The 115,343-nt window shown below is 63.4% G+C and carries 91 protein-coding genes, 1 tRNA gene and 2 pseudogenes (2 of these 94 running past the window's edge); 68 read left to right on the forward strand and 26 right to left on the reverse strand.

Annotation, left to right across the window (positions count from 1 at the left end; translation table 11 throughout):
- On the reverse strand, positions 1-3,619 hold the 5' portion of the coding sequence (locus tag NZU74_01795; protein ID MCS6880041.1) for a DUF11 domain-containing protein. The gene continues 1,232 nt to the left of window position 1, outside the view; only the first 3,619 of its 4,851 coding nucleotides appear in the window; its start codon is at positions 3,617-3,619; the stop codon falls past the left edge of the window.
- A 438-nt stretch (positions 3,620-4,057) separates the two neighbouring features.
- Here NZU74_01795 and NZU74_01800 point away from each other — a divergent pair, with 438 nt between their 5' ends.
- Together NZU74_01800 and NZU74_01805 are read left to right on the forward strand one after the other, a co-directional pair.
- Positions 4,058-5,338 (forward strand): FAD-dependent oxidoreductase, encoded by a 1,281-nt coding sequence (locus tag NZU74_01800; protein MCS6880042.1) that lies wholly within the window; start codon positions 4,058-4,060, stop codon positions 5,336-5,338.
- A 68-nt stretch (positions 5,339-5,406) separates the two neighbouring features.
- Entirely contained in the window at positions 5,407-6,228 is an 822-nt protein-coding gene (locus NZU74_01805) for an RNA methyltransferase (GenBank protein MCS6880043.1), read from the forward strand.
- 90 nt (positions 6,229-6,318) lie between these two features.
- Here the strand turns inward: NZU74_01805 and NZU74_01810 are convergent, their stop codons facing one another.
- A complete protein-coding gene (locus NZU74_01810) occupies positions 6,319-8,652 on the reverse strand; it encodes an FAD-binding protein (GenBank protein ID MCS6880044.1) in 2,334 nt (777 codons plus the stop codon).
- A 768-nt stretch (positions 8,653-9,420) separates the two neighbouring features.
- On the opposite strand from NZU74_01810, the gene NZU74_01815 reads away from it, so the two are divergent.
- The 3 genes from NZU74_01815 to NZU74_01825 all read left to right on the forward strand — a co-directional run bounded on the left by NZU74_01815 (position 9,421) and on the right by NZU74_01825 (position 11,411).
- Positions 9,421-10,125, forward strand: coding sequence for a hypothetical protein (locus tag NZU74_01815; GenBank protein ID MCS6880045.1), 705 nt, complete (start codon positions 9,421-9,423; stop codon positions 10,123-10,125).
- Between the two features lie 25 nt (positions 10,126-10,150).
- Positions 10,151-10,612: a hypothetical protein gene (locus NZU74_01820; GenBank protein ID MCS6880046.1), complete on the forward strand. Its 462-nt coding sequence runs from the start codon at positions 10,151-10,153 to the stop codon at positions 10,610-10,612.
- A 124-nt stretch (positions 10,613-10,736) separates the two neighbouring features.
- Positions 10,737-11,411, forward strand: coding sequence for a hypothetical protein (locus NZU74_01825; GenBank protein MCS6880047.1), 675 nt, complete (start codon positions 10,737-10,739; stop codon positions 11,409-11,411).
- Here NZU74_01825 and NZU74_01830 read toward each other — a convergent pair.
- The 4 genes from NZU74_01830 to NZU74_01845 all read right to left on the reverse strand — a co-directional run bounded on the left by NZU74_01830 (position 11,408) and on the right by NZU74_01845 (position 17,607).
- Complete coding sequence (locus NZU74_01830; protein ID MCS6880048.1) at positions 11,408-12,688, reverse strand: DNA (cytosine-5-)-methyltransferase; 1,281 nt, start codon at positions 12,686-12,688, stop codon at positions 11,408-11,410. The genes NZU74_01825 and NZU74_01830 overlap by 4 nt on opposite strands.
- A 295-nt stretch (positions 12,689-12,983) precedes the next feature.
- Positions 12,984-14,540 (reverse strand): DUF853 domain-containing protein, encoded by a 1,557-nt coding sequence (locus tag NZU74_01835; protein ID MCS6880049.1) that lies wholly within the window; start codon positions 14,538-14,540, stop codon positions 12,984-12,986.
- A gap of 204 nt (positions 14,541-14,744) precedes the next feature.
- Complete coding sequence (locus tag NZU74_01840; GenBank protein ID MCS6880050.1) at positions 14,745-15,014, reverse strand: hypothetical protein; 270 nt, start codon at positions 15,012-15,014, stop codon at positions 14,745-14,747.
- Positions 15,015-15,111: 97 nt separating this feature from the next.
- The gene (locus NZU74_01845; GenBank protein ID MCS6880051.1) at positions 15,112-17,607 is read right to left on the reverse strand and encodes a DNA translocase FtsK; all 2,496 of its coding nucleotides are present in this window, start codon (positions 17,605-17,607) and stop codon (positions 15,112-15,114) included.
- A gap of 572 nt (positions 17,608-18,179) precedes the next feature.
- Between NZU74_01845 and NZU74_01850 the strand changes: the two genes are divergently transcribed.
- The 3 genes from NZU74_01850 to NZU74_01860 all read left to right on the forward strand — a co-directional run bounded on the left by NZU74_01850 (position 18,180) and on the right by NZU74_01860 (position 20,650).
- On the forward strand, positions 18,180-18,542 hold the full coding sequence (locus NZU74_01850) for a DUF2089 domain-containing protein (GenBank protein MCS6880052.1): 363 nt from the start codon (positions 18,180-18,182) through the stop codon (positions 18,540-18,542).
- 56 nt (positions 18,543-18,598) lie between these two features.
- Entirely contained in the window at positions 18,599-18,961 is a 363-nt protein-coding gene (locus NZU74_01855; GenBank protein MCS6880053.1) for a hypothetical protein, read from the forward strand.
- A gap of 81 nt (positions 18,962-19,042) precedes the next feature.
- Positions 19,043-20,650, forward strand: a complete 1,608-nt coding sequence (locus NZU74_01860) for a hypothetical protein (GenBank protein MCS6880054.1) — start codon at positions 19,043-19,045, stop codon at positions 20,648-20,650.
- Between the two features lie 187 nt (positions 20,651-20,837).
- On the opposite strand, the gene NZU74_01865 is transcribed toward NZU74_01860, so the two are convergent.
- The gene (locus tag NZU74_01865) at positions 20,838-22,181 is read right to left on the reverse strand and encodes an MFS transporter (protein MCS6880055.1); all 1,344 of its coding nucleotides are present in this window, start codon (positions 22,179-22,181) and stop codon (positions 20,838-20,840) included.
- A gap of 369 nt (positions 22,182-22,550) precedes the next feature.
- Here NZU74_01865 and NZU74_01870 point away from each other — a divergent pair, with 369 nt between their 5' ends.
- The 7 genes from NZU74_01870 (at position 22,551) to NZU74_01900 (ending at position 31,848) form a co-directional block, all read left to right on the forward strand.
- Positions 22,551-23,093, forward strand: a complete 543-nt coding sequence (locus NZU74_01870; protein ID MCS6880056.1) for a CvpA family protein — start codon at positions 22,551-22,553, stop codon at positions 23,091-23,093.
- Positions 23,094-23,157: 64 nt separating this feature from the next.
- Positions 23,158-25,611, forward strand: coding sequence for an endonuclease MutS2 (locus NZU74_01875; protein ID MCS6880057.1), 2,454 nt, complete (start codon positions 23,158-23,160; stop codon positions 25,609-25,611).
- 31 nt (positions 25,612-25,642) lie between these two features.
- Positions 25,643-26,242 (forward strand): LysM peptidoglycan-binding domain-containing protein, encoded by a 600-nt coding sequence (locus NZU74_01880; protein MCS6880058.1) that lies wholly within the window; start codon positions 25,643-25,645, stop codon positions 26,240-26,242.
- 197 nt (positions 26,243-26,439) lie between these two features.
- Positions 26,440-27,111 carry an alpha/beta hydrolase-fold protein gene (locus tag NZU74_01885; protein MCS6880059.1) on the forward strand — a complete coding sequence of 224 codons (672 nt, stop codon included), beginning with the start codon at positions 26,440-26,442 and terminating at the stop codon, positions 27,109-27,111.
- A 5-nt stretch (positions 27,112-27,116) separates the two neighbouring features.
- Positions 27,117-28,241, forward strand: coding sequence for a DegT/DnrJ/EryC1/StrS family aminotransferase (locus tag NZU74_01890; GenBank protein ID MCS6880060.1), 1,125 nt, complete (start codon positions 27,117-27,119; stop codon positions 28,239-28,241).
- An 82-nt stretch (positions 28,242-28,323) separates the two neighbouring features.
- Positions 28,324-29,037 (forward strand): protein DA1, encoded by a 714-nt coding sequence (locus NZU74_01895; GenBank protein MCS6880061.1) that lies wholly within the window; start codon positions 28,324-28,326, stop codon positions 29,035-29,037.
- A 153-nt stretch (positions 29,038-29,190) separates the two neighbouring features.
- Positions 29,191-31,848 carry a UvrD-helicase domain-containing protein gene (locus NZU74_01900; protein ID MCS6880062.1) on the forward strand — a complete coding sequence of 886 codons (2,658 nt, stop codon included), beginning with the start codon at positions 29,191-29,193 and terminating at the stop codon, positions 31,846-31,848.
- Between the two features lie 284 nt (positions 31,849-32,132).
- Here NZU74_01900 and NZU74_01905 read toward each other — a convergent pair whose 3' ends face one another.
- Entirely contained in the window at positions 32,133-32,924 is a 792-nt protein-coding gene (locus NZU74_01905) for an enoyl-CoA hydratase (protein MCS6880063.1), read from the reverse strand.
- A 371-nt stretch (positions 32,925-33,295) separates the two neighbouring features.
- Here NZU74_01905 and NZU74_01910 point away from each other — a divergent pair, with 371 nt between their 5' ends.
- Positions 33,296-34,393: a DUF3524 domain-containing protein gene (locus NZU74_01910; protein ID MCS6880064.1), complete on the forward strand. Its 1,098-nt coding sequence runs from the start codon at positions 33,296-33,298 to the stop codon at positions 34,391-34,393.
- A 387-nt stretch (positions 34,394-34,780) separates the two neighbouring features.
- Positions 34,781-37,957, forward strand: coding sequence for a S8 family serine peptidase (locus NZU74_01915; protein MCS6880065.1), 3,177 nt, complete (start codon positions 34,781-34,783; stop codon positions 37,955-37,957).
- Between the two features lie 114 nt (positions 37,958-38,071).
- Here the strand turns inward: NZU74_01915 and bcp are convergent, their stop codons facing one another.
- Positions 38,072-38,539, reverse strand: coding sequence for a thioredoxin-dependent thiol peroxidase (gene bcp, locus NZU74_01920; GenBank protein MCS6880066.1), 468 nt, complete (start codon positions 38,537-38,539; stop codon positions 38,072-38,074).
- 587 nt (positions 38,540-39,126) lie between these two features.
- Here bcp and NZU74_01925 point away from each other — a divergent pair.
- From NZU74_01925 to pufM, 30 genes are all read left to right on the forward strand, one after another.
- Positions 39,127-40,332, forward strand: a complete 1,206-nt coding sequence (locus NZU74_01925) for a class I SAM-dependent methyltransferase (GenBank protein MCS6880067.1) — start codon at positions 39,127-39,129, stop codon at positions 40,330-40,332.
- A gap of 209 nt (positions 40,333-40,541) precedes the next feature.
- Positions 40,542-41,738: a bifunctional glutamate N-acetyltransferase/amino-acid acetyltransferase ArgJ gene (argJ, locus tag NZU74_01930; protein ID MCS6880068.1), complete on the forward strand. Its 1,197-nt coding sequence runs from the start codon at positions 40,542-40,544 to the stop codon at positions 41,736-41,738.
- Positions 41,739-41,853: 115 nt separating this feature from the next.
- Positions 41,854-42,516: an LON peptidase substrate-binding domain-containing protein gene (locus NZU74_01935; protein MCS6880069.1), complete on the forward strand. Its 663-nt coding sequence runs from the start codon at positions 41,854-41,856 to the stop codon at positions 42,514-42,516.
- Positions 42,517-42,532: 16 nt separating this feature from the next.
- Positions 42,533-42,817: a DUF503 domain-containing protein gene (locus tag NZU74_01940; protein ID MCS6880070.1), complete on the forward strand. Its 285-nt coding sequence runs from the start codon at positions 42,533-42,535 to the stop codon at positions 42,815-42,817.
- A gap of 147 nt (positions 42,818-42,964) precedes the next feature.
- Positions 42,965-44,002, forward strand: a complete 1,038-nt coding sequence (locus tag NZU74_01945) for an ATP-binding protein (GenBank protein ID MCS6880071.1) — start codon at positions 42,965-42,967, stop codon at positions 44,000-44,002.
- Positions 44,003-44,178: 176 nt separating this feature from the next.
- Positions 44,179-45,429, forward strand: coding sequence for a right-handed parallel beta-helix repeat-containing protein (locus NZU74_01950; protein MCS6880072.1), 1,251 nt, complete (start codon positions 44,179-44,181; stop codon positions 45,427-45,429).
- Between the two features lie 205 nt (positions 45,430-45,634).
- On the forward strand, positions 45,635-47,638 hold the full coding sequence (locus tag NZU74_01955) for a hypothetical protein (protein MCS6880073.1): 2,004 nt from the start codon (positions 45,635-45,637) through the stop codon (positions 47,636-47,638).
- Positions 47,639-47,865: 227 nt separating this feature from the next.
- Positions 47,866-48,846 (forward strand): GDP-L-fucose synthase, encoded by a 981-nt coding sequence (locus NZU74_01960; protein MCS6880074.1) that lies wholly within the window; start codon positions 47,866-47,868, stop codon positions 48,844-48,846.
- Positions 48,847-49,081: 235 nt separating this feature from the next.
- Positions 49,082-50,458, forward strand: coding sequence for a hypothetical protein (locus tag NZU74_01965; GenBank protein ID MCS6880075.1), 1,377 nt, complete (start codon positions 49,082-49,084; stop codon positions 50,456-50,458).
- Positions 50,459-51,073: 615 nt separating this feature from the next.
- A complete protein-coding gene (locus tag NZU74_01970; protein ID MCS6880076.1) occupies positions 51,074-52,429 on the forward strand; it encodes a flippase in 1,356 nt (451 codons plus the stop codon).
- On the forward strand, positions 52,426-53,301 hold the full coding sequence (locus NZU74_01975; protein MCS6880077.1) for a hypothetical protein: 876 nt from the start codon (positions 52,426-52,428) through the stop codon (positions 53,299-53,301). Before NZU74_01970 ends, NZU74_01975 begins: the two co-directional genes overlap by 4 nt.
- A 10-nt stretch (positions 53,302-53,311) precedes the next feature.
- A complete protein-coding gene (locus NZU74_01980) occupies positions 53,312-54,163 on the forward strand; it encodes a methyltransferase, TIGR04325 family (GenBank protein ID MCS6880078.1) in 852 nt (283 codons plus the stop codon).
- A 260-nt stretch (positions 54,164-54,423) separates the two neighbouring features.
- Entirely contained in the window at positions 54,424-55,053 is a 630-nt protein-coding gene (locus NZU74_01985) for a class I SAM-dependent methyltransferase (GenBank protein MCS6880079.1), read from the forward strand.
- 111 nt (positions 55,054-55,164) lie between these two features.
- Positions 55,165-56,073: a hypothetical protein gene (locus NZU74_01990; protein MCS6880080.1), complete on the forward strand. Its 909-nt coding sequence runs from the start codon at positions 55,165-55,167 to the stop codon at positions 56,071-56,073.
- A gap of 41 nt (positions 56,074-56,114) precedes the next feature.
- Positions 56,115-57,029 (forward strand): glycosyltransferase, encoded by a 915-nt coding sequence (locus tag NZU74_01995; protein MCS6880081.1) that lies wholly within the window; start codon positions 56,115-56,117, stop codon positions 57,027-57,029.
- A 60-nt stretch (positions 57,030-57,089) separates the two neighbouring features.
- Positions 57,090-58,154, forward strand: coding sequence for a tetratricopeptide repeat protein (locus tag NZU74_02000; GenBank protein MCS6880082.1), 1,065 nt, complete (start codon positions 57,090-57,092; stop codon positions 58,152-58,154).
- Between the two features lie 160 nt (positions 58,155-58,314).
- On the forward strand, positions 58,315-59,763 hold the full coding sequence (locus NZU74_02005; protein MCS6880083.1) for a hypothetical protein: 1,449 nt from the start codon (positions 58,315-58,317) through the stop codon (positions 59,761-59,763).
- Positions 59,760-60,509 carry a methyltransferase domain-containing protein gene (locus tag NZU74_02010; GenBank protein ID MCS6880084.1) on the forward strand — a complete coding sequence of 250 codons (750 nt, stop codon included), beginning with the start codon at positions 59,760-59,762 and terminating at the stop codon, positions 60,507-60,509. Before NZU74_02005 ends, NZU74_02010 begins: the two co-directional genes overlap by 4 nt.
- A 117-nt stretch (positions 60,510-60,626) precedes the next feature.
- The gene (locus tag NZU74_02015) at positions 60,627-61,700 is read left to right on the forward strand and encodes a glycosyltransferase family 4 protein (protein ID MCS6880085.1); all 1,074 of its coding nucleotides are present in this window, start codon (positions 60,627-60,629) and stop codon (positions 61,698-61,700) included.
- A 110-nt stretch (positions 61,701-61,810) separates the two neighbouring features.
- Positions 61,811-62,674, forward strand: a complete 864-nt coding sequence (locus tag NZU74_02020; protein MCS6880086.1) for a class I SAM-dependent methyltransferase — start codon at positions 61,811-61,813, stop codon at positions 62,672-62,674.
- A 46-nt stretch (positions 62,675-62,720) separates the two neighbouring features.
- Positions 62,721-63,782, forward strand: coding sequence for an NAD-dependent epimerase/dehydratase family protein (locus tag NZU74_02025; protein ID MCS6880087.1), 1,062 nt, complete (start codon positions 62,721-62,723; stop codon positions 63,780-63,782).
- 17 nt (positions 63,783-63,799) lie between these two features.
- Positions 63,800-64,606 (forward strand): WecB/TagA/CpsF family glycosyltransferase, encoded by an 807-nt coding sequence (locus NZU74_02030; protein MCS6880088.1) that lies wholly within the window; start codon positions 63,800-63,802, stop codon positions 64,604-64,606.
- Between the two features lie 163 nt (positions 64,607-64,769).
- Positions 64,770-66,170, forward strand: a complete 1,401-nt coding sequence (locus tag NZU74_02035; GenBank protein ID MCS6880089.1) for a sugar transferase — start codon at positions 64,770-64,772, stop codon at positions 66,168-66,170.
- Positions 66,171-66,387: 217 nt separating this feature from the next.
- On the forward strand, positions 66,388-67,773 hold the full coding sequence (locus NZU74_02040; protein MCS6880090.1) for a glycosyltransferase family 39 protein: 1,386 nt from the start codon (positions 66,388-66,390) through the stop codon (positions 67,771-67,773).
- A 67-nt stretch (positions 67,774-67,840) separates the two neighbouring features.
- Entirely contained in the window at positions 67,841-69,199 is a 1,359-nt protein-coding gene (locus NZU74_02045) for a hypothetical protein (GenBank protein MCS6880091.1), read from the forward strand.
- Between the two features lie 195 nt (positions 69,200-69,394).
- A complete protein-coding gene (locus tag NZU74_02050) occupies positions 69,395-70,090 on the forward strand; it encodes a glycosyltransferase family 2 protein (GenBank protein ID MCS6880092.1) in 696 nt (231 codons plus the stop codon).
- A gap of 321 nt (positions 70,091-70,411) precedes the next feature.
- Positions 70,412-71,542, forward strand: a complete 1,131-nt coding sequence (locus NZU74_02055) for a hypothetical protein (protein ID MCS6880093.1) — start codon at positions 70,412-70,414, stop codon at positions 71,540-71,542.
- 492 nt (positions 71,543-72,034) lie between these two features.
- On the forward strand, positions 72,035-73,306 hold the full coding sequence (locus NZU74_02060) for a glycosyltransferase (GenBank protein ID MCS6880094.1): 1,272 nt from the start codon (positions 72,035-72,037) through the stop codon (positions 73,304-73,306).
- A 340-nt stretch (positions 73,307-73,646) separates the two neighbouring features.
- Positions 73,647-74,582 (forward strand): photosynthetic reaction center subunit L, encoded by a 936-nt coding sequence (locus NZU74_02065; protein ID MCS6880095.1) that lies wholly within the window; start codon positions 73,647-73,649, stop codon positions 74,580-74,582.
- A 65-nt stretch (positions 74,583-74,647) separates the two neighbouring features.
- Positions 74,648-75,568 carry a photosynthetic reaction center subunit M gene (gene pufM / locus NZU74_02070; protein MCS6880096.1) on the forward strand — a complete coding sequence of 307 codons (921 nt, stop codon included), beginning with the start codon at positions 74,648-74,650 and terminating at the stop codon, positions 75,566-75,568.
- Positions 75,569-75,917: 349 nt separating this feature from the next.
- Here the strand turns inward: pufM and NZU74_02075 are convergent, their stop codons facing one another.
- Positions 75,918-76,550, reverse strand: coding sequence for a hypothetical protein (locus NZU74_02075; GenBank protein MCS6880097.1), 633 nt, complete (start codon positions 76,548-76,550; stop codon positions 75,918-75,920).
- Between the two features lie 229 nt (positions 76,551-76,779).
- Between NZU74_02075 and NZU74_02080 the strand changes: the two genes are divergently transcribed.
- A tRNA-Gly gene (locus NZU74_02080) sits at positions 76,780-76,855 on the forward strand.
- Between the two features lie 282 nt (positions 76,856-77,137).
- Here NZU74_02080 and NZU74_02085 read toward each other — a convergent pair.
- Both NZU74_02085 and NZU74_02090 read right to left on the reverse strand, forming a co-directional pair.
- Positions 77,138-77,560: a universal stress protein gene (locus tag NZU74_02085; protein ID MCS6880098.1), complete on the reverse strand. Its 423-nt coding sequence runs from the start codon at positions 77,558-77,560 to the stop codon at positions 77,138-77,140.
- A gap of 127 nt (positions 77,561-77,687) precedes the next feature.
- Entirely contained in the window at positions 77,688-78,110 is a 423-nt protein-coding gene (locus NZU74_02090; GenBank protein ID MCS6880099.1) for a universal stress protein, read from the reverse strand.
- A 171-nt stretch (positions 78,111-78,281) separates the two neighbouring features.
- Here NZU74_02090 and NZU74_02095 point away from each other — a divergent pair, with 171 nt between their 5' ends.
- From NZU74_02095 to NZU74_02110, 4 genes are all read left to right on the forward strand, one after another.
- The gene (locus NZU74_02095; protein MCS6880100.1) at positions 78,282-79,544 is read left to right on the forward strand and encodes a glycosyltransferase family 4 protein; all 1,263 of its coding nucleotides are present in this window, start codon (positions 78,282-78,284) and stop codon (positions 79,542-79,544) included.
- 218 nt (positions 79,545-79,762) lie between these two features.
- A complete protein-coding gene (locus NZU74_02100; GenBank protein ID MCS6880101.1) occupies positions 79,763-80,704 on the forward strand; it encodes a prohibitin family protein in 942 nt (313 codons plus the stop codon).
- 186 nt (positions 80,705-80,890) lie between these two features.
- Positions 80,891-81,595, forward strand: a complete 705-nt coding sequence (locus NZU74_02105; GenBank protein MCS6880102.1) for a TIGR04283 family arsenosugar biosynthesis glycosyltransferase — start codon at positions 80,891-80,893, stop codon at positions 81,593-81,595.
- Between the two features lie 181 nt (positions 81,596-81,776).
- Positions 81,777-83,765 carry a glycosyl hydrolase gene (locus NZU74_02110; protein ID MCS6880103.1) on the forward strand — a complete coding sequence of 663 codons (1,989 nt, stop codon included), beginning with the start codon at positions 81,777-81,779 and terminating at the stop codon, positions 83,763-83,765.
- A 210-nt stretch (positions 83,766-83,975) separates the two neighbouring features.
- On the opposite strand, the gene NZU74_02115 is transcribed toward NZU74_02110, so the two are convergent.
- On the reverse strand, positions 83,976-85,472 hold the full coding sequence (locus NZU74_02115) for a biotin/lipoyl-binding protein (protein ID MCS6880104.1): 1,497 nt from the start codon (positions 85,470-85,472) through the stop codon (positions 83,976-83,978).
- Positions 85,473-86,023: 551 nt separating this feature from the next.
- Between NZU74_02115 and NZU74_02120 the strand changes: the two genes are divergently transcribed.
- Together NZU74_02120 and NZU74_02125 are read left to right on the forward strand one after the other, a co-directional pair.
- Positions 86,024-87,421, forward strand: coding sequence for a GH1 family beta-glucosidase (locus NZU74_02120; GenBank protein MCS6880105.1), 1,398 nt, complete (start codon positions 86,024-86,026; stop codon positions 87,419-87,421).
- A 7-nt stretch (positions 87,422-87,428) separates the two neighbouring features.
- Positions 87,429-88,391 (forward strand): hypothetical protein, encoded by a 963-nt coding sequence (locus NZU74_02125; GenBank protein MCS6880106.1) that lies wholly within the window; start codon positions 87,429-87,431, stop codon positions 88,389-88,391.
- On the opposite strand, the gene NZU74_02130 is transcribed toward NZU74_02125, so the two are convergent.
- The gene (locus NZU74_02130; protein ID MCS6880107.1) at positions 88,354-89,517 is read right to left on the reverse strand and encodes a galactosyldiacylglycerol synthase; all 1,164 of its coding nucleotides are present in this window, start codon (positions 89,515-89,517) and stop codon (positions 88,354-88,356) included. The genes NZU74_02125 and NZU74_02130 overlap by 38 nt on opposite strands.
- Before the next feature lie 293 nt (positions 89,518-89,810).
- Between NZU74_02130 and rbsK the strand changes: the two genes are divergently transcribed.
- Together rbsK and NZU74_02140 are read left to right on the forward strand one after the other, a co-directional pair.
- A complete protein-coding gene (gene rbsK / locus NZU74_02135; protein MCS6880108.1) occupies positions 89,811-90,725 on the forward strand; it encodes a ribokinase in 915 nt (304 codons plus the stop codon).
- Between the two features lie 204 nt (positions 90,726-90,929).
- Positions 90,930-93,017 (forward strand): ADP-ribosylglycohydrolase family protein, encoded by a 2,088-nt coding sequence (locus NZU74_02140; GenBank protein MCS6880109.1) that lies wholly within the window; start codon positions 90,930-90,932, stop codon positions 93,015-93,017.
- 294 nt (positions 93,018-93,311) lie between these two features.
- Here the strand turns inward: NZU74_02140 and NZU74_02145 are convergent.
- A pseudogene (locus NZU74_02145) lies at positions 93,312-93,443 on the reverse strand (tyrosine-type recombinase/integrase).
- Between the two features lie 211 nt (positions 93,444-93,654).
- Positions 93,655-93,816, reverse strand: a pseudogene (locus NZU74_02150) (phage integrase N-terminal SAM-like domain-containing protein).
- A gap of 416 nt (positions 93,817-94,232) precedes the next feature.
- Between NZU74_02150 and NZU74_02155 the strand changes: the two are divergent.
- The 3 genes from NZU74_02155 to NZU74_02165 all read left to right on the forward strand — a co-directional run bounded on the left by NZU74_02155 (position 94,233) and on the right by NZU74_02165 (position 98,849).
- Positions 94,233-96,383 carry a Piwi domain-containing protein gene (locus NZU74_02155; protein MCS6880110.1) on the forward strand — a complete coding sequence of 717 codons (2,151 nt, stop codon included), beginning with the start codon at positions 94,233-94,235 and terminating at the stop codon, positions 96,381-96,383.
- Between the two features lie 1,142 nt (positions 96,384-97,525).
- Positions 97,526-97,969 carry a hypothetical protein gene (locus NZU74_02160; GenBank protein MCS6880111.1) on the forward strand — a complete coding sequence of 148 codons (444 nt, stop codon included), beginning with the start codon at positions 97,526-97,528 and terminating at the stop codon, positions 97,967-97,969.
- A 688-nt stretch (positions 97,970-98,657) separates the two neighbouring features.
- Entirely contained in the window at positions 98,658-98,849 is a 192-nt protein-coding gene (locus NZU74_02165) for a hypothetical protein (GenBank protein ID MCS6880112.1), read from the forward strand.
- On the opposite strand, the gene NZU74_02170 is transcribed toward NZU74_02165, so the two are convergent.
- Genes NZU74_02170 through NZU74_02180 form a run of 3 tightly spaced genes read right to left on the reverse strand, consistent with a single transcriptional unit; the run spans position 98,846 to position 99,506 of the window.
- Entirely contained in the window at positions 98,846-98,983 is a 138-nt protein-coding gene (locus tag NZU74_02170) for a hypothetical protein (protein MCS6880113.1), read from the reverse strand. The two genes, NZU74_02165 and NZU74_02170, sit on opposite strands and share 4 nt — an antisense overlap.
- 49 nt (positions 98,984-99,032) lie before the next feature.
- Positions 99,033-99,374, reverse strand: a complete 342-nt coding sequence (locus NZU74_02175) for a hypothetical protein (protein ID MCS6880114.1) — start codon at positions 99,372-99,374, stop codon at positions 99,033-99,035.
- A 3-nt stretch (positions 99,375-99,377) separates the two neighbouring features.
- Positions 99,378-99,506, reverse strand: a complete 129-nt coding sequence (locus NZU74_02180; GenBank protein ID MCS6880115.1) for a hypothetical protein — start codon at positions 99,504-99,506, stop codon at positions 99,378-99,380.
- A gap of 184 nt (positions 99,507-99,690) precedes the next feature.
- Here NZU74_02180 and NZU74_02185 point away from each other — a divergent pair, with 184 nt between their 5' ends.
- The 3 genes from NZU74_02185 to NZU74_02195 all read left to right on the forward strand — a co-directional run bounded on the left by NZU74_02185 (position 99,691) and on the right by NZU74_02195 (position 101,076).
- Complete coding sequence (locus NZU74_02185; GenBank protein ID MCS6880116.1) at positions 99,691-100,173, forward strand: hypothetical protein; 483 nt, start codon at positions 99,691-99,693, stop codon at positions 100,171-100,173.
- 172 nt (positions 100,174-100,345) lie between these two features.
- A complete protein-coding gene (locus tag NZU74_02190) occupies positions 100,346-100,681 on the forward strand; it encodes a transposase (protein MCS6880117.1) in 336 nt (111 codons plus the stop codon).
- A gap of 86 nt (positions 100,682-100,767) precedes the next feature.
- On the forward strand, positions 100,768-101,076 hold the full coding sequence (locus NZU74_02195) for a YdeI/OmpD-associated family protein (GenBank protein MCS6880118.1): 309 nt from the start codon (positions 100,768-100,770) through the stop codon (positions 101,074-101,076).
- A gap of 257 nt (positions 101,077-101,333) precedes the next feature.
- Here the strand turns inward: NZU74_02195 and NZU74_02200 are convergent, their stop codons facing one another.
- Entirely contained in the window at positions 101,334-101,906 is a 573-nt protein-coding gene (locus tag NZU74_02200; protein MCS6880119.1) for a hypothetical protein, read from the reverse strand.
- Between the two features lie 416 nt (positions 101,907-102,322).
- On the opposite strand from NZU74_02200, the gene NZU74_02205 reads away from it, so the two are divergent.
- Together NZU74_02205 and NZU74_02210 are read left to right on the forward strand one after the other, a co-directional pair.
- Positions 102,323-104,092 carry a CAP domain-containing protein gene (locus NZU74_02205; protein MCS6880120.1) on the forward strand — a complete coding sequence of 590 codons (1,770 nt, stop codon included), beginning with the start codon at positions 102,323-102,325 and terminating at the stop codon, positions 104,090-104,092.
- A gap of 98 nt (positions 104,093-104,190) precedes the next feature.
- The gene (locus tag NZU74_02210; protein MCS6880121.1) at positions 104,191-104,409 is read left to right on the forward strand and encodes a hypothetical protein; all 219 of its coding nucleotides are present in this window, start codon (positions 104,191-104,193) and stop codon (positions 104,407-104,409) included.
- Positions 104,410-104,548: 139 nt separating this feature from the next.
- On the opposite strand, the gene NZU74_02215 is transcribed toward NZU74_02210, so the two are convergent.
- Together NZU74_02215 and NZU74_02220 are read right to left on the reverse strand one after the other, a co-directional pair.
- On the reverse strand, positions 104,549-105,742 hold the full coding sequence (locus NZU74_02215) for an acetate kinase (GenBank protein ID MCS6880122.1): 1,194 nt from the start codon (positions 105,740-105,742) through the stop codon (positions 104,549-104,551).
- 38 nt (positions 105,743-105,780) lie between these two features.
- Positions 105,781-106,758 carry a bifunctional enoyl-CoA hydratase/phosphate acetyltransferase gene (locus NZU74_02220; GenBank protein MCS6880123.1) on the reverse strand — a complete coding sequence of 326 codons (978 nt, stop codon included), beginning with the start codon at positions 106,756-106,758 and terminating at the stop codon, positions 105,781-105,783.
- A gap of 256 nt (positions 106,759-107,014) precedes the next feature.
- On the opposite strand from NZU74_02220, the gene NZU74_02225 reads away from it, so the two are divergent.
- The gene (locus tag NZU74_02225) at positions 107,015-108,211 is read left to right on the forward strand and encodes an aminotransferase class I/II-fold pyridoxal phosphate-dependent enzyme (protein MCS6880124.1); all 1,197 of its coding nucleotides are present in this window, start codon (positions 107,015-107,017) and stop codon (positions 108,209-108,211) included.
- A 141-nt stretch (positions 108,212-108,352) separates the two neighbouring features.
- Here NZU74_02225 and NZU74_02230 read toward each other — a convergent pair whose 3' ends face one another.
- The 3 genes from NZU74_02230 to NZU74_02240 form a co-directional block, all read right to left on the reverse strand.
- Complete coding sequence (locus NZU74_02230) at positions 108,353-109,396, reverse strand: hypothetical protein (GenBank protein MCS6880125.1); 1,044 nt, start codon at positions 109,394-109,396, stop codon at positions 108,353-108,355.
- 156 nt (positions 109,397-109,552) lie between these two features.
- Positions 109,553-110,815: a glycosyl hydrolase family 18 protein gene (locus NZU74_02235; protein ID MCS6880126.1), complete on the reverse strand. Its 1,263-nt coding sequence runs from the start codon at positions 110,813-110,815 to the stop codon at positions 109,553-109,555.
- A 2-nt stretch (positions 110,816-110,817) separates the two neighbouring features.
- Complete coding sequence (locus tag NZU74_02240; GenBank protein MCS6880127.1) at positions 110,818-111,219, reverse strand: metallopeptidase family protein; 402 nt, start codon at positions 111,217-111,219, stop codon at positions 110,818-110,820.
- A gap of 180 nt (positions 111,220-111,399) precedes the next feature.
- Between NZU74_02240 and NZU74_02245 the strand changes: the two genes are divergently transcribed.
- Complete coding sequence (locus tag NZU74_02245) at positions 111,400-112,530, forward strand: hypothetical protein (GenBank protein ID MCS6880128.1); 1,131 nt, start codon at positions 111,400-111,402, stop codon at positions 112,528-112,530.
- Here the strand turns inward: NZU74_02245 and NZU74_02250 are convergent.
- Positions 112,460-112,708, reverse strand: a complete 249-nt coding sequence (locus NZU74_02250; protein MCS6880129.1) for an NAD(P)H-dependent oxidoreductase subunit E — start codon at positions 112,706-112,708, stop codon at positions 112,460-112,462. The genes NZU74_02245 and NZU74_02250 overlap by 71 nt on opposite strands.
- A 454-nt stretch (positions 112,709-113,162) precedes the next feature.
- On the opposite strand from NZU74_02250, the gene NZU74_02255 reads away from it, so the two are divergent.
- Entirely contained in the window at positions 113,163-115,124 is a 1,962-nt protein-coding gene (locus NZU74_02255) for an alpha/beta fold hydrolase (GenBank protein ID MCS6880130.1), read from the forward strand.
- Positions 115,125-115,160: 36 nt separating this feature from the next.
- Positions 115,161-115,343 carry the 5' end (the start) of a 3-deoxy-7-phosphoheptulonate synthase gene (locus NZU74_02260; GenBank protein ID MCS6880131.1) on the forward strand. 891 nt of this gene lie beyond the right edge of the window, so only the first 183 of its 1,074 coding nucleotides appear in the window; its start codon is at positions 115,161-115,163; its stop codon lies beyond the right edge, outside the window.

Here is a 115,343-nt window from a genome sequence, read left to right on the forward strand (position 1 = left end):
CTCGATCAACACGCGCCGTAATCACCAGGGTCGCTGGCGTACCGATCTCGACGCGCCCGACCTCCCAGATGCCAGTAGCCGGCGTGTAACTGCCCTGGCTGGTCGTGTGGCGGAGATAGGTCAACCCCTCGGGCAGCCGCTCGGTTACACGGACGCCGGTCGCCACCGATGGGCCGCTGTTGATCAGTTCGATGGTAAAGGCGACCTCACTGCGGAGTGATGGGCGCGTCGTATTCGCTCGCTTGGTCAGCGATAGGTCGGCGCTCTGCGGATCGAGCGCCACGCTCGACTGGTCATCCTCCGTCGGATCGTTATTGCCGGGTCTGCTGTCTGGATCCGGCTGGTCAGATCGCGTGACCTCGGCCGTATTGACGATGCGGGCGAAACTCAGGACTCGTGCAGTGATGCGCAGAGTTGCCGCGCCGCCGGACGGCACGCTGCCCACGCTCCAGCGCCCTGAAGCAGGGTCGTAGGCGCCCTGACCGGCTTCGTGTCCGAGATACTCCAGACCCGCCGGCAGGCGATCGGTGACTTCGACGCCGGTGGCAGCGCTCGGGCCGTCGTTGCGCAAGAGCAGCGTATAGACGATCGTCTCACCAACGCGAGGTTGCCGATTGTCAACCGTCTTGACCAGAGAGAGATCGGCCAGATCGCCGGCAACCACCGCAAAGCCCTGGTCGTCCTCGGTTGGCACGTCGTTATTCGGCGTGCTGTCAGGATCGTACTGGTCGGAGGCGCTGACCTGGGCGACGTTGACGAACGGCCCCGTCCCCAGCACCGTCACCACCAGGGTCAACGTGGCGCGCCCGTTCGGGTCGAGCGCACCCACGTCCCAGCGACCGCTGTTCGGCTCGTAACTGCCCTGGCTGGGGGTGGCGGACACGAAGCTCAGGCCGATGGGCAGCCGGTCGCTCACCCGCACGCCAGTGGCCCGGTCAGGGCCGCGGTTGAGCACTTCGATGGTAAAGGTTGCGTTAGCGCCCACGTTCACACGCGGCGCATTGACCCGCTTGGTCAACTCCAGATCGGCCACGGTGGGCGGCAGGCGCACACTGGACTGGTCATCCTCGTTCGGGTCATTGTTGCCGGGGGTGCTGTCTGGGTCCGGCGTATCTGATGTACTCACCTGGGCCGTATTGGCGACCGGCTGGCCGTTCCAGAAGGCGGCGATGGTGAGCGAGGCAACTTCATCGCGGGCCATAGTTCCGACTGTCCAGACGCCAGAAGCGGGATCGTAACCGCCTTTGGTCGTAGACGCGCGCTCGAAGCGCAGCCCATCGGGCAGCCGGTCGCTGACGGTGACGCCGGTCGCCTGGCCCGGTCCGCGGTTCCGCAGAGTTATGGTAAACGTGACTACGCTGTTGGCCCGCAGCGGCGGCGGCGAAGCCAGGGTCTTATTCAGTTCGAGATCGGCTACGGTTGCAATCGGGGCAATGTTGGTGGCAGTATTGTTGCTCAGATCCGGGTCGGTATTGTCGTTCGGACGGCGCACCTGGGCGGTGTTGGAGAGTGTACCCGCAGCGTCGGGGTTGAGCCGTCCCACGATGGTGTAGGTTATCGCCGCGCCGGGGTTGAGATCCACCGTCGTTTCGATCAGATTTCCCGAGCCGGTCGTAGCGCCGCAACGACCCGTACCAGCAGTAACGGCGCAGGTCCAGGTAACGCCGGTAACCGCAGCGGGCACATCATCCCGGACGCGAGCGCCAGTGACCGGGCTGGGGCCATTGTTCCGCACCACGACGGTGTAGGTGACCGTTCCGCCCGGAGTAAGGGTGGGCGGACTCTGGCTTTTCTCGACCGAGAGATCAGCTTCAGCCAGCACCACCTGGCCGGTCAGCGTTACTGGCCGAGAGGGCAGATAGGTCCAGGTATCAATCAGGCGCCGGTCGCCGAAGCCCTGGGTCGTTGTACCGCCAGCGGGTGTTGTCCAGCGATGGGCGCCGGGAAGGCCGGGCGCCACCGAGGGCGTGCCCTGAAGCACGCGCCGGGCATCAATTGACGCGCCATAGCAGCGCGGATCGGCCACCTGGTCGCGCTCGGGCGGGGGTGGAGCATCGCCTGCCGCGCATGGGGAGAAGTCGTAGGCGCCGCTGCCGGTGTAGTTATACGCATCATTGTAGTACACCAGACTCGGATCGGGATCGCCTGCGGCAGCAGGCGGACGGACGCGCCGCAGACGATGACCATTCTGGTGGTTCTCGACATCAATAAAGGGGAAATGTACCTCGCCGCGGTTCACCTGCAACTGGGCGCTAAACGACAGTGGGCCGGCAGGAACCCTGGCGCCATTTCCATCAAGGCCATCCCAGTACACGCGATTGGTTCCATTGTCGGCGGGGCCGTTAATGGTGCGGTCGTTCGCATTGCCAAAGATCCCGTCGCGATTGAGGTCGAGAATTAATGTGTAAGACGTGCCGCCCGTGTTTTCGAAGATAAAGTAGCCGCCAAGCGGGTTGGTGCCGGCCTGACCGGGCGTGCCCTCCTCGCCGACGAAGGTCAAGTTCGCCGGTTGCGGCGGCGGTTGCGGAGTGGTGAGCAGCCAGGTCTCACCGCTCGCCGAGCGCGCCCTGGCCGGCATGGTGGGGTCCGGGCCGTTCAAGTCGAAGAAGATCTTGTGAGTAATATCGTTAGTTGCAAAGTTATCGGGCAACCGGGGGTTGTAGATGGTGTAACCCGGCGGGATGGTCTGTTCAAGGTTGCTGCCGGTGAGTTGCAGCGAGCGATAGATCGGCCGGCCGGCAAGGTCGGTGATGCCCTTGGCATTGGCGAAGAAGATGAATCCAAACGGGTCAATCCCATTCATATCCACCTGATAGCCATAGCCGTCAGAGGTCAGGATGTAGAACTGGCTGTACAGGCCCACATCGAGCGGATTGCCATTGCCGGCATTGCCGCCCATGTTCAGCGCCAGATAGTTGGCGAACACCCGGCCGGGGATCTCCGCGCCGGGCGCACCGCCGGGGCCGGGCGGCTGGCGAACGCTCACGTCCCAGGCAGCGATGGTGTAGTTCTGGCGATCAGCAACGCGACCGGCCCACTCCTCGGTGATCCGAATTGGCGGCGCCGGGTTGTTATTCGGGGGAGCATCGGGGTTCGCGCTGATAAAGTCGAACTCCCAGATTCCATCACCGGCGGCGGTTGTTTCGGCCGCGCTGACCACACAGGGCACGTACCCCCCCGCCGCCGGTTGGGGTCCGGCGAGTTCCTGGGCCAGGTTCTCAATCAGTCCGTAGCCTGGAATGCCGCTGGCGCGCTGGGTGCAGCGTCTGGCGTCAGGACGCGGCGGCCAGGTCCCCGGTGGATCGGTGGGCGCGCGAATGATCACGTCACCCTGGCCGAAGCCCATCACGCTGGAACCGATGAAGATTTCCTCGCCAGCGCGCACGAAGGCTTTAATGGTTGACTGTCGTGGAATGCCGGCGGTGGTCAGCGTGGCATGCCACTCCAGAAATGCCCGATAGCCCACCTGTTCCGCCGGGTCGTCGAACAGATTGCGACTGCCCTCGGCCTGGAGTGATCCGCCACCGGGCAGCGTCGCCAGGATCAGGCTGAGCAGGAAGAGCAGTCGAACGAGAACGGACGTGAGTGGTGAGGCATGACGGTTGATGCGAGGCAACATTATTCTCCTCGTTGCTACGGGCCATGAGCAAAACAGGCGTGACCGAGGCGCCACGCAGGGTGCAACGAGGGTGTGTAACGCGGCCCTCCGCTAGCTACTTCGTACTATTGCTAATGGTCATCGCATTGTACGTCAAACCATTCCACAATTCAAGTCGTTTGCTGGTAAAAATTACATTGTTTCCGATTTTTAAAATCGTTAATAATGTGGTAAAAACATTTACGATAGGTTTCAACGTTTGCGCGAAGCGGTAGCGCAACCTTTCCAGTGTCGCTCTACAACGGTTAGGCTACCCGTCACGCGCCGATGAACCCGAATTGCCACGCAGCGCCCTGTGGTATACTCCAGGCAATGCACGAGACTCCGTGGCGGCGCGCGGCGCCGCCCTGTCACGCCTGCGGCCATCACCGATGGAGGCGCGGGCGCACTTGATGCGATATGCACGTTCTGGTTATCGGCGCCGGTCTGGCCGGTCTTACCTGCGCGCGCACGCTGCTGCGCGCCGGGCATCAGGTCTCCGTCTTTGAGGCCGACGATGATGTGGGCGGGCGTGTGCGCTCCGACGCCCACGACGGCTTCATCTTCGACCGCGGCTTCCAGGTGCTTTTTACCGCCTATCCCGCCGCGCGTCGTCAGCTTAGCTATCCGGACCTTGATCTCCAACGGTTTGATCCCGGAGCTATCGTCTGCGAAGGCGGCCGCCGGGCCATCCTTACCGATCCGCTGCGTGACCACGATCCCGCCGCGGTCCTTAGCGCGGCCCTCAGCCTGGTCATCGGCCCTGCCGATAAGCTCCGCACTCTGTCCCTCGCCGCCGAATTCCGCGGTCGTAGCGTAGATGACCTCCTCGCCGGCCCTGACGAGCCGACCGAGGCCTTCCTGCGTGAACGAGGCTTCAGCCGCGTGGCCATTGAGCGCTTTTTCCGCCCGTTCTACGGAGGTATTTTTCTTGACCGCTCCCTCGCCACCAGCGCCAAGTGCTTTAAGTTCGACTTCAAGATGCTCAGCGATGGCGATACGGTGGTGCCGGCTCGCGGCATGGGGGCCATTAGCCGCCAGCTCGCTGCCGAGTTGCAGGCCGCCGGCTGCATCCGCCTGAATACCAGGGTCGCGGCGCTGATCAGCGAGGCGGAACGGGTTACCGGCGTCACGCTTGCCGATGGCAGCCGGGTGACGGGCGACGCGGTCGTGGTGGCCACGCCCGCCCCCGAAGCGGCCCGCCTGAGCGGCCTGCCCATGCCCGAAGGCTGCGTTGGCACGACCAACCTCTACTTCGCCGGTTCGCGCCAACTGTACCGGGGGAAGAAGCTGCTGCTCAATGCCGCCCCTGACGCGTTCGTGAACAACGCCGTGCTGATCAGCAACGTAGCGCCGAGCTATGCGCCCCCTGGTATGCATCTGCTCAGCGCGACCGTGCTCGGCGTGCCGCCCCTCGACGATGAAGAACTGTTCGCCCGCGCCCGAGCCGATCTGCGCTGTATGTTCGCTGGCGACCGCGCAGCCCTGCAGGCCCTCGAAAGCTACCGCCCCCTGCGGATCTACCGTATCCCCTACGCCCAGTTTGCCCAGCCGCCGGGCATACATCCCGGCCTGCCCGACAACCGCAGCGGGCGCCCCGGCCTCTTCTTCGCCGCCGAGTTCACCGAAGCCAGCAGCATCAATGCCGCCATAATCTCCGGCGAGAAGTGCGCCGCCGCATTGCTCGAAGCCGGCCCCTAGGGCCGGTTTGAGGGGCATGAGATGAACAGGGGTATAAAGAAACCAGGTTTCCCCATACTCAAACAACCATGATCACCAGCCTCGCCAACCCGACCATCAAGCGCCTCCGCGCCCTGCGACAGCGCAAGGCCCGCGAGGAGAGCGGGCTGTGCCTGGTCGAGGGCATTCGCCTGGTCGCCGAGGCGGTGCAGTGCGGCGCGGAGGTGGAGCATCTACTGGTCGCTCCTGCCCTGCTGACCAGTCCCTTCGCCCGCGAGCTGGTAGCCGCGCAGTCCGCCGCTGGCACTTCCGTCCTCGAATTGTCACCTGAGGTCTTCGCCAGCCTGGCGCAGAAGGAGGATCCCCAGGGGCTTGCGGCGGTGGTGCGCTGGCGCTTTACCGGCCTGACCGACCTGCCCCGCGACCGACGCCCCGGCCCGGTCGCGCTGCTCGAACCGGCCGATCCGGGCAATCTGGGGACGATCATCCGCACTGCCGACGCCGTGGGCGCCGCCGGGGTGATCATCCTCGGTCCGGGCGTAGACCCCTACGACCCCGCCGCCCTGCGAGCCAGCATGGGGGCCGTCTTCGCCCTGCCCCTCGTCCGCGCCTCCTGGGAGGAGTTCACTGCCTGGAAACGGGCCACCGGCCTGCCGCTGATCGGAACCTCCGACAGGGCGCCCACACACTTCCAGTCCATCGTTTACCCCCAGCCGGCGGTGCTGCTGATGGGCAGCGAACGCGAAGGGTTGTCTTCCGCCCACCAGGCCCTCTGCGATCTGATGGTCGCCATCCCTATGCGCGGGCGCAGCGACTCCCTCAACCTGGCCGTCGCCACCGGCGTGATGCTCTACGAACTGCTGCGGCAGTGTGAAGCGGACGGCGCGGCCACATGCGTTACTGTTGAATAAACTGCATACATGTCAGCGCCAGATCTCAGCGGTATTCCATAGGCCACAATCACCAATCCCAAAATCCAAAATCGAAAATCCAAAATCGTATCAGTCCGGCAACACCTTCCCCGGATTAAGCAGGCCCTGCGGGTCGAGCCAGGCTTTGATCTGCCGCTGGGCGGCCAGGGCGGTGGGACCGAGGGCCCGGGGCATGAAGGGTCGTTTCAGGATGCCGATGCCGTGCTCGCCCGACAGGGTGCCGCCCACCTCCAGCGCGGCGGCGAAGACCGCCTCGGCGGCGGGCCAGACCCTGGCGGTCTCGACGGGGTTCCGCGCGTCGAAGAGGATGTTGGGGTGCAGATTGCCGTCGCCGGCATGGCCGAAGATGGCAATCGGCAGGCCGCAGGCCGCCGAGATGGCCTTGATACGCTGTGCGCATTCGGCGATCCGCGGCAGGGGCACGCAGATGTCCTCGCCGAGGCGATTGGGGCGCACCCGCCCAAGGGCCACGGACACCGCGCGCCGGGCCTTCCACAGATGGGCCTCCTCAGCCGCGTCGCGGGCCAGGTGCACCTCCCGCGCGCCGCCGGCCCGCGCCAGGTCGGCCAGGCGCGCCGTGTCGGCCTCGACGTCCTCCGGCTCGCCATCAGCGAGCATCAGCAGCATGGCCCCCGTATCCGGGGGCAGGCCAACGGGCGCATATGCTTCCACCGCGGCCAGGGTGGTATCATCTAGCAACTCCAGGCCCGCCGGCACGATCCCGGCGGCCATAATCTGCTCGACGGTCGCGCAGGCCGCCTCCAGGCTGGCGAAGAGCGCCAACGCGGTGCGCCGGCTGCGCGGCAGGGGAAGTAGCCGCAGCGTCGCTCCGGCGATGATCCCCAGCGTGCCCTCTGAGCCGATCAGGAGCTGCGCCAGCCCGTTATCGGGACCCTGGCCGGTCAGACCGTCGCCCCAGCGAACGATGCGGCCATCGGCCAGCACAGCGGTGATGGCCAGGGCATAGTCGGCGGTCACACCGTACTTGACGCAGCGGGGGCCACCGGCGTTGCAGGCCAGGTTGCCGCCGATGGTCGAGACGCTCTGGCTCGACGGGTCGGGCGGGTAGAACAGGCCCACGGCCTCGGCGGCCCGCTGCACCTCGGCAGTGATCGCGCCGGCCTCCACGTGGACAACCTGCTGCTCCCGGTCAACGCGGATCTGCTGCATACGGTTCAGCCCGACCACCAGGGCGCCGGGTGTTGGCGTCGCGCCCCCGGCCAGGCCGCTGCTGGCCCCCCGCGCGACGACGGGCACGCCATGGGCCGCGGCCAGACGCACCAGTTCGGCCAGTTCCGCCGTGGAAGCGGGGAGAGCGACGGCCAGAGCGGGGCCGGCGGGCCGGGCGCTGGAGGCGTCGAATTCGTAGCAGGCCAGAGCCTCGGCGCTGGTGAGCAGGTAGCGCGGGCCGACCACGGCAGCGAGGGCGTCGAGGAAGGCTGCGCCGCGCGCCCCTGCGAGGACGGGCGCAGGCGCGGGTGACGCCAGCGGCTCATCTGGCGTGAAGCGCCAGACCGAGGTGGGCGGCGGCCCCTCCTCGGTTGCCGGGCTGCCACCGGCATCGGCAGCGCGGGCGCGCAACAGCGCGACGAACTGGGCCGCCTCACCGGGGTGAACCGCTGTCAGTCGCAGGCAGAGGCGGCCCACCCCGGCGTCGCCCCAGAGCGCCAGCGCGGCCCGGTAGCGACGCGCCAGGCGCCGGGCGGTCTCCACGAAGGCCGGCAGCGCGGCGCGAGGGAGGCTGATGGCCAGGTCGGCGCCCGCGGCGGCCAGACGCTCCCAGGGCGCCCAGGGGACAGGTTTGGCTACGCTCCGCGCCCCGGCAGCGACGGCCAGGCGCTCGATCAACGCGACCTGGCGCGCCAGCACGGGGGGCCGGCCCTCCAGTTCGGCCAGCAGGAGGCTCGCATCGCTGGCGTCGGCCACCGCCAGGGCGCTCAGAGCCAGGCCCTCGGCGAGCAGGCGCGCGGCCAGACGACAGGCGGCGGGAACATCGGCGCAGCGGAACAGGCGCGCCTCCCGCGCCGCCGGGAGGGGGCGCAGGCTGAAGGTCAGATCGCGGAGCGCGCCGAGGTCGAGGGCGCCACCGGCAAGGGCGCGGTGCAGCCCGTAGCCGGTGGCGCGCTTGATGGTGGGGCCACCCACGACGAGAGGTTCGGCGGCGCCGGCATCGAGCGTGGCCGCGCGCACGTAGCGCCCGATGGGGCCGTAGCGCAGCAAGCGTCGCCCGCCGGCATTGCGCGCCACGAGGTCGGCCAGGGACCTCCCCGGCGTCAGCGGGAAGATCGGCAGGCACAAGCCGTGGGGCGCCAGTGCAGCATTAAGCTCCTCGATGCACATTGAGGCGGGCGCGGTGGCGAGCAGCGCGCCGGGCTGGAGGGTCAGATTATGGTTGAGAGACATGGCTTTCGAGAACCTGGGAGAGTGCGCAGGATGCGGGGACCTTCAACCCATGGCCGACTCTCCGTTCCAATGTGGCATGGTGAGCCTGTGCCGGCCCTGGCAACGAGGGCGAACCCCAAACTCCGCGTTTTTCGCTAACCTTGTCGGGCGGCCAGGCCGCTCCAAACCCGCTGCTAATATGAAGATTAGAAATCAAATCCGGTATAGCCTGCGAAGGCGGGCTTCGCATCGGTAGCCCGCGGCTTCAGCCGCCGGGCTACAGGGCGAATACCGGTTTATATTCTTAATATTCATATATTACAACAAGAGCTGTCATTCCGAGCGAAGCGAGGAATCCTGGCTGTGATGCCATGCCGAAACCCTTCGCTCCGGCTGCGTCTCCGCTCAGGGTGACATGTATACGGCTTACTGATGCGGCACAGGGCAAAAATTCGTTGTAATGCTAAAGACGAACCTTGCATCAGCCCTGCGTCTCCATATAGCAGTCCTACGCCAGATCTACACAGCGGCCGGGCGTAAGGACGCAGCGCGCTGCGTCCTTACGGGTACGTCTGCTACGCCGGGCTTCACAACCTGAAGAGGACCGCTATAGCGAGAACCGGGATGGTACAATGAAGACCGGGTTTAACCCCCGGGTTGCCGATCGGAGGCATGCGTGCGGGTGGGCCCTGCAATCCTTGTTCCCCGTGCGGCCTCAGGATCGTCCTTGCTGCGCCGGGGCGCGCGCCCGCCGCGGGTAGGACAAACAGATCGCGAAGGAAGAACGCTGTGTCAACGATTTCGGCAAGCCAGACGCTATCCTTTGCAATCGTCGTCGTCTTGCTTTGCTTCACCGTGCTGCTTGCCCTGCTCTTCGCACCCCTGTATATGAAACAACGGCTGCTCGATCACGCGTTCGCTGATCTGAAACGCCGGTACCAGGCCGCGATCGCGCCGACGCTTTTCGAGGCAGGCTTCAGGCGACCCGCATTCTGGAGCCTGTACCGCCGACATTTTGAATACATAGCGCCCAGAAGTCAGCATTGGATTGGGATTGCTTTCCCTGCTGAATTGAAGAGCGATGGTTCATGGCTCGTTTTCTTATCTATGACCATTCGAGTTCCACACCACCTGAGGTTTTTGCTCTACACCCCGCCTCTTGCTTCGACCGCCGCGCGGTCGCTGCACGATGATGCGATTTTATCACGGCCTCAGAACAGGCTGGACATCTTGCGTCCACTCGGCCTGGAGCTGGTCTGCGCTCCTCAATACGTCTCCGAGCTGACCCGGCGCGCGCAGGACGCAGCGTTTCGCCAGACCGTCGAATCGCTGCTTCAGTCAGGTGAAAGTTTTATTGTCGAGGGTTACAACGACGTGGTGATGGACTTCCAAATCGCCCTTCAGCAGCCAACGCCGGAACGGGCGCGCGTCTGGTTGCAGGCGGCTGAGCGCATGGCCCGCGCCTTATCCGACAATCCACAATCCAAAATCTAAAATCCGAAATGATGCGGGGGCAGCCATGGTCATAGCCGTGATCGGATTAATCGTCTCGATCATTATGCTCATCGTGGGCATCGCCGTGATTGCCGCTCGCGGCGAGATGCGCGGCAATACCTACACCAGGGAAGGCGCGCAGCTCCACATCGGCGCCGAAGACAACTTCGGGCAGAAGCGTGCGGGCGCGCACGTCTTCCACGGCGTTGAGAAAGGCGTCCGGTTCGAGGCGGAGATGTCCACCGCGGAACTCCTGGCGCTCCTGGCCAACGGCCGGTTGCGGGAGGCATGGCCCTGGGCGCTGGCGGCGCTGGGGTTGCTGCTGATCTTCTTCTGGGGGCCGCTCTTGATCGGGTTACTGGCCGGTTGGAAGGGGCCGGGTCTCTGGGCCTTCGTCGGGTTCTTCTTCCTGGGCGCGCTGTGGGCCGCCTACCCGCGGCGGCGGGGTCCTGACGAAAGCTCAGAAAAGCCGGAGGGTGAGGGATGAGAGAAAGAACGGCGTCTTGACGGCCAATGCCCTGCGCGGATGTTTTGACAGGATCGGCGGGTAGCTTCACAACGCGATGTGGACGAAGCCGACCGTTAGCCGACTAAAAGAAGAAAGACGCATCGTGATGCGACCAACCCAGCTCGACCCCGCTTATATAAACCGCCGTGTGATTCTCCCCTACGGTCTGCAGGTAGAGGAGGTTGAGAAGGCGGTCGCCGAAACATATCGGCTCTTTCACGGATTAAACGATTTCCTTCAAAACAGCGGTTTCCGTCGGCTAGAGGAATTGATCCTCGGCAACTCGCTGTCGGGCATAATCTCGGAATTCCTCGTCAAGAATATCGCGCGGGCATCTGATAAACTCGAGGTGAACATGAAAGTCGGAGGACATCCCGATCTTCTTCCAAAAGGTTATTACTCATCGAATCTCGTATTGAAAGGAGCCGAGGGGATCGAAATCAAATCGTCAATTCAACGGGGAGGTTGGCAAGGTCATAATCCAGAAGAGTGCTGGCTGATGGTGTTTCGCTATGCAATCGGTGAACAAGCCGATGGAGAGTCTCTCCCCCTGACATTCATCGAGATCCTCTGTGCCAGACTCGAGCTTTCAGACTGGTCGTTTTCAGGCCGAAAGGGGACATCCCGCAGAACACCCACGGCGTCGATAACTACGTCTGGAGTTGAGAAACTCAGGCGCAATTTCCTCTACCGTCTTCCCAATGTGGGTGTTGGACCCCCACAGACATATTCTGGCAGAGCCGTAAATAACAGGCTCGATGTCATAGTATCACCTTAATCGAACAGTGTTGGCTGGACGCTCTCCGGTTCGGTTGGCTCTTCCATACGGGTTCCGGGATCGCCGTTTGAAACGATTGCCGCCAGTTTGGGAATGGACTCCTCTGCGATAGCAAAGAAGTTCGGATCACTTTCTATTCCGATGCTTGCATATCCAACAGCGCACGCAGCAGCGATGGTTGATCCTCCTCCCATAAAGGTGTCAAGGACCACGCCCTCACCCAGTGGAAGGGCAGCGCGCACGATCTGGCGCATAAACGCTTGCGGTTTGAGGGAGGGGTGGGGAGCAATTTCGCGTTCAACGGCGCGGGTGGGAGAGCTTTTGATGACATCACAAAACGGTTGATCGTCAGAGACCCTACGAAGTCCTCCCGTCTTCCACTTTCGCAGGTTGTCTTGAACACGACCCTCGCAGGGTTTTCGGAAGAGGCCCCAGGGTTCCCAGCAAGACCGGGGCATAACTGTGACATCTTTAAACTCGTCGTGCGCGTTTTTAGGACGATCGCCCCCACGGAGCGTTTGAACTAGACGGATAATCTCGCCGCGCTTTTCGAATCCGGCTTCAATCAGTGCTATGTAGACATGTTGCGAAAGGAGCGGATTCGTGGCGATGAAAACGTGTCCGCCTGGTACGAGGATTCGTAGAGCGCGTTGGCCCCAATCCCGGAAGTATTCGGTAAGTTGCAGCTTTTCTTCCTTGCTGAGAACGGTGAACCTGGGCAGAGGCTGGCGAATGCTTCCACCGATTGCGGGTGGGATCCGCCAGACCCCGCCGCGCCCGTTCCGAAGTTTTGCTTGCTCTTTGGGGGTGTACTCTTTCAAGCCATAGGGGGGATCTGTGACGATAGCATGAACGCTATTCGGTTCACGACGTTCCATCCACTCAAAACAATCCCCCTGAACAAGTTCGTATTGAGCTTTACCAGGTTGGTAGACTTCCCGGGTTTCAGCAACAATTGCAGGGACGGTAGCGCGATCCTCTCTATAGGCTTCTGAGCGAAAAGCTTTCCTTAGGAGCGCTGTAGCTTCGACGGGATGTTCCCTTAGGATCTCTTGAACCTCTCCTGAAAGGTAACCCGCAAGGATCAGTAGCGGCCCAGGATCTGTCCCGCAGATTTCAGCAAGCAGCAGGACGGTTGCTCGTGCTGGACGCGCCTTGCCTGCTTCAAGGCGAGAAATGTACCCCTTAGAGACCTTTAATCGTTTTGCGATATCATCTTGCGTCAATCCGCGCGCAAGACGGACATCCCTCAAGTGCTGCCCGAAAAGGAGCATCATCTAAACCCTCTTATTAAGATGGTCTTTTTGGGCTTACGATGGATAGTCTACTATGGTTTACCATTTTAGTCAACAGCGTTTTGAAACGCATCAGGAGAGCCTGGAAAGCCCAGCTTCCTTCGAGCGCTGGCTTTGGCAACGCCAGCGCAAAGCGTGAGCGCGGCCTGCCCTCATACATCTGACAGCTGGTTGGACGAGGTGGGGACGCCAAGTTTCCCTGCACTGGCATGGACAGTAGGCGCAACCCTCCAGGTTGCGCCTCGGGTCCGGAAGAGCCAGGCCCTCCCAGGCCCATTCACTTCTTCGTGGTCAGATTCCCCAGGATGCCGCGCACCAGCGACTGCCCGCTGCGGCTGGTGAGGAACTTGAAGGCCCCTCTGGCCATCTGCTCGAGCTGGCGCTGCTGTTCGCGCTGCTGCCGCTCCAGTTCGCGCTGCTGCCGCTCGGCCTCCTTTGCCGCCTCCCTGGCGGCCCGCTCGGCCTCTTTCGCTTCTTTCTCCGCCAGTTTCCGCGCCTCCTCGGCTTCCTTTTCCGCCTGCTTGCGGGCCGCCTCGGCCTCCGCTGCCGCAGCCGCCTGCTCCGCGCGGGCCTTCAGGTTCTCGTAGGCCGACTCGCGATCCACCGCTGTGTCGTAGGCCCCCGCCACCAGGCTGGTCCGCATCAGCGCCTGGCGCTGCTCGGGCGTGATCGGCCCGATCTGGCTCCGCGGCGGGACCACCATGGCCCGCTGCACCACCTCAGGCTGGCCCTTTTCATTCAGGAACGAGATCAGCGCCTCGCCCACCCCCAGTTCGGTGAGGACAGTCTCAAGGTCCAGATCGGGGTTCTGGCGGAAGCTGCGGGCGGTAGCCTTGATCACCTTCTGGTCGTTCGGGGTGAAGGCGCGCAGGGCGTGCTGCACCTTGTTGCCCAGTTGCCCGAGCACCGACTCGGGGATGTCGCCGGGGCTCTGGGTGACGAAGTAGATCCCCACGCCCTTCGAGCGCACCAGGCGCACCACCTGTTCGATCTTCTCGCGCAGGGCCGCGGGCGCGTCGTTGAAGAGCAGGTGAGCCTCATCGAAGAAGAAGACCAGTTTCGGCTTTTCGGGATCGCCCACCTCGGGGAGTTGCTCGAACAGCTCCGAGAGCAGCCAGAGCAGGAAGGTGGCGTAGAGTCGCGGGGCATGGATGAGTTTGTCGGCGGCCAGGATGTTGACCACCCCGCGCCCCTGGGCGTCGGTCTGCAACAGGTCATCGAGGCTCACTGCCGGCTCGCCGAAGAACGCCGCCGCGCCCTGCTCCTCCAGCGCCAGCAGATTGCGCTGGATGGCCCCCACACTCGCCGCCGAGATGTTGCCATAGGTGGTGGTAAACTCGCGGGCGTTCTCGCCGACGAACTGGGCCATGGCCCGCAGGTCCTTCAGATCGAGGAGCAGCATGCCATGGTCGTCGGCGATGCGGAAGAGCAGGGTAAGCACCCCGGCCTGGGTCTCGTTCAGGTTGAGCAGGCGACCAAGCAGCAACGGACCCATTTCCGAGACCGTCGCGCGCATGGGGTGGCCCTGCTCGCCGAACACGTCCCAGAAGGTCACCGGGCAGCCCTCCCAGGTGTAGGCGGGCAAGCCGAGCTTCTCGATGCGTTCGAGGATCTTCGGCTTCGCCGCGCCGGGCTGGCTGATGCCCGACAGGTCGCCCTTAATATCGGCGGCGAAGACGGGCACGCCAATGCGACTGAATTGCTCGGCAAGCACCTGGAGGGTCACCGTCTTGCCGGTGCCCGTGGCCCCGGCAATGAGGCCGTGCCGGTTGGCCATGGCGGGGAGCAGATGCACGTCCTGCGCGCCCCTGGCGATCAGCAGCGGTTCTGGCATAGGGTAACCTTTCTGATGTGACAACAGGGGATTTGTGGTCCTCACCCTCCCCCCGGCCCCCTCCTTCTCCACCGTCAGGAGGAAGGACTCCCCAACGCCGGTTGGCGGGATCTAGGGAAACCAGGTTTCCCCTATCGCTGCCGCCCGGGCCGTCTGGCAGGGCAACCGTCGAGGTTGCCCCACCGGGGGGGCCTGGTTCCCCCCTCAGCGCCACAGAGCATTCCAGAGGTCCTGCAACGTGGTCTGCACGCCAGCGATGGTCTGGCGCACGGGATCGGGCGACAGGCGGGCATCGAGGCGCGTGCGGGCGTCGTTGATCACCTCGTTGAGGAGCGAATGGGCCTCGGCGGCATGGAGCTGAGTGATCAGGTCGGCATACACCTCGATCAGTTCGAAGCGATCAGCCTTGGGAGTCTCGTTCAACAGATTGTCAAGGATTTGCCGCGTGCGGTCGCGGAACGTTTCGATGGACATAGGGCGCTTCCCCTTCGCTGCGGAGTACTTCCTTCATTATACGCCGGAGGGCGGCGAAATGTTGGGTGTCGCAGGGAATGCAGGGTGCGAGTTCCGCTCACTCCTCATCGGGCGTAGCGGCGCCGGGGGGCGGGTTGCCGGGCTGGAGCACCTCGCGCGAGCGCCCGCCCTCGGCGGGGCCGACGATGCCCTGCTGTTCGAGCAGATCGATCAACTGGGCGGCCTTGCTGTAGCCAATGCGCAGGCGGCGTTGCAGCAGCGAGGCTGAGGCGCGCCGGTGCTGGCGCACCAGGTCAATCGCCTGGGGAAGCAGGGCGTCCTGCTCGTCGGCGCTGAGGAACTCGGCGGGAGGCTTGAACGCCTCGTCGCCGCCGGGAGCGGCAGGCGCGGCGGGCGCAGCGGGGGCTGTTCCCGGCGCGGCAGGGCGCGGGCCGGGCAGCGTCCCGCTGAAGGGCGGCCCGTTGACGCCGAGACTGCCGCCGGGCTTCGTTGCATCAGTTTCGGGCGGCGTGGCCTTGCGCCAGAACTCGACGATGCGCTCCACCTCGCGGTCGGACACGAAGGTGCCCTGGATGCGCACCAGTTTGGCCGAGTCGGCGGCCATGTAGAGCATATCGCCGCGCCCGAGGAGCATATCCGCGCCGGGGCCGTCAAGGATGACCCGGCTATCCACCTGCGAGGTCACCGCGAAGGCGATGCGTGAAGGGAAATTGGCCTTGATCAGGCCGGTGATCACGTCCACCGAGGGACGCTGGGTGGCGATGATCAGGTGGATGCCGGTGGCGCGGGCCATCTGCGCCAGGCGGCAGATGTAGGTCTCGGCCTCATCGGGGGCCAGCATCATCAGGTCGGCCAGTTCGTCAATGACGATGAGAATGTAGGGCATCGGCTCCAGGTCGGAGCGTTTGCGGGCCAGTTGCTTGAAGCCCTCCAGATTGCGCACCCCGTGGCGGGCGAAGATCTTGTAGCGGCGCTCCATTTCGCGGACGGCCCACTTGAGGGTAGGCACCACCCGTTCCAGTTCCGTCACCACCGGGGCCAGCAGGTGGGGAATGTGGTTGTAGACGGTCAACTCGACCATCTTCGGGTCAACCAGGATCAGCTTCAACTCATCGGGGGTATGCTTGAGCAACAGCCCGCAGAGAAAGGCGTTGATCGCCACCGACTTGCCCGACCCGGTGGCGCCGGCCACCAGCAGGTGCGGCATGCGGGTCATATCGGCGACGACAGGATTGCCGCTGATGTCCTTGCCCAGGGGCAGCTTCAGGCGCCCGCGGCTGGTCTCGAACTCTTCGCTATCCACCACCTCGCGCAGGCGCACCACGGCAATCGAGGAGTTGGGGATCTCGATCCCCACCGCCGACTTGCCGGGAATGGGCGCCTCGATGCGAATGGAAGGGGCCGCCAGAGCCAGGGCCAGGTCCTTCTCCAGGGCGGTGATCTTGCTCACCTTTACCCCCACCGCCGGCTGCACCTCGAACTGGGTCACCGCGGGGCCGGGGTTGACATTGACCACCTGAGCCTCGACCTTGAAACTGGCGAGGGTGTCCTCAATGGTGCGCGAGAGGCGGCGGATCTCATTGTCGCCGATGCGGCTCTCGGGGACGAGCGGGTCGAGCAGGTCGAGGCCGGGCAGGGGCCAGGCGCGGTAGACCGGAGCGACATCGAAACCCTCCAGGGCCTCCTGGACGATCTCACGGGGTGGCGTGGCAACACCTGCGGGGGCGGCGGGAGGGTCGCACGCGGGAGGAGGCGGCGCGGGCGGGGGGGCCTGGGCCGCGGGAGACGGCGGCGCTTTGGCCGCTGCGGGCGCGGGCGGCTCGCCGGGGCGCTGGAAGAGGCTGGCCCGCGTGGGCCGCGCGGCGATGGGCGTAGGCACAATATCATCATCGTCGCCCTGGGGCGGCGGGGTGAAGGGCAGATCGGCGTCGGCCAGGGCGGGGCGGGGCGCGTCGCGTCCGGCGGCGGAACGGCGCGGCGCGCTCCACAGCACCTCCCAGAAGGCGCCGAGGCGGGCGTACATTCCTCCCAGCAACTCGCGCAGGGTCAGGTCAAAGGTCAGGAGCACCCCGGCCAGGCCGAGCACCAGGCTCACCAGCACCGCCGCCGGGCGCCCGATGCCGCGGTCAAGCCCCTCGACAATCCAGAAGCCGAACCAGCCTCCGCCCTCGTGGCCGCGCTCGACCAGGGCGCGGGCGTGGGCCGGAAACTCCAGCAGCGCCAGCACGGCCAGGACGATCATCCCGATGCCGGCGAAGGTGGCTCCGCTGAGTCTGGCGTCGTGGAACTGCTCCTGGATGAGAATCGCCAGCCCCAGCAGGCCCAGAGTCACCGGCACCACGATCGCCCCATTGCCGAAGGCCCGGCGCACCGTCTCGACATACAGCGCTCCCACCCCGCCCGCCACGCCGGTAACGAAAAAAATGATCGTCACCGCGGCCACGGTGATCAGCGTCAGGGCGAACAGGTCGCGCTGGTGTTCCGGTCGCAGGCTGATGAGGGGCTTCGGCGCAACCCGCGCTCCCCGGCGCCCGGTGCGCCCCTTGCCTGCCGGCGCCCGGCTGCGTGACCCCTTGTTGCTGCCCTTTGCCATGGTTTCGCTGCGCGGCCTTGCCGGGGCGAAGATCTCTCGCCCTGCCACCGGGAGGACCGGGATGTTTCTGAAAGGGCGAACCTCTCCTGGACCCTCTCCGCAGAGAACGAGGGCGTCCTGACGCTGATTATAGCACATCTGCGCGAGAGGGGGCGACCCTGAGCGCCCGCGCCCTCGCTGAGGGTGTGAGCCTCCCCCGCGACTTCACGCAAGCCTAAAAAAGTCGCCAATCCCATTGACAATTTTTGAAAAAACTCATAAAATAACCCAATGAATGGCAATTTGAGCCGAATAAAATGGTGATAATAATCAAATTGTAAAGAAGGAGGCATACCTGTAGAGGTATAGAGGCAAAGCCCAGACCGTCAAGGCGATGTGCAACGCGCCTTGCCATTCCGCTACACCTCCACACCTCCACACCTCCACACCTCCACACCTCCACACCTCCACACCTCCACACCTCCACACCTCCACACGACCCGTCGGCAGAACCGTGGAGGTGCAGAGGCCAGACCGTCAAGCTCGTTTGAAGCGCGCCTACGGATTTCTCTCGGCTGGAACAGGAGCAAGCGATGCACCGTCTTATCACGCGTGATCCGGTAAGCGGCGGCGAACTGATCGTCACGCGCCTGGAGTGCCCGCAGAGCGGGATCGTCATCGAGGGGCAGTTCGGCCTGGGGTGGATCGGCCGCCTCAGTCCGGAACAACTCGATTTCGTCGAGCGCATGGTCAAGAATCGCGGCAACATCCAGAAGCTCGCCAGCGAGCTGGACATCGCCTACAACACTGCCCGCGCCCGCCTCGACGAGATCGTCGCCGCCCTGGGCGGCGCGCCGGAAAGCGATGGGCGCGCCGATCGTCGCCAGATCCTCGACCGCCTCGCCGCCCGCGAGATCAGCGTCGAGGAGGCGATGAAGCTGTTGAAGGGCGCGTAGGGCTGAAGCATTGGCTACGCCAACGCTTCGGCCCTACGCTGGGATGGATACACCCTATGTTGACCAGTGACGAGCGTGAACGCATCCTGAAGTTGCTTGAAGCGGGCCAGATCTCGGCCGACGAGGCGGCCCAGTTGCTCGACGCCCTGGCCGGGGACGCTCGCACCGCCGGGCGCGTCCAGTCGCGCCTGGTGCGCATCCGGGTGAGCGATCTGCATACCGGTCGTCTCAAGGCCAATGTCACCGTCCCTGTAGGGCTGGTGAATGTCGGTCTGCGCCTGGGCGCGCGGCTGGCGCCGCAGTTCCACGGCTCGGCCCTCGAAGATCTCCTGCAAGCGATGCAACGCTGCGGCCCCGGGCGGCTGCTGGAGTGGCAGGATCTCGAGGAGGGCGAGCGCGTCGAGCTGCTGGTGGAGTAGAGCACTGAGGCGCTGAGGCGCTGAGGCACTGAAATCTTTTCGAGAAACGCTACAGGTGTTTCCCTCCAGAGGAGCGTATCAATGACCGAACAGCGTTTTCCCGCTGGCCCCGAACCCCGCGTGCGGATCGGCGCGGTTCAGGGCGATCTGCGGGTCGAAGCCTGGGACGAGGACGCCATCCTGGTGCGGGCCGTCGCGCCAGGGGAAGTGTATCAGGAAAACGATGAAGTGGTGATTGACCGCGCTGGCGATCTGCTGATCCGCGCCCCCGCCCGCGCCGCCATCACCCTCGATGTCTGCGACGGCGACGCAACCTTCACCGGGGTGCGGCGGGCCGTCATGACCCGCGTGCACGGCGATCTGCGCCTTACGGCGCTTCATACGGCGCAGGTGGAACAGGTGGGCGGCGACGCGCGCGTCGCCGGTCTGGGCGAACGTTTCAGCGCCGCCAGCATCGGCGGCGATCTGCGGGTGAGCGCCGCCGCTGAAGCGACGGTCGCCGTGGGCAGCGTCAGCGGCGACCTGGAGATTGACGGCGCCCTGGGCGCGCTCCAGGCGGGCCAGGTGGGCGGTGACGCCGACCTCGACGGCCCCTGCGCCCGGGTGGACCTGGGCAACATCGGCGGCGATCTGCGCCTGGTCCAGGTCAATGCACTGCGAGCCGGTTCGGTGGGCGGCGATCTGGAGATCGAACGGGCTCGCGGCCAGGTCGAGATCGGCAACGTCGGCGGCGACGCCGACCTGGCCTCCCTCGAAGGCACGCTGACTCTCGCCAATGTCGGCGGCGATCTCTCCCTGCGCGCCAGCTTCGCTCCGACCAACCGCACCCGCACCCTCGTGGGCGGCGACGCCCGGGTGACCCTGCTCGGCGAGCCGGACCTTACCCTGACCGCCGTGGTGGGGGGCGACATTCGCGGAGTCGCGGTGGGCGAAGGGGATGGGCGCAAGCGCCTCAATCTACGCTACGGCGCCGGGGCCGCCAGCCTCGATCTCACCGTCAGCGGCGATCTGCGTATTGACGCCTCTCGACCCGCCAGCCGCAGCGCGCGCGTCGAGGCCGGCGTTGGCGCAGAGTTTGAACGCGACTGGGCCGCGCTCGGACGCGAGCTGGGCGAACTGGGCCGCGAACTGGGGCGCATCGGCGGCCAGATCGGGGCCGAGATCGCCGCCGCCCTCTCCCGCGAAGGGGCGATTGGCGGCGCGTCCTGGGCCGAGGATCTCGCGCGCGAGGTTGAAGCTAAAGCCCGTGAGTTGCAGCGGCGGGCCGAGCAACACGCCCGCGTCATGGAAGAACGCGCCCGGCGCGCCGAGGAAAAGGCCCGCGTGCGGGTCAAAATCAACGAGCGTGAGTGGCAATTCGATCCTCAGCGCCTTGAGCGCATTAAGGAACAGGCCCGCCGCGCCGCCGCCGAAGGGCTGGCCGGGGCTCTCGAAGCAGTCGAGCGCGCCCTCAGCCGTATGCGCGTGCCGCCCGACGCTCCTCCGCCCCCGCCCGGCGCCCCGCCTCCGCCTGGCGCGCCTCCGCCCCCGCCCCCGCCCGCCACGGGTCAGACAATTCGCATCGAGACGCCGCCGGCGCCTCCCGGGCCCGACAACATCGAGCGCGAGCGCGAAGCCATTTTGCGCATGGTTGCCGAGGGCCGGATCTCGCCCGAGGAGGGCGACCTGTTGCTGGAAGCCCTTGGATGAGCGTCGGGGCGTCGGAGAACCTCGGCGTCTCGGCACTGATGTGATCGCTTCCGAGAAAGCCCCGAACTCCAGATATGGCGTTCGTTGTGGCGGTGTAGCCGCTACGGCGAACGCCATGTCGCCATCGGGGACGGCCCGGCTGCCATCGAACCCTTTCCCTGAAGCGAATGTCGCGCCGCTCTTCACCTCACAGGGTTTTCCAGAAGACCGCCGCCATTACCGCGCGCCCCAGACTGGTGAGGGCGAAGAGACAGGCCAGGCCGGCCAGGGTGATCGGCCCAAGGCTGAAGTGGGCATCGGCGAGCAGCGTGGCCAGCGCGCCGCCAAGCAACCCGGCCACCAGCGTTCCCAGGCCGGTCGCGGCGCTATAGGCGGCCAGCGCCGCTCCGCGGCAGTCGGCGGGCGCGCGTTCCATCAACACATTCGCCAGCCCCTGGTTCAACCCCGGCCAGAACACTCCGGAGAAGATCGCTGTTAGCCACAGCGGCGTTATGTTGGTTGGCGTCGAGAGTACCCAGCCCCAGGGGAGGGGCACGGTGCCGAGCACACAGGCGACCAGCACCACCCGATAGCCGCAGCGGTCCTGTAGCCGTCCGACCAGCGGCCCGAAGACCAGGGATACGGCGCTGGTGACGATGGCAGTAAGGCTCAGGGTGGCAAAGCTCAGCTTGAGCGTGTTCAGCCCATAGGCGCTGAAGAAGGGTATGGCAATGCCTGTGACGAGCGCCCACCCCGTTCCGGCGAGCATAAAATGGCGAAAGCCGCGATCGCGCAGGGGCGCGCCGAACAGCGCCGCGGGGTTAACGCGGGCCGCGGGCCGCAGAGGCGGCTCGGGCTGGCGGGCAATCAGCGCTGCGGCCACCACTGCCGACAGGACCGCCACGCCGAAGATTACCGCATATCCCGGCGCCTCGTGGCCCCGGGCGCGGAAGACGTCGAGGGTCCACCCGGCAAAAAAGGTGGCGGCCATGGCCGCCAGCGCCGCCACGGTGTTACGCACTCCAAAGTAGGCCCCGCGTCGCTGTGGCGGCGCCAGATCGCTCATCCAGCTCATCCAGGCGTTGGCGGCGATGCCGTTGAAGGCGTAGGAACAGGCCAGCCCTGCAAAAAAGATTGCCAGGTGCGCCCCCTGCAGAAAGCTGAGGAAGGGCAGCGCCAGCAGCAGCGCCCAGATCAAGCGCCCTGCCAGCGCGCCATACAGCACCAGCGCCCGCCGGGTGCCCGTCCGCTCCTCCAGATAGGCCCCGACGAACTGAAACACCTGGCCAATGAAGGGCAGCGCGCCCATCAGGCCGAGCTGGAAACTATTTGCGCCCAGCAGTAAGGCATAGCCGGTGAGAAAGACGCTGCCGCCGATCGCGCCGGTGATCGTAATGTGAACGTTGGCGATCGCTCCTTCGAGGATCGAGATGCGCATCCCGCGGCGCACCTCCGCAGGCGACAGGGGCGCGAGCGTGGGAACGGCGCCGGTGGCCGGCCGGGTGGCGGCAGTGGCGTGCGCAACAGGGCGCGTGGAGGTTGTCGTGCCCATCGCTGGTTCTGACTCCTCTTCAACGAAATGCGGCGCCCGGATGCGCCGCCTGCGCCTATCCTACCCTGGATAGTTGATTAGTCAAATGTCGTGAGACTGATAGCTGGCTGATGTGAAAATAGCCGATAGCCAATAACAGATAGCCGATAGTCTGCTGCCGGTGTTTTCATCCCGACGTTGCGGGCGTTGGCGCGCGCCCACGGGCAGGGGGAGGGGGAAACCCGGTTTCCCCATTCCTCTCCGCCGCGCCTCAGGGAAGCCGGCGTGCGCCGGAAACTCCACGGTAGTAGATGGGGCCTATGCTATAATCCAATAACGTACCCGCCGGGAGGCGATAGGTGCACCTTGAGGAGGACCGGCGTGAATCTGATGGATATTCTGCTGATTCTGCTCTTCTTCGGCACGCTGGCAACCGGCTTTTTCCAGGGCGCCATTCGCCTGCTGGTGCTGATGCTGGCATTCTACCTGTCCCTGGTGCTGGCGAGTCTGTACTATCCGGCCCTGGGCGAGTTTTTTGTGCGCAACTTCGACGCCGACCGCTTCGTCGGCCAGTACCTGGCCTTTTTCCTGGTGCTGTTCTTCAGTTTTGTCCTGCTCGCCATCGCCGGATTGTACACTTTTCGCTACGTGCGCCTGGCGGGGAGCCTGGAGTATATTGATCGCATTCTTGGCACCATTCTCGGCCTGTTTTTTGGCGCGCTGGTGGTAGGCATCGTCGCGTCGCTCCTCTGGAACTTGATGATCCTCCGCGGAGGACGCAATATTGACCTGCCGCTGTTTCGTCTCCTGGGTAACAGTGTTGCCAACTCCTTCATCTTGCAGTATTTTTCCGCTGTCGTGCTCCCCCTGGCGTACAACTTCCTCGATCCCATTCTTCCCGAAGGCGCGGATATTGTCTTCGCGGTGCAATAAATCGAAGGATGGAAGACTTGTGGGAGCAACCTGGAGGGTTGCTCCCACAACGTGAACAATTCAGATGACCATTGCTGAACAGACCATCATCACCCTGGAATTTCCCAAAATCCTGGCGCAACTGGCCCGCTACACGGCCTTCTCGGCCTCGCGCGAACTGGCCCTGGCTCTGCGCCCGTCCACCGAGGTTGCTGAGGTGGAGCGCGCGCTGGCGTTGACCGGCGAGGCGCGGGCGCTCCTCGAAGAGTTGCCCGATCTATCCATCGGTGCGATGCGCGACATCCGCCGCGCCGCCCAGCATACCGCCCGCGGCGGGGTGATTGACGGCCCCAGTTTGCTGGAGGTGGCCGGGTCGGTGGCGGCGGCGCGCGCTCTGCGCGCCCGGTTGCTCAAGCTCGACCCGGAACGCTTCCCCCTGTTGATCGAGCAGGCCGGGGCCATGCCCGTGCTGCCTCCACTCGAAACGGCGATTGAACGCGCCATCGGCGACGATGGGCAGGTGCTCGACGCCGCCAGTCCCCGCCTCGCCGAACTGCGGCGCGAGGTGCGCCTCGCCTTCGCCCGTCTGCAGGAAAAGCTGCACCATCTCATCACCTCCAGCGCCTATGCCGGCGCCCTGCAAGAGCCGATTATCACCGTGCGCAACGGGCGCTACGTCGTGCCTGTCAAGGCCAGCCACCGCAGGGACGTCCGCGGCCTGGTGCACGACCAGTCAAGTAGCGGGGCCACGCTCTACATCGAGCCGATGGCGGTGGTGGAACTCAACAACCGCTGGCGCGAGTTGCAGGCCGCCGAGGAGGAGGAGGTGCAACGCATCCTCGCCGCCCTCTCCGACCAGGTGGGCGCGGCCGCTCCGCAATTGATCGCCACGGTTGAAGCGATGGCGGCGATCGATCTGGCTTTCGCCAGGGCGCGTTACGCCGCCGATCTGCGCGCCGTGGCGCCCTCCATCAGCCCATCGCTGGCGCCGCTTGCCCCCGGCAGCGGCTCCGAGGCCGCTCCGCTGCTGCTTACCGAGGCCCGCCATCCCTTGCTCGACCCGGCGACGGTCGTGCCGATCACCCTCTGGCTGGGAGGCGAGTTCCGTATTCTGCTCATCACCGGCCCCAATACCGGCGGCAAAACTGTGGCCCTCAAGACTACCGGCCTGCTCGCGTTAATGGCCCAGGCCGGCCTGCACATCCCCGCTGCGGCGCCCTCGCGCCTGCCGGTCTTTGCCCACATCTTCGCCGACATCGGCGACGAGCAGAGCATCGAGCAGAGCCTCTCCACCTTCTCTTCACACATGCGCAACATCGTGCACCTGCTGCGCGCCCTGGAAGCCGAGGAAGCGGAGAGCGCACAGATGGGGGCGGAGCGCCGCCCGGCCCTGGTGCTGCTCGACGAACTCGGCGCGGGCACCGACCCGGTTGAGGGGTCGGCGCTGGCCCGCGCGATTATCGAACGCCTGCTTGAGCTAGGCGTGCTCGCCGTGGCCACAACGCACTACGCCGAGCTGAAAGCGTTCGCCTACGCTACCCCCGGCGTGCAGAACGCCTCGGTCGAGTTCGATGTGGAGACCCTCGCGCCCACCTACCACCTCAGCATCGGCCTGCCCGGGCGCTCCAATGCTCTGGCGATCGCCACCCGTCTGGGGCTTGATGCGGAGCTGGTAGAGCGAGCGCGGGCGATGATCGATCGCAAAGACGCCCAGGTAGAGGATCTGCTCGCCGGCATTCACCGCGAGCGCGAAGCCGCCGACGCCGCGCTGCGCCGCGCCGAGGAGTTGCGCGAGGACGCTGAGAAGTACCGTGACCGGCTGGAGCAGGAGTGGCGCGCCTTCAACGAGCGCCGCGAGGCTGAAGCCGAAGCCGCGCGCCAGGAACTGGAGGCGGAACTGCGCGAGACGCGCCTGTTGCTCAAGCGCCTGCGCGACGATTTTCGCAGCGTCTCCCTTTCGCGCGAGTGGCTGGAGCAGGCCGAACAGCGTCTCGCCGCCGCCGCGGAGCAGGTCAAACGGGCCGCGGCGCGGCCTGCCGGCGCGCCGGCGCGGCCTGCCACCCAGGCCCCGCGACCCCTGCAACCCGGCGATACGGTGCTGGTGCGCTCGGTGGGCCTCAAGGGCGAGATTGTCAGCATTGACCCTGACGATGGCACAGCGCAGGTGCAGGTGGGCGGCTTTCGCATGAACGTAGATCTGAAGGATCTCACGCGGGAGAAAGGCGCTCCCGAGGCCGCCCTGCGCCGCGAGTATCGCGCCGAGCGCGACGTCTCGCTGCCTCCCGCCCCCGACGTCTCGATGACCTTTGACATGCGCGGCTACCGCGCCCACGAGGTCGCCGACCGCCTTGATCGCTATCTGAACGACGCCTACCTGGCCGGGTTGCACCAGGTGCGCCTGGTCCACGGCAAAGGAACGGGCGCCCTGCGACAGGTGGTGCGCGACGTGCTGCAACGCCATCCCCTGGTGGCCTCGTTCAGCAGCGGCGGCAGCGATGGCGGCGATGGGGTGACCGTGGCGACTCTGGTGGAGCGGTGATCGCGGACAGACGTGGTACAATACCTCCACTATGCCCGAACCGCTCGTCTACCTGCTCCTTATCGTCGCTCTCGTGCTGCCGGCGCCGGGCGTCATACTGCTGCGCGTGCTTGGGTCCCGCATCGGCCAGCGGCGGGTCATTATCAGCGCGGCGGTGATTTTCGCCTCCGCCATTCTCAGCGCGCTCATTCTTGCCCGCAGCGAGGTGCGTGTGTTGCGTATCGGCAGCTACAGCGTATTACTTCCGGGGACGCAACCCTTCGATGTGGCCGTGCTCATTCCCCCGGAAGAACCGGCAGTTCCCCCTCCGGTCGCGCCGACGGATACGCTGCGCCCCGGCCCTGCGCCCGCGCCCACTGCCACGCCAGAACCAACCGCCACACGCGAAGCCACCGCGACGGTCGCGCCCACAGCCACGCCGGAACCCACCGCCACCCTTGAGCCGACGGCCACTCCCGCGCCGCCTCCGGCGCCTGCTGCCGGTCGGCGCTATGTCGTGCAGGCGGGCGACACCTTTCGCGCCATTGCCGAACGCTTTGGCGTCTCCGTACCCGATCTGTTGCGGGCCAACAATCTTACGCCTGAACAGGCCGATAACCTCCGCGTGGGTCAGGAGCTGGTGATACCATAAGGGTAATTTGATGATCGTCATGCCTGGTTATGCGGAGGTGTCGAGGTGTAGAGGTATGGGATAGGGCGCACCCGCTTACCGTCTGGTCCAGCTCCGACACCTCCACACCTCGACACCTCCACAACTCTACAGACCCATGGGGCGACCGTCGAACGAACTACGTCCTGAAACGTATCTCCACCCACAGGGGAGCAATTGTGTCCACCGCCATCAAAACCATCGAACGCAAGCCACGGGTCGTCAGCGAGGCGCCGGCGCCGCTTCTGCTGCTCCTGCATGGCTATGGCGCCAATGAGTACGACCTGTTCGACCTGGCTGACTTTGTAGACCCGCGCTTTCACGTGGTCAGCGCCCGCGCGCCCCTGGCGCTGCCGTGGGGCGGCTTCGCCTGGTACCACCTCAGCGGTGCGCCGGGCCGGCTCATACCCGACCCGCAGACCCGCGCCCAGGCAGCCGACCTGGTAGAGCGCTTCGTCGAGACCCTGCCCGAGAAGATCGGCGCCGATCCGCGGCGCACCTATATTCTCGGCTTCAGCCAGGGCGCGGTTATGAGTTTCGCTGTCGCGGTGCGCCGCCCGGAGCTGGTCGCCGGCCTGATTCCCATCAGCGGCTACCTCGACCCGGCGCTGCTGCCTCCCGGCGGGGTACAGGGCCTTGAACGCATGCCCATTCTGCACATGCACGGAACCTACGACGACATCATCCCTGTTGAAGCCGCCCATATGACCCGCGACATGCTCCGCCTTAGCGGAGCGCGTTACACTTATCACGAGTATCCCATCGGGCACGGCATCCATCCAGAGGGGCTGCAGCTTGTCCAGCGGTGGCTCGCTGAGCGCCTGGCCGAGCCGGTGGAGAGAGGAGCCTGAATCCTATGAGCGCCAGGCTTCGGGTGCCCTTTGGCGATCTGGCCCGGCAGGCAGCGGAACTTGATGTCGAGTTGACTGACGCGCTGGCGCGCGTGGCCCGGAGCGGCTGGTACATCCTTGGCAACGAAGTCGCCGCCTTCGAGGCCGAGTTTGCAGCTTTTTGCGGCGCCGAGGCATGCGTCGGGGTGGCCAGCGGCGCCGAGGCCCTCTATCTGGCCCTCACTGCCCTTGATGTCGGCCCCGGTGACGAAGTAATCACCGTCGCCAACGCCTGCGTCTATCAGGTCGCGGCGATTGTGCAGACCGGCGCGCGTCCGGTGTTTGTGGACATTGACCCGGCGACCCACACGCTCGACCCGAGGTTGCTGGAGGCGGCGATCACCCCGCGGACCCGGGTGGTGTTGCCGGTGCATCTCTACGGGCGTACCGCCGATATGGCGGCGATCTGGTCCATCGCGCGCCTCTACGATCTCCAGGTGGTCGAAGACGCCGCGCAGGCCCACGGCGCCCGCTATCGCGGCCCCGAGGCCGGCGCCATAGTCGGCGGCGGCGCGAGCGCGATCTGCTGCTTTAGCTTTTATCCTTCCAAGAACCTCGGCGCGCTGGGTGACGGCGGGGCCCTGACGACCGGCGACCCTGACCTGGCGGCCCGCCTGCGGCGTTTACGCATGTATGGCTGGGGGGAAAAGTATATCGCGGTCGAAGCCAGCGGGCGCAACTCGCGCCTCGATGAACTGCAGGCCGCCGTGCTGCGGGTGAAGTTGCGCCGGCTGGCGGCGTGGAACCAGGCGCGTCGCGAGCGGGCGGCGTGGTACCGTGAGTTGCTCGCCGACATGCCATTGCAACTGCCTGCCGACGATCCCGGTCACGTCTATCACCTCTTCGTGGTGGAGTGCGATAGCCGCGATGCCCTGCGCCGCCATCTGCTCGAAGCCGGGATTGGCTGTGACGTGCACTATCCCGTGCCGGCTCACATGCAGCCGGCCTACGCCGCGCTCGGCCATCGCCAGGGCGCGCTCCCCCACACCGAGCGCGCCGCGACGCGCGTGCTCTCCCTGCCGCTCTTCCCTGAGTTGACCCGCGCCGAGGTGGAAGAGGTGGCCCGGACGGTGCGGGCCTTCTTTGGATAACATGAGCGATGTGGGAGGGCCTGGCCCTCCCACATCATCCCCATCAGGCAGAAATGAGGGCCTGGCCCTCCCAAACCCTCCGATGGCTGGTAATAGTGGCAATCCAGGCGATCGCTGCGCCGCCTGCGGCGAGTTGCTCAGCGGCACATACTATGCGCTGGTCGATCGTCCCGAGCGCTACTGCGCGCGCTGCATTGCTACCCGCCCCCGTTGCGCCGCTTGCGGCGCGCCCCTTGGCGAACAGTACTGGCGCCTCCACGATGGGCGCCTCCACTGCCCCGCCTGCCACCAGGTTGCGATCTATGACCCCGACGTGGCCCGCGCGGTGTTTGACGAAACTGTTGCGGCTGTTGCGACCCATCTTGGCATGACCCTCAACGTCGGCGTTGCCTTTCGTCTGGTGGACGCGCCTGCCCTCGCCGCCCTTCGCGCTGAGGGCGAGATTCCCGTGCCCGAGGGCGAACACACGCTTGGTCTGTACCAGCGCCGCGGGCACGTTCGGGTAATCTACGTGCTCTACGGTCTGCCGCGCCTGACCTTCCGCACCACCGTGGCCCACGAGTACGCCCACGCCTGGCAGGCTGAACGCTGCCCGCTCCTGCGCGACCAGGAGTTGCGCGAGGGGCACGCTGAGTGGGTGGCCTACCACTACCTGCTCGTGCTCGGTTGCACCCGCGCCGCCGAACGGATGCTCGCCGCTCAGCACCCCTACCGCCCGGCTCTGGAACGAGTGCTCGCCCTGGAGCGACAACTGGGCGTGCGAGGGGTGATTGCGTATATGACGCGCGCAGAGTAAGTGACTCTCGGACAACCTGGCAGGGGTATGGGGAAACCGGGTTTCCCCGTGCCTCTCCGACCGCCCTGGAGGCGAAGGTCCTCACCTTCCCCCCTCGCTGCGCTCGGCGCGGGGGAGGGTGAGGACCCGCCCGCCTATGTTCAGATTCACACAATGGATCTCACCCCCGAACAACGCGCCGCTATCGAACACGACGGGCACCTCGTCGTCACCGCCGGGGCCGGCAGCGGCAAGACCCGCGTCCTCGTCGAGCGTTACCTCCGGCTGCTTGATGCTGTTGGCGACCCCGATCCCTTCGGCGCCATCCTGGCCGTTACCTTCACCGAAAAGGCGGCCCGCGAAATGCGCGAACGGGTGCGTCTGGCCCTGGAGCAACGCGCCAGCGCCAGCGCGCCCGCCGAGCGCGCTCGCCGGGCAGGCCTGGCTGCCGCCGTGGAGGGCGCCCGCATCGGCACCCTCCATAGCTTCTGCGCTACCCTGCTGCGCGCCCATCCCGTCGAGACGGGCCTCGACCCGCGCTTCGCCGTTCTCGATGAGGTGGAGGCCGGTCTCCTGCTCGCCGAGAGTGTGGACGAGGCCCTGCGCGACGCGGTGAACGGACGTGACGCCGGAACGGAAGCGACGCCTGCCGTCCTCCCCGGAGGGTTGGAAGTGCTGCTGGAGGAGTTTGGTCCCGCCGAGGTCCGCGCCGCCCTGATAGACTTGCTGCGCGGCGGTGGCGAGACCCGCGCGGCGCTGCGCGCCCTGCCCTCCGATCCCGCCGCCCTGCTGCGCCGGTGGCATGAACACCTGGCCCTGGCCCGCGCTGAGACCCTCGACGAGTTGTTCGCCAGCGCGCCATGGCGCGAGGCCGCCGCCACTCTCCTGGCCCTGGCCCCCGGCGCCCCTGCCGACGACCGCATCGGCGCCCAGGCGCGGGCTGTGGCCGCCTGGCTCAACAGCCTTGACCCTCAAGCGCCCGACTTCGCCATCCTGGACGCGCTGAACCTTCAGGGCGGCAGCAAACGACTGTGGGGCAACGCCGAAGATCTCGCCAGCGCCAGACGCGCCCTCGGCGCCCTGCGCGAGGCCTACCGCGCCGTGGCCGAGCTCCTGGCATTCGCCCCCGACCCGCGCATCGAGGAGCGCGCCGCCCTGGCCACCCTGGCCCTGCGCGACCTGTTCCAGATTGCCGACGCGCGCTACGCGCAGCGCAAGGCCGCCCTCGACCGCCTCGATTTCGACGACCTGGAGCGCCGCGCCCGCGACCTCCTGGAGCGCCATCCCCATGTCCGGGCGCGCTGGCGGGCCGAACTGCGGGCCGTGCTGGTGGATGAGTTCCAGGACACCAATGACGACCAGCGGGCCATCATCTACGCCCTCGCCGGGCCGTCTGATGACGCCGGGCCGCGGCTCTTTGTCGTGGGAGACGGCAAACAGTCCATCTACCGCTTCCGCGGCGCCGATGTGAGCGTCTTCCGCGAGGTTGAAAGCGATATTCAGCGATGGGGCGGGCGTCGTCTGGCGCTGCGAACCTCGTTTCGCGCCCATGCGACCCTGGTCGAACTGATCAACCGCGTCGGCGAACAACTCTTCTGGCGGCCCCGTCCGCAACGCCCCTTCGAAGTGCCCTACGAACCACTGGCGGCCCATCGGCCCGCGCCAGGCCATGCCATCACCGCTGAATGGCATGTGCTGCCCGACGCTGGCGAGGCTGTTGAGCGCCGCGCGGCCGAGGCCGCGCTCCTGGCCGGGCGCCTGACCGACCTGGTGGCCGGGGCCGCCGGGCCTATCGTCTACGACCCGCAACACGGCTGGCGCCCGCCGGGCTACGGTGACATCGCGCTCCTCTTTCAGGCCTCGACCTCCTTTGAACCCTTCGAGGCCGCGCTGCGCGAAAAGGGCATCCCCTATCTCACCACCGCGGGACAGGGATACTACGGGCGTCAGGAGGTGCTCGATCTGATCCATCTGCTCCGGGCGCTCGACGACCCGGGCGACGAACTGGCCCTGGTGGGCGCGTTGCGTTCGCCGCTCTTCGCCGTAGACGATGGCGCGATCATGGCCCTGAAGCTGAGCGGCGCGGCAAGCCTCTGGGAAGCCTTGCTGGCCGCCGCGGAGGACGGTCTCGCCGATGCCGGGGTGCGCTTCGCCGCCCGGACCCTGGGCGAGTTGCATGCCCTGCGCGGCCGCTCCACGGTGGCGGAACTGCTGCGGGCGGCCCTGGACCGCACCGGCTACCTGGCGATCATCAGCGCCCTGGAGGATGGCGAACGGCGCCGGGCCAACGTCGAGAAGCTCCTGGCCGCAGCGCGTCTCGCCAGCGCGCGGGGACTGCGAGCCTTCAGCGAATACCTGGACCTGCTGCTGCGCGTTGAGGCCCGCGAAGGCGACGCGCCCCTGGAAGCGCAGGGCGCCGTTCGTCTGATGACCGTGCATCGCAGCAAAGGGCTGGAGTTCCCCATCGTCGCCCTGCCCGACCTGGGGCGCGCGCCACCCGCGCCCCGGGAACGCTGGCTGGCGCGGCGGGCCTACGGACTGGCGCTCCAGGTGCGCGATCCGGCCGACGAGCAGCGGCGTCCTGCCGCCTTTGTGCTCGCCCGCCGCGCCGAGCGGCAGTTCGAGCGGGCCGAGCGCGAGCGGCTGCTCTACGTGGCCATGACCCGCGCTCGCGACTACCTGATCCTCAGCGGAGCGGCGCAGTCAAAGAGCGATGATGGCTGGCATGCTGCGCTCGCTGCTGCCCTCGGCTACCCGTGGGAGACTGGCGGGCCGCCCGCCGGGGCCCTCGGGCCGCTCTTGATCGTGCGGCATGATCTGAGCAGTCTATGAACAACGTTTCCTTGCCTTTCTGGCCTCTCCTCTCCCGCGTGCGGGAGAGGGGCAAGGGGTGAGGGTGAAACGGCGCATCCCAACGCCATGAATCACATCTACGCTCATGCGTTCTGTCCGCCCCTAAACCCCTAGCGGGGGAGGGTTGAGGAGAGGGTGGAGTTAGCGAACAACTAAGAGCCTGTCCGGATAACCTGGTTATCCGAATCTATTTTCTGGGAGGGCTACGCCCTCCCAGCCCCTCCCTGAGGGAAGGGGCGTGGGGAAACCACGTTTCCCCGCCATCACCGATCCCCCCAGCGGGGCGGGCGCTTCTCCAGAAAGGCGCAGATCCCCTCCTGTGCGTCGGGGAAGGTGGCGTTGAACGACATCACTTCTCTGGCGTAGGCGTAGGCTTGATGCTGGGGCATATTGATCTGCCGGTAGAAGGCCTGCTTGCCCAGGCCCACCACCGTGCCGCTGGCAGCGGCGATCTTCTCGGCCAGGGCGCGGGTCGCGCTCTCTAGTTCAGCGGGCGGGACCACCTGGTTCACCAGTCCAAAGTCGCGGGCCTCGGCCGCCGAAATCGGCTCGCCGGTCAGCAGCATCTCCATAGCCTTCTTGGCCGGCACGGCGCGGCTCAGCGCCACCATGGGCGTTGAGCAGAACAGCCCGATCTTCACGCCAGGCGTGGCGAACCGGGCGTCCTCGGCGGCCACCACCAGATCGCAGGTGGCGGCGAGCTGGCAGCCCGCCGCCGTGGCAATACCGTGCACCTGGGCGATCACCGGCTGCGGAATGGCCTGGATGGTCTCCATCAACACCGTGCAAACATCGAAGAGCTGGCGATAAAACTCGGGGCTGCGCCCGAGCATCTCGCTCAGGTCGTGGCCCGCGCAGAACGCCGGTCCCGCGCCGCGCAACACCGCCACGCCGATGTCGCCCCGTCGGCCCACGGTACGGAAGGCGTCAATCAGTTCCTCCATATGTTCTAGTGAAAGCGCGTTCCGCTTTGCGGGCCGGTTCATCGTGATGAACGCCAGCCGTTCGTCGAGCTCGAACAGCAGGTGCTGGTAAGATTGGGACACGGTCGTCATTGACGCTTCTCCTTCTACTTCTAAGACACGGTTTCGCGATGGGGCATGCTCAACGCAGGATCCAACGAAGTCGGCCTGCCACGGCGGAGGTCAGGGCGACCCGGTCGCCCGATGGGGTGTATCTTTCGTTGGCCTGGGCAGAGCAGTGGCCCAGACCAGAAAAATCCGGAGTTCGGGGCTTGCCGCTGCCTCAGCCCTGCCCTTGCGGGGGCGGGAACGTAGAGAAATGGTACAATCACCCGCCAGGAATAGCAAGTCATGCCAGACTCCTGGTGAGCATAGCGCAGGTGTATCACGGCCAGATCGCATCGGCGCGCCATGTACGGCAAACTAAAATCCAAAATCGACAATCCAAAATAACGGGAGGCGCCATGCGCATCCTGTGGATCGACCCCTTTCACGGCGGCTCGCACGCCGCGGTCGCGGCGGGCTATGCGGCGCGCGCCGCCCATCAGGTAACGTTGCTGACCCTTTCGCAGGCGGGCGGCTGGCGCTGGCGCATGCGCGGCGGCGCCATCACCCTGGCGCGCATGGCTCGCGCCCTCGGCGAGCGCCCCGCCCTGATCGTCGCCAGCGACATGCTTGACCTGGCCACCTTTCGCGCTCTGACCGCCGATTGCCTGGGGGGCGCGCCTGCAGCGGTCTACTTTCACGAGAATCAGTTGACCTATCCTCTGCCGCCGGCGCGCCGGCGCGATCTGGGCCTGGCCTGGATCAACTACACCTCGGCGCTCGTCGCCGACGCGGTGATCTTCAACTCCGACTTTCATCGGCGCGATTTTCTGGGCGCCCTGGGCGATCTGCTGCGTCGCCATCACGATCACCAGGAACTGGAGAACGTCGAAGCCATCGCCGCGAAGAGTCACGTGCTGCCGCCCGGGATCGATCTGGCGTCCCTCGATGTGGCGGCGGAGGATCGGACGCCTCCGGAGGAAGGTCCGCTGACCATCCTCTGGAACTCGCGCTGGGAGTACGACAAGCAGCCCGGGGCCTTCTTCGCCGGCCTGGAAGCCCTGGAGGCCCGCGGGGCCGACTTTCGCCTGATCGTAGCCGGCGAGCACATTGATCCGCGCGCGCCCGCCTTCGTCGCCGCTCGCGAGCGCTGGCGCCAGCGCATCGTGCACTGGGGCTACGCGCCCACCCGCAGCGCCTACGCTGCTCTGCTACATCGCGCCGACGTCGTAGTCAGCACCGCGCTCCAGGAGTATTTTGGCATCGCGGTCGTTGAGGCCCTCTACTGCGGCTGCGCCCCGGTGTTGCCCCGGCGCCTGAACTACCCTGACCTGCTTCCGGCGTCGTTGCACGCCGCCTGCCTTTATGACGATCACAACCGCATGGTGGATCTGCTCCTGGCCCATTGCCGGGCCCGGCAACGGCCCGACCGCGCCACGTGGCGGGCCATCGCCGCGCCCTATGACTGGCGCCACCTGGCGCCCCGCTATGACCGGTTGTTTTCCTCTTTGACATAAACTGGCAACTCTCCGAGTCGCCCTGGTTGCTGATAAAGAAACTGTCACCTTTACGTTACGAAACCGCCCGTAATATATGGCACGGGAAAGCCGTGGCCGCCTACTACGCCCAACAATACTGTCATTGACAGAAGCCGTCTCGGAGTTGTAGTCTGTAGATGCCCGACAGCTATGCCAGTATAAGCATCATTCTGTCGGTGTGCATGTGTCACGCCGCCGCATCAAAATCCCGCGCTTTCGGCGCGCCTCGGTTCTGCGATCATCGTTCGCAGGCGCACGGCATTTCGTCTTTTCGTTGTCAATCCGTTTCTCGAACCCGTAGCACGTTCCACGAACTTTTGTGCCAATCAAGACGCAAAGCTGCCCCGTAGCAGCAAGGGAGTGACCGTGACTTCGCGCACTTTCAGAGTGGGTGTCACCCTCGGTCTGATCGCCATCGGCGTAAGTTTGATCCTGACCCGTGGCGCATTGACGCCCGCGGCGGCCCAGGGCGATCTTTCGCTCCCGGCGTTTCGCGCTCTGGTGCGAGCCACGGATAGGGTTAGTTGGGCGGGGGGCGAGGCGTTCGTCTCCGGCGCGCAGGTGGGGGTTCTGGTGCAGTTGGAGACGCCGCCGCTGGCCCTGGTGGGCCACGCATGGCGCCACGAGGAACGGCAACGCTACCTGGCGCGCCTGCGCGCGGAACAGGATCAGGTGGCCGCGCAGGTGCAGGCCCTCGGCGGCAGCGTTCTGGCCCGCTTTGGCCACGCCGCGGCGGGTCTGGCGGTTGCTATTGACGCCGGCGCGGTGGCCACGCTGCGCGACCTGCCGGGGGTCGAGGGGGTGGTGCGGGTAAAGGACTACCCGGTAGATCAGGGGGCCGGCGATGGCGTACCACTCACTCTGACCGAATTGTCGGCGCTGATCGGCGCTGATGCGGTCCGCGCCCGCCGCAGCGACGGCGCGGGGATTGATATTGCCATTATTGACTCGGGAATCGACTACACCCACGTGAAACTGGGTGGCAGGGGCAACCCGGCTGATTATCGCCGCGCGGCCTGCGGCAATGCCGCCCTGGCTCCGGGCCAGCCCGGGTGCGATCCAAGCCTCGACCCTCCCGCCGATCTCTTTCCCAATGCCAAGGTGCGCGGCGGCTATGACTACATCGGCGACATCTGGCCGAACCCCGACCCGCGCTGCGGCGCCCAGCAGGTCTGTATCTTCTTCGACGCCAACCCGATTGACCTTGCTGGTCACGGCACCCAGGTGGCTGACATCGCCGCCGGGTTGCCGACAAGCCCCGACGGCGCCGACAGCGGCGTCGCCCCCGGAGCGAACCTCTGGGCCTTCAAGGCCTGCAACGGCGAGATAGAGCTGTGCAACGGCGTTGCTCTGCTCCGCGCCCTCGACGCGGCCCTTGACCTCGACGGATCCGACCGTGGTCTCTGCACCCCCGGCGTCACGCCGGGGTGCCTGGCCTATGATCCCGCCGATATTATTAACCTCTCCGTCAGCTTCAGCTACGGCCAGCCTGAAGACGCCCTCACCCTGTTCGCCGACCTCGCCGGCTACTACGGGTCGCTGGTGGTGGCTTCGGCGGGGAACGACGGCAACCGGCCCTATATCGTCGGCGCGCCTGCCGCAGCCGACGCCGCCCTGGCTGTCGCCGAGAGCCGCGTGCTCGCCGACGGCAGTGAGCGCATCGCCTCCACCGCCAGCCGTGGGCCTCGTATCGCTGACAATCGCGCCAAACCCGATCTGGCCGCGCCGGGGGCCATTCTGGCGGCACGGGCCGGCGGCGGCAGCGCCCTGGCCCCCCTTGGCGGCTCGTCAGGATCGGCGCCGGTGGCCGCCGGAGCCGCTGCGCTGATGATCCAGCAACTTGAGCGCCTCGGCATCCTCAATCCCAATCCTGGCCTGGGCGACGCGCCCGACGTCCCGCTCTCGCTGGCGCCCTATGTCAAAACCCTGCTGATGAACCACGGCCAGAGCCTGCGCGCCGCCACAGGGGTCGAGCCGGCGCCCGTCACCCTGCAGGGCAGCGGGCGCCTTGATGCTCTGAACGCCTTCCGCTCACGAACCCTGGCCTGGGACGCAACCGAACTCGCTGCGCGCCTGGCCGAAGATCCCGCCCTTCGAAGGTGTACGTTCACCCCACTGCTCGATTTGCTTAACTACCTGTTCTTCCGCATCTTGCCCCCCTGCGCTGGCAGTTACCCCTTCGGCGACCCTCTCTTCCGCGCCTGGAACGCTCAGACCGGAAGCGTCTCCTTTGGCTACCAGCCGCTTGCCGCGCCGCAGACGCTGCAACGCCAGGTGGTGGTGTTGAATTACTCAATGTCGCCCCGCAGCTACACGCTCAGCACGAACCTGCGCTCCGGCGGGCGCGGCGTCAGCCTGAGCGTCAGTCCGGAGCGTGTGGAACTGCCGGCGCGCAGCGTTACGGTGGTGACAGTAACGGCAACGATTGACCCGGCTCGCCTGCGCGCCTGGCGCCTCGAAGACGCCGCCGCTCCGACCTGCGCCTCGGACAGGCGCGCTGCGGAATGCGATGCCTCTGTCCCCCTGGAGGTTGACGGAATGCTTGTGATTGACGGCGGCGTCAATAACCGCGTCAGCCTGCCGATCCATCTGCTGCCGCGCCGCGTGGCTCAGGTGAGGGTAACGCAACAGGCCGGCGATCGGCTCGAACTGGCCAATCCCGCGCCATTTGCCGCCGGGGTGGTCGAGAACTTCGCCCTGGTGGCAATCAGCCCCAACCAGTGTGACACGCTCGATACGTCGGCGCCCCCGTGCGCCACGCCCGACTACGTCATTGGCTCGCGCCCTGGCAGCGGTGCAAGCCCGGTGGACCTCTCTGGCGTCGGGCTACGTAGCTACAGCGTTCCGGGGTTGAATGCCACCCTTGGGTTGCCGCCCGCCCCCGCAGGCGCTATGCCCGACGAAGTGGTCGAATTCGCCCTGACTGTCTACGACCAGCCCTTCCGCGCCTCGCCCGATGTCCCGACGCGGTTCGAGGTGCATATTGACGCCAACCGCGACGGCGCCACCGACTACGTGGCGTACAACGCCGCCGCTGACGGGCGCAACGGGCGCAATGCCGTCTTTGTACGCCCTGCGGGCAGCGTGGTCCCCCCGAGAAGCTATTTCTTCCTCGTGGCTGACTTTAACACCCAGAACTACGTTTTGCCCGTGCCGGCCGCCGCGGTTGGCCTGCGCAGCGACCGGCCCTTCAACTACTTTGTCCTGGCCTACGACGCCTACTTCCTGAACCGGGGCGCGCCGCAACTCTGGGACTGCTCGCCCGACCCCGCCCCGACCTGCGGCGCTACGGCCCATACCATGCAAACCGGGCAATTGCGTTTCCGCCCTGCCGTACCGGAGTTGACCATCCCCCCCGGAGGCAACGTAACCCTGACCTTCAGCGCCGACCCCAACGGCGCCGCGGGCTCACCATCGCAACAGGGGTTGCTGCTCCTCTTCCGCGACGCCCTGCCCGGCCAGGGATCGGCGGCGGTAACGCTGCGTGAGAATGTGGGAGGGCGCAGCCTTAATAACAACGCTGTTCTTTTTGTTGCACAGTAACAGCGCACGGGGCCAAAAAACGGGGGGTGCGCCGTTTGCCCTGCGGGTTCGGAAGGACTAACCCCTTCCGAACCTTCTCCTATGGAGATCTCGGACAATCGGCTTGCTCCAGAATCATGCCAACGCTTCCAGGGCCCGCGGCGCGCTCTCGGCGGGCTTGACCTTGATCTCCGCCTGAACCACCCGTCCCTCCTCGTCAATTACGAAGTGCGAACGCTCGATCCCCATATACTTCTTGCCGTACATGCTCTTCTCCACCCACACCCCGTAGGCCTCGGCGACGCTATGCTGATCATCCACCAGCAGGGTGAAGGGCAGATTGTGCCTGGTCTTGAACTTCTGGTGCGACTTGACACTGTCGGGGCTTACGCCGAGCACAACGGCGTTCTTCTCCTCTATCGCCGCGTAGTTGTCGCGGAAGCCACATGCCTGTGTGGTGCAGCCCGAGGTGTCGTCCTTCGGGTAAAAGTAGAGAATCACCTTCTTGCCCCGGAACTGCGACAGGCGCACCGACTCGCCAGAGTCGCTCAGGACCTCGAAGTCGGGCGCCATATCGCCAACCTTGACCTTCTGCTCTGACATCATTACACTCCTTACAAGAGCCTATCCGCATAACCAGGGTATCCCATTACGTTCTGGGAGACCTTTCCCCGCCCTGCCCTTTCCCTCGAGCATGGACGTGGAGAAACCGGATTTCCCCGTCCTTATTCCAGACGACCAGGGAAAGAACGTTTCCGGGAGAGCTTCGCCTGCCCTGCCCCTACCGAAGCGTTTGTCTGGATAGACTCAAAAACTAGAACCATCACTCTTTGATTCTACCTGAAATCTGGCCGAAGCGGCTGTTTATGTGTACATCCCCTCCCAGCTTGCGGGTAATCCATAGCGCCCGCGGAAAATGAGGAGAGGATGCGGGTGAAGTAGCGTACCCAGGGCCATAAATCCCGCCGGCGCTCATGTGTTCTTGCGCCCCTGACACCTGGCGGGAAGGGTCGGAGCGGGAGCAGAGCGCTGCGCTCCGGGAACGAAGGCGCTGCGCTCCCGACCCGGTCGTGCGATTGCACCGAGGAGAGCAGGCAGCACGGTCCGTCATCTCCGGTCAATCTGCCTGCCTTGACCCGGTTACACCCCTCTGCTACACTGTGCTCCCATAGGCAGTCGTAGGGTTGCTTATGGCACAGATCGTCCTCAAGGCCGGGCGCGAGCGGCCTATCCAGCAGCGGCACCCGTGGATTTTCTCCGGGGCGATTGCGGCGGTTCGCGGCAACCCTGCCAACGGTGCAGTGGTCGATGTTCTCGGCCCGGATGGCGCCTGGCTCGCCCGCGGCTTCTGGAGCAGCCGGTCGCAGATCCGCCTGCGCGTCGCCACCTGGGAGGCTGCTCAGGCCCTCGATGACCACTGGCTGCGCGCGGCCATCGCCCGCGCCGTGCGCGGGCGCGCTGCCCTGATTGGCGACGAGGAGACCGCCTGCCGGCTGGTCTTTAGCGAAGCCGATGGTCTCCCTGGCCTGATCGTGGATCGCTATGGCCCCTATCTGGTGATTCAATTGCTCACCCAGGGCATGGCCATGCGCACCGATTCGGTGATCGCCGCTCTAGTCGCCTTACTGCAGCCGCGCGGCATCTACGAACGCAGCGACCCTGAGATCCGCGAGAAGGAGGGCCTGCCGATCCACGAAGGGCAGCGTTGGGGCGAAGCGCCGCCTGAGCGCCTGACCATGCGCCCGATCATCCTCCCCGGTATGTGTGACCAGCGACCGGCCCTGCTCGCCGACCTGCGCGGCGGCCAGAAGACCGGCTTCTACCTCGACCAGGCCATCAACCGCGCCCGCGTGGGCGCCTACTGCCAGGGTGCCGAGGTGCTTGACGGTTTCGCCTACACTGGCGGCTTCAGCGTCTACGCCGCGCGCGCCGGGGCTGCTGCGCTGACCCTGATCGACTCCTCGGGGCCCGCCCTGGCCCTGGCCCGCGCCAATCTCGACTTGAACGGCCTCGCTACGCCCGCCGAATTGATCGCGGGTGATGTCTTCCGCGTCCTGCGCCAATATCGCGACGCCGGGCGGCGCTTCGACGTGATTATCCTCGACCCGCCGAAGTTCGCCCATAGCCAGGCCCAGGTCGAACGCGCCGCGCGCGGCTATAAAGACATCAACTTGCTCGCCCTGCAACTCTTGCGCCCTGGCGGCTTGCTGGCAACCTTCAGTTGTTCAGGGTTAGTATCGGCGGACCTGTTTCAAAAGATCGTCTTCGGCGCGGCTCTCGACGCACGCCGCGATGTCCAGATCATCGAGCGTTTCGTCCAGGCGCCCGATCATCCGGTGTTATTGAGCTTTCCCGAAAGCGAATACCTGAAGGGATTGCTCTGTCGCGTCTGGTGAGGCATGTCCTCGTGGGAGGGCGTCTGGTCACCCGGCGCCGGTTGGAAGAGCACAGGAACGCCCGGGTTTTCCCGCGTTCCTGCCCGTCTCGAAAATAGCCTGACCATCCGAGTTGCGCGCAGGGGCTGGAAGGGTACAGCCCTCCCAGGAACATTTGTACGCGGCGAAGCCGCACAGGACGTCTGAGCAGCGGATTCCAACGACAAACAATGAACTACGCCATTTTCGAAGACGGTCACATCGCCAGCCCGCAGGGCTTCCGCGCCACGGGCGTCTCCTGCGGGCTGAAAGACGGCAGCAAGGCTCGTGACCTGGCGCTGGTCTACTCAATACACCCATGTCGGGTTGGCGCGCTGTTCACTACCAATCTTATTCAGGCCGCGCCGGTGTTCTTGAGCCAGGCCATCCTCTCCAGGAACCGTGAGGCCATCCGCGCCGTATTGATCAACGCCGGGCAGGCCAACGCCGGCACGGGCCAGTCAGGGCTGAACGACGCGGTGGAATGCGCCAAACTGGTAGCTGATGAACTGGAGATCCCCCGCGATGCGGTGTTGCTGATGTCAACCGGCATTATCGGCGTGCCTCTGCCAATGAAACGCATGCGCGAAGGAATTCGGCGCGCGGTCAGCGAACTCGACAGCGGCGGCGGACGCCGGGCGGCTCTGGCAATGCTCACCACCGACTCGCGTCCCAAGGAGCGAGTCTATCGGGTTCAGATACGTGAGGGCCAGCGTATTACGCTGGCCGGCATGGCCAAGGGCACGCGCCTGATCCATCCCCGCCTGGCCACCCTTCTCTGTCTGATCACCAGCGATGTCGCCATCGAGCAACGTCTGCTCCAGCAGGCCCTGACCCAGAGCGTTGCCCGCACTTTCAACCGCCTCAACCTCAACGGCGATAGCAGCCCCAACGATACGGTTTTGATCCTGGCTAACGGCGCCGCCGCGACGCCAATCATCAGCGATGCTCGCTCGCCGGAGTTTGACATTTTTCAACAGGCCCTGACCGCCCTCTGCGCGGATCTTACCCAGCAGATCGTGCGCGATGCCGCAGAGAATGGTAAGATCATCCATGTGCGGGTACGAGGCGCCGCTGGTGAGACAATGGCGCGGCAGGTGGCCGACGCTATCGCCGCCTCATCTGCGGTGCGCTCCGCCTTGCATCGCGGCTCGCCTGATTGGGGGCCGTTTCTGGCGGCCATTGGCAGCAGTTGCGCTAATCTGCGTCCGGAACTGCTGGCGCTGCGCCTCGGCCCGGTGCTGGTGTTCAATGACGGCGCCGCTGTGCCTTTTGAAAGCGCAACTATGCTGCAGATCCTCTCGGCGCCTGAGATCGAGGTGACCGTGGATCTCAACGTTGGTCCTGTTGATCTGAACCTGTGGACCTGTACTTGGCACGAAGAGTAGCGCCGCTCCGCCCCTGACACCGGAGCGACCTTGCGGACCGGCGCATAGCTGTGCCGGGTGAAGGGTTCTGGCCCCGCGGAAGGGTCTGCCCGCCATTCGGCGCCAGGGAGATAGAATGTCTCGCCAGTTGCCGCTCTTTCCCCTGGGAACGGTGCTGTTTCCAGGCGCAACGCTCAATCTGCATATCTTCGAGGAGCGCTATCGCCTGATGATCGGGCGCTGCCTCGAGGAACGCAGTCCGTTCGGCGTCGTGTTGATCCGCGAGGGCGATGAAGTGGAAGAGGGTCGCCCCGATGCGCGCCCCGCCGAGCCATACGCGATTGGAACCATCGCCCAGATCAGCGCCGATATGCGTCTGGACGACGGGCGCTACTTGCTGACCGCGGTCGGCGCCAGGCGCTTCCGCATCCAGGCCATTGTCCAGCGCCTTCCGTATCTCATCGCTTCGGTGGTTGAACTGCCCGAAAATGTCACTCCTGCCGCCGCTGTCGCCGCCGATGACCTGCGGGCCACCTACGACCGCTACTGGCAGGCCGTCGCCGGCGCCACCGGCATGGAGGTGGAGGTCGAGGACCTGCCGCGCGATCCCCTTCGGCTTGGCTACTACCTGGCCGACCGCCTCCAGGTCACCATGGAGCTGAAACAACACTGGCTGGAGTGCGATCCGCTCACGCGCCTGCGCGAGATTGCCGCCAATCTGCGCGCCGAACTGGCCCTGCTGCCCTACGGTCGCCGCGATGCCAGAGAGGGGCCATCGGGTCTGGGCAGCCTGAATTGATGCGCCACGTGCGGTTATGGTTATCGGTCTGTGCACCATTTCCCTGTCCATCCCTATGGCGTCTTCTTTAAAGGAGAAACGCCAGGTGGTCAAGTCGTTGATTACCCGCATTCGCAACGAGTTCAACGTGTCGGTTATCGAGGCCGATGATCATGATCTCTGGCAGAGCGCCGTCCTTGCTATCGCCTGCGTCGCCACGTCGGCGAGTTATGCCCACGGGCAACTCGAAGCGGTGGTGAAGTTTATTGACCGGCAACGCCCCGATTGCCCGATCGGCGCCTACGACATTGAAATGTTGTAGCGCCGCGCCAGCGCAGGGGAATGGGGAATTCCCAGGGTTTCCCATTCCCCTGTCTGGCCCGGCCTTTAACCCTCCGGGTCGCGTGCCGGCTCACGCAACCTTCCAGGTTGCGAACCGGATCCGGAGTGTCTACCAGCACATCCAGACATGGACGAACTGCTCCCGTTCCCCTTCCTGGCGCTGGTCGGCCAGGCTGAACTGAAAACCGCCCTGCTCCTGGGGCTCATCAATCCGGGCATCGGCGGCGTGCTGCTCAGCGGGCCGTATGGCGTCGGCAAGACCTCCGCCGTGCGCGGATTGCTCGACATCCTGCCCACGGTCGAAGTCGAGGGTGAGGAAGAGGGCGCGGAACGGCGGCGCGAGCGCATCCGCCTGATTGAACTGCCGCTCAACGCGCGTCTGGAAGACGTCGTGGGGGGCATCAACGAGCGGGTGGCGCTGGAACAGGGCGCGGTGCTGCTGGAGCCGGGCATCCTCGCCCGCGCTCACGGCAATGTGCTCTACGTTGACGAAGTGAACCTCCTCGACCCGGCTGTGGTAGACGCCATCCTCGACGCGGCGGCCCAGGGCCGCACCTTCGTGCGCCGCGGTCCCATGACGCGCCTTTACCCCTCGCGCTTTGTCCTTGTCGGCTCGATGAACCCCGAAGAAGGGGCGCTGCGACCGCAGATCCTCGACCGCTTCGGCCTGCGGGTCTGGGTGGCGCCGCTCGATGACCCCCGCCAGCGCCTGGAGGTCTATCGCCGCGCCCGCGCCTTTCGCGCCGACCCGGCCGCTTTTCGCGCTGCCTATGCTGCCCAGACTGCCGCCCTGGCCGAAGAGGTGGAAACTGCGCGGGCCATCCTCCCCCACGTGAGTGTGCCGCCGGCCCTGGAAGAAGCCGCCCTGGCCCTGGTGCAGGAGTTGCGGATCCCCTCCCATCGCGCCGAGATCGCCCTCCTCGAAGGCGCCCGCGCTCGCGCCGCCGCCGACTTTCGCAATCAGGTCAGCGCCGAGGACCTGCGGCGCGTGGCCCCTCTGGCCCTGCGCATGCGCCACAGCCCCCGGCTTGATGAGCACGCCCGCCGCTCCGCCGAGGAACGCGCCACCATCGAGGCCGCCCTGGAACGCCTGCTGCCCCGGCCAGCGCTGGCGGCCAGGGGCCGCCACAGCGCCGTCAGGCAGCTTGAGGACGATACGGGGTGACATCTGCCCGGCAGACAGAGGATGGGGAAACCGAATTTCTCCATCGGCCATCATCACGTCCGTTGCCAACTGGCGTTGGAGGCGGCCCCCGATCCCGGCGACGGCCCGCCCCCCGCGGACGCGACGGCCCGCCGGGCCGTCGCTACGGCACCCTCCTGGCCGATGAAACGAAATCCATGTTAATCCCTACCGATGGCATGTGTATCATCGCCGACACCGTCCTGGCCCCCGGCGTCTATCATCTGCCCCGCGGCCTGACCATCGCCGCCCCGGGGGTGACCCTCGACGGCAATGGCGCCTTGCTGGTCGGCGCGGGCGGCGGGCGAGGCCTCACTATCGCCGGGCGCGATGGGGTGCGGATTAAGAACCTGCGCCTCCTTGCCTACTACCACGGCATCTATGCCGAACACTGCGCCGGACTGACCGTCGTCAACTGCTCGTCTCGCGCCAGCGTCGAAGAACCGCCTAACACCCTCTTCCTCGACATCTGGCGTCCCGCCGCGCGGGCCTACGGCGCCGGGGTGATGCTTACCGGAGTGCGCGAGGCCCTGATCAGCGCATGCGACCTGCAACACCAGCAGAACGGCCTGCTCTGCTATGATTGCCTGCGGCTGACCGTGCGCGACAACATCGCCAACCACTGTAGCGGCTTCGGCTTCCACTTCTTCGCCACCAGCGATAGCCTGATCGAAGGCAACTATGCCGACTTCTGCTGCCGCTACCATCCGCGCGGTTCTGGCCAGGGGCACCTGGGCGCCGACGCCGCAGGCTTTCTGATCGTCCACGGCTCCTGCCGCAACCGCTTCCGGCGCAACAAGGCCCGCATGGGCGGCGATGGCTTCTTCCTGGCCGGCCTGCGCCCCGACTGGATACCGGCGCCCTGCAATGACAACCTCTTTGAAGAGAATGACGGCTCGTACAGTCCAAACATCGCCTTCGAGGCCACCTTCAGCCGGGGCAACATCTTCCGGCGCAACCGCGCCGATGGCTGCAACTACGGCTTCTGGCTGGGCTTTTCCCGCGACAACCTGCTGGAGGAGAACCAGATTCACCACAATCGCCGGGCAGGGGTGGCGGTGGAAAATGGCCTCGGCTTCATCGTGCGCGACAACGACCTGGCCTGGAACACCCACGGCATCCTGCTCTGGTCGCGGTTCGTCGCCGACTTTGCCCGCGCTCACCCCGAGAACGACACCAGCCGCGACTGGCTGATCGAAGCCAACCGCTTCAGCGGCAATCGCGTCGCCGTGCGCATCGCCGCCGACCAGGACCACGGCGTGCGCCCGCTGCCGCCGCTCACCCCGCGCTGCCCCAGGCCCCGCAACCATACCCTGCGCGCCAACACCTTCCGCGATAACCTGCTCGATCTAGAACTGATCGATGCCGAGGATCCGCGCCTGGAGGATAACGATTTTCAGGATGCGTAGGGGCCGCGCGTTTGGCCCACCGGACAGGGCGTGGGATGCCACGGGTCCTCCCAACCGGTGTTGGGTCGCCGCCCGCGCCCGGGACCGGGGCGGGGACAAACCCGGGTTCCCTTCCTTCTTTGGGACGCCTGTCGCCCCGATGACGGAGCGTAACGAAAAAAAATACGATATACTATGCGCGCAGCATCGTCGTAGGAGATACATTATGCCCCTGCGGTTTCTCCTCCTTCCCTTGTTAACTATACCGGCGCTGCTCGCTTCCGCCACGCTCGTCGGTACGCAATCCACGCCTCAGCCTGCAGCGCCGATCTGTTTTCCCGACGTCCCCGGCATCGAAGATTGTATTCACCCGCTCTTCGCCGCCTTCTGGCAGACCAATGGCGGGTTGCCGGTGTTCGGCTACCCGATCGGCCCGGCCGAGCAGCGCACCCTTGAAGACGGGACCGTTATCACCACCCAGTGGCTGGAACGCACCCGGCTTGAGTATCATCCCCAGAACCCACCGGCCTACCGGGTGCAACTGGGTCGCATCGGGGTTGAGCGCCTGGCGCAACTGGGCCGCGACTGGCGCGCCGAAGCCCGCGAGGCCGGCCCGCGACCTGGCTGCCTCTGGTTCGCCGAGACTGGCCACAATGTCTGCGACCAGGCGCCAGATGCGGGCTTCAAGAGCTACTGGGAGCGCAACGGGCTGCGTATTCGCGGGCTGCGCCCCTACCAGCAGTCCCTGGCCCTCTTTGGCCTGCCGTTGACCAGGGCCAACCCCGAGCCTGGCCCGAATGGCGAACCGGTGCTTACCCAGTGGTTCGAGCGCGCCCGTTTTGAGTGGCATCCCGAACAGCCGCAACCATCGCGGGTGCTGCTCGGTCTGCTCGGCAACGAGACACGAGCGCAAGTGATGACGCCGGCTGCTCCGGCGGGGCCGATCTTCGGCGTCCAGATCAGCCGGGGCGCTGTCGGCGCCTCCATCGGCGCGCTGGCCGGCATCGGCGGCAGGCTGGTGCGCTTCGACATGCTCCAGTGGGACCAGATCGAACCCCGGCGGGGCGAGCGGAACTGGCAGGCCCTCGCCGGCCTGGAAGCCGAACTTGCGACCATCAGCGCCGCGGGTGGCATGCCGATGGTTATTATCCGTGGCGCCCCGCCCTGGGCGCAGGCGGTGCAGGGCAAAGCCTGCGGCCCCATTCGCGGCGACGCCCTGGAAGCGTTTGCCAGTTTCGTTAGCGAGGCAGTGCGGCGGTACAGCGGCCCGCCCTACAACGTGCGCTACTGGGAGTTCGGCAATGAACCCGACGCCGCCTATCAACTCCTCTCCGGCGACGCCGGCTTCGGATGCTGGGGCGACCAGAACGACCCGCTCTACGGTGGCGCGGCCTACGCCGACATGCTTAAAGCTGTTTACCCTGCCGTCAAGGCCGCCAACCCGGAAGCCCGGGTGGTCATCGGCGGACTGTTGCTCGACTGCGACCCCGGCGGGCCGCAACCCTGCACAGCGGGGCGCTTCATCGAGGGCGTCCTGGCCAACGGCGGCGGGACCGCCTTCGACATCCTGGCCTATCATAGTTATGCCTACTGGGGGCCAGTGACTCAAGACTGGGATCTGATCTTTCCAAAATGGAGCCATCGCGGCGGTATTCTCCTGGGCAAGGCCGCGTTCCTGCGGGAGACCATGCAGCGGTATGGGATAGATAAGCCCCTACTTATGAACGAGGGCGCCTTTCTCTGTTACCGCAACGATCCCAACTGCGCGCTGCAGGGTTTCGAGGAGGCCAAGGCCAACTACGCTGCGCGGCTCTTTGTCCGCGCTCATCAGCTCGGGCTGTACGGGGTGCTCTGGTACACGCTGGAAGGACCGGGCTGGCAGGAGAGCGGCCTGCTCGACGCCAACCAGCAACCACGGCCAGCCTATACCACCCTTTCGTTTCTCCAGCGGACCCTCGGCGGCGCCGCCTATGCCGGAGTCACACGCGATGGCGCCCTCGAAATCCATCGCTTCCGCAAAGGGAATCTGCTCTATGACATCGCCTGGACCAACGATGGCTCGACCCGTGAGCTGCCGATGCCCGAAGGCGCCCGCGCGCGCTATACGCCGGCGGGGGTGGCCCGTTCGCCCGGTGAGAAACTGGTCATCGGCTTCGAGCCGGTAATGGTTGAAATACGCATACCCCAGGGGCGCCCAGGAAACCGAGTTTCCCCGCGTCTTGCCTGGTGAGATAAGGTCCAGAGGACTGCGCCCTCCGAATCAAACCCTCGGTTGGCAGAGTATGGGAACCCGGATCGCCGCACGCCGGCTGCGCTCGTTGAGCTTCGAAGCAAACTCTCGGTTGGCAGGGTATGGGAACCCTGGATTCTCCACACCCTGCCACGTGGAAAGGTCTGGGAAGTTCTGCTCTTCCCGCACCCTCCCGAACCTGCTGGATGTACAGAGAAGGAACGCATATGACAGACAGCACTGTATGGCCCGACCGGCGCCCCTTCTGGGCCGAACGGCGCGTAGTGGTGACCGGTGGCGCAGGTTTCCTTGGCAGCTTCGTCGTCGAGCGGCTGCGCGAGCTGGAGCCTGCTGCAATCGTGGCGCCGCGCTCACGCGAGTATGATCTGCGCGAGCGCGAGGCCATTCGCCAGTTGCTGGCCGATGCCCGTCCCGATCTCGTCATCCACCTGGCGGCCCGCGTTGGCGGCATCGGCGCCAATCGGGAGCACCCGGCCGAATTCTTCTACGACAACCTGATGATGGGGGTGCAGTTGCTCCACGAGAGCTGGCGGGCCGGGGTCGGCAAGTTTGTGGCTATTGGCACCGTGTGCGCTTATCCCAAGCTCACCCCCATCCCCTTCAAGGAGGAGGATCTGTGGAATGGCTATCCCGAAGAGACCAACGCGCCCTACGGCATGGCCAAGAAGATGCTGCTGGTGCAGAGCCAGAGTTACCGGGAGCAATATGGCTTCAACTCTATCTTCCTCCTGCCGGTCAATCTCTACGGCCCCCGCGACAACTTCGATCTGCACACCTCCCACGTGATCCCGGCACTCATCCGCAAATGTATCGAGGCCCGCGAAAGCGGCGCCGATGAGATCGTCGCCTGGGGCGATGGCTCGCCCACCCGTGAATTTCTCTACGTTGAGGATGCCGCTGAAGGCATTCTGCTGGCGGCGGAACGCTACAACAGCAGCGACCCGGTGAATCTCGGCAGCGCCTACGAGATAAGCATCCGCGAGTTGACCGAACTGATTGCCCGGCTGACCGGCTTCAACGGGCGGATCGTCTGGGACACCAGCAAACCCAACGGCCAGCCCCGGCGCAAACTCGATACGACCCGGGCCAGAGAACGCTTTGGCTTCGTGGCCCATACCCCGTTTGAGGAAGGCCTGCGTCGCACCATTGCCTGGTACGAGCGCCAGCGGGCCGTGGGCCTCATGTGAAGATTAAGAGTATACACCAGTATTCCCCCTATAGCCCGGCGGCTGAAGCCGCGGGCTACCGATGCGACGCCCGCCTGCGCGGGCTATACCGGATTTTATTCTTCATCTTCATATGTGAACGGTGAACCCGGGTTTCTCCAACCGGCAGTGGATTGCCGACCCTCACCCTCCCCCGCCGAGCGTAGCGAGGCGGGGGAGGGTGAGGACTACGGCCCCATCCTTGTGAGCCAGACCTATGCCCGATCATCCCCGTTTCTTGCTCATCGCAGCCATCCTGGTCCTCTGGTTGTTTGCCACCATCCCCTTACGCGCGCAAGACCCGGCGCGGATCTACCTGCCGCTGCTCCGACAGTCCCACGATGTGGTCCCGCATGTCTTTGGCATTGAAATGTCTCAGCTTACCACTGAACGCGGCCTGCGACTGATGAGCGTATCGGGCACGGCCTGGGTACGCCGGAACGGCCTGGAATGGAAGCACATCGAGCCGCGGCCCGGCGGGGGGTACATCTGGGATCACTCAACCACCAGGATCATCGAGCAGGATATGGTCACCGCCAGCCAGCTCGGGATCAACCTGATTGTCGTTGTCCGCGCCAGCCCCCGCTGGGCCACGGCCCCGTACAGCGTCGATTGCGCGCCGATCAATCCGCAACGCTACCAGGACTTTGCCCGCTTCATGGCCGAAGTCGTGCGGCGCTACAGCCAGCCGCCCTACAACGTGCGCTACTGGGAGATCGGCAACGAACCCGACGCCCCGGTGTTTCAGGATGACTCGGTCTTTGGCTGCTGGGGAATACCGGACGATCCTTACTACGGCGGGCGGGCCTACGGCGAGATGCTTAAGATCGTGTATCCTGCCATCAAGGCCGCCAACCCCGATGCAATCGTGCTGAACGGCGGGTTGCTCCTCGACCGGCCCTATCGCCCCGAGGACCCGGCCAGCGCGATGGGCCGCTTCTTCGAGGGCATGCTTGTGGCCGGGGCGGGGCGGGCATTTGACACGCTTTCGTTTCACGCCTATACTTTCTGGCGCATTCCAGGGCAGCCCGAACTGGGATCACGGGTAGACTGGCGCCTGGCCTATCTCCGAGGATTGCTGGCGCGCTACGGGGCTCCGGCGAAGCCCCTGATCCGCACCGAGGGCGCATTGCTCTGCCCGGGCGAGATCACCCCGGAGTGCCGCTGGGCGCAGGCCGACTACCTGTCACGGGTTTTCACCCGTTCGCTACGCGACGGGCTGACGGCCGAGATCTGGTACATTTACGACAGCGACTCATACCACAATACCGCGCTGATCGAGCCGGGCGACGTGCTCGTGCCCCGGCCTGGCTACTTCGCCTACCGGCACGCCAGCCGCACCCTGACCGGAGCGCGCTACCTTGGGCCTCTGGCGGGGGTGCCGGATAGCGTTGAAGGCTATGTTCTGCGGCGTGATGCCACCCACATCGTGGTGCTGTGGAGCGACCAGCCGCAAGTGGTGAATATTCCTCTACCGGCAAACGGCTCCGTTCGCTGCACCAACCGCGATGGCGGTCCAATCAGTTGCCCTGTGGAAGATGCAAAGGTCCGGGTCGAGGCGCAGACGGGGGCAACCTATGTAGTAGTGGATTGATCCCCAACCAGGCGAAGCGGCGTTCACCGGTCCAGCACGTGGCGTCATCGCAGGTTGCAGCCAGGCAATGTTGGCGTCTTTTTTCCTTCCCGCCAGCATAACGCGATCAGATTAATCTCTGCAACCGCCAGCTCGGTGTCCTGGTGGGGCGCTGTCGTCAGTGCAGTCGCCAACCATGCCAAGGGTTCGAGATCGCATTGACGCACTGTGCAGCGATCGTCTCTAACACGGACGACCGCATGTGGTCGAGCAGATCCCGCTGTGGACGGCGACGGGCGGACCTACGGGCTTCGTGTCTCCGCCCTGCCTGCTCGTTCTCACCCAGCCGCTCCGTTATCCCCACTGCGAAGGCGCTGGCGATAAAGTATACGAAGCAGTCGCGTTCGCCTCGCTCGCCAGCGTCACCCTTCAGTTACGCCGTCGGCCTGAAAGAACCGGCGCCACCGGCCTTTTGCCGCGCCAGTAGCCGGCGAGGCATTTGACAAATTAAGGTTTCGCTCCTACACTTCGTTGCGCGTTCCGGATTGCTAATACTGTGCCGATCAAGTCAGATAAAAGCTTTCCGCTCCCAAAGCCGTCTAATAACATAATAACAATAGACACCCGGTCGTCATTATGCATAATGTTTGGAATGTTTTGCCCGCCTTTATTGTGTCCAGATTGAAAGGACACCCCCTTCTCCAGCGGATCCTCAAAAACATCGGCTGGCTTCTGATTGAAAAGATCCTACGAATAAGCGCCAGTGTTGCTGTGCTGTCATATCTTGCACGGTATCTTGGTCCCGGGCAGTTTGGCTTGTTAAACTATGCGACTGCATTCGTTGCTTTGTTTAGCGCCTTTGCTTCGTTAGGTCTCGATACGATTGTTGTTCGTGAGCTATCTCGAAAGCCTGAGGCGAGAGATGTATTGCTAGGCACGACATGCGTGTTGAAACTGCTAGGCGGTCTCGTTGCAGGAGTGTTATGCCTGACTGCGCTCGCATTCATTCGCCCCGAGCAACAAGTGATGTACTGGCTGGTGGGCATTATGGCGCTGGGTTTTTTATTTCAGGCATTTGATGTTATTGATTTATGGTTCCAGTCGCAGATACAAGCTTCTTACTCGGTCGTTGCCCGCAGCAGCGCCTTCTTCCTCATGGTTTTCGCAAAGATGGCTATGATATACCTCGGTGCATCGCTGATGGCCTTTGCCTGGGCGATGTCGCTCGAATTGCTACTGGTGAGTGTGGGCCTGATAGCGGCGTATCTCATCACTGGAAAAAGGTTGACTGACTGGATTGCGAGCATCGAGCAAGCCATCCATTTATTACGTGACAGTTGGCCCTTGATCTTGTCTGGCCTGTTCGTCATGATTTATATGCGCATTGATCAAGTTATGCTTGCAGAGTTGTTTGGTGAAAAAGAGGTTGGCATATACTCTGTGGCGATGCGTTTGTTGGAGGTCTGGTACTTTATCCCGATGATCGTTGCATCTTCCACCTATCCGAGCATTGTTTCAGCGGTGAGCGAAGCGGAGATCTTTTATCAACGCTTGCAGCGATTGTATAACGTGATGGCTCTGCTTGGATACGCGGCAATTATCACCACCATCCTGATGGGATCCTGGTTCATTGTGGCGCTTTTTGGAGAGGAATATCAAGCCGCCGGCCCGATGCTCAATATTTTAATCTGGTCTGGTCTTTTTACCAATCTTGGAGTTGCCCGCAGTTCATTCTTAATGGCCAAAAACTGGGCGCACCTGCACACGCTTTCGGTCTTCTTTGGATGTATTATCAACATTGTTCTCAATTACATGCTAATCCCTTCATATGGAGGCATCGGCGCAGCGATTGCGACCTGTGTCTCATACTGGTTTGCAGCGCATGGATTTTGCTATATTTACGGTCCGTTATTTAAGACAGGAAATATGGTTACTCGTGCGCTCATCTTTCCGTTTGGGCGAATCCGCCTTGAGCACGGAGCCAACGGATGACTGATTGCATCCCTGTAGTGCTATTCGCCTATAATCGTCCCGAGCACTTACGGCGAACGCTGGAATGTCTCCGGGCCGAACAAGTCCCGCTACTGTATGCATTCAGTGACGGAGCGCGCCGGGTTGAGCACGAGCCCGCGGTTGCCGAGGTCCGCAGGATTCTACGCTCAATCGACTGGTGTGAACTGGTGCTGGTTGAGCGGAGTGAAAATCTGGGACTGGGCGTATCCATTCGCACCGGAGTTAGTGAGGTGCTTCGACGCCATTCTGCCGTTATTGTCTTCGAGGACGATCTGATCGCCGTGCCGGGAACCTATGCCTATCTGTGTGCAGCGCTGCGTCACTATCAGGACGCTGAGCAAGTGATGAGCGTGGCCGGATGGACGCATCCGCGGGTGACCCCTCCCGATGTCGGCGACAATCCCTATTTTGATGGCCGCGGCGAATGTTGGGTGTGGGGAACCTGGGCGCGCGCCTGGCAAGGGATGGACCGTACTGCGCTGGAGCTTATGTACGCATGTCAGGCGCAAGGGATCGATATAGCGCGCTACGGTAATGATCTGCCGAAGATGGCATACGAGGAGCAACATCGGAATATCTGGGCGGTGCGATGGCTGTACCTGCATCTCCTGCGTGGTGCGCTGTGCCTGCGCCCGCCGCGCAGTCTCGTCGAGCACATCGGCTTCGACGCTCAGGCCACAAATGCGAAGCACGGCTCTATCTGGGTGAATCCGCCGCTGCCAGCCAGTGCGCCGATGCCACAGCAGTGGCCGGCGCCGGTCGAGCACCCTGCCGTAGCTAAGCTCTGGCGCAGAGCGATAGCCGCGCAGTACCACCCGCTAAAGCGGATCATATCCTGGTTCCAGTTTTGAGGTCGGTAGTATGAGCATCCAGCGCCTGGCACAGCAGTTTGTGCCTCCGATTGTCGTACAAGGATTGAAGCGTCTGAAGATGCAGTTTGTGTCTCCCCCCTGGGAGTACCTCCCTGAAGGGTGGTCGCATCACGATCCGAAGATCACGGGGTGGAACGTCGCCAGCGTTCTTGCCGCGCAGAAAGCGCGCTGGCCAGAATTCGTCCGCATGATCCAGGCGCCCGGAGTGTTAGGGATTGCCAATGAGGGCGCCGTGTCCTCTGCTGCCAGTTATATCACCCATAACACCTATATGACCTACGCCTATGTGTTGGCATTGACCGCTCATCATCGCGATACGGTGTCAATCCTTGATTGGGGCGGTGGGATCGGTCACTACGGAGTGATAAGCCGTGAGTTGCTGCCTTCAGTGACCATAGACTATCATTGTAAAGAAGTTCCATTACTCTGTCAGGGAGGGCGAGAAGTCCTGCCTGACGCCCATTTTTATGAAGATGAAGCAGCTTGTTTTCAGCGCAAATATGATCTGGTGTTAGTGAGCGGCTCGCTGCAATATGCAGAAGACTGGCGGAGCCTGGCGCAACGGCTCTTACAGGCGACTGAAGGGTATCTCTACATCACCCGCTTGCCAGTCGTGCAGCGATCGGCTTCATTTGTCGTGGTGCAACGACCGTACCAGTTCGGATATTCTACTGAATATAAGGGCTGGTTTTTCAACCGCGCCGACTTTCTTGCGACCATGCGTTCATTTGGCGCTGAACTCATGCGCGAGTTTCTCATCGAGCCATCTGCATACGTTTTCAAGGCCCCAGAACAGGGCGATTATCGCGGTTTTCTCTTCCGGCCCTCAGCGCTTCGTTAGCTCTCCTGTGCAGGGGGTTTCGAAAGGGACGCCCCTCAACAAGCAGGGGCCTGTTCTGCCTTTAGTGGCGCTCCGACCAACCAACGAAGCAGAGAACCAGCCGCGTGGGTGGCGCTCTCGTCTTGGCGAATAGGCTTCAGGTTGCACTGAGATCGGGCGACTATGACCGAAAAAAACTACAAGCGTGATATTAAAACTATGTCCGTAAGGTTGTTGGCTTCTTCCCGGGGGGATTATGGCTGATCGGATGGTTTGATCCATTGCATCTCGCAAGGAAGCTGCTTTATCAATCCGTAGCAGAGCGGGCGCATTATGCTCGCGGGAAGATGCTGGACGTCGGTTGTGGTTCAAAGCCCTATAAATTGCTGTTTTCAAATGTTGAGCTTTATGTTGGCCTTGACATGCCTTCGGTTCTAAGTGCGGATATCTATGCCGATGGTCAGTTCTTGCCGTTTTGCAGTGAGTCCTTTGACACCGTTCTTTGCAATCAGGTGCTTGAGCACGTTCCTGAACCGGCTCAGTTGATGCGCGAAGTGGCGCGCGTGCTTCGTCCAGATGGCGTCTTGATACTGACCACTCCTCAAACCTGGGGCTTGCATCTGGAGCCGTATGATTTTTACCGCTACACCAGGTATGGCCTGGGCTACCTGGCTGCCCAGGCCGGTCTCGCGGTGATTGAAATCTCTCCAACCTGTGGTCTCTGGGCGACGCTTGCTCAGCGGCTTGCTGATACGTTGGCGCATACTTATACACACTTTCAAAGACCAGGGTATCTCGCGGTGAGAATAATCGCAGCTCCGCTGCTCCTTTCCGGTTATCTGCTGGATCGGATCTTTGGGCCGCGGGGTGATACTCTTGATAATATACTCGTCGCTCGCAAGCCGGTATAAGATATGTACGCGTTCTGTACGTATTTTGATCAGCGGTATCTTGCCCGCGGATTGGCGTTGCATGAGTCGCTTCGACGGCATTGCGCTGATTTTCGCCTCTGGATATTATGCATGGACCAGGAATGCTACGAAGATCTGGCGCGGCGCCAGTTGGCGAATGTATGCCTGATTGCGTTAGAGGATTTTGAACGTGATGACGCCGCCTTAGTTGCGGTAAAATCAGAACGCTCATTAGCAGAGTACTATTTTACATGCACTCCCTCCTTGCCTCTGTATATCTTTCGGCATTTTCCCGAGCAGAACATTATCACATATCTTGACGCCGATCTCTTCTTCTTGAGCGATCCAGGCCCGCTGTTTGATGAGTTAGGGCCGGGTTCGATTGGAATTATTGAGCACCGATTGCCCGCGGCATTGCGCCACCTTGAGATGTATGGGATCTATAATGTTGGCTGGATTACGTTTCGTCGTGATGAGCAGGGTCTTGCATGTCTGCAGTGGTGGCGCGAGCGTTGTATCGAATGGTGCTACGATCGGGTCGAACCGGGGCGGTTTGCCGACCAGAAGTATCTTGATCACTGGCCAGCGTTGTTTCCAGGCGTCAGAGTATTGCAACACAAAGGCGCCAATGTCGCTCCGTGGAACGTCAGCAGGTATAAACTGACCGTCAGGGGCAGGCAGATATTTGTTGATGATCAGCCGCTGCTTTTTTATCATTTCCATGGCTTAAATCAGGTTCGTCCATGGCTCTATAATCCTCGCCTTTCATACTACCAACTCCAGATGTCTGATGTGTTGCTAAAAGTATACGAGATGTATATTCAGATTTTGCAGCAGAATGTCCATGAAGATGCAACACCAGCGAGCATCCGAATTCCTCAACGTTCGATGTGGAAAACGTATCTGGATGTGCTTCTGGGCCGCTATATTTACGTTGCTGATGGACGGTGCCACCGGACGAACAGCATCGGACCCATGGTGCGCGCTTTGCAACTACTGGCGGCTTCACCTGCTCCATAGTTTGTGAATCGCTCCGGCAAGCCACGTTCCTTGGGGGAAGTATGACCAACCAGGGTTGCGAACCGCTCGTTAGCATCGTCACCCCATCGTATAATCAGGGACGCTTTATTCGCGCCACTATTGAGAGCGTGCTAAGCCAGGACTATCCGCACATCGAGTACTGGGTCATAGATGGGGGAAGTACCGATGAGACCCTGAATGTCCTGCGCAGTTTTGAGGGCGATCCGCGCTTTCACTGGATCAGCGAGCCGGATCGCGGCCAGTCACATGCGATCAATAAAGGTCTGGCCCGCTGCCGGGGTGAGATCTTCAACTGGCTTTGTTCTGATGACTGTCTGACCCCCGGAGCGCTGCGCCGCGTTGCCGATGCATGGTGCGCCAACGGACCGTCGCTCATCTACGGTTACACGCGCTACATTGACGCTGAGGGCAGAGATCTCGGCCGGTATTCAAAAGGAAAACCAAAAGTCTCTGGCGTCTATTGCATGCCGCAGCCATCGGTGTTTTTGCCGCAAAAAGCGGTGAAGGACGTGGGCGGTGTTGATGAGTCGCTTTATTATACAATGGACCTTGATCTCTGGTTGCGATTAATGGGCATGTATCAAGCGGTGCTTTTGCCATATGATCTGTCGCTGTACCGGTTGCACGACACTTCCAAAACCGTTTCCCAGACCTTGGGGTTTTTGAGAGATTTTGAACGCGTTGCCATTCGCGCAGTGCGCCTGGGTCAGGTTAGTTCAATTGAGGCTCAGTGTGAGGTGGATTTGCTTGCATCCGTCATCTATACCACTTCAAAGCAGAAGGATTTACGCAAAGCCTTTCGGCATGCTTTTCGGTCGGTTGCGCGTAACCCGTTGACGTTGCCCGATGTTTTCGCCATTCTCACCAAAGGGGTGGCGCGTCATCTCACAGGTGAGCAGAACTGGACGGTCCTGCGACGGCATCTGGTTGTGTGACGCCGCCTATGGTTGCGCATGGGTGCATTCTCTTCACGCTCTACGTCGCCACGAGCGCGTATGCTCCCCTCATTCAGGGAGAATCGTGCAGGATGCCTCCTGATTGGCGTCTGCGTGCTCGTCGGGTTGGTGGCGCTCTATGCCGCGGCGCCCAGGCTGGCGGGCATGTTTTTTATACAGCGCGGCGCAGCGCTGCTGGCCACGGATCCCGCCGGACAAAACGCCGCCATACTGACGGAATCGCTAAGCAATTTCCAGCGCGCGGCCGATTTACTGCCTGACGATCCCCTGCCGCTACGCTATATGGCCCGGGTCTATCAACTCGACGGACGCGTTGATGAAGCGCTCACGGTTCTTGAAAAGGCTTTGAGTCTCAGACCCGATAGCGTCTTGATCCAGACCGACCTGCTGCGCGCCTATGTTCTTACCGGGCATCCAGATCATGCCCTGGAATTGAGTGCGGCGCTTGGGTATACCCCTGATCGCTTCGTGGTCGTTGGCGATGAGTATCGTCGCAGCGGCGATTATGCTCAGGCGCTGCGCTGGTTTGACGTGGCGGCGTATGCTGATGCCGCCCTGGCTTCGCACATCGTGTTCCATCGCCTGGTGTCGGCGGCGCTTGCGCGTGACCCACAGGCATTTGAGGTGCTGCATGAGGCGCAAACGGAACTGCCCGACCTGCAGGCGCCACAGGTAGGTGTAGCGCCCGTTGCGGTGCCGGGAGCAGCGTTCCGTCGGGTCGAAGCGCTCTCGCAACCGCCGTTTGTCAGTGGCACGCCGTTGAACCACCCTTATGGCGGATCCACGGGCGTCTTCTGGGGCAACGGTCAGGCGACGCTGCTGGTACAGGTTGCGCGATCTGGCGCATATGTGGTTCGAGTAACGGTTGTGAATACTGTTCCCCCCCCGATCCAACTGGCGTTTGGCGCAAATGGCCTTCCACTGCATCAGGTGTCGCTTGTCGCGGGTGATAATACGCAATCTGTGGTGGAGTTTCCAGTCATGCTTACAACACCCCTGTCCACAGTTGATATCTGGTTCTTAAACGACGCGAATGTTCAAGGTCTTGACCGTAATGCATACATTGAGCAGGTAGAGATCCTGCCTGCGCCATCCTCGCAGTAGCGCATGCTATGGAGCGCCTCTGTTTTATCGGTTCGAGGGTGTTGCTGGAAGGAGAAATGGTAATAACTCGAGGTCTCAGGCGTCCGAACCCGGGCTTGCGGCGACGCTCCCGTGAACTCACAACCCGGCGCCGGCCACGTTTCATTGAATTGACGGAGTTATGGCAACACCCGCTAACCCTCCCTTGAGCCAGCGTGAACGTCGTTTCGTACACGTGTTTATTCTCACGTTGGCGATCTGTTATTCTCCGTTCAAAGCGCTGGCCATGCTGGCCCCTTTTATCTTGATTGCCGGGCTGATTTTTTATGTGCAGGCAAGCCCGATCAATCATCTGCTCAAGTACATTATGGCTCTGCTGACTTTCGCCGGCATCAGCGCATTCTATGCGCTGATAACGCCAGCTTTCGATGTGTTCAATGCACTGCTCTTCCTGGTCACCGCGTCGTCGTTTCTGGTGCTGCTCTACGATCTGCGAACCATCGCCACGCCTGCGTTGCTGCAGCGTCTGGTTGTCGTTGTGGTCGTTGTGGTGTGGATCGAGGCATTGCTTGGCATGGCGCAGGGGTTGGCAGGTTTCGCGCGCGCACGAACATTTGACGTGGGCGTTGGCGATATTGTGCGCGGAACAATTGATCCCTTTGTGCTGGCGCCGCCCGCTGCCAGTAATGCGATGTTCGCCATCCTGCTCTCTACCTTGCTGATCTTCCTCGTAGGCTTCTCACCTGCGCGTCTCTCGTTGCCCCGCCTTGTCGCGCTCGGAATCGGGCTAACCGCGTGGGTGATGGCATCCGTGCTGCATACGCTGATCTTCTTCGCTACCGCCGCCTTGCTAAGCGTCCTGCTGCTGGCGCCTCTGGCTATTCCGAAACGCTGGTCGCGCGGGCGATCATCGGGGTGTCTTATTCTTGCCGGCATTCTGCTGCTCACTACGGGGCTGACCGTTACGCTGCTGCCGGCTAACGTGCGTTCCGCTAGAGAGTTTCTTCGTTTAACATTCGTGTTCAGACCTGATGCCCCTTCGGAAAAGACACGTGCAACGTACAACACCCTCGTGCGCTTGCCTGAGCATGTGCCATGGCAACCACTTATTGGCCTCGGACCGGGTCAATATTCCAGTCGCGCCAGTCTGATTCGCAGCGGTCAGTATTTGCAAGGCGGAAGGTTGCCATTGCCAGATCACGCTCATCCTCTCGCCGAGCGCTATATCTTGAGTGAGTGGAGAGCATTTATTGATAGCGCCCGAACAGGCTCAACCTTTTTTCCTTTCTATAGCTGGCTCACAGTTTACGGCGAATTTGGATTGATAGGGTTAACGACAGTTATTCTGTTGATCCTGCTAGCATTGGGGTGCTTCCGCCAGGCGCGCTCGACCGAATTTCCACGCCTGCACCTGGCAATGACCATTTTGTTGCTCTATGTGGCGCTGCTTGGATTTCAGGACAACTACTGGGAGCTTACCCAGGCGATTCTGCCGGCTATGCTGACCTTACGCATTGGATACAGCTACCTGGCCCGCTGTCAGCGTGGATTAGAGTATCCGGCGCGTACACAGAGACCCGAACGCAGCGTTGTAGGCCAGGGTGGCCTTGCCCAGACGGGAAAGCCATGATTGCCAGTGTCAATCTTTGCTCACAATGGCTCTTCACCACCGGTTTAACACGTACATTGCGCTATTCATTTGTCCATCCACGCGCTATTGCCCATCGTGCGCTGTACCGCGCGTTGGTGCGCCTTGCTCCTGCTGCGCATGGCACGCTGCTCGACGTGGGCTGCGGATCCCGGCCCTATGCGGCCCTTTTCGCTCCCTATGTTACACGCCATATCGGGGTGGACGTGCCAACGTCAATGCACAGCAATACGGCTGTAGATGTCATGGGCACCGCTCTTCGGCTCCCGCTGCAATCTGGATCGTGCAACACGGTGCTGGCCACCGAGGTGATGGAACACGTTTCCGACCCTCGAGGGATGCTGATGGAGATCCGTCGCGTGCTTGCTCCGGGCGGGGTTTTGATCCTGAGCGTTCCTCTGCACGAACCGCTCCACGAATTGCCGTATGACTACTATCGGTATACGGATGTAGCCCTGCGCCATCTCTTGACCGAGCAAGGGTTCCTTATAGAGCGGATCGAGCGGCGTGGCGGCCCGATCGCCGTGGTGACGTACCTGTTCTGCGCGTTCCTCTATCGCGCCTATGGCGCCGACGGCTATCCCGCCCGAATGCGCATGCGCCCGCTAGCCGGACCGCCGGTCGTCGCGTTGTGCGCCATCCTTCAGATGATTGCCGCCGGGTTGGATCCGCTGATCCTGGACGACTTCGATACCCTCGGCTTCGTCGTGCTGGCGCGAAAAGCATAGATGAACGTATCCGACACAGGCATGCTCAACCGGAAGTTTAACCTGAATAGCGCCTCGCGACCCGTCGAGGTTGTTTGCGTCGGGCAAGTTCCGCCACCTTATCATGGGCAGGCAGTGATGATAGCCGCCCTTCTGGAAGGAAGCTATCGCGCAATCCGACTCCACCACGTCCCGCTGACGTTCTCGCGGGTGATGGACGAGGTGGGGCGCTTCAGATTGTCCAAACTTATTCATCTGCCCTTCGTTGTCGGGCGGATCTGGCATATCCGGGTCCGGTATGGCGCCCAGGTGCTCTATTACCCTCCGGCGGGCCCCCACATCGTCCCGATCATGCGCGATATCGGCATCCTGCTGCCGACCCGCCCTCTGTTTCCCGCCACGGTCTTTCATTTCCACGCTGGCGGTCTGGGCGCCTTTTTACCCCACTTGCCCGCTCCACTCCGCCTGCTGGCTCGCGTCGCCTACCGGCAACCCGACCTGGCCATCCGCAACTCAACGGCGGCGCCCGATGATGGCGCGGCGCTTGGTGCACGCGCCGAAGCGGTCATTCCCTGTGGCATTAATGATGCGATACCCGAGGGTCCTCCGCTGCGTCCGCCATTAGAGGGACGGCCGGCACGACTGCTGTTCATCGGTGCGCTGCGTCCATCGAAAGGAGTGCTGGTGCTGGTTGAGGCCATTCGGCAATTAGTAAGGGCAGGCTACAACGTGAGCGCGGATCTGGCAGGCGCTCCTATCTCCCCCGGGTTCGAGGCCCGGTTGCGCGAGGTTATTGTCGCTTCTGGCCTGAGCGAACATGTGCGACTCCGCGGTGTGCTCACCGGTCCGGCCAAAGATGCCGTCTACCGCGCCGCCGATATTTTTTGCTTCCCGACCTTCTACGAGGCTGAGACCCTCGGCGTGGTCGTTCTTGAGGCGATGCAGTATGGGTTGCCAGTTGTAGCTACCCGCTGGCGGGGAGTGGTTGATCTGGTCAGGCCCGGCGTCAATGGGCTCCTGGTGCCACCGTGCGATCCCCACGCTCTCGCCGGCGCCGTCGCGGAACTGTTGGACAACCCGGCGGAGATGCGGCGCATGGGCGCCGCCGGTCGGGCCATCTACCTGGAACGGTTTACGCTGGAGAGGTACCGCGCCGATATCGAGGCGGCACTGGTAAACGCCTGGAATATGGCGCAGAAGGTGATTCGATGATGCAACCACATCTGCGACCGAGTTGCTTACAGCGGGGACGCGGCGCCGTGACTGACAGGTTCGGGCCTATATGCGACGTGCGGCATAGCTGCAACTCTTCTGGATGAACCATGAACACCTGGAATCCTTCCCCACAATATCAAAAAATTGCCAGAGCAAACCAGCAGTATTATGCAAAGACGGCGCATCTCTATGATCAAACCGAAACCTGCGCCACAAATGTGATTTTGCAACAACATCTTGAGCGTGATCTTGATGACGTTCTCAGATTGATCGGGAAACCATATCATACCATTGAGGCTCTTGATGCATGCGGCGGATCGGGCAACGTTTCAATTAAACTGCTGCGTCGCGGCGTTACGACGATCACCTGCGACATTTCAATCGAAATGCTCAAAATCTGTCGGGATCGCTGCATCGCTGAGGACTTGCCCTTTAGAGTCGTCTGCGCTGAAATTGCAGGCTTTCTGGAAGCCACGCCCAGAAGGTTTGATCTGATCGTGTTCTCTTCGGCGCTCCATCATCTCGAAGACATTGATGGGGTCCTGAATCTGGCGATCCGTAGCCTCAAGCCCGGAGGTGTTATCTTTTCCACCTTTGATCCATCGGCCCATCTTCCGCGCTACGTCCATTGGATTACCTGGCTTGACTACGTGTGGTTCAAGATCTTCTGTCAACCCACTGACGTGAAAGCTGCTGTCATCCGTCGTCTACGGCGCACCCTGGGACAAGTCTCATCCAAGGATCAGGCTGATCTGGCCGATGAGAACCTGGGATACCTCGCTGAGTATCACGTTGAGCATGGGATCGATGATCGGGCGCTGGTCGAGCGCCTTCGAGCGCGAGGGGTTGAGATCGTGCGGCACGAACGTGAAGCTGGCGCTCGCTTTGCACTTACCCGAGCCATGCTCCGAGCGCTTGGGGTGACTACAACGTTTAAAATGGTTCTACGCGTTCCTGAACAGGGGCGGTAGACCTGGCGCGTGTTCCGGGAACGTTGTCAAGTTAGGAGCGACTAGTGTGAGCGTTGCGATTATTACGGGATCTGCCGGTTTAATCGGCTCCGAGGCTGTCGCGTACTTTGCGGCCCGAGGTCTGGAGATCGCCGGGATCGACAATGATATGCGGCGCTACTTTTTCGGCAATGAGGCTTCGACGCGCTGGAACCAGCAACGTCTGCAGCGGGAGGTGCGCGGGTATACCCACTACGATGTTGACATTCGTGATCGGGAGGCGGTTGAACGGATCTTCGCGCGGTACGGGAGGCAAATCGCGCTGGTGATCCACGCCGCGGCCCAGCCTAGCCACGACTGGGCCGCTCGCGAGCCGCTTACCGATTTCGCCGTGAATGCTACCGGGACGCTTCACCTCCTCGAAGCCACTCGCCGTTACGCTCCTGAGGCGGTCTTTATCTTCACCTCGACGAACAAGGTGTACGGTGATGCGCCAAACCGCTTGCCCCTGGTGGAGCAGGAACTGCGCTGGGAGATTGATCCCGCCCATCCCTACGCCGGTGGAATCAGCGAAGATATGTCAATTGATCAGAGCCTGCACAGTCTCTTCGGCGCCTCGAAGGTTGCCGCCGATGTGCTCGTGCAGGAGTACGGCCGCTATTTCGGGATGCGCACCGCCTGTTTTCGCGGCGGGTGTCTCACCGGCCCCAACCATGCCGGGGCCCAGCTTCATGGCTTCCTGGCCTACCTGATGCGCTGCACAATGACCGGGACGCCCTACACGGTTTTTGGTTACAAAGGCAAGCAGGTGCGCGACAATATTCATAGCGCCGACCTGATCCGAGCCTTTGATGCGTTCTTCCGGCAGCCAAGGGTTGCCGAGGTCTATAACATCGGCGGCGGACGCGAGAGTAACTGCTCGATGCTTGAAGCCATCCAGATCTGCGAGCGTATTACCGGCAAGACCTTGCGCTGGAGTTACTCGGAGACGAACCGGGTCGGCGACCATATCTGGTGGATCAGTGATTTGCGCCGGTTTAAGTCGCACTACCCCGAGTGGCGCCTGGAGTACGACGTGCCGGCGATTTTGCGCGAGATCTATGAAGTCAATCGCGAGCGCTGGCGCTAAGAAGGCGGGGATCCACGATGATCGATCAAGGAAAGCGTAATCTCCTCGGAGTCCTGATAGATGCTGTAGACTATGAGGCGGCGGTGGAGCGCGTGCTCGCCGCGGCACGGGCGCGACGATCCTTTGCCCTGTCCGCCCTGGCGGTCCATGGGGTAATGACCGGCGTTCTTGATGCCACCCATCGCTACCGTCTGAACCGACTCGATCTGGTGGCGCCCGATGGCCAGCCGGTGCGCTGGGCCTTGAATGTATTGCATCATGCGCGGTTGCCTGACCGGGTATACGGGCCGACGCTGACCTTAATGGTCTGCGAAAGGGCGGCCGCTGAAGAACTGCCGGTCTACTTCTACGGCAGCCGCGCTGAAGTGCTGGAACGCTTGACGCAGCGCCTGCAGGCGCGGTTCCCCGGGCTGATCATTGCTGGCGCGCAACCCTCCCGCTTCCGCCAGGTAACGCCCGATGAGCAGCGCGCTATCGCGGCCGCCATCGCCGCGAGCGGCGCGGCGATTACCTTCGTCGGTCTTGGATGCCCGCGCCAGGAGGTGTGGGCATATGAACACCGCGAACTGCTTTCTATGCCGGTGCTTGCCGTGGGAGCAGCCTTCGATTTTCATGCCGGCACGCTGCCGCAGGCACCGGCCATCCTGCAACGCGTCGGTCTAGAATGGGCCTTTCGCCTGGCGCAAGAACCCCGCCGTCTCTGGCAACGCTACCTCTATCTCAACCCGTTGTACCTCTGGATGGTTCTGTTGCAGGCAACGGGGATCACCCGGTTTGATCCTGACCGCGCCATAGCGCCCGAGGCGCCGCTGTGTTACGGATAACGCCACGTTTTTCATCGCAGGGCCGCCGCTCGCTTCATTGCCTGATACGCATAACCGTGGTACACTATCGCGGCTTGATGAGCGAGTTGTCATCTGATCCACAACGCTGTGCGATCGGACCACGTATTTCGTCGATCGCTGTCACAGGACACCAGGTGGCCCTATGCTCGAACGGTTACGTTATCGGGTCATCGGAAGCGTTCTCGCCTGGGATCTGGCGCTCACGCTCTTCACCCTCTATATCGCTTCGCACATTCGTATAACCCTCGAATTCGGCCTGGATCTGCCTGCCGAGGCGGCCCAGTTGCCCTGGCAGATCTACCTCGCTGTAGCCCTGATCTGGCTGGTGGTCTTTCTCTTGCTTACACCGCAACGGGCGCTGTTCACCCGCAGCCTCCTGGAAGCGATTGGCCGTCTGATAGGCGCAGTGGTCCTTGCTTCGGCCAGTTTCGCCGGGTTGCTCTATCTCTCGCTGCGCGAGGTCTCGCGGTTGCAGTTCCTCTACTTCGTTGCGCTAAACCTTAGCGTCTTGCTCATCTTTCACCTTGGCGTGCGAGCCTACGCCTATTCGCGCAACCGCCTGCATACTCGACGCCGAGCGCTGGTAGTGGGCGATGTCAGCACGGCTGAACGCCTCGCCGATGAGTTTAGTCGCCGCCCCTGGACAGGGGTGACCGTTGTGGGCTATACCAGTGACGCGCTGGATGCGCCGGGGCGCGTGCCGCGTCTGGGGTCCGTGGAAGAGACCCTCCGGTTGATCCATCAGCATCAAGTAGATGAAGTGATCTTCGCCCTGCCCTACCAGCAGCAGGAACGGGTGGCCCGGCTCTCGCTCAGCCTGCTGCAGGAGCCGGTCATGGTGCATATGGTCCCCAGCGTGCTGGACCTAATCTTCGCCCGCACGCCTGTGGAAACCGTCGGCGGTATTCCGCTGATCAGTCTGCGCGAGTCGGCCCTTACCGAGCCGCAGCGGATCCTCAAACGCCTCTTCGATATCTTCGCCAGCGCCACATTGCTGCTCCTCCTGTCACCCTTGATGCTGCTGATCGCCCTGTTGATCAAGCTGGAATCGCCCGGTCCGGTCTTTTTCATGCAAGAGCGGATCGGTGAGCAAGGGCGCCGATTCAAGATGATCAAGTTTCGTAGCATGTATCAGGATGCCGAGCGTCGCTGGCACGAGGTGGCCAGACGTGATGAACAGGGCAATCTGATCCATAAGATGGAGGATGACCCGCGCGTTACCCGCATCGGGCGCAAGTTGCGCCGCACCAGTCTTGATGAGTTGCCGCAGTTGATCAATGTGCTGCGGGGTGAGATGAGCCTCGTTGGCCCGCGGCCAGAGATGCCCTACGTCGCCGCCGAGTACCAGCCCTGGCAGTGGCAGCGTTTCCGCGTCCCTCCGGGCATCACCGGCTGGTGGCAGGTCAACGGGCGAAGCGATAAACCAATGCACCTGCACACGGAGGACGATCTGTACTATATTCAGAACTATTCTTTCTGGCTCGATCTGCGAATCCTCTTCAAGACGCTGATTGTGGTCTGGCGAGGCGAGGGAGCCTACTGACATGAAACGCGGATGGCCTGGAATGGGGCGTAGACCGATTCCTGGCATAGTGCGTCTTGCTGATGATCGCTCGCGTACGACCGGCGCGACCAGGGAGAGCAACAGGCCCCTTGAACCAGGCTGCCAGCTGGCGGATTGGGAGGCGGAACAACTTGCACCCGAGGTGAGCGCCCCGGCCACGTTGCCGCGCTCCGGAGTGAACCGCCCCTTTTCAAGCGTGACCATTGCTCTCATTGGGCAGACTCTCCTGCGCTGGCTGCTGCCGCTGGCGCTCATACACGGGTTGCTGTACCTGTTGATGGTTCCACCCTGGCAGCACTATGACGAGCCGAGCCACTTTGAGTACGCGATGCAGATCGCCCTCGGTGAAGGCGCAGCACCGGGCGGCAAGTCGGTCCAGCTCAGCCATGAAATCGCCGACTCGATGTATCGCCACCGCTTCTGGCCGCCAGGAGTGCGCCCGGACCTGCTGGGACCGGAGCCGGCGCCCGTGGGGGAAAATCAGCGCATTCACCCGCCTCTGTACTATACGCTGATTGCCTTCCCCCTTCACCAGATACGCTATCTGGCGGTGGAAGCTCAGCTCTACCTCGCACGGGCCATCAGTGTTCTGTTCTATACCCTGACCGTTCTTGCCGCCTGGCGTATAGCCGTTACCGTCACACCGGACGAGCCGGCGCTCCAGATTGCGCTTCCCCTCCTGGTGCTGCTGACCCCGACGTTTGCCGATCTTATGACGGCGGTGAACAACGACGTCCTTGTCAATATGGCTGCAACAGCGGCCATCCTCGGCACAGTGCAGTTAATCCGTGACGGCCCGCGTCCGTCGGCTCTGGCCCTGGCCGTTCTCGGGTTGATTGTAGCTGTGCTTGCCAAGCGCATCGGTCTGGTCCTGGTCCCGCTGATTGGATTTGCGCTGCTATCGTCGCTGCACCGCCGTCCCGTGCGGCGCCGCCTGGTTGCCGGCATCGGCCTGGTAATGCTCGCCGTTGCCGGCATTGCCGCATTCCGGCCCGTGACCGTTGAGGGCCCCAGCGGCCCGCACCTTGTCCTCGCTGCTCGTTCCTGGCTTGCCGCGCTCGATGCAGCCTATCTGCGGCTGGATATAGACAACTGGATTCGCTCAGTGAGCGATCCCGATCTGATTGGCGAACGCTACCGGTACCTGATCTACGTTGCCTTCACCAGTTTCTGGGCGCGCTTTTCCTGGGGGCAGGCGTCGGCGGGACCCGTCTGGGACTGGGTGTTTGCCTTCCTGGCGCTGGCCGCGATGCTCGGTCTGGCGCGGGGCTTCCTGACGGCGCGCCGGGCATTGCCACTATGGCAACAGCGCTGCATGTGGCTGTTCTTCGGCGCGGTCACCCTCGGCTGGATGGCTCTCTTCGCCCGGCTGCATCCCTTGCCGCCGCTGGAATTTGAGGTGTATATTCCACGAGGACGCTACATGTTCTGGGCCATCGTTCCAACCCTCTGGCTGCTACTGGTAGGCCTGCGTCTCCTGCTTCCCGCTGGCTGGCGCATTGCTGGAACCTGGCTTCTGGTGGCGTTGTTCGTCATCTTCGATCTGGTTGCCCTTGTGACAATCGCCACGACCTTGCGTTGACGCCTCGCAACCCATCTGCTACAATCCCCCGGCGTGTGCGCCTGGATTAACCATTTCGGCACTGTCTATGGAACAAGAGATCGATCTCCGCCCCTACGCGCAGGCCGTGCTGCGCCGCTGGCGCTGGATCGCCCTCGCGGTGCTGGCAGCCGTGGTGGTTGCGGCAATCATAACCATGACCCAGCCACGCCTGAGCCGCGCCCGCGCCTCCGTGTTGATTGATCCGGTTATCTCGCAGGTGGTGCTGGATGGACGCTTTACCGAGCGTGATACGGGCATGTTCACGAACGCGAGCACCCGCCGCCAGGCCTTGATCGATCTGGCCTCCAGTCCGGTGCTGGAGGCGCGAGTTCTGGAACAGCTCGGGCAGCCGGATCTCCAATCGGGCGATCTGTTGCCCCGGGTGGAAGTGCGCGCCACCAGCGACCTGCTGACTATCACAGCCACCGGTACAGACGCCGCTGAAGCCGGACGGCTTGCGCAGCTCTGGGGCCAGACGTATGAAGCCCTGGTCAGGGAGTTGTACGGTGGAGGATCGCTCGGCGTTGAGCGGATTGACCAGGAGCTGAACGACGCCCGCGCGCGCCACGCCGAGGCCCGGCGCGCCATTGACGCCTTCCTCAGCCAGGGTGAGCTCACCCGCACCTCTCAGGAAGTGGCACGACTGCGGGAATTGCTGGCCGCATCTCGCCAGGCGCAGCAGGAACTCTACCGTGCCTACCTCTCGCGTATCCAGCAACTGAGCCTGGTGCTCGAAGATGCGCGCATCCTGCGCGCCCAGATTGAGCGTGGCGAGGGTGCGCCCGCCGACGCGCTGGCCGCCCTGGTGGTGCGCCTCCGCGCTGCTGGCGGCGAAAACCTTCCGGTGGATCTGACGATCAGCAGTCCTGAGACGCTCACGAGCGGTCGTGAGGCTGCTCTGAGCGACCTCGAACGCCTGACTGCGGTGATTGAGAGCGAGCGCGACCGCCTGGTGCGTGAGACAGAACAAGTCGCTGCGGCCATCGTCGCTGGCGACGCCTCCGCAGTGGGACTGGATGCCGAGACTCGCTCGCGCTATGAGCGCGAACTGGCTGCCGCTGAGGGTCGGCTGGCTGATCTAATGTCCGAGCAGCGCGTCTTGAGCCAGACGCTCGATCTGGCGCTGAATACCCTCTCGGTGTTGCAGGCCAAACGCGATGAGCAGGTGATTGCTCAGGCGACTTCCAGCGTCTCGGTGCGTTATCTGGGCGATGCTCCGGTGTCCCCGTCTTCACGCGCCGTTCTGCTGGCACGCAATGGGCTGATCGCCGCGGTGCTGGCGGGCTTTCTGGTGATCACCCTCATTCTCGTTCTGGAGATTGCGCGCCAGGTGCGGCAGGCGCCCGCACCCCCACCCGCACCGCGCGGCGAACCCGCTCCCGAGCAGCCATCGGCTTCGGATTGATGGTTTGTGGTTCTCACCCTCCCTCTCCACCAACGGTGGAGAGGGAAGGGGGCAGGGGAAGGGTGAGGAGCAATCCCCCCCCTGACGGTTGAAGGAGTTTGGAGAAAGCCGGTTTCCCCATTCTCCTGCCTGGCGGGGCGAAAAACCTTATCTCCCTACGCAGGCGATTACTGTGAACCTCGGTGATACGCCGCTATGAACGATCGTCCCCTCCTCTCCATTATTATGCCCTGCTACAATGAGGCAGCCACGCTGCCCCAGATCCTGGACCGCGTGTACGCAGTGGATCTGGATAAAGAAGTCATCGCCGTTGATGACCATTCCGCTGACGCCACGCTCGAAGTGCTGCGCGCCGAGGCCGCGCGCCGTCCACGTCTGACAGTGATCAGTCATCCCCGGAACCGCGGCAAGGGCGCGGCCGTGCGCAGCGGCCTGGCCCATGCCCGTGGGCAGATCACTATCATCCAGGACGCTGATCTGGAGTACGATCCGGATGACTACTACGCTCTCGTGAAGCCTATCGTTGACCGGCGCGTGGATGTGGTCTTTGGCAGCCGCTTTCTAGGCAGCCACACGGGGATGTACTTCTGGAACGCGATTGGCAACAAAGGGCTTACCTTCCTGACTAACTTTCTCTTCAACTGCTGGATCTCGGATATGGAAACGTGCTACAAAGTGATGCGCACGGAGATTATCCGCGAGTTGAACCTGGAGAGCAACGATTTTCGTCTCGAGCCGGAGATTACCGCCAAGGTGCTCAAGCGCGGTCATCGCATCCTCGAAGTGCCGATCACTTACATCGGTCGCACCTATGAGGAGGGCAAGAAAATGAAACCCAGCCAGGGCTTTTATGCTATTCTGGCCCTCTTCCGGTACCGGTTCACCGATTAACTGAAAAAACGCCGCTGGCGAGCGCCGTCACTCGACCGACCGGCACGGCCTGTCAACCATCTTTGGTCTATGCATGCACGCACCACATTCCTCCACCTGGCGCTCTTCACTATGCTGCTGGCGGCGTTCTTTGCTCCGGACAGCAATGCGCCCACTGCAGTGAGACCATCATATCGGGTCTATGCGCCCCAGATCTGGGGAACCGATGCGCGGAGCGTTCTTGGCCTGGAAGTGGCGAGCGTCCCCGCCGGGGACAGGCTGCGAGCTCTGGCGGGCCTGCGACCGAACTGGATTCGTCCGCGTGCGTTGAGGTGGAAAGATGTGGAACCTACGCGCGGCGGCGGCTACCGCTGGGACGCTCCCGCCGTGCGCGCTCTGGAGGAGGAGCTGGTTCGCGCCAGCCAGGCCGGGTTGCCCGTGATCCTGGTGCTCCACGGCAGCCCTGCCTGGGCCGTGGTCCCGTACCAGGCCGATTGTGCTCCGATTGCCCCCGAGTTTCATCCAGATTTCGCTCGCTTTGCAGCCGAGGCGGCGCGGCGCTACAGCGCGCCGCCGTTCAACGTGCGCTTCTGGGAGATCGGCAATGAGCCTGATGCTTTCATCTTTGCCTCGGATTCTCCTTACGGCTGCTGGGGGCGAGTTGATGAACCACTCTACGGCGGACAGGCCTTCGGAGCTTTGCTGAACGCGGTCTATCCGGCCATCAAGGGCGTCAATCCGGAGTTGCAGGTCATTCACGGCGGACTGCTGCTCGACCGGCCCTACAATTCGAGCACTGACCAGGGCCGTTCCGCCCGCTTCCTGGAAGGGGTGCTTGAGGCCGGTGGCGGACGGTCCTTCGATATCCTGGCTTTCCATAGCTACAGTTACTACAATGGCACGCCCGATGGCACGGCAGGACCCGAGGATTGGAAGCCCGCCTATCTGCGCGGCCTGCTGGCGCGCTATGGTCTCACGAAACCGTTGATCAAGACCGAAAGCGCCCTGCTCTGCCTGGCAGCCAGTCCAGAGTGCGCGCAGGCTCAGGCAGACGCCATCCCTCGCCTCGCGGTGCGCGCGCTCCGCGACGATCTGCTGAGCTCCGTCTGGTACATCTACGACTCGGATAGTTTCCACCGCACGGCCCTGCTGGAGCCAACCAGCCCGGACGTGCTGCGGCCAGCTTATACCGCCTTTGCCTACGCGGCGCGGGCGCTGGGCGGGTATCGCTACGACGCGCCGGTCCCCGATCTGGCGCTGGCTGAAGGTCACCGTCTGAGACGGGGACGGGAGGCGCTCATCGTAGTCTGGGCAAACGCGCCCCGGCAGGTGAGCCTGCTCCTGGGCCAGGCAACCAGTCTGCACTGCGCCGAGGCCGATGGCAGGCTGTTTCCCTGTGTCGCCGAGCGGGGGCGCCTCATGCTTATGGCTGCGCCGGCGCCGCGCTATATCTCATTTTTGGCCTCGAACTAATGTAGAGTAAGTTTCCTGGCCTTTCCGCCCCCCTCCCAGCCTCCCCCTGCCAGGGGAAGGCGGCAGACGCCCTCCTCCCTACTCCGGGGGTATGTATAAACCAAGGCCTGAGTTGTGCGATTGCTCTACTGATGGTATAACAGAACAGCAGCGATACACCCGTAGCCCATGAGCAGCCAAGGCTGTCCTGGGCAGAGAAAAGCCTCGATGGCGGGCGGAAGGGACGCACTGGCAGCCGTCCTTTCCGCCCCTTTTTGCGCCGCTCCGGCCTTATGTGATGGCGGATTGTGGATTTTGGATTTGCGATTGCGATCCAGCTAGTCCCGGTGATCAGACCGGGCGATGATGCAGATCACAGTCTTCAACAGGAATTGGCATAAATCTCGGCGGACGCGACGGGAGGGGACGTGGGAGGATGCCAGACCTCTCCTGTCACAAGCAGAGCGTCGAGACACAAGCAGGCAAGGGCTTGTATCACCAAGGAGAGCACTGGTGCGCATTGCAATGATCAGCGTGCACAGCAGCCCGCTGGCGCGCCTGGGGAGCAAGGAAGCCGGTGGCATGAACGTCTATGTGCGCGAACTGGCCCGCGAGCTGGGCAGTCGCGGCATTCCAGTAGATATTTTCACCCGCAGTCAGGAAGCGGCTTGCCCAACGGTGGAGGCGCTAAGTTGCGGGGTGCGGGTGATCAACCTGCACACCGGTCCAGCGGCGCCGTATGACAAAAATTGGGTGCTCACCTATCTGCCTGAGTTCGTCAGCCGGATGCGCTGCTTCGCCGAGGGCGAGGATCTGACCTATGATCTGATCCACAGCCACTACTGGCTTTCAGGTGAGGCGGCGCTGCGGTTGCGCTGTAGCTGGGGTGTGCCAGTCGTGCACATGTTTCACACCCTCGGAGCCATGAAAAACCAGGTGGCCCGAAGCAGCGACGAGAGCGAAAGCGGGCAGCGCATCGCCATCGAGCGGCGCCTGCTGCACGAGGTTGATGCGGTGGTCGCCGCGACGCCCCTCGACCGGGCGCAGATGGTCTGGCACTACGGCGCCGACCCGCGGCGCATCCACGTCGTCCCCTGCGGCGTGGATCTGCGGCGTTTTCGGCCCCGGCCACAGGCCGAAGCGCGGGCTGAACTGGGCCTGCCCGCAGAGGAGCGGCTGCTGGTGTGCGTGGGGCGCATGGAGCCGTTGAAAGGCATGGACGGGCTCATCCGCGCCCTGCCGCTGATTCTGGCCCGGGGCATCGGGGCGCGCGTCTTGCTGATCGGCGGCGACGATGAGCGCCACCCGGCGCGCTGGAACGCCGAACAGCGCCGACTCGCCGCCTTGCGCCGCGAACTGGGCGTTGCTGAACGGGTGCGCTTCCTCGGCGCGCAGCCCCAGGAACGGCTGCCGGCATACTTTGCCGCCGCTGATGTAGTAGTGGCGCCTTCGCATTACGAATCCTTCGGTCTGGCGGCTCTGGAGGCAATGGCCAGCGGCGCCGCGGTGGTCGCCAGTCGCGCCGGGGGCCTGGCGCTGACGATTGAAGATGGGCGCAGTGGATTGCTTGCGCCGCCTGACGACCATCATGCCCTGGCAGCGCAGATCCTGCGCGTGCTGGAAGATCCCGCCCTGGCCAGGGCATTACGAGCCGGAGCGCGCCGACGGGCTGAGGAGTATGGCTGGGACGCGGTTGCCCGGCGCATCGGCGCCCTCTACGAGCAGGCTATTGCCGAGCGGCTGGCGGCCTGGGCGGCCCGGCGCCCACTGGCTCAGGTATCGTAGGGACCCGCCGCCTTCCCGACGCGCCACCTGAACAACGCTAACGCGAACCCCTTGCCCAATGGTTATCTATATGCAATCTACGGTGAAGAAGTTCCGGCGGCCCAGCGGGCCGCCGGAACGATTCCGGCGCGTTCTGATGCTAAGAAAGAGTTGCGCTTCGTTGCTTGACAAGCCCATAGCGGCGTATTATACTTTGTCTGAACGCTTGGCTTTTTGCATTTTCTGCAATTATCATGCCCTCGTGCATATCGAACCTGGCGGCGCAGGGAGCAGGCTGACCCCGCCCTGGTCGCGGCGATCCACCCCTTCGCGACTGAGCCTTCTGGAAAGGTAGCCGGCTATGAGTAGAGCCAAGGCCAAAGACCCTCGCTTCCCCGACTTTTCGTACACTGTTGAGGAGGGCGCCCGCGCCACGCGGGTGCCTGGCGGGCGAACGATTGAGGAATTGGAGCCCGAGTACAAGATCAAAGGCCGGACCACCTTCAGCGCCCTGTTCAAGACTGACCCCTTTGATTTCTGGGTCGGGCCGTTCTACGTTGGCTTCTGGGGGTTAGTATCGGTCCTGGGGATCATCTTCGGAACCTATTTCTACATTGACGCAACCATTCTGCGCGGGCCGTACTCTTATCCTCAGAACTTCTTCGCCGGGCGCATTGATCCGCCCCCCGCCGAGGTGGGCCTGGCCCTCGTCGGCCCCGGGCAACCGGGCTTTGCCTGGCAGATGACGGTGTTCTTCGCCACCCTGGCCTTCTTCGGCTGGCTGATGCGCCAGGTTGACATCAGCATGAAGCTGCGGATGGGCTATCACATCGCAGTGGCCTACGGCGTGGTCTTCTCCTCCTGGCTGACGTTGCAGATCATCCGCCCGATCCTGCTGGGGCAGTGGCACGAAGGCTTCGTGCTGGGCATTATGCCCCATCTGGACTGGGTCTCGAACTTCGGCTACCGCTATAACAACTTCTTCTATAATCCCTTCCACGCTCTGGGGATCACCGGGCTCTTTGGCTCCACATGGCTGCTGGCCTGCCACGGCTCGCTGATTCTGAGCGCGGCGCAGTATCGCGGCCCAGAAGGCGGGGATATCGAGAATATGTTCTTCCGCGATACGATTATTTACTCCATCGGCGAGTCGGGCATCCATCGCCTTGGCTTCATCTTCGCCTGTGGCGGCGTGCTCTCGGCCAATCTCTGCATCTTGTTCTCGGGCTGGCCGGTGCAGGACTGGGTGAGCTTCTGGAACTTCTGGAATACGTTGCCCTGGTGGAGTGGAGTGTAGGGCCGGCCGGAAGCTGCAGGCTGAAGGCTACAGGCTGAAGGCTGTACACCCTAGAGGGAATGACTATGGCTACGGTGAATACCACACCCGGCGATCTGGAACTGGGGCCGCGAGATAAGGGGCGCATCGGCAGGCCTATCGAGTTGCCCATCCTGGAGAACTTCGGTCTTGACAGCCAGATCGGCCCGACCTACATCGGTTTCTGGAACCTGACCGCGTATATTACCGGCGGCCTGTTCTTCTTCATCTGGCTGGTCGTGATGGCTTCCCAGGTGGGCTGGAACCCGCTCGCCTTCGCCAAGTATTTCTTCGTGCTCCAGATTGACCCGCCGCCGGCTGGATACGGGCTGGGCTGGGCGCCGCTGGAACAGGGCGGCTGGTGGTTGATTTCCACCTTCTTCCTCACCATTTCCATCTTCGCCTGGTTGATGCACCTGTACACCCGCGCGGTGCGCCTGGGCCTGAAACCCTACCTGGCCTACGGCTTCACCGGGGCGATTATTCTCTACCTGGTGATCTACATCATCCGCCCGATGTGGATGGGCACCTGGGCCGAGGCCCCGCCCCACGGCCTCAAGGCGCTGCTTGACTGGACCAATAACGTCAGCGTGCGCTACGGCAACTTCTACTACAACCCGTTCCACATGCTCTCGATCTTCTTCCTGCTCGGTTCGACGGTGCTCCTGGCGATGCACGCCGGCACGATATGGGCCCTCGAAAAATACGCCGCCCACGAGGAGTGGCAGGAGATCCAGTCCCCCGGCACGGGCACCGAGCGCGCGCAACTGTTCTGGCGCTGGTGCATGGGCTTTAATGCCAATGCCTACTCCATCCATCTGTGGGCCTTCTGGTTCGCCTGGTTGTGCGGCGTTACCGGCGCGATCGGGGTGTTCCTCTCGATGCCCGATTTTGTGAATAACTGGTACCAGTGGGGCGTCGAGGCCGGCATCAACTATCCGGATACGCTGCCGCCGACGTTGCCCTGATCGCTGTTCTCGTTACTGAACCTTCTCCACCTCCCCCCCCCACCCCCGCGACACCTCTCCCGCCAGAGGTGTCGCGGTGTTTTCCGGCTCTCGCCACCGGGAGAAGGGTCGGGAAACCAGGTTTCCTCATGCCTCCGCCCGATGCGCCAGGGGCGCCTGCGCCAGCGCCGTGCGCGCCAGAGCGGGGCGACCTGGTCTCCCCGGGCCGCCGCCCAGGGAGAGGGACCGGGAGGGCTCCGTCCTCCCGGCCTCATACTAATTCCTGTTTGTGCATGGGCAACATTGCCCGGTCTGATTGGAACGACGTATACGGCAATCCAACATCCACAATCCAAAATCCGAAATGATATTACATCGCGTCCGGCACGGCTCCCGTATCGAACTCTCGCCCCAACGCCTCGGCTACGGCCACGGCCACCTCTTCCAGATCGGCCGCGTCGGCGGCGCTGTCAACGATCCACACCTGGGAGCCGACGATGAGTTCCAGCGCCACAATCGGGCGCACGCGGCGCAACATGCCCGTCGCCAGCGGGCGCCGGCGCAGGCGCAGGCCGCTGACCCGGTTGAAGGGAATGCGCTGCTCGCGAACCTTGCCCACCCGGCTGCTCTGGGTAAAGGTGATCGCCTCCTCCCCGGCGTCAATCACAATGCAGTTACGCGTGGTGAGCACAGCATAGCCGCCCACCAGACGCTGGTACCCGAACCCGCCCAGCAGCCCCCCCAGCACCGCCGCCAGCGCCGCCGCGGCAAAGCCCGCGCCCGCCCCGGCGCTGATCAGCCCGCTCAGGGCGATCAGCGCTCCTACGACCAGGAGCGCCACCCCGCCGCCGATGATGCCAAAGGCTGCTGGCCGGTTCAACTCTGGACGCGACTCCAGCGCCAGCCGGCCCGGCGCCCGCTCAGCGATGCGATAATACGGGCTTTCGCCCAACCGACGGCCCAGGCGCTGCTGCGTGCCCTCAATCAGGATTGTTCTGGCCATGCCATTGATCCCTGAAAATGGGGAACCCGGGGTTACCCACGCCCCTGCCGCGGGCAGGCCGCAGCAATCCCTCCACCGGCTGGCGGAAGGTGGGGAACCCGGCGTTCCCCACGCCCCTGCCCGATTAGAAGCGCTGTGAAGCAACCCTGGGGATTGCACCACAGGCGGCAAGCTCTATTTTTACCGGATTTGCATTTTTGCTCAAGCTGTGGTATACTCTTCAGCGTCAGCGGGAGTGGCTCAGTTGGTAGAGCGACACCTTGCCAAGGTGTAGGTCGCGGGTTCGAATCCCGTCTCCCGCTCCAGTATCAACCGTCTGCGTTCAATGGTGAACGCAGGCGGTTTTTTTGCGCCACGCGATTTACCGCAGAGCACGCAGAGAAGCGCAGAGTCCGCCCTTGTGAAACCCTCTACACCCCTCCGCGGCCTCTGCGGCGAGCAGGTGTGCGGGAGATGCGTACCCTCTAACGTTTCTCGACAAGATTGCCCCGCAGCGATGGCGGCGCGAAAGCAGCCAGCCTCACGGCTCAGGGTCCTCGGTGGATCAAGCCATTCCAGTCAATGCTCCCGGTGCATCACTCTGCCCGCTATTTGACCACCAGCACCGGGCACGGGGCCCCCTGGGTGACGGCCATGCTGACACTGCCCAAGGTAAGCCCGACCCAGGGGCTGCGCCCGCGCGCGCCGATCACCAGCAAGTCCGGGCGATACACCTCTACACACCTCAGAATTGCGTCGGCTGCCGTTCCGGCTACGACGTCCGTGGCCACCTCGACGACCCCCAGATCGCGCATGCGGCGCGCGGTATCTTGCACCAGAGCGCTGGCCTCTTCCCAGCGCTCGTCCAGCACGTCATCCAGACGCAACCCTGTCGCCTCATCGGGCGGGGGGCCGCAGGCATGCACCACAATCACCCGCGCCGCGTAACGGCGCGCCAGAGAGATTGCCAGAGCGGCTGCCCGTTCGGCAGGGGCTGAGCCGTCCGTCGCGAGCATAATGGTCTGGAACATGGCTGTTCTCCGCACTGATGTGAACACAATTGGGCGCGTCCAGTGTGGGCGGAACAAGGTAGTGCGGGGAGGCTCAGCCTCCCCGCGCTCCTTCAGATGGCAACGCAGCCCATCTGGAATGATTTTTTTATTTCACCACCAGCACTGGGCAGCTCGCCCGCTGCGTAACCGCCAGGCTGACGCTGCCAAGCACCAGACCTTTCCAGGGGCTTTGCCCGCGGGCGCCAATAACCAGCAAATCGGGCGCGCGTGTTTCTACGACTGCGAGGATCACCTCACTGGCCGGCCCTTCGATCACATCGGTTTCGACCTCGGCGACACCCATCTCACGCAGCCGTTTGGCCACATCTTCCACCAGGCCGCGCGACTCTTCCAGCACCGCGTGCAGCGCCTGGCTATAGTTCGGCTCGCCGAGAATGTCCGGCAGAGACGCCATCGCGTGCAGCACCAGCACCCGCGCCCCGTAGTGCCGGGCCAGCGACGCGACGTAGTCAACGGCCCGCTCGGCCGCAGCGGACCCATCGGTGGCCAGAATAATGTTGCGAAACACGGTGAACCTCCATTGGTTCTGGCTGTGCTCCAGAGCACAGCAACCTACCCCACCCTCGCGGGTGATCATGGTTATGGTACCATTAAGCGGCGTCGCGATGCGTTATCATCGTGTCACGGGCAGTTCAGGCACATCTACGCACGCCGTTGCGGATCAGAAAGTGAGTGATGTATGCATCCCCCTCAGGCGCGGATCGGTTTCATCTCCACCCGGCTCGCCGGCACTGACGGTGTTTCCCTCGAAGCGGCAAAATGGGCCGCGCTTCTAACCGGAATGGGGCATCACTGTTTCGCCTTTGCCGGGGAGTGCGACTGGCCCGCCGATCACGCCTATGTCGTCGCCGAGGCCCATTTCAACCACCCGGATGTCCAGGCGGTGCAGCGCGATCTGTTTGACGACTATCGCCGCTCGCTTGAAACCTCGGCCCGGGTGCACCGGCTCAAGGAGCATCTGAAGACCCATCTGCGCACCTTCCTCAACCTCCACCGTCTCAATCTGCTGATCGCGGAAAATGTGCTCTCGCTGCCGATGCACGTGCCGCTCGGGCTGGCCCTGACCGAACTGATCGCCGAGACCGGCATTCCGGTCATCGCCCACCATCACGATTTTGCCTGGGAGCGCGAGCGCTTCAACGTGCACGCCGCAAGCGACTACCTGCGCGCGGCCTTTCCGCCGGCGCTGCCGTCAATCCGCCACGTGGTGATCAACTCATTTGCCGCCCGCCAGATGGCCATGCGGATCGGCGAACGCTCGACGCTGATCCCCAACGTGATGGACTTCGACACGCCGCCCCCTCCGCCAGCGCACACGACCGGCGAGCTGCGCGCGGCGCTGGGGGTAGGCGCCGACGAGCACCTGCTGCTGCAACCCACGCGCATCGTGCCCCGCAAGCGCATCGAGCACGCCATTGAACTGGCGCGCCGTCTGGAGCGGCCCTGCGCCCTGGTCATCTCGCACGCCGCGGGCGACGAGGGCCAGAGTTACGCCGAGTATTTGCGCGAGTACGCCCGGATCCTGGGTGTGCGCGTCATTTTTGCCGCCGAGACGATTAATTATCAAGCGCGGCTGACGCCTGCCGGTCGGCGCGTGTATGCTCTGGCCGATGTCTACCGCGCCGCCGACCTGGTGACTTACCCGTCTGCTATCGAGGGCTTTGGCAATGCCTTCCTGGAGGCGATCTACTACCGTCGCCCCCTGATCATGCGCGACTACGAAATCTTCCAGGTGGACATCAAACCCAAAGGCTTCCGCGTACTGGTGTTTCAGGATTTTATCCCCGCAGAGATTGTGGAAGCCACCCGCAGGCTGCTCGACGATCCGGCCCTGCAGTCCGAAATCGTTGAACTGAACTATGCTATAGCTCGCCGCTACTATTCGTATCGGGTGCTGGAACGGCACCTTGCCGTGCTGATGAATGCCTGTCTGGGCACGTAATTGCGCCTGTTCCTGTGCTGACACGCAGCAATCGGCTCGCGGGTTCGAGAGGGCGCGCCCCTTCCAGAGGAGCCTTTCCTGCATCCCCTCTCGCGCAACCCTGCTCCACGCGCGGTCGTCTATGCAATAATATGAGAAAGGGCGTGTTTCACCATTGGCGGCCGCCTGGATGGGCATCGCCCGCTTACACCGTTATTCACCCTGGATAGGAAAAAGCTATGTCTCAGTCTTTTTCGAGCGGACCCGGGCAGGGATTGCGGGGGCCACGAGGGCTGCCCTACGGGACGCTGACGTTGATCGCCGTCGTAGGCGCCATCGCCATTTTTGCGCTGTTCAATGCCACCACCGTGGTTGATGCCGGCACCCGCGGCGTGGTCAAGACCTTCGGCGAGGTGACCGGGGTTTTCGACGAGGGGTTGCACTTTCGGGCGCCCTTCATCACCGAAGTTGTCCCGGTAGACGTCAAGACCCAGCGGCTCACCTCCGAGTCGTCGGCGGCGTCGCGGGATCTGCAGATCGTGACCACCCAGGTGGTGCTCAACTACCGTGTGGATCCCGACTCGGTCGCCACGCTGGTGCGCGAGATCGGGGTTGACTACGAGGCGAAGATCATTGACCCCGCCATCCAGGAGTCGGTCAAGGCCGCGACGGCCCAGTTCACCGCCGAGAATCTGATCACTCAGCGGCCGTTAGTCTCAGATTCGATCCGTCAGGTGCTCAACGAACGCCTGACCCCTCGCGGCATCATCGTGGAGGAGGTGTCGATCACCGAGTTCAACTTTAGCGAGGAGTTCAGCCGGGCGATTGAGGCCAAGCAGGTAGCCGAGCAGGATGCCCTGCGGGCGGAGCGCGAGTTGCGCCGGGCGCAGATCGAAGCCCAGCAACAGGTGGCCCGCGCCGAGGCTGAAGCCGAGGCCCGCCTGCAGATCGCCCGGGCCGAGGCCGAGGCGCTGCGCCTCCAGCGTGAAGTGATTTCGCCCGAATTGCTGCAACTGCGCTTTATCGAACGCTGGAACGGGGTTCTGCCACGTTTTATGAGTGGAGATACGGGGTTGATGCCGCTGATCAACATTCCGGCCAGCGAGCTGGAAGAGACGCCCGCGGCGACCAACTCGCCCGCGCCGACCACGGCCCCTGCCGGCGAACCGGTCAATCCGTAGAAGCAACGCGTTGTACAGCCGTGGACCGGGTAATAGTAATAGAGGGACGAAGCACCCTCAGGCAGCCCCGGCGGTGGTCTCGTTATAGTGATTCTGGGGTCTCCCTGATCTCCCCGCGTGGCGGGAGCGTCTGGGATGGCAAAGCCCTCCCTCATCTTCGATATGCTGAGTCAGAAAAGTCCCTGTATGTCGCACCTGAGCTTTAGCGTCATCATTCCCACCCTGAACGAAGCGCGCAATATCGCCGGTTGTGTGGCCGCCGTGCGGGCCCTCGATCCGAACGTTGAGATTATCGTCGCCGATGGGGGCAGCACCGACGGCACCCCGGAACTGGCCGCCGCTGCGGGGGCGCTCGTTATCGCCGCGCCGCGGGGCCGTGGTTCCCAGTGCAACGCTGGCGCAGCCCGCGCTGGCGGCGATGTGCTGGTGTTCCTGCACGCCGATACGACCCTGCCAACAGATGCTTTTGTGCTCTTGCGGGACATCCTTGCCGATCCGGAGGTGCGGATCGCCAAGTTTCGCCTGAGCTTCGATGTCCAGCACTGGCTGCTGGATATCGCTGCCCGTCTGATGTGGTTCGACTCCCTGCTGACCAGTTTTGGCGATCAGGGGATCGTCATCAGGCGCGACTTTTTCGCTGAACTGGGCGGCTTCCCCGACTGGCCGCTCTTCGAGGACGTGCGCCTGTTCGAACTGGCGCGGGCGCGGGCCGAGGTCTATGTCGTGCCTGCCAAAGTGGTCACCTCGGCGCGCCGCTTTCTGGAAAACGGCGTGCTCTGGCAACTCCTGCACGACCTCTGGCTGTGGCTGCAGTATCTGTTCGGCGTCTCACCGTATGAACTGTCGCAACGCTACGAGCGAGGCCGCGCGGAACTCCGCGGGATGGTCTAGCGCCATTTTGGATTTTGGATTACCGTAAATAGCGTTCTGATGAGACGAGGGACGACGGGTATGTAGCCATATTAACGGGAACGAGTATCAGTTGATGCTATTTTGGGAGGGCTTTGCTCTTACATACGCCCTCCCATCCCGCCTCAGCAGCTTCTTCTCTGACTCGAGGATCACGCGCCCCATGCACGCTCGCCCACTACGCTGGATCGTTCCTCTGCTCCTGTTTGTGTTCATTGCCCAGATCGGCCCGCGTCGCCCCGTTATGGCCCAGGAACTGCCCTGGCAAAACAAAGGCAGCCCCTTCGGCGTGGTTGCCGCGCTGGGCAACCGCGTGCGCGCCGATGAGATCCCCGCCGCCGTGGCCCTGATGCGCGAGGCTGGCGTCCAGTGGCAGCGCGAAGAGATCTTCTGGGACCGGGTGCAGCAGCAGCCGGGTGGCCCTTACGATTGGGACGGAGATGAGCGCGGCTTCTACAACTACGATCTGGCGATCGCCGCTCAGGCCCGCGCTGGCATCAAGGTGCTCGGACTGCTTGACTACAATCCCGCCTGGTTCAAAGGCAAGAACCCTCACCCCGATGAGTGGATCGCCGACTGGGGCGACTTTGTGTACAACGCGGTGGCGCGCTATGGCCGTGACCGGGGGCAGATCAAGCACTGGGAGCTGTGGAACGAGCCGAACCTGGCCGCCTCAGGCTACGAAAGCGGGCTGTACTCGGTCGCAGATTTCGTGCGTATTCTGGAGGTGGGTCGCGCCGCCGCCCTTGCCGCCGATCCCGAGGCAAAGATCGTGATGGGCGGCCTGGCAAGCATCTGGAGCGAACCGCCCTCGCCGCATCACTACGACTACTTCGATTATCTTGACCAGGTAGGCCGGCTGGGTGGCTGGAACTATGTGGACATCATAGCCATCCACCCTTACCGCCCCGACACGCCGGAGGGCGATGTCTGGCGGCGCGACCAGTCGCTTACCTTCCACCAGGAAATGGCCCGGCTTGATGATATTCTGCGCACCTACGGCCCCAAGCCGATCTGGCTCACCGAACTGGGCTGGTCCACCTATCGTGGCGTCTATGGCGTGGATGAGGACACCCAGGCCCACTTTCTGGTGCGCGCTTATCTGATGGCGATTGCCCATCCAAGCATCGAGAAGGTGTTCTGGTACGGCTTTCGCGACGATACTGCGCCCACGGCGCACTACGAGCGGCCAATCTACGATGATGACGAAGTGGAGTTCCACTATGGCCTGCTGCGGCGAACCTACCCCCTCGATCCCAGGCGCGGCGATCTGCGGAAGCCGGCCTTTCTGGCTTACCGGACGATGACCGAGATGCTCGGCGGGTTGACCTTGCGGGAGGTGGGACGCAACGGGGCCGACGGAGTCTACTGGTACCGCTTCGAGGGTCTGGGCCGGCGGGTGGACGTGCTCTGGCGCACGGGGGCGGCGGCGCCGATGATCGAAGTGGCCTGCGGCTGCCGCGAGGCGCTGGTGCGCGCCTGGAACGGCGAGGCGCAGCACGTGCTGGCCAGTGTTGACGGGCGCCTCACGCTGCGACCGGTGGCCATTGGCGCGCCGCTGTACATCGAGTATGACCCTCCGCCGCGCAACCGCCAGATATTCGCTGCCACCGGGCACAGTCTCGGGGGCGCATTTCGTCGCTTCTGGGAAACGCGGGGCGGTCTCGAGCGCTTTGGCTACCCCCTCACCGAGGAGATTATCGAACCAGAGCCGGGCAGCGGGCGCCCCCGCACGGTGCAGTACTTCGAGCGGGCTCGCTTCGAGCACTTTCCCGAACTCAGCGGCACTCCCTATGAGGTCCAGTTATCGCGCCTTGGCGAAACGGCGCTGCAACAGGCGGGCATTGACTGGCGAACCCTGCCTGCCCCCGGCGAGATCCCGCCGGAGTGCCGCTTTTTCCCGGAGACCAGCCGCAGCCTGTGTCCGCCATTCCTGCAGGCCTGGGAAGGGGCCGGCGGGCTGGACCTGGCGGGCCTTCCGTTGACCGAGCCGTTCGAAGTTGAGGATAGCGTGTCGGGCGCCAGATACACCGTCCAGTACTTCGAGCGGGTGCGGATCGAGCGCCATCCAGCGCGGGCAAGCGGCGCCGCCGAAATCCAGTTCGGGCTGCTGGGGCGCGAACGGCTGGTGCGCTGGGGAGGGATGCCGTAGTGCCGTTTTGGATTTTGGATTGCTACATATTCTAGTGAGACCTGGCCGGCATGCGCCGTATGTGGCGGGAAGCAGTATAACAAAGGGTCTGAAAGGGCTTTGCACTCCCAGACCCTCCCTTACCGCCTTACAGCGTGTCTCGAAAGGATTGACCCCGCGGCGCGAGCGTAGTGAGCTACAGCGCTCAGCGTCCTCAGTCCGGTCAGTGCTCTAGTCATTGGCGATACGCACGTTGGCGGTCATATTCCAGCGCAGGCGCTCATCCCAGCGGTCGGGGACAACGACCACGGTGTATACAACCTCCCCCTGACGATTCTGTCCTCGCGGCTTGATTTGAGTGACCTTGCCAGGGAGTTCGAAGCCGGGCAGCGCGTCGAAGGTGAGGGTGACCGGATCGCCCTCGCGAATGCGGACGATGCTTATTTCGGTCAGATCTTCGGTTTCGATCTTCCAGTTGCTCATATCGGCCACAACAATGGCCGGCAGGGTCGGCACGGGAACCTCGCCGACTTTGAGGTTCACTTCGGCAACCACGCCGCTGATGGGCGCGGTGAGGGTGGCGCGCTCGAAAGCCAGTTGGGCCTGCTTGAGGCCGACTTCAGCGTTGCGGATACGGGCGGCAAAGGTGCTGATAGTCGCATCGGTAGGGGTTGCCTGCAATTCGGCCAGGCGGGCCTGGGCGTTGTCAACCGCTGCCTGAGCTGCATCAATATCGCCAGCGCGGCGATTGCCCGCGAGGCTGTCGAGGCGGGCCTGGGCCGCGGCCACCGCCGCGCGGGCGGCGGCGATGGCGTCGGCGTTGGCGGGGTTGACGAGCTGGTCGTAGCGCGCCTCGGCGTTACGTAGCTGGGCCTCGGCGATCTCGATGCCGCTCTGCTCAGCCAGCTTCGCCTGCTCATAGGCCAGGCGCGCCTGCTCAAGGGCCGTTTCGGCATCGGCGACGGCGCGGGCGGCGGCGGCCTCTTCCTCGCGGAAGCCGGCGGCCAGTTCAGTGGCCCGATCCAGTTCCAGCCCGCGGTTGCGCCAGTAGATGCGGCTGTAGGTGTCCTGGGCGTTGCGCAGGGCGTTCGCCGCTATTTCGACGCGCAGCTCGGCATCGGTCTTGGCCTGCGAGAGCCGGTCGCGCTGCAACTGCAAGTTGGCGCGGGCCTCGTCAACTGCGGCCTGAGCGGCACGCACCTCGGCGGGCCGGGGGCCCGCTTCAAGTTGCCTGAGGCGCTCCCGGGCGCTCTCGAGTTCGGCACGGGCGGCAGCGATGTCGGACTCGCTCACCGCGGCCTGCACCGCGCGCAACTGCCCCTGCATGCGAGCGAGTTCAGCGCGGGCGGCGGCGATCTGTTCGGGAGTGGCGCCCTCAAGCAGACGCTCATATTCCGCCTGGGCCTGTTCGAGGGTGGCCTGGGCCTGTTCAACGCGCAGCGCCAGCTCGCGGGCATCCAGGCGCGCCAGGGGCTGACCGGCAACCACCCGGTCACCCTCCTTGACCAGCACCTCGGCCACCGTGCCGCTTATTTCAAACAGCAGATTGACCGTTGTCGCCGGAAGCACCCGTCCTTCCGCCAGCACCCCGATCCCTCCGCTCAGGGCGGGGAGAGGCGTAGGGACCGTCTGTACAGGTTCCTCGGCCTGGGGTTGGCTGGTCAGGGTGCAGGCCCCCAGCCCCCCCAGCACGACTAGCAGCATCAGGATTGCTACAGCCCGGCGCATTGCTTGTGCTCCTTGCCATTTGTGTCAATGCCAATTAAGGACCTCTGCGGCGAAGCCGCACAACAAGAGTAACTAAAGCGTTTTCCCGGGAGGACTTGCCATTTCGGATTGCTTTGAGTTCTTTTTGCGGCGCTACGCCCTCCCCAACCTTCCTGCCGCCGGCTTTCCTGCCCCTCGGTGTCACAGAGGGTTCATCTGATCCAATACCACCTTCGGTGGGGTTGATGCTGGCGCGTCTCGACGGATCGCACAAATTGTAGCAAAAGAACGCGGCGATCTGAATACCTCTGCAAATAGCTTACAAGATCGTAAACTCAGATGCGCATCTTCAGGTAGTTGGGAAGGTGAAGCCTTCCTGCCTCTCCCCCCTCTGGCGCGCCCGCCAGACTATAATGAATAGATAATGAACGACAAAGCGTCGCAGACTGCAATTCTGACAGGTCTCGCGGCGATGGACGTGCGCATGATCGTTACCAATACCTGGTTGTGGAGGCGGACCGACCGCAGACGATGGTCTGCCAGGTTCCAGGCAGCGGTGCTACAATAGGGATATGTCGCTTTCACGCTCAGACTCGCCAGCCATGCCGCGCGGCGCGCCTGCGCCAGCGGAGGCGCTCACCTTCCCTCCGGGATTTCTATGGGGCGCGGCAACGTCGGCCTTTCAGATCGAGGGCAATACCGAGGCCGACGGGCGCGGTGAGAGCATCTGGGATCGCTTCTGCCGGTTGCCGGGACGGGTGGCCGGCGGCGGCACGGGTGAGCCGGCCTGCGACCACTACCGGCGCTGGCCTGAAGACGTGGCGCTAATGGCGCATCTGGGGCTGGGCGCATATCGCTTCAGCGTGGCCTGGCCGCGGATCTTCCCCGCCGGCGGCCCGCCGCTCAACCAGAAGGGGCTCGACTTCTACCGGCGGCTGGTGGCGGCTCTGCGCGAGCACGGCATCACGCCGATGATCACCCTCTACCACTGGGATCTGCCGCAGGCCCTTCAGGATCGGGGCGGATGGGCGGCGCGCGATACGGCGCTACGCTTCGCCGACTACGCTGCGCTGCTCTTCGACCGGCTCGGCGGCGAGGTTCCTCTCTGGGCCACCATTAACGAGCCGATGCTGATCACCTACGCCGGCTATGCCGGGCGCTCCAAGGCGCCGGGCGTGGGGCGACCCTGGCAGACCCTCGCCGTGGCCCATCACCTGCTGCTGGCCCACGGCCTGGCGGTGCGGGCCTTCCGGCAGATCATCGGCCGGAGCGCGGGCATCGGCATGGTGCTCAACCTGCGTCCCTGCCACCCCGCCTCGCCCCGCCCGCGCGACATTCGCGCCGCGCAGCTCCTCGATACGCTCACCAACCGGCTGTTTCTGGCGCCGCTGTTTCAGGGGCGCTATCCCGATCTGGCGCTGCGCTTCTTCCGCCGGCGCTTCGTGCCGCTCCCCGCCGCACCCGGCGATATGGCGATCATCGCCGAACCGGCGGACTTCCTGGGGATCAACGTGTACGTGCGGGTGCTGGCGGCGGCGGGCAATCCGCTTCTGGGCGCGCGGCAGGTTCCGGGGCCAGGTCCAACGACGGCTATGGGCTGGGAGATTTACCCGGCGTGCGTTCGCGAGGCGCTGGCCCTGGCCCGCGAGTACACCTCGCTGCCCCTCTACCTGACCGAGAACGGGGCGGCCTTCGCCGACCATCCCGGCCCCGATGGCGCGATTGATGACCAGGAGCGGATCGCCTACCTGCGGGCGCATCTCATCGAGGCGCACCGGGCCATCGCCGCCGGGGCCGACCTGCGAGGCTACTTCGTCTGGTCGCTGCTCGACAATTTCGAGTGGGAGGATGGCTATGGCCCGCGCTTCGGCCTGATCCACGTAGATTACGCGACCCAGGCGCGGCGTCCCAAGGCTTCGGCGCAGTGGTACGCCGAGGTGATTGCCCGGCACGGCGTGCCCGTGGAGTGAGCGAGCTATGCCGATCGTTTTCGTGCACGGGGCGGGAACCCGCGAATACTACCAGAAGTACCATGCTGACCACGAGCACGTGCGCTCGCATCTGCGGCACTACGTCGCGCCGGCAATCGCGCCCGACCCGGAGCGGGTGGCGATTATTACCGCCTACTGGGGCGACATCGGAGCCGAGTTGCGCTGGGAAGGCGAGAGTATGCCGCCGACCCCCCCTCCACTATTCTGGCGCGACCACCCCTTGCAGAAGCTGCTGGTGGTCGGGCGCAAGCGCCACATCGCCCGCGAGGTGTTGCTGCGCTTCTCGGCCACCCTGGGCTACTACAGCGGGCGCGTGCTGGCCATGCTGGGCCGGCCCCAGGCCCGTCTGAGCGCGATGTTCATGGGCGACGCGCTGTACTACTTCGCCCACCGGGGCCGGGCGCCCAACCCCGGCGTCATCCCCGCGCGGGTGCTGGAGGCGCTGCGCCGGGCCCGCGCCGAGCAACTGGCCCGCGGCGGCGAGCCGCTGATCGCCTTCACCCACAGCCTGGGGGGGACGATCTTCTACGATGTGCTCACGCACTTTCTTCCCGCCATGCCGGGCTACGAAGACATCCATGTGGACTTCTGGGCCTCGCTCTCCTCGCAGATCGGCATGTTCGAGGAGATGAAGCTGTTTCTGGCCAGCGATCCGATCTACGGCAAGGGCAAAGCCGCCCCGTTTCCCGACCGGCGCTTTCTCGGCTACTGGTGGAACGTATGGGACCCGCACGACTTTTTGAGCTTCAGCGTGCGGGGGGTGATTGACGGAGTGGACGACGAGTTCTTCGATAGCGGCCTGTCGGTCACGGCGGCGCACCTGGCCTGCCTGCGCATCTCCTCGTTCTACGCCGTGTTCGGCCAGAAGGTGGCGACGGTGCTGGGCACCTCGATTGCGCCGCGCCGCACGTTCACCTTTGCCCGCCGGAGACCGCTGCCAGGGACGTAGCCCGCGCCTCCAGATCGGCCAGGACGCGCGCGGCGATGTCGTAGGCCGCCCGGGGGCGCCCGATCTCGCGGGCCTGAGCGCGCATGAGTTCGAGCCAGGCCGGGCGCGCCAGCAAGGTCTGCACTGCCCGCGGCACCAGCTCCGGTACGCGGATCTGAATGCCGGCGCCCGAGCCGGATACGACGTCGGCGTTCCACTCTTCCTGTCCGGGAATGGGATCAATCACGATCATCGGCGTGCCCCGCGCCAGCACTTCGCTGGTGATCAGGCCGCCCGGTTTGGAGATCACCAGGTCGCTGGCGGCGACGAGATCGTCCAGATAGTCAATGAAGCCGAGCTTGCGGAGTTCTACCAGCGGGCCGCGTTCGAGGTCGCCGAGGGCCTCGTCGAGGTAGTGGTTGCGTCCGGCCACGGTGACCACCGTCGCCGGTTGATCGCCCTTGAGCAACTGGGTGACCATGTGGCGCACCCGCTCCGGCGCGACGCCACTGCCGATGACGGTGATCAGCGGCGCTTCCAGGGGCAGGTTATGGCGCCGGCGCATCTCCGCGCGGTCTTTCGGCTCCGCCAGTTCCAGCTTCACCGGGATGCCGGTGACGTGGACCCGCTCCGGTTCAATGCCGCGGGCCAGAAGGACGTCGCGGGTCAGTTCGCTGGCCACGAAGTAGGCCGCCACCCCCTCGCGCAGCCAGCTACTCTGGACGGAGAAATCGGTGATCACGGCATATTCGGGCACGCCGGTACGTTCGCCGTAGTCTTGCAGCACGTGGAGGGGCCACTGCATCGTGCAGATGATCGCGTCGGGCCGGAGCTCCTCGACCCGCCGCTCGAAGCGTTTGAGAAAGGGCTGGCCCATGGTCTTGAGCACCGCATTGGCCCGCAGGGCATCCTCGGTGTCCTGGAAGTGCAGCCGCGAGTGGACCATGGTGTACAGCGGCTGAAGGCGGGTGGAGAGTTCGTTGTAGGCCGAGGTGATCACCTTCCGGGCCATGTCGTTGACGTGATCGAAGACGTCCTCAACTACGACGGTCACGCCGGGATGGAGGCGCAAAGCGGCGCCGATGGACTGAGCGGCGCTGGTGTGCCCGATACCGGCGGACACGTGAAACACAGCGATGGTTGGCATACTTGCTCCTGTATCGCCGCCGCGGGCGGCGGGAAGGGGGACTATTCTTGTATTGTACCGCTGAATGGTCTGTTGACGTATTGGCGCATCTGGCAAATCCCCTGACACAAATGGTCGGGGGAGAGTACGGCGCCCCCACGACCAGATGGAAGGGTGAAACCTCATTTCGCCCTACCCTCGCCAAAAGGGAGGGTCTGGGAGGGCTTCGCCCTCCCAGGAAAACTCTTCCACCCCGTGGTGCGCGGCTGCGCCGCGCGTGTCCGGCGTGAACCCACCGCGATGAGGAGATAGTCATGACCATCGTCGTATTCGGCAGCATCAATATGGACCTGGTTGCCCGCGCGCCGCGGCTGCCCACTACCGGGGAGACGGTGCCCGGACACACCTTTTTCACCGCGCCGGGCGGCAAGGGCGCCAACCAGGCCGTGGCCTGCGCGCGCCTGGGCGCGCCGACGCGCATGGTGGGCCGGGTGGGCGACGACGCGCTCGGCGCGGAACTGCGGGCAGGGCTGCGCGCCGCCGGGGTTGACGAGCGCGACGTGCTGACCACTCCCGGACCTTCCGGTGTGGCGCTGATCGCCGTGGACGACGCGGGGCGCAACACGATCATCGTGGTGCCGGGCGCCAATGGGGCGATTGGCCCCGCCGACGTGACCCGGCTGGAGACAGCCCTGATCGGGGCGCGGGCGCTGCTGTTGCAACTCGAAATCCCCCTCGAAGCAGTGGTCGCCGCGGCCAACGCGGCACGGCGCGCGGGCGTGCCGGTCATCCTCGACCCGGCCCCGGCGCGCGAGCTGCCCGCCGAGCTGTACCGCCTGGCCGACATTATCACGCCCAACGAAAGCGAAGCGGCGACGCTGGTCGGTTTCGACCTGAGCGACGAGGCGGCGCGCATTGCGGCGGCGCGCGCGCTGCACGCGCGCACCGGCGGCGCCGTGGCGTTGAAGCTGGGCGAACACGGTGCGCTGCTGTTCGCCAGTGACCAGTTCCTGCGCTTGCCGGCCCTGCCCGTGCGCGCGGTTGATACCGTCGCCGCTGGCGACGCCTTCAACGCCGGGCTGGCAGCGGCCCTGGTTGAAGGGCAACCTCTGGCGGCGGCCGTGCGCTGGGCCGTCGCCGCCGGGGCTGTAGCCGTGACCCGCCCGGGGGCGCAGGCGGCCATGCCCTCGCGCGCCGAGGTGCTGGCGATGCTGGATTTTGGATTTTAGAACCACAACGAGACTTCCCCTGAGAGGAGGTTCGGAGGGGCGAAGCCCCTCCGAAAACCTCTTTCCAGTGGGGCGCGGCGGCGCCGCGCTCCGCCGGAAAGGGGAATCCTGCGGGGGCCTGCGGTCCCTGCAACCCCCGCGGCCGTTCAAGGGAGTCGCAGGAGACGCCGCCTCCCCGCGCCTCGCCAGAAAGGAGCACGGATCATGGCCCTCGCGCATGACTACCTGGAGCGCGTCTACGCTGGCGTGCTCGGCAAGTGCATCGGCGTCTACCTCGGGCGGCCGGTGGAGCAGTGGACCCACGAGCGCATCAGCGCCGAGGTGGGGGAGATTGGCGGGTATGTGCATGCGCGCTTCGGGCTGCCCCTGGTGGTCACCGACGACGATATCACCGGGACCTTCACCTTTCTGCGGGCCTTGCCCGACCATGGCAACGACCCGGCGCTCACCCCGGCGCAGATCGGCGCCGCCTGGCTGAACTACCTGATCGAGGGGCGCACGGGCATCTGGTGGGGCGGCCTGGGCGTGTCCACCGAGCACACCGCCTACCTGCGCCTCAAGAGCGGCATTCCCGCGCCGGCCAGCGGCTCCGCCGCGCTCAACGGGCGGATTGTCGCCGAGCAGATCGGCGGACGGATCTTCGCGGATGGCTGGGCCATGGTCGCGCCGGGCGATCCCGACCTGGCCGCCGACCTGGCCGGGCGCGCCGCATCGGTGAGCCACGACGGCGAGGCGGTGCACGCGGCGCGGGCGCTGGCGGCGATGGAGGCCCTGGCCTTCGTCGAGGGGAGCATCCCCCAGTTGCTCGACGCGGCGATCGCCCGCATCCCCGCCGATTGCGCCACCGCCCGGCTGATCATCGAACTGCGCGCCCTGCGCGCCCGCGAAGCCGACTGGCGCGCGGCGCGGCGCCTGATCGCCGAACGCTACGCCTACGACCGCTACCGGGGCGGCTGCCACGTGGTTCCCAACCAGGCCCTCCTGCTCCTGGGCCTGCTGTGGGGCGACGGAGACTTCGGGCGTTCGCTGGGCATCGTGGTGAGCGCCGGGCTCGACACCGACTGCAACGCCGGCAACCTCGGATGCCTGCTGGGGATCCGCGGCGGCCTGGCCGCCCTCGACGCCGGCCCCTACGACTGGCGCAGCCCCATCGCCGACCGGCTCTTCCTGCCCGGCGCCGACGGGGGGCGGGCCATCAGCGACGCCCTGACCGAGGCCGTGCGCGTCGCGAACATTGGCCGCGCCCTGCACGGCCTGCCGCCGCTGGCGCCAAAGGGCGGGGCGCAGTTCCACTTCACGCTGCCGGGGTCGGTGCAGGGCTTTCGTGGCGCGGGGGCCGAGGTGCGCAACCTTGTCGGCCCGGAGGGAGCGCGGCAACTCGCTGTCAGCGCGACCCTCCCGGCGGGAGGGACGGCCCGCGCGGCGACCCCCGTGTTCATCCTGCCCGAGGAACTGGCGATGCCCGGCTACCCCCTGGTGGCCTCGCCCCGGCTCTACCCCGGCCAGGAGGTGTACGCCCGGCTCATCGCCGACGCGACGAACGCCGGGCCGGTCGTCACGCGTCTGAGCGCCCGCGTCTACGGCCCGCAGGATGCCCTGGAGGCGCTGAGCGGCCCGCCCGTGTCCCTGGCCCCCGGCGCGGAGGTCGAACTCCACTGGCGGGTGCCCGACACCGCCGGGGCGCCGCTGGCCGACATCGGGGTCGAGGTGCAGGCGACGGTCTCGGGCCCTGCCGGCCTGCGCCTCGACCGGCTCGGCTGGCGGGGCGCGCCGGAGGTGACCTTCACCCGCCCGCCCTTTGCGGGCAGCGCCTGGCGGCGGGCCTGGGTCAACGCGGTGGACCAGTGGGACGATGAGCGGCCCGAAGCCTTCTGGCTGACGCAGAACGCCGGGCGGGGCCTGCTCATCCAGGGCGCCGAGGAGTGGCGGGACTACGAGGTGCAGGCGGTGATCACCCCGTCGCTCTGCGCGGCGGCGGGCATCGCCGCGCGGGTGGGCGGCCTGCGGCGCTTCTACGCCCTGCTGCTGCGGGCGGGAGGGCGCATCGCCCTGCTGCGGGCCCTCGACGCCGACACGCTGCTGGCCGAGGCGCCATTCGTCTGGCAGCAGCACCGGAGCTACGCCCTGCGCCTGGCGGTCGAAGGGCCGTGGCTGCGGGCCTTCGTGGACGATGCGCCCATCTTCGCGATGCGTGACCCCGGCGCCCCGCTGAGGGGCGGGGCGGCGGCCCTGGTGGTGGAGGAGGGGCACATGCACTGCGCGGCGGTACGGGTGGAGGCGGGCGGGGCGTAGGGAGACCCGACAGGCAACTGTTCACACTTCTCCCGGGAGCGAGGGCTTCCAGCCCTCGTTGTGGCTTCGAGGGCGAGACGCCCGCGTCCCAGGCTCTCCTGTTACCCCAGGTGTGAACAGTATTCCCGACAGGTCTCATGCATCATCGAGGGGGCTGCGCACCGCGCCGGGGCAACTGTTCACACTTCTCCTGGGAGCGAGGGCTTCCAGCCCTCGTTGTGGCTTCGAGGGCAAGACGCCCGCGCTCCCAGGCTCTCCTGTTACCCCAGGTGTGAACAGTATTCCCGACAGGTCTCATTCGTCATCGAGGGGGCTACGCACCGCGCCGGGCCCACGGCACAGGACGTGAGTGTAGATCATCGTGGTCTGCACATCCTTGTGGCCCAGAAGCTCCTGCACGGTGCGAATAGCATAGCCGGCCTCAATGGTCTGTAAAGTAAGTTTCCTGGCCTTTCCGCCCCCCTCCCAGCCTCCCCCCGTTGGGGGGAGGGGCCGGACTCCCTCCCCCGGCGGGGGAGGGTTGGGGAGGGGGTGGGGGTGTAGCGAAAGACTTTGTTTACAGACTACTCAAGCAAATGCGTGGCGAAGCTATGGCGAAACGTGTGGCAGGTGACGCGCTTCTGGATGCCGACCTGCTTTCGCCTGATCCCATCTCGCGCGGATGGCGCAGGGTATGAAAGCGGATAAACCGGCGCACCCATCCGATGTACGCCTCTTCGGTGCGAAGCGAGTAGTGTTTGCGACGCAGCGCGCCGCGCACCTGATCGAGCAGTCCGGGCGGATGGCCGGAAGAGGACATTTGGAACCCCTTTACATCGGATATAGAGTGACCTATACTCATCACAACTCATGTACCGCGCAACGCACACAAACGATGCGGCTTCGTCGTACGTGAGTTTCAGGAGAGAAGGTTATCCGTCTATCGGGGCATGTGCGGGAATAGGCGGACGAAGAGCGGTCGAACACCGTACAGGGCGGGATTAGGCGGACGGTTGTCCACCTAATATGGCGCAGGCCGGCATAGGCGGACGAAGGGCAGCCGAACACCGTACAGGGCGGGATTAGGCGGAAAGTTGTCCGTCTAATGTAGTACAGGCTGGAATAGGTGGAGGCGGTCGGTCTACTTCATGTTATGCCGCCTAATATCGTGGCATAAGCATCCTTTCTGGCAGCGCACAGTTCAGTGAATGCTCCATCTCAAAGGAGAAACTGTCTATGAGTGAAATAATCCATGCTGACCTGTTTCTCGTCATTCCTCAAGCATTACCAACCTTATTCGCTCACATGATTAAAACAGTGAGTGACGATGCTTCTGCGATAGGCGGAAAATTAGCATATCGCTTGCGGAACACATTCGGCGGGAATTGGGTATGGTGTGGTGGTCAGATTATTACGGATAAGCGCCTTCAAGATGACAAAATTAAAGAATTTCTAAAACAACTATGGACAGAAGAACCATTCAAGGATGTACAGAGCATTACTTTTAATACAACCTGGGAACCATCGGCCTGGGAACTAGGTGAATTTGCGGCTCGTGGTTTACTTGCAAACTACCAAACAGAGATTCGGAGAGTGCTTGAACCCAAAAAACAGCATTTCGGCAAAATCCGAGTTGACCGCGATTATGCTTTGCGCGGTTGGGCTGTCAACAATCAACCAGCGGTTTCTATAACTGTGTCGTCCAATATTTTTCATACTCAGTTGCTTCACGAGTTTGCTGCTACCTTGAAAAGCCCGCAAGAACTTATCGGGATGATGGTAGCTGTGACAGCAAAGGACTTAAAAGGAACAATTGTCGAGATTACTGGCAATGTTCGAGAAATGCGTGAATGGCTTCTCAGCAAATCAAGCGATGAGACAACACGTAATCTGATTAGCCGCGCCCCTGATGATGAACTGACCGTCAAAATTGAAACGCGTACAAGTCAGTATATTTATATCGCTAGCATGTTACGCCCGATCGTACGAATGGGCGATCTCAAGAAATTTGGAGTGGATCCGCGCCAAGTTTCCAAAGCCTTACGGCTTGACCCTCTCACCAGGTACAATCTTGTACGTGAAATTGCTGCTATTGGCAAAAAGCACGGAATTCTGGGGGACGGTTTTGAGTCGAGAGCAAGACCGCAATTATTTTTGAGAGCAAATGATGTAGCCTTTGTACCCGAATTGCGTGTTGGTTGCAACCAAACTCACCGCGAAGGGCAACGCATTTATCGAAGTCTAGAACAACATGGTGTATTTAGACGTTCAAGCGCGTTTCCTGACAAAGAACACCCTATAAGAATTGGGATAGTGAACGCATCGTCACAAGTTGCACAGCAAGCATTGATGACCTTTCTACAAAAACTTAAGGCGGCACTGGAGAGATTGAATTTTTCTATTCAATCGGTTGAAGTCAATGGGCAACGCCAACAAAAGGTCGAAAGACTTTCAAGAGCAGACTTGGAAAATGCAATAAATCGCCTAGAAATGGCAAAACCTGATATTATCCTTGCCCTGTTTCCTGGAAGCGCACATCATGATGATGAATGGGGAGACGACGAAGAAGATAGTATGTATCATGTTTTCAAATCATTGACAATGCGATGTGGCATCCCAAGCCAAGTTGTTTATGAAGATACATTCTCTGAACAATATGCGATGGACAATATTGTGCTGGGGATATTGGCAAAGACAAAGAATATACCATTTGTTTTGGCGAAACCTCTGCCTTACGCTGATATTGTCGTTGGGATTGATATTGCTCGTAGAGCGAAACAACGGCTGTCGGGAACGGTGAATGCAACCGCTATTGCAAGAATATATTTTAGCGACGGCCAATTTCTAAGATATATCATCCATGATGCGCCGATCGAAGGGGAAACAATACCAGGTGGTATTCTGCGTAGCCTTTTTCCTCTTAAAGAATTTCAAGGTAAACGCGTTGTGATTCATCGCGATGGCTATTTTCGTGGGGGAGAAAAGTCTGCGTTGAAAGAGTGGGCGAAACAAATTGGAACAGAGTTTCATTTAGTCGAAGTAATCAAATCTGGGACACCCCGTCTTTATCAAAGTACAGTAACTTCCACCCTTGATAGACCGTCAAAGGGAACTGCATTGAAAATAAGCGATACGGAAGTATTTCTGGTTTCTTCACTACCTCCTTTCAAAGGTAGCACGCCGCGTCCACTTCAAATCAGGACAGAACCGACTTTCCCAATTGAAAACGCTATTCATTCTGTACTGTCACTAACGCTCTTACATTATGGTTCTGTTAGAGAGCCGCGTTTGCCAGTGACGATTCATTACAGCGACAAAATTGCAGAGTTGTCATTACTCGGCATCAAACCCAAAGATCTGGAAGGAGACGTACCTTTCTGGTTGTAAAAGGAATAGGCGGCATAACATGCGTTTCCAGCCGACAGCGCTCCGCTTCGCTCCGCGCTGCGGCTGAAACGCCAGCCGTTATGCGGCCTACGTTTCAAAAATACCAATGTACACTTAAGAGCATCAGAGAGGGAGAGGATGAGTAGACCGAGCAACGGTTATCTAGATCTGTTAAGTAAAATAGCTGCTTTTCTGGGAACTATTACTCTGTTTGTAGGATTCATTGGCACAGTCCTTGAATGGGGCAGTGAGCCTCAAAGTCTGTTAATCGCCTCTGTGGTGGGATATGTAGTCCTCGCAGGTGGGGTTTTTTGATTTGCCTTCAAGTCTTCAGATAGCAGTCCCAAGTGGCGGTGGGGAAGCTTAGCTGCTTTGTACGTAATCACGATTTCCTTCTTTTTCTGGCTAGGCACCCAGATTATAGTTCTGCCGGCCAGCAGTTGGCCCTCGAACTTGATGACCTATTACGATTTTGAGACTGATGCCGACTTGAACGGGTGGCCTGAAGGAGCGCAGAGATCAACTGAGCATGCCTTTAGTGGTCAGTACGCGCTGAAAGCTATACTGCCTGTCCAGGCAGGAGGACAGACATTCTTCTCCTTCCGCTGGACTCAGGAGTTCACAGCGGACGTGGTTGTGGGACAAGTTTACTGGCCCGAGAATGAAGAGGTGGACGTTGTCTGGGCACAGGTTTGTGTTCCAATGGGGGAGAACTGGAACTGTCAAGGTATTAGGGGATACCGTGGTGGCTGGAATACATTTGTCTTGGATTTGTGTGCATTGTCAGTAGGGACTCCTCCACAACCTTTGTGCCAACTTGTGTTATCTAATGGATTTCTGTTCCAAGGAGGACTGTCTGGAGCCCCGGGCACCAGTGTTACAACTATGCCTATGTATATAGATGCAATTCAGATTTATCGCGATGGCGAGGAATAGCCAAAAGAGTTCAAGTTGAGAGAGGCCGCATAACAAGCGCATCCACCCGACCGCGCTACCGCGCACACAAATCGGCGGCCTCACGCGCTTGCAATCGGTCTTGTAGAGGCAGTGGTTTCACGCACTCGCGCGGCGGGTGATGCGCAGGGCGTTAGGCGCAATTCTCGCCTGAACGGACTTGGCGGTTTCGTTTCGGAGTCTTACTAATGGTTGCTACCGCGACGATGACGTTTGCAGAATACAAGAACATCGAGCATCCAGCGCCTTATATTTTGCAACTGCCAAGCGAAAGCGCCGAGTTCCTTTACTACGGTGCAAACCACATTTATGATCCTGCTGACCCGATGTTTGATGATATCGAGTTGCGATTCAAAGGATTCCATCCCGACTTTGCCCTGGTAGAAGGCGGTGTCATCGAGACATTGCTGCCGCGAGACGAAATCATCAGACAAGAAGGCGAGCGCGGATTCTTGTGTCGCCTTTGCAGCCTGCATAGCGTTCCAGTTGCCAATTTAGAACCCTCTTTTGATGAAGAAGTGCAATATCTACTTAAGACTTTTACCGGAGAACAATTATTGCTCTTCTACTGTGTGCGGCAGATTGTGCAGTATCGCTATATGGAAGCGAAACGCCTTACAAAGAATACATGAGCAATTTTTGCAAGGTGGATTGCCGGTAAACTACTTCTTGAATTGCCGCTCGCTCCGTTGGAATGTCTCTCCGCTCAATATAGACAAGCATTCGGCTGAGATTTGGATTGGCAGACGCTTAGCGACGATGTTGGAAGCCCTCTGATTCAAGGTGGATTGACGAACGAGATTTCGCGTCAGACCGGTTATTTCCGTGACGCATCGCACGTGTCCAATGTAATCCGTGCTGTAAAGAAGCATCGAAGAGTTTTTGCCATTGCAGGTGCAAGTCATGTGGTTATGCAGGAAAGAGCGTTGCGTGCGGCGCTTAAAAACTGCGCCTAACACGTGTTTCCACCTGACGCCGCTCCGCTGCGCTTCGCGGACGGCTGAAACGCAGGCCGTTGGGCGGCTCTGTCAACCATGGTGCGAGTGCGTGCGGCGGGCGCGAGTCTGGCGCGGCTGACGCTCCCGTTGGGCGGCTCTGTCAACCGCTGGCTACTCCCTTGAAACCCTTCACTCACGTGGTCGTTCTACCATCACGTCCTAACGTGTTTGATATTCCGAGCGTTCTGTTATAACTGCGTATCTTCATCTTCCATCAAAAAACAATAGACTTTATCGAGATTTACGTAGCGTATGTCCAAGGAACATGGCGGAGCCGCAGATTGTGTGAGCTGCACGCGATTGCCGTCACCGTATCGCGGATATGGTCCGCCCGGAGCCGGAGGTCTTCTTTCAGGATGACGCACCGTTTGACGGCGCTGATGATGTGCGCGATCCGCACGCGCTGGCGCGTAATCTGGCGATTATCGCTTTTTTGTGCGTGGTCAATCGCTGTCCTTTGGCTTTCTTGTGCGGCATCGTGATCGTGACGCCAGCGAGCGCGAAGCCGAGCTAGCCCAACTCCCGCAGCAGTTCGCTGCCCGGCGGCAACGGATACGGCGTGGCGTCGGCAATGGGTTTTTCGCGATAGGCGCCTTCATACGTATCCCTGAGAAACCACATGCGCGCCGTCCGGTCGGCCAGGAGCACGTTCGTTACCGGGCGGTCGTGCGTCTTGCCGCTCCAGTAGTCTTTCTGTTCACCTGGGTCTTGGGGGCGCAGGATGGGTCGCTCGGCGCCGTCGTGAAAAAGGGGACTCCGGCGCGGTCGCGTCGGTAAGACCAATCCGCGCTTTCAGCTCCTCGAGCGCGCGACCGGGCGCGAGGTCGGCGACGCACAACGCGGTTTGGAGCACCGGGATCAGCATATTCGGCCAGGTGCTGACGCTCGACCGGATCAGGCCAAAGGTCGCGCCGTGATAGGCTTGGCGCGGTGCATGTTTGAGATAACTCAGCACGAACAGCGAGCGATCTGCGGGCGTTGGCAGCGGACAATTGGTATAGACGCTGAAGCTGCGAGTCGTGCGCCGCCGGCCGGTCATGGTCTATTGCTGCATATGCTCCTGGAATGCCGTTTCAAAGGGCGCCATGAGTGCGGTAAACTCGGTGTCCGACAGACTGGTCAACTCGCACACGCGGGCGTCCTGTCCAGCAATGGTGTGATAACGTAGCATGGGTTCGCTCCTCTTCGGTGTCGCAGGAGCGAATCACACCACAAATCTCGATAAGGTCTACTAATCTCTGTTGGCGCCAATAATACCACAATCATCGTTCTTGATGAGGGCAAGTTCCGCCAGCTAGCTTGCTTTATTGCTTGGCTACGCAGAAATCACTTAAACGACGAAAGGAGAATAGAGCATGAGTGTGCCAGAATTGATCGTTGGTTTTGTTTTAGGCATCATAGTAAATCTTATAACAGATCCTGTCAAAAGAACTATTCAGTTACGCAGAGAGAGACTTTCGCGAAGTTTCGCCAATAAAAATCTGAAATATCTTCAAGCAGAATACGAACGCATTAAAAGGTTGCGAAATGAGCCGTATTTTTTCTATGCAACATTTGCTGGCCAAACACTACATGCGCTTAGCAGTCTTTTTCTAATCGTTCTCATCTTATCGTTGTCATTTGTTCTGGCGATATTAGTTTCAGTTCAACTAAATCTTGGACTTTATCTCTACGCCTTCGTCGCTGCAATTGGTGTCCTGTTCGGATATGCCGGATTTCGTACAGTCTCTGAAAGCACACTCGATATCTACCGAGTAACTAATTTTGACACCTACGAGCCAGAGATTCGCAAAAGAATCGAAGAACTGAAAAAGCAGCTAGGGATTGGTCAACCATAATCAGACTCTGATGTTCTTGGTTATGATGCCACCTTCCTCTGCCCGAAATGTCATCTTGCACCTCTCCCATCAGTCTAACAAAGCGTGCAGCCGACGGCTCATCTGAAGCTAGTGTCAAAGGTATGGTAGACTTCCTTCCAGCAGGGTTGGCATGGCGCACTGGAGGGATAGGATGATCGCCCTTCCGATTGGCGAGTTGATGGACGAGGCGGCCAGTCTGGACTGGCAGGAGCGCCGCATGTATCCAGCAGGTCTGTGTTGTCCTCACTGCAGGAGTCGTAGCTGCCGCCTCTTTCGGCGCAGGCAAGCCTTTCCGGGCTATCGCTGCCGCGCGTGCGACAGTGCGTTTACCATCCTGACGGGCGCCGCCTTTGAAAAGAGCCGCCAGAAGCCTTCTCCCACGGTTCTGTTCCTGCGCGGGGTCGCCCAGGGTGAAACAACGGCCCGCTTGTCCCCCGAGTTGAACCGCTCCTCCAAGCAAGCCCTGACCCTGCGCCACCGGCTGTAAAACAATGTGAACGAAACGGCGCCGCTGAACCTGATGGCAGGCGCGCAGTGTGAGGCCGACGAAGGCTACCGACGGGCGGGGGAAAAGTGGAGAAACTGATTGCCGCCGGCCTGATGACGCCAGCCGGGCTTGCCAGGGTCGAATCCGCCAGGCGCGACGGTTCCTGGTCGCGACTCGACGCTGTGGAGGCGCTTAAGATTCCTCAGGACCTTGAACAGGCTCTCGCGGCTTATCCCAACGCGAGACGACACTTCGACACGTTTCCCCGATCAGTCAAGCGAGGCATCCTGGAGTGGATCGTGAATGCAAAGAAGCCGGAGACGCGGGCGAAGCGCGTTGCCGAGACCGCGCAACGGGCTGAGAAGAACCAGCGTGCCGACCAGTGGCGGCAGTAGGTGCGGGCGGCTGAACAAGCGGCTGAACTCGAACAGCGCGGGCCGGTGATGCACGCCGAGTACACCGTTGAAACCGTTGCCGCTCCTGCCGAACCAGGCGCAGCAGCAGATGCCGGGGCATGATCCGTTATCTTGAGCGTGGCTCCGGGTTGCCCTACCGCTGCGCCCGACCCCGGCCTGATCCCCGGTCGCCGGGGTCCGTCCATCCGGGCCGAAGGACAGGCTGTGGACGCTTTGCGCGCGCTCGCAGGGGGCAATCACGTATTGAACACTTGCAGGTAGACGCGCGCCAGGCCCTCCGCCGCTTCGATGACCGCCAGGTTGTAGTGCTTTGACCCTACTTGCTGATAGAGGCCGCTGAAGTTGCCCGCTGCGTTGCCGGCCACAGGCGGCGCCCACCAGGACGCCGCGCCGGCCAGGGGGGGATCGGGCGAAAGGAACGGGGAGTAGTTCCGTTCCAGCGGCGCGGTAACGCCCAGGCTGGCAAGATAGGCCGCCACGTCCTGCCGCGGGACATCGAAGCGGGCGATCACCTGCGTATCCAGCGCCGCCTCGCCGAGCAGATGGATGTTGCTGGCGCTGGCGGGGAAGGGCTGGCCGATAAAGGCGAGCGCTTGCTCCTGGTTGAGGGGTTGGGATAGCTCTTGCAGGGGAGAACGATCCGAATGAACGGGAGTGTTCATCATCGAAGTATTCTCACAAGCCGTGACAAGCAACAGGCTCAGCAGCAACACTATGAAGCCGGCCTGGGCGCCTGGCGTAGGTCTTGCCAGCCGGGCAGGCGCGCTGGAGCTTCGATGAGCCTGCTGCGACGCTCTGGAATGGATCATCGTCTGCCTCCTGGCCCCGGGGCAGGAGCGTCAGCCGGGCCTGCCGACGGGTCGTAGCGGTGGAGCGTTGCAAGCGAAAAGCAACCATAGGGACGCGATCGGGTCTGAGCCTCGCCGTGACCGCGGCCGTCTGGCGATAGCCCGGCCCGCCGACGTCATCATACCAGTTTGGGAGCCTCTCCTGGCCGGGATAGCGGTCGAAGCGCCAGCCAGACTGCAACTGGAACTGATGAGTCTGTGAACCGGGTTTTTTGCTAAACCTTCCCCCTCCCCAACCCTACATCCTGCCTCTTAGATTACAAAATATACAAATATATTTACAGTGATGGCAAGGTTGAATTATACTTCGCCAGAACCACGTGATGCGCGATGCTTTCAAGATCTTGATTTTTATTACACTCAAAGGAGCGCACCTGATGAGGGGCTTTGGAAAGATTCGCTTTTTGATCCTTTTCCTGATCTCCTCTGCTGTTCTGGCGCAGGGCGGTTACGATCCCTCGGTTCAAACCGCAACGCTCCTGCTTGACGAAGCCCGCACAGTTTATCTGGCTAATCTGGCTCGCCGCGATAACGGCCTGCCGCCCCTGCGCTGGAACCGCCAGTTGACCCATGCGGCGCGCTGGTTCTCGTGGGATTCGACCGAGAACCGCCCGGCAGGGTTCTGCGATCACCGGGATACCAACGGAAACTGGCCCGATTACCGGGCGCGAGCCTTTGGTTACCGGGGGCTTGCCGGGGCCGAGAACGCCTTTTGCAGCTATGCAACTCCTGAAAATGCCATTCAGGGCTGGATGAACAGCCCCGGTCACCGAGCCAATCTGCTCGATCCCAACTCGCGCGAGATTGGCCTGGGCTACTACCGGCGCGACCGCGATGGGCGCGGCTATGTTACCCAGAAATTTGGCAATGATCCCGTGTATGCCCCTATTATCATCGAAAACGAAGCCGTCTCCACGACGAACCCGTCCGTAACTCTGTATATCTACAACCGGACGCCCGGCGGGGGCTTCGCAGGGGCAGGCGCAGCGACGCAGATGATGGTGGGCAACGATAGTTGCTTTGGAGGCGCGTCGTGGGAGCCATTTGCCTCCAGCAGGAACTGGACCCTCAACAGCGGGCAGGGGTGGCGATCGGTGTTCGTTAAGACGCGCGATGTTTTCGGCCGCACCCTGACGGTCAGCGACACCATTTACCTCGGCGCGAATGTCCCTCTCAACGAGCTTGGCCCCGCGCAGTTGAGCACAACTCGATCGCACGTGACGCTCTACAACCTGGATGGGAATGGATTGCCGCAGGTGCAGTTCAGCCCCGGCTGGCTCGCCGATGACACCTTTGAGACCTTCAACCGAGCGTGGGGCAATGGCGAGCGGGTTAGCGACGAAGCGGCGTGGGGCGGCACCGCCTATCGCCTCTATCCCGGCGACGGCGAGTCTTTCGCCTGGGTGTGGGACACAACGTTCATCAAGGACACGCCGATGGTGGCCTACTTCAGGCTGAAGGTCAACAACACATCGAACAGTGAAGTGGCGCGCATCTCGGTCAGGGGCGGCGGCAGAGAGTACGGGCCGATCAGTCTTCGAGGAACCGACTTTACCGCTCCCAATCAGTACCAGGAATTTCCCCTGAGCTTTACCTTCCACTCCAACCCCAACGACGCCTTCTTGAGTTTCCGGTTCTGGCGCAGCGGCAGCGCCGACGTCTATGTAGACGCAGTCTCCATCTTTAGCGCTCCACAGCCGGTCGCCTCACCGCTGACGTGGCCGGTTCCGGGCGGCAACTATCGCGGGCAGGGCGTATGGGTGCGCTACACCGATGGCGTCCGGTTCTCGCCCATCACCGAAGCCGTCACGACCCCGCCCGCATTGCGCGTCTCCCCGACAGCGTTGACGTTCCTGGCGGTCCGGGACGGCAGCCCGCCTCCCGGCGCGACGCTGGACGTGACGTTGCCTTGCTCGGCATCTACCTGGCAGGTTGCCAGCGACGCGCCCTGGCTGCAAACCCGCATGAGCGGCAGTACCGTCAGGGTTGAGGTGAATCAAGCCGGTCTGAGCAATGGCCTGTATTCCGGCGCCGTGACGATTTCAGCGACAGACGTTACCGGTGTGCCGCCCGTCCGCGTACAAGTTCGATTAATAGTGGTTGATGCGTTGACCGCAATCTATGTGCCACTGGTGCAGAGAAATTAGATGGGATTGATGCCATTTCGGATTTCGGTTTCATTTACGGATGGGACGGCCACAGGTGGCAGCGGGCCGACTATGACGCGCAGGACGGTTTCGAGGAGGTGGGCCTGCTCAAGGCCTGTATTGGCATCGAATTGTTGAGAGAGTACGCCGCTGACGCGCCTGGCTTGCAGGGGGCGCCGCCTGACGATGAGGCCCTGCGCGCATTAGTGGAAGCTGACGCGCGCATCACCCCTGAGATGCTGCAACGGGCTATTCCGGGCTGGAATGTCGAGGCCGGCGCCGCCGCCGCGCGAAGGTTCCTGGAAATGCCTCTCTGAGGGGTCGGGCTTGATGTCTGCCGTCTCGTCCAGGATCGCGCCGCGGCGAGCCTGTCGGGACGCCTGGTTGTCCATTGATGAACCAGAGGGAGGAGCAACCCGGTTTCCCCTCCCCCTGTATGTACCGCCGGCAACCTCCTTAGCGCCGGTGCAGCAAGCTGGCGGTATGGCGGGCGATCATCTGCTCCTCGTCAGTGGGAATGACCCACACCGACACCTGGCTGTCGGAGGTGGAGATGCGCGGCCCGCGGCGCTCGTTGGCTGCGGGGTCCAGTTTCACGCCCAGCCAGGCCAGGCCCCGGCAGACCCGTTCACGAATCGGAGCGCTGTTCTCGCCGATGCCGGCCGTAAACACCACGGCATCCAGGCCGCCCAGGGCTGAGGCCAGGGCGCCGGTCTCGCGGACGATGCGGTAGATGAAGTAGTCAACCGCCAGCGCCGCGCGCGGGTCGTTGCTGGCGAGGAGGGTGCGCATATCGTTGCTGATCCCCGATAGACCGAGGAGCCCGGAGCGCTTGTAGAGCAGGTCCTCGATCTGTTTGGCGCCCATGCCCTTTTCCTGCATCAGGTAGAGCAACACCCCCGGATCGATCTGCCCGCAGCGGGTGCCCATCGGCAGCCCGTCGAGAGCCGTGAAGCCCATGGTGCTCTCGACGCTGCGACCCTGGTGGATGGCGCACATGCTGGCGCCGTTGCCCAGGTGGGCCACGATGACGCGCCCATCGGCGATCTCCGGCGCGACGATGCGGAGGGCCTGGACGATGTACTCGTAGGACAGGCCGTGAAAGCCGTAACGCCGCACTCCTTCGGCATAGAACTCCTCGGGAATGGCGAAGCGCTCCACCACCGGCGCGTGCGTGCGATGGAAGGCGGTATCAAAACAGGCCACATTCGGCACGCCGGGCAGGAAATCCATCGTCGCGCTGATGCCGGCCAGATTGGCGGGTTGGTGCAGGGGGGCCAGCGGCACGAAGGTTTCGAGGGTCGCCAGTACCGACTCGTCAACCACCACGGGGGCGCTGTAGAGCGTGCCGCCGTGCACCACGCGGTGGCCGATGCCCAGCAGACCCTCCTCGGGCAACTGTGGATCAAGGTACGCCGCCAGCCGTTCCAGGGCATAGGCATGCCCGCGACCGACCGGGCGCGGCGCCCAGGAATCCTCGTGCACCGTCGCGCCGGCGCCGTCCTCGACCTTGAAGCGAGGCTGGGTGCCGATGCCTTCGATCTGTCCCTTGAAGCGAACTGTGAAACTGGCGTTATCGGCGGCGTAGGTGTACACCGTGAACTTGATGCTCGATGACCCGGCGTTCAGCACCAGAATATCTTTGGTCACGTGACCCCTCCTCTCCTGGCTCGCAGCCAATGCTCCAGTTACGTCGCCGCGGCGGCCTGGGCGGTCTTGCGGGCGTGGACCAGCACCACGGCGAGTGCGCACGAGGCCAATCGGGCGCGCACGCTGTCGGCGCGGCTGGTGAGGATGATCGGCACGCGCGCCCCGAGCACGATCCCCGCTGCCTCGGCCCGCGCGAGGAACGTCAGTTGCTTGGCCAGGATGTTGCCCGCTTCCAGATCGGGCACCACCAGAATGTCGGCCTGCCCGGCCACCGGCGAACGGATGCCCTTGGTCTGCGCCGCCTCCGGGCTGATGGCGTTATCGAAGGCCAGCGGGCCATCGAGAATGCCGCCGGTGATCTGCCCGCGATCGGCCATTTTGCACAGCGCGGCGGCGTCAATGGTGGACTGCATAGCCGGGTTGACCGTTTCGACCGCGGCGAGAATAGCAACCTTCGGCTCGGGAATCTTGAGGGCCAGGGCGAGATCGATCGCGTTCTGCACGATGTCGCGCTTCGCCATCAGATCCGGGGCCACGTTCACCGCTCCGTCGGTGACGATCAGCGGTTTGGGGTAGGTGGGCACATCCATCACGAAGCAGTGGCTGATGCGCCGCCCGGTACGCAGCCCGGTGGTGCTGTTAACCACCTCGGCCAGCAGTTCATCAGTGTGGAGGCTGCCCTTCATCAGCGCCTCGGCCTCGCCGGCCCGCACCAGGGCCACGGCCTTGGCTGCCGCTTCATGGCTATGGGCGGCGTCCACGATCGGGAACGGCGTCAGATCTAGCCCCTCGCGCTCGGCCACGGCGCGGATCTTCGCCTGCGGACCGACCAGGATCGGCTTGATCAGCCCTTCGCGCGCCGCGTCCACCGCGGCGGTCAGCGAGGTGTCATCGCAGGGGTGGGCCACCGCCACGATGATCGGCTCGGCCTCCCTGGCCGCATCCATCAGCATTTTGTAGCCGTCGAACTCGTTGTCGCCCAGGACCGTAGACCGGTTGGTGTTCTCGCCAGACATTGCTCCTCTCCTCTCCTCTGTTCTCCGGGGAGGGCGCATTCCCTGCCATCAAGTCCAGGGGGTTGGGGAAACGCCGTTCCTCACACCCCTTGTATCATGGACATATTGCCGCAGCATGTCAAACGACGAAGCGAAATAGCTCCAGGTCACCGGGGCCGCCAGATCTCCCGCGCCCAATCCCAAATCCCAAATCCACCCTTGTGGTACCATACAGGGCGCTCGTTTACCCATAGCACCAGCGCCGCAGGAGCTTGCGATGAGCCATGTTCGCGCCGCCGCTCGCATCAGCAGCTTTGGCACCTCGATCTTCGCTGAGATCAGCGCCCTGGCCCTGGAGTGCGGGGCGGTCAACCTGGGCCAGGGGTTCCCCGACTTCGCCGGGCCGGCCTGGGTGAAGCAGGCCGCCGCCGAGGCCATTGCCGCGGATATGAACCAGTACGCTCCCTACCAGGGCCTTCCGCGATTGCGCGAGGCTATTGCCGCAACCTGGCGCGCCCAGGGCTGGCGCGACCTTGACCCGGCCCACGAGGTGACGGTCACGAGTGGCGCGACCGAGGCCCTGTTCGCGGCGATGCAGGCGCTGATCGATCCCGGCGACGAGGTTATCGTCTTCGAGCCGTTCTACGATGCCTACGTGCCCGATATTACGATGGCCGGAGGTGTGCCGCGCCTGGTGCGTCTGCACCCCCCCGCGCCGGGCGAGCGCGCCTGGCGCTTCGACCCCGACGCGCTGCGCGCCGCCTTCGGCCCCCGCACGCGCCTGCTGCTGCTCAACACGCCCCATAACCCGACCGGAAAGGTCTTCAGCCGCGGCGAACTGGAGTTGATTGCCGCCCTGTGCCTCGAACACGACACCCTGGTGGTCACCGACGAGGTGTACGATCAACTGGTCTTTGAAGGCGCCTCGCACCTGCCGATCGCCACCCTGCCCGGCATGTGGGAGCGCACGCTGACGATCAACTCCACGGGCAAGACCTTCAGTCTCACGGGATGGAAGATCGGCTATGCTGTAGGGCCGGCCTGGCTCATCCGGGCCCTGCGCGCCGTCCACCAGTGGGTGACCTTCGCCACAGCCACGCCGCTGCAAGTTGCTGCCGCAGCGGCCCTGGAGGGCGCCCTTGCCAACGGCTACTACGCAGAGTTCCGCGCCGAGTACGCCCGGCGCTACCAGATGTTGCGCGCAATCCTGGAGGGCGCAGGCCTGCCTGCGCTGCCAACCGAGGGCAGTTACTTCATTATGGTGGATATCAGCCGAACGGGGTTTGGGAACGATGCTGACTTCTGCCGCTGGCTCACCCGTGAGGTGGGGGTGGCGGCTATTCCGCCTTCAGCCTTCTACGCCGACCGGGCCTCGGCGCCGCTGCTGGCGCGTTTCTGCTTCGCCAAGCGTCTGGAGACGTTGCAGGCCGCGGAGGAACGCCTGGGACGCCTGGGGAAGGGGGAGATGCGGTAACGGAGGGCCCGCTCATCAATGTGTCAACACCTCCAAGAACGGGCTTGTGGAGGTGTGGAGGTGTGGAGGTGTAGAGGTGTGGAGGGGGCGTCGGGTCGAGTGTTGCCGCCGATCATCTCCGTAGCTAGCTCCACACATCAGTCACCGCGCCGTCTGTGAGGAGACCTGGCTCATTTCGGCGAGCTGGCGGGCCTGACCGGCGAGGGTGGCCTGGGCGCGTTCGATGTAGGCGCGGGCCTCCTGGAAGCGCTGGGCAGCGCGGTTGGCATTGGCGACATCGTAACCGCTGTAGAACTCCAGCAACGCATCGAGGCCGGCGAGTTGCAACTCCAGGCCCCGGCGATAGTCGTCGTGGGCCTGCTGGAGTGTGCCGGGCGGGCGCAACTGGCCCATGGCGGCCATAGCCGTCTCGACCGCGGCGCGCAGCCGCTGCGTGGCGGCCACGTGCCCTACCGAGGCGCCGCCGGGCCGGCTGGTTGCTTCGCGATAGGCTGCGGTGGCGGCGCGCAGATCGGCCCGCACGGACTCAAAGGCGGCCAGGTAGCTCACCGTCAGTCCCTCGACGACGGCGAGCGGTTCGGCTTCGAGGATGGGCGCGATGGTAGGCGTAGCCGGAACGGGCGTGGTCAGGGCCACGCTGAAGACGGCCTCGTCGGCGACCGGCGACGTGGCCCAGGCGCGTTGCATGGTCATGATCAGGCTCTGATGCAGCGCCAGGGCCACGAGCAGCAAGGCGATGGGGAAGGCCCAGAGCAACAGCCGCGCCCGGCGCGTCTCGCGGCGCGAATGGCGCCAGGCGATCCACCAGGCAGGGTCGGTCACGTCGCGCCGGTTGGCGGCGGCTGAGGAGGGAGCAATCGCCTCGGCCAGCCCGGGCGCCGGACGAGCCGCGCCGGTATAACCCCTGCGTTCGCGAAGCAAGCGCAACCCGCGCCGGGCATACTCGTTGTTGGGGTTCAGCTTGAGCACCGCTTCGAGGCAAAAGGCCTGCTCGTGGGGGTCGTCAAGCACGCCGCTGAGCCAGAGCCAGGCCAGTTCACAGCTCGGGTCGAGTTGCAGCGAACGGGTCAGTAAACCGGCGGCGATGCGCTTCTGGCCGCTGCGGGCAGCAGCCACGCCTCGCTGGTACAGGCTCTGGGCCTCGCCGATGTTCACTTTGACTGCCGTTTCGGTGCTGCTGGCCATAGTGGGATTTAGATTTGGCGCGGCGTATCATATACGGGCGTTCACCGCCTGGAGGAGGTTGGGAAAAGTCGACTTCCCCACACCTCTGCCCGATTGTAGCGCGCATCCCCGTGCGCAACCCGGGGGGTTGCGCATATGGTCCGGGCGGACAGACGCCTAATGGTCCGGCAACAGCGGATTAATCGCCCGTTGCACCAGGGTGGCGTCTTCAACCAGGCTGGCGCGAATGGCGCGCCAGTACTCAGGTTGTTCGTAGCCGAGCTGCCAGATGGCGATGCCGGCGAGATCCTGGGTCTGGACGGTCTTAATTTTATCGGCCAGGCCCACCTCGGTCATGAACCAGACTTCGCGCCAGCCCTGAGGCGAGCGGTAAGAAAAGGTGCTTTCCCCGACTCGACCACGGGCGTCCCGTTCGCGGAAGTTCACGGTCACGCCCTGGGTGGCGATAATCTCTTCGAGGGTTTTCCAGGGGCGGGCGGTTGCCGGGCCGCCGGGCGGCCAGTCATAGCCGTAGAAGTGCACGCCGATGAGCACTTTAGAGGGATCGACCACCGAGCGGGCGTACTCGGCGACTGATTCGATCCAGTAGGCCGGAGCCACCGGGCCGGGGCCGCTCCCGCGCCAGTGGTAATCGTAGGTCATGATCCGCAGCTGGTCAACGTGTTTCCCCAGTTCCGCCCAGTCCTGAAAGCCGCCCAGACCGCCCCAATCACTGTCCTTAGCGTGCACCGCCACGGTGAGCACACGCTCGTGGCGGTGCAGGGCTGCGGCCAGTTCGGCGATGAAGGCCGAGAAATCTCTGCGCAGGGCAGGATCGAGACCCTCGTAATCAATATCAATCCCGTCGTAGCCGCGGGCCAGCACCTCATCCAGAATGTTCTGCACGTGGCGGGCGCGAAGCTGCGGGTTACGCAGCACCGTGACGACGGCGTTCGGATTGGCGGTCACATTGTGGATCGATGGAATGATGCGGACGTTATGCTCGTGGGCGATGCGTACCAGATCGTCGTTGCGGGTTCCGTAGATCCGCCCGCTGGCGTCGGTGGAGTACCAGAAGGGGCTGATGTCGTCAATAATGTCGGCATTAGCGAAAAACGACTCACGCGCGCCGCCCTCAAACAGCGGCGGCAACCAGACCACAATGTAACGCCCGCTCTTAGGATGGTAACTGACCGGGCCGGCACGAGGATCGGCGGCGGTAGGGACCGGTGTGGGCGGCACGGGAGTTGGCAATACGATACGCAGGGGCGGCGCGGGCATGCTGGTCGGGGCGACCTGCGCGGTAGCCGCGGCAGCCTGCACCTCGGGCAGCCGCCGGGCGAGGTTAAGCGTCTCAGCGAACAGGAAGCCGGCAACCAGCAGCGCGAGAATGTATAGCGCGCCGAGGAGGAGAGCGCCGAAGGGGGGCGGGCGTCGCATATTCAGTAAGCCCCGAGCTCACGCAGGCGATCATCGCTGATGCCAAAGACGTGGGCGATCTCGTGAAGCACGGTGCGCCGCACCTGGGCGCGCAGCGCCTCGATGGTGCGGAAATCGCGTTCGAGCGGTTCTTGAAAGATCACGATCGTGTCGGGCATCACCAGGGAATTGCCCGCCCGTTCGGTGAGTGGAACGCCGTGGTACATTCCATACACCGACTGCCAGGGTTTCAACCCCAACATGCGGCGCTGTTCGCGGGTGGGCCGGCGCGCCACGATGATCTCAACGTTTTCCAGATAGGCGGAAAACTCATCGGGCAGGCTGTCCAGAGCCTCGATGACGAGCTGTTCAAACCTGGCGCTGTCCATAGGGGCATTATACGCTTCGACGTGAACGGGTGTCAAGCATTTTACCTGACGAACGCGCATGGGCGTCGCTCACTCAGACGGTGGAAGGGCTACAATCGCGCCACGTATGAGGCGCGCGAAATCGTGGTAGACTCGAAGCGCGCGCCATGACGGGCCGCGCACGCGCCGGGCGCGATGGGGCGCCGGAGGAACCGGTGAACCATCCATACAGGAAGCATGATCTGGCGAGTCTTGTTCACGTTCTGCCTGCTCCTCAGCCTGCTTCGCGCCGCGGCGCACGGACGTCTCGCGACCGCTCTGGCGCGAGAGACGCCGTCGGCGGCGCAGGTGGACCAGGAAAGCGTCAGCGGGCAATTGCATCCGTCTGGTCAGCCTGAACCGGCTATCGAGCCCTTCGTGCGCCCTGATCTGGCCCGGCGCCTGGAACGGCTTCGCCCCGTGATCCTGGCGGCGGCGAAGCGTCACAATCACCCCGAACTCTCAGGTATGGACGACGAGAGCTTTGCGGTGGTGATCGCGTTGATTATTTACAACGAGAACTTCGGCTGGCTGGAGGACGATGTGCCGCCACTGCGGCTCGTTACCCCGCTGTACCAGCGGTTGCAACAGGTGGTCAACCAGCGCCTGCCCGGCAGCAACTTCAGCGTCTGGCCAGTCAACCTGCGACCCTCGGTGGCCCTGGAAATCCTCCAGCAGCAATTGCCCCTGGCCGATGGGCGGATGATCCATATGCCGGTGCGTGTCGAGGGCAGCGAAATCAACCTGGCGGCGTATGCGCATCCGGCTGAGCTGCTGGCGGCGATCAATGCCGAAATCAGCCGCGATGAGTTGGCGGTCGCCTATCTGGCGGCCAACCTGGAACGGGGACTCTATCGCGCGGTCCTGGAGGGTGCGCCGGTCACCTGGCAAACCCTGGCGGCCTGGCACAACCAGGGGATCGTGGACCCGCAGGCCATTCGAGCCAATCCTACCGCCCGCGACTACGTGCGCCGGGCCGCGGCCTTTTTGCCCCTCGCCCGGGCCTTGATTGCCGGCTCTGGAGAGGAGGCGGCGCCGATACACCCTTACCAGGCGTGCCAGAACCTCATGCTCGATCCCGTCACGTTCTGTCAGGCGGCAAGACGAGACCGGGCGCCGGGCGATTGGATGCGAGCATCCCGGCGCCGGTTCAGAGAGAGACCGCGAGAAAAGGCCAGATGGGCTGGCGACTGGGCAGGGTGCGCGCCTGACGCCAGGCGGCGCGCACCCGGGCGGGTCATCGTGGAATCCCGGCGTACTAGTCGCGCGTCACGCCTTGCAGGGCGCGCAGGCGCTCCAACACTTGCTGCTCGAACTCGCGAGGATTAACCCTGGGGAAGTACTCGGTATCGATCATCGCCGCCGGTACATCGTCGCAGGCGGCCATGCAGTCAAGCTCGACCAGTTGGATGTCCTGAGGATGCGCAGCGGCGAGGCGCTTGACCATCGCCAGGAAGTTGGGGCGACTGATCGCGCAGTGGCGGCAAAAAATCAGGTCGAGGGGCATGAACGCAAACCTTTCAAGACGCTGAAGGCGCTGCCGGTATCCATGGAGCGTAGCATATCGTATAGGTTCGACGACACGACACTGGTGGCGGGATGACAGCCCCTCCGTAGTGTAAACGGTCTGGCAGCGGTTTGTAAAGTATGTACTAGCGAAATCTCAGGCGATGATGCGGAAATGTCACGCACTGACGCCTGGCCCTGGAGCAGGAAACCCAGGAGTGCCCACTGTGCAACATGGAGGGTTGCGCTGCAGGCTTTCCATCTGAAGAGGGCCATAGGGCAAACCGGCGTTTCTCCCTGTAGCGGTTCTCGAAACGAATGACTCCCAACGATGGCTGCACAGGCGCCGTGAGCCACACGGCTCAGGGTCCTCAGGAGATCAAGCACTCCGGTCGGCGCTCTAACGCGCCTCGCCAATATGGTGAAGTATAATACAAGAAATGAGATTTGTGGCGATGAATCCATCGGGTGTGCAAGCAACAGCCTGGGCGAACATTACTACGCGGCATCTTGCCACGCTCGACATCGCCTACCTCCAGGCAGGTGAGCGCGGACCGGCTGTGGTGATGCTCCACGGCTGGGGGGCCTTCAAAGAGTTGTGGTGGAACACCCTCCGCGGCCTGGGCCGTGACTATCGCTGTTACGCCCTCGATCTCCCCGGCCATGGAGACTCGCCGCTCCACCGCCGCGACAGCATTCGCGAACTGGCCGACGCCGTCGGCGCGTTCTGCGACAGCCTCGATCTCCGCGAGATTGTGCTGATCGGCCACTCCATGGGCGGCGCCGTAGCCATTGCTCTGGTCCTGCGCCGCCCGGACCTCGTGCGCCGCCTGGTGCTGGTGGACGCGGCGGTAGATGCCTTCCGGATGCCCCGCTTCGCCCGAACCTACCTGTTCCCTACCTTCGGCTGGGCGATCTTTCGCCTGGTACTGTTCGTCGCGCGCCTCTTCAGCCCCCTGGGCGCGCAGGTGCCCCATGCTCACCGCGGCGGCTGGGTGCGGCCCTGGCTGCGACGCGGCGCCTACATGGCCCGCGCCGATCCCGACGCGCTGTACCGGACCTACCGCGCCCTCTTCCGCGCCCGCGCCGGTCGCCGGCTCGCGCGTATTCACGTGCCCACGCTAGTGATCAGCGGGCAGTTCGACGCGCTGGTGCCCCGCGAGCACTCCCGTCGTCTGGCCCGGAGCATTCCGCAGGCGCGCTTCGTGGAGATTCCCGGGGCGCTGCACAATCCGATGGATGAGCGCCCCCAGGCCTTTGAGCAAGCCGTGCGCGCCTTTCTTGCCGATGGATGGGAGACCGTGGCGGATGCGCACCTTTTCGAGCACACGCCTACGTTTTCAACAAGACAGGTAACGCTGATGCGTCTGCAACGGTTCCTCAGTCGCGCCGCCATGGACACGGAAACTTTGCTCGAACGGCTACGGCGCCGCAGGCGGCGGGCCGGTCCAGCGCTGATCGTTCCCTATCGGGGGATGGGCACGCCGGCGATGCTGCACCTCAGCGGGCGCGTGCTCGAAGATCGGGGCATCAAGCCTGCTGACGATGCGGATTCTCGCTGGACCAACCTGCGCGCCAACTGGCGCCGCTTCGGCTCGCGCGAATTGCCCTACGTGCGTGTGCGCGCCAGGTTTCAGGAGGCGGTGGCTGAAACCATGACCGACGTGGAGGGCTATTTTCACCTCAGCCTGCAACCGAGCGCCCCCCTTCATGATGCGCCCGTGCAAATCGTAGACCTGGAGTTGCCAGACCTGGGAGTGCGCGCTGCTGGCGAGGTCTTCGTTCCGCCAGCAGGCGCCCGGTGCGCCATCGTGAGCGACATTGACGATACGGTGCTGCAGACCTACGCCACGGACGCGCTCAAGATGCTTGCGTTGACCTTTCTGCACAACGCGCGCACGCGCCTGCCCTTCGAAGGCGTGGCGGCGCTTTACCGGGCGCTCGTCGCCGGACCGGACGGTTCGAGCCAGAATCCCATTTTCTATGTATCGAGCAGCCCGTGGAACCTGTACGACTTTCTGGTTGATTTTCTGGCCTATCACGGCCTGCCTCCGGGGCCGTTGTTTCTCACTGACTATGGTCTTGACCGCGACCGTCTGGTCCGTAAGGGTCATCGGCGGCACAAACTGGCGGCTATCGCACGTATCGCCACGACCTATCCGCATCTGCGGCTGGTGCTGATTGGCGACAGCGGCCAGCACGACCCGGAGATCTACCTGGAAGTTGCGCGCACCTATCCCGGGCGCGTGGTGGCTATCTACATTCGCCATGTGAGCCACGAACGCCGCGCTGAGGAAGTGCGCGCCCTGAGCGCCGAAGCCCGGCGCCTCAATGTGCCAATGGTGCTGGCCCCCACGACAGATGCCCTGGCTGCCGATGCCGCCAGCCGCGGGTTGATTGCCGGCCCGGCGGGGTAGAGCCGGCCCGCCGGGCCTCGCAAGAGGCAAGGAGGTATGGATAACAACCCTGATCTTTCCAGGCAGGTTGAAAACCTGCACGTGCGTGAACTGACCCCGCTCCAGCCGCCGCTGGAGTTGAAACACGAGTTGCCTCTCACTCCGACCGCCGCCCGCACGGTGACTACCGCCCGCGAGGTGATCCGGCGCGTGCTGCGTGGCGAGGATCGGCGACTCCTC

The organism is Chloroflexaceae bacterium, from assembly GCA_025057155.1.
Taxonomy (GTDB): Bacteria; Chloroflexota; Chloroflexia; order Chloroflexales; family Chloroflexaceae; genus JACAEO01.

What these genes read in the sequence shown, in the direction of transcription:
- NZU74_01900 (MCS6880062.1), top strand. Translation starts at nt 29,191, where the DNA reads ATGGATCTCACCCCCGAACAACGCGCCGCTATCGAACACGACGGGCAC.
- NZU74_01960 (MCS6880074.1), top strand. Translation starts at nt 47,866, where the DNA reads ATGACAGACAGCACTGTATGGCCCGACCGGCGCCCCTTCTGGGCCGAA.
- NZU74_01845 (MCS6880051.1), bottom strand. Translation starts at nt 17,607, where the DNA reads ATGGCAAAGGGCAGCAACAAGGGGTCACGCAGCCGGGCGCCGGCAGGC.
- NZU74_02220 (MCS6880123.1), bottom strand. Translation starts at nt 106,758, where the DNA reads ATGTCTGGCGAGAACACCAACCGGTCTACGGTCCTGGGCGACAACGAG.
- NZU74_02075 (MCS6880097.1), bottom strand. Translation starts at nt 76,550, where the DNA reads ATGGCCAGAACAATCCTGATTGAGGGCACGCAGCAGCGCCTGGGCCGT.
- NZU74_01860 (MCS6880054.1), top strand. Translation starts at nt 19,043, where the DNA reads ATGACCGAACAGCGTTTTCCCGCTGGCCCCGAACCCCGCGTGCGGATC.
- NZU74_02015 (MCS6880085.1), top strand. Translation starts at nt 60,627, where the DNA reads ATGATAGCCGCCCTTCTGGAAGGAAGCTATCGCGCAATCCGACTCCAC.
- NZU74_01905 (MCS6880063.1), bottom strand. Translation starts at nt 32,924, where the DNA reads ATGACGACCGTGTCCCAATCTTACCAGCACCTGCTGTTCGAGCTCGAC.
- NZU74_01870 (MCS6880056.1), top strand. Translation starts at nt 22,551, where the DNA reads ATGGATATTCTGCTGATTCTGCTCTTCTTCGGCACGCTGGCAACCGGC.
- NZU74_02005 (MCS6880083.1), top strand. Translation starts at nt 58,315, where the DNA reads ATGGCAACACCCGCTAACCCTCCCTTGAGCCAGCGTGAACGTCGTTTC.
- NZU74_02155 (MCS6880110.1), top strand. Translation starts at nt 94,233, where the DNA reads ATGAGTGAAATAATCCATGCTGACCTGTTTCTCGTCATTCCTCAAGCA.
- NZU74_02140 (MCS6880109.1), top strand. Translation starts at nt 90,930, where the DNA reads ATGGCCCTCGCGCATGACTACCTGGAGCGCGTCTACGCTGGCGTGCTC.
- NZU74_02095 (MCS6880100.1), top strand. Translation starts at nt 78,282, where the DNA reads ATGCATCCCCCTCAGGCGCGGATCGGTTTCATCTCCACCCGGCTCGCC.
- NZU74_01830 (MCS6880048.1), bottom strand. Translation starts at nt 12,688, where the DNA reads ATGATGCTCCTTTTCGGGCAGCACTTGAGGGATGTCCGTCTTGCGCGC.
- NZU74_02205 (MCS6880120.1), top strand. Translation starts at nt 102,323, where the DNA reads ATGAGGGGCTTTGGAAAGATTCGCTTTTTGATCCTTTTCCTGATCTCC.
- bcp (MCS6880066.1), bottom strand. Translation starts at nt 38,539, where the DNA reads ATGTCAGAGCAGAAGGTCAAGGTTGGCGATATGGCGCCCGACTTCGAG.
- NZU74_02130 (MCS6880107.1), bottom strand. Translation starts at nt 89,517, where the DNA reads ATGCCAACCATCGCTGTGTTTCACGTGTCCGCCGGTATCGGGCACACC.
- NZU74_02050 (MCS6880092.1), top strand. Translation starts at nt 69,395, where the DNA reads ATGAACGATCGTCCCCTCCTCTCCATTATTATGCCCTGCTACAATGAG.
- NZU74_01855 (MCS6880053.1), top strand. Translation starts at nt 18,599, where the DNA reads ATGTTGACCAGTGACGAGCGTGAACGCATCCTGAAGTTGCTTGAAGCG.
- NZU74_02085 (MCS6880098.1), bottom strand. Translation starts at nt 77,560, where the DNA reads ATGTTCCAGACCATTATGCTCGCGACGGACGGCTCAGCCCCTGCCGAA.
- NZU74_02175 (MCS6880114.1), bottom strand. Translation starts at nt 99,374, where the DNA reads ATGACCGGCCGGCGGCGCACGACTCGCAGCTTCAGCGTCTATACCAAT.
- NZU74_01995 (MCS6880081.1), top strand. Translation starts at nt 56,115, where the DNA reads ATGACCAACCAGGGTTGCGAACCGCTCGTTAGCATCGTCACCCCATCG.
- NZU74_02110 (MCS6880103.1), top strand. Translation starts at nt 81,777, where the DNA reads ATGCACGCTCGCCCACTACGCTGGATCGTTCCTCTGCTCCTGTTTGTG.
- NZU74_01805 (MCS6880043.1), top strand. Translation starts at nt 5,407, where the DNA reads ATGATCACCAGCCTCGCCAACCCGACCATCAAGCGCCTCCGCGCCCTG.
- NZU74_01835 (MCS6880049.1), bottom strand. Translation starts at nt 14,540, where the DNA reads ATGCCAGAACCGCTGCTGATCGCCAGGGGCGCGCAGGACGTGCATCTG.
- NZU74_02030 (MCS6880088.1), top strand. Translation starts at nt 63,800, where the DNA reads ATGATCGATCAAGGAAAGCGTAATCTCCTCGGAGTCCTGATAGATGCT.
- NZU74_01990 (MCS6880080.1), top strand. Translation starts at nt 55,165, where the DNA reads ATGGACCAGGAATGCTACGAAGATCTGGCGCGGCGCCAGTTGGCGAAT.
- NZU74_01850 (MCS6880052.1), top strand. Translation starts at nt 18,180, where the DNA reads ATGCACCGTCTTATCACGCGTGATCCGGTAAGCGGCGGCGAACTGATC.
- NZU74_02010 (MCS6880084.1), top strand. Translation starts at nt 59,760, where the DNA reads ATGATTGCCAGTGTCAATCTTTGCTCACAATGGCTCTTCACCACCGGT.
- NZU74_02120 (MCS6880105.1), top strand. Translation starts at nt 86,024, where the DNA reads ATGTCGCTTTCACGCTCAGACTCGCCAGCCATGCCGCGCGGCGCGCCT.
- NZU74_02045 (MCS6880091.1), top strand. Translation starts at nt 67,841, where the DNA reads ATGGAACAAGAGATCGATCTCCGCCCCTACGCGCAGGCCGTGCTGCGC.
- NZU74_02255 (MCS6880130.1), top strand. Translation starts at nt 113,163, where the DNA reads ATGAATCCATCGGGTGTGCAAGCAACAGCCTGGGCGAACATTACTACG.
- NZU74_02190 (MCS6880117.1), top strand. Translation starts at nt 100,346, where the DNA reads ATGATCGCCCTTCCGATTGGCGAGTTGATGGACGAGGCGGCCAGTCTG.
- NZU74_01890 (MCS6880060.1), top strand. Translation starts at nt 27,117, where the DNA reads ATGAGCGCCAGGCTTCGGGTGCCCTTTGGCGATCTGGCCCGGCAGGCA.
- NZU74_01800 (MCS6880042.1), top strand. Translation starts at nt 4,058, where the DNA reads ATGCACGTTCTGGTTATCGGCGCCGGTCTGGCCGGTCTTACCTGCGCG.
- NZU74_02250 (MCS6880129.1), bottom strand. Translation starts at nt 112,708, where the DNA reads ATGCCCCTCGACCTGATTTTTTGCCGCCACTGCGCGATCAGTCGCCCC.
- NZU74_01950 (MCS6880072.1), top strand. Translation starts at nt 44,179, where the DNA reads ATGTTAATCCCTACCGATGGCATGTGTATCATCGCCGACACCGTCCTG.
- NZU74_02185 (MCS6880116.1), top strand. Translation starts at nt 99,691, where the DNA reads ATGAGTGTGCCAGAATTGATCGTTGGTTTTGTTTTAGGCATCATAGTA.
- NZU74_01895 (MCS6880061.1), top strand. Translation starts at nt 28,324, where the DNA reads ATGGCTGGTAATAGTGGCAATCCAGGCGATCGCTGCGCCGCCTGCGGC.
- NZU74_01925 (MCS6880067.1), top strand. Translation starts at nt 39,127, where the DNA reads ATGGCACAGATCGTCCTCAAGGCCGGGCGCGAGCGGCCTATCCAGCAG.
- NZU74_02160 (MCS6880111.1), top strand. Translation starts at nt 97,526, where the DNA reads ATGGTTGCTACCGCGACGATGACGTTTGCAGAATACAAGAACATCGAG.
- NZU74_02245 (MCS6880128.1), top strand. Translation starts at nt 111,400, where the DNA reads ATGATCTGGCGAGTCTTGTTCACGTTCTGCCTGCTCCTCAGCCTGCTT.
- NZU74_01980 (MCS6880078.1), top strand. Translation starts at nt 53,312, where the DNA reads ATGAGCATCCAGCGCCTGGCACAGCAGTTTGTGCCTCCGATTGTCGTA.
- NZU74_02035 (MCS6880089.1), top strand. Translation starts at nt 64,770, where the DNA reads ATGCTCGAACGGTTACGTTATCGGGTCATCGGAAGCGTTCTCGCCTGG.
- NZU74_02115 (MCS6880104.1), bottom strand. Translation starts at nt 85,472, where the DNA reads ATGCGCCGGGCTGTAGCAATCCTGATGCTGCTAGTCGTGCTGGGGGGG.
- NZU74_02100 (MCS6880101.1), top strand. Translation starts at nt 79,763, where the DNA reads ATGTCTCAGTCTTTTTCGAGCGGACCCGGGCAGGGATTGCGGGGGCCA.
- NZU74_02180 (MCS6880115.1), bottom strand. Translation starts at nt 99,506, where the DNA reads ATGCTACGTTATCACACCATTGCTGGACAGGACGCCCGCGTGTGCGAG.
- NZU74_01955 (MCS6880073.1), top strand. Translation starts at nt 45,635, where the DNA reads ATGCCCCTGCGGTTTCTCCTCCTTCCCTTGTTAACTATACCGGCGCTG.
- NZU74_01940 (MCS6880070.1), top strand. Translation starts at nt 42,533, where the DNA reads ATGGTTATCGGTCTGTGCACCATTTCCCTGTCCATCCCTATGGCGTCT.
- NZU74_02065 (MCS6880095.1), top strand. Translation starts at nt 73,647, where the DNA reads ATGAGTAGAGCCAAGGCCAAAGACCCTCGCTTCCCCGACTTTTCGTAC.
- NZU74_01880 (MCS6880058.1), top strand. Translation starts at nt 25,643, where the DNA reads ATGCCCGAACCGCTCGTCTACCTGCTCCTTATCGTCGCTCTCGTGCTG.
- pufM (MCS6880096.1), top strand. Translation starts at nt 74,648, where the DNA reads ATGGCTACGGTGAATACCACACCCGGCGATCTGGAACTGGGGCCGCGA.
- NZU74_01810 (MCS6880044.1), bottom strand. Translation starts at nt 8,652, where the DNA reads ATGTCTCTCAACCATAATCTGACCCTCCAGCCCGGCGCGCTGCTCGCC.
- NZU74_01965 (MCS6880075.1), top strand. Translation starts at nt 49,082, where the DNA reads ATGCCCGATCATCCCCGTTTCTTGCTCATCGCAGCCATCCTGGTCCTC.
- rbsK (MCS6880108.1), top strand. Translation starts at nt 89,811, where the DNA reads ATGACCATCGTCGTATTCGGCAGCATCAATATGGACCTGGTTGCCCGC.
- NZU74_01970 (MCS6880076.1), top strand. Translation starts at nt 51,074, where the DNA reads ATGCATAATGTTTGGAATGTTTTGCCCGCCTTTATTGTGTCCAGATTG.
- NZU74_01935 (MCS6880069.1), top strand. Translation starts at nt 41,854, where the DNA reads ATGTCTCGCCAGTTGCCGCTCTTTCCCCTGGGAACGGTGCTGTTTCCA.
- NZU74_02000 (MCS6880082.1), top strand. Translation starts at nt 57,090, where the DNA reads ATGCTCCCCTCATTCAGGGAGAATCGTGCAGGATGCCTCCTGATTGGC.
- NZU74_02020 (MCS6880086.1), top strand. Translation starts at nt 61,811, where the DNA reads ATGAACACCTGGAATCCTTCCCCACAATATCAAAAAATTGCCAGAGCA.
- NZU74_02230 (MCS6880125.1), bottom strand. Translation starts at nt 109,396, where the DNA reads ATGGCCAGCAGCACCGAAACGGCAGTCAAAGTGAACATCGGCGAGGCC.
- NZU74_01975 (MCS6880077.1), top strand. Translation starts at nt 52,426, where the DNA reads ATGACTGATTGCATCCCTGTAGTGCTATTCGCCTATAATCGTCCCGAG.
- argJ (MCS6880068.1), top strand. Translation starts at nt 40,542, where the DNA reads ATGAACTACGCCATTTTCGAAGACGGTCACATCGCCAGCCCGCAGGGC.
- NZU74_01820 (MCS6880046.1), top strand. Translation starts at nt 10,151, where the DNA reads ATGGTCATAGCCGTGATCGGATTAATCGTCTCGATCATTATGCTCATC.
- NZU74_01840 (MCS6880050.1), bottom strand. Translation starts at nt 15,014, where the DNA reads ATGTCCATCGAAACGTTCCGCGACCGCACGCGGCAAATCCTTGACAAT.
- NZU74_02200 (MCS6880119.1), bottom strand. Translation starts at nt 101,906, where the DNA reads ATGATCCATTCCAGAGCGTCGCAGCAGGCTCATCGAAGCTCCAGCGCG.
- NZU74_02165 (MCS6880112.1), top strand. Translation starts at nt 98,658, where the DNA reads ATGGTCCGCCCGGAGCCGGAGGTCTTCTTTCAGGATGACGCACCGTTT.
- NZU74_02125 (MCS6880106.1), top strand. Translation starts at nt 87,429, where the DNA reads ATGCCGATCGTTTTCGTGCACGGGGCGGGAACCCGCGAATACTACCAG.
- NZU74_01865 (MCS6880055.1), bottom strand. Translation starts at nt 22,181, where the DNA reads ATGGGCACGACAACCTCCACGCGCCCTGTTGCGCACGCCACTGCCGCC.
- NZU74_02235 (MCS6880126.1), bottom strand. Translation starts at nt 110,815, where the DNA reads ATGCGACGCCCGCCCCCCTTCGGCGCTCTCCTCCTCGGCGCGCTATAC.
- NZU74_02225 (MCS6880124.1), top strand. Translation starts at nt 107,015, where the DNA reads ATGAGCCATGTTCGCGCCGCCGCTCGCATCAGCAGCTTTGGCACCTCG.
- NZU74_01910 (MCS6880064.1), top strand. Translation starts at nt 33,296, where the DNA reads ATGCGCATCCTGTGGATCGACCCCTTTCACGGCGGCTCGCACGCCGCG.
- NZU74_01945 (MCS6880071.1), top strand. Translation starts at nt 42,965, where the DNA reads ATGGACGAACTGCTCCCGTTCCCCTTCCTGGCGCTGGTCGGCCAGGCT.
- NZU74_02105 (MCS6880102.1), top strand. Translation starts at nt 80,891, where the DNA reads ATGTCGCACCTGAGCTTTAGCGTCATCATTCCCACCCTGAACGAAGCG.
- NZU74_01875 (MCS6880057.1), top strand. Translation starts at nt 23,158, where the DNA reads ATGACCATTGCTGAACAGACCATCATCACCCTGGAATTTCCCAAAATC.